Genomic DNA, 115,343 nt, shown 5'->3' on the forward strand with positions numbered 1-115,343 from the left:
GGAAGAACGGATTAAGGTCATTGATGGTGGCTAAGGCCGCATCGCCGCGGTGAGCTAAAATCCATGCGCCCTGACCCAGGTAGTTAAGAATAAGACAGGCTTTTACAAACGGCCAACTGACATAAATGTTGGGTTTGCCAACATGGCCCATATCGGAGTACAGAGCCTCTGCACCGGTAGTACACAAAAATACATTGCCTAAAACCATCAGGCCGGCGTGGTTAATGGAGCCGTCAAACAAAAAGACAAGACCACGCATGGGGTTTAAGGCGCGCAAGACGTTAAAATCTACTGTTAGATTAAGGAATCCACTCACGCCCAGGTACAAAAACCATATGGTCATGATGGGGCCAAAAGCCTTACCAATGGTAGAGGTGCCGGCGCGCTGCATAACAAACAAGCCGCATAAAATGGCAATGGTAATAGCAACCACAATGGACTGGTTGTTGCCAATTACCGCATAAATGGGGTCAACGGTACGCAGGCCTTCAATGGCGGTAGTAACGGTAACGGCAGGAGTAAGAATGCCGTCTGCCAACAGAGCTGCACCACCCATCATGGCGGGGATGATCAACCATTTAGCGTTACGTTTAACCAAGCTGTACAGTGCAAAAATACCACCCTCGTTGTGGTTGTCGGCACGCATGGCTACCAGCACATATTTAACGGTCGTAATAAGCGTAAGGGTCCAGATAATCAAAGACAGTGCACCCAATACGGTATTCTCGCTCATGGTAGCAAGGCCGCCATTACCAGTCATAATAGCCTTGAGGGTGTACATAGGACTGGTGCCGATGTCACCGTACACGATGCCCAAGGTAACCAGAATCATTCCTGCCGACAGGGGAATGGAGTTTGACTTACGCCTCTTAAGAGAGGCATTTTTACTAGCTTGCACGGCTTCTCCTGTAGTTTTTTCATAACCGTTCTTATTAGGTAATTTCTCATTGTAATCCATGCCACTAGACTTTCAACTGCATTTGATGGGTAATAAACTAGAAGCAAGAACGTAATGAGGGGCAAGATAGTCTACCCAGAATCATTTTAGGAGTAATTCGTGGCTGATATCAAAGAAACTACAACAATAAATCATGAAAAGGCAGATGAGTTTCGTACCGTTGCTGCAGATCCTCGACCTGCGGTTCCTGAGGCAAAATCTGCCAAGCTTAGCTGGTCTGGCAATGGTCAGGTCATAGACTATGTGGTAACGGCTGGACATCTAGACGTGCGTGAGGATGCCGGAGCACTGTTAGCACAGATGTTTTCTATAAGTTACGTTGCCACCAAAGATGGGCAGCCTGATCCTGCTCGTCCGGTAACCTTTGCCTTTAATGGCGGGCCTGGCTGTGCATCGGTGCCCGTAAATGTTGGTGGCATTGGTCCGGTGCGCGTAGAGACAAACGGAGTAAAGCACGTAGGCAATCCAAAGCTGAGCGATAATCCCTACACCTTGCTTCAGCAGTCTGACCTCGTCTTTTTAGATGCTCCTGGTACGGGTTGGTCTACGCTTGCAGATGGCGTGGATCCCAAGAAGATCTTTGGCATTGATGGAGATGCCAGTGCCTTTGCCCGTGCTATTCAAGAGTGGCTTGAGAAGAACAATCGCTGGGGCAGCCCGCTGTATCTGTTTGGCGAGTCCTATGGCACTGTTAGAAACTCCCAGCTCATGCGCTTGTTGGGCGAGCAGGGCGTCCACGTTAGCGGTGTTGTGATGCTTTCTGCGATCTTTAACTGGGTGCAGACGCTTCCGGGAGAGGATCTGTACTATCTGGGTATGGTACCAACATATGCTGCTACCGCTCAGTTCTTTGGTAAGGTTGGCAAGAACCACGATGAGGATAGCTGGTTTGACGCTGCCATGGCCTTTACGGAAGATGTTTTGGCGCCTGCCTTACTTAAGGGAGACCGTCTGAGTGCCCAAGATGAGCTTGCCGTGGCAAAGCAATTGGCTGATTATATTGGCTTACCAGCTCAATTTATTGCAGCTCAGCACCTGCGTGTGGATCTGGAAACCTTCCGTGCCAAGCTTTTGGAGGATGAAGCCAAGATTGTGGGTCGTCTGGATACTCGATTCACCTCTGATGCCTACCATCCCGCTCAAGCTTCCCATGAATTCTTGGCTCTGGAAGACGCCGCTCTTGATGCGCTTGACGCGCCCTGGAATGTTGCCCTGCGCAACTTCCTTCGCGAGGAGGTCGGCTATGTTGCACCTACCCGCTATCTGGGGAGCAACTATATGACCATTGGCGTCAATTGGGACTGGAACCATGCTTGTGCAGGTACCGATGGTAAAGTAGGGGCGCCTAACGTAAGCTTTGATATTGCTACCGCGCTGCGTCGTAGCCCAACTACCAAGCTTGCCATTTTGGGCGGTCGTTTTGATGCTGCCACTACCTACTGGAACGTCATACATGACATGAGCACCCAGTTCTTGTCTGATGAGATCAAGCAAAACATTGAGTGGCACCGCTACGGTTGCGGGCATATGGCTTATGCAGATGTTCCTACGCTGGTGGCTATGTATGAGGATCTCAAGAACTTCTACGAGAAGGACGTACAATAGTAGAAATAATGGTGGTATCTACCTAAACAGTCAGCATGTGGCTGCCTTATACGAACCAATACGAAGAAGAAAAGTACTATGAATACACCAGCTAACCTGTGGATTGTTATTCCTTGCTACAATGAACAAGAGGTGCTGCCATTGACGGCACCTCTTTTTCTCGATGAGCTCGAACAGCTTATTGCGACAGGAAAGATTGCTTCTTCTAGTAAGATTTGTTTTATCAATGATGGCTCTGCCGATAAAACTTGGGAGATTATACAGGGCCTTGCTGCAACAAACGAGCACTACGAGGGCATATCGCTTTCGCGTAATCGAGGCCATCAAAATGCGCTTCTCGCTGGCTTGATGGAGGCTCGCAAACACTGTGATGCGTGCATTTCTGCGGATTGTGATGGTCAAGATGATATTCACGCCATTGCAAAGATGGTTGATGCGTGGCGCTCTGGCTTTGACGTGGTATATGGCGTACGTTCCAAGCGTGAGACCGACACTGCGTTTAAGCGTATGACCGCCGAGGGCTATTACAAGGTGCTTAATGCACTGGGTGCGGAGATCGTGTTTAACCATGCAGATTATCGTTTGCTGAGCGCTCGTGCTTTGGATGGTCTTGCAGAATTTAATGAGGTCAATCTCTTCTTGCGCGGGCTTGTGCCCTTAGTTGGTTATACGTCAACTACCGTGAGGTATGAGCGTTCTGAGCGGGTGGCAGGTACCAGCCATTATCCGCTTACTAAGATGCTGTCACTTGCTTTTGATGGCATTACAAGCCTATCCATTAAGCCCATTCACCTTATTGCGTCGCTAGGCGCCGTGTTTAGCGTGGCGGGTTTTATCAGCATTATCTGGGCTATCGTAAGTGAGTTTGTTGGATACACCATCCCAGGATGGGCGAGCATGATCTGCTTTATCTGTCTGTTTGGTGGCCTACAGCTTTTAGCTCTGGGTATTATCGGCGAGTATATCGGCAAGATTTACCTTGAGGTAAAAAGCCGTCCTCGCTTTATTATCGCCGAGCGTACTTGGGATAAGCAGTAATGTCCAAAAAGATTTCCCTGTCTACCTTCTTACAATCAGTATTGTGGTTTTTTAAAAAGGTATCTCTTGTATATATGGCGTGCGCCTTGTTGTTTGCAGTCTGTGCAGCTCCGTTCATTACGTTTGTGAGTAAACGCCTTTTTGTGGGACTTAACCCCGTTCTGTTTGTATTTGCGAGTGCTTTTGGTATGTGTCTGTGCGCTGTATTTACCTATGCGCGTAGTAAAAGCTGGAGATTTGTAGGTAATAAATCGCGGGTTTTCACCATACTGAGCCCTGCAATTTGTCTACTGCTCTTTGCGCTCCAGCTCTTTATTGTTAAGCATGCTTGGTTCTATTCTGGCTGGGATGTTGCCGCTATTACTAATTTTGAACAGCCGAGTAGCTCATATTTTTCCACGTTTCCAAACCAACTGTTTCTTGCAGGCCTTTTTAGAAGCATTGCGACGTTTGGTCAACTGATTGGGATTCAGACGGGATATATAAGTGTAACCATAGGTAGTTGCGTGTGCGTTACGAGTTCTATCTGGCTTTGTGCACAGGTTGCAAAGCGTATGGCAGGATATGTTGTTGGCTATGCAACGCTTCTGTTCTCTTGTATTTTTATTGGTCTGTCTCCTTGGATTTTGGTTCCTTATTCAGATACCTATGGAATGCTTTTTGTCTCGCTCCTGCTGTTTCTTTATGTGTATATGCGAGCAGGGTATGTCAAGAACTTTATGATTGTATTTTTGACCCTGGTTGGCATATTTATAAAGCCAACTGTTATATTTGTCACAATGGCAATCATAGCGATTGAGCTTGTCAATCGTATACGTCAAAAACAAGCTGTTCTATCCATACAACAGTTCATCAAGAAGCCCTTACGCTGCATAGGTACGATTGCGGTTATTACTGCTGCTGTGGGTTGTGGTGTGGGAGTGAGAGCAGCTCTCATTCCTTCTACGCTTACTATCGATAAAAACGAGGCAATTCCTATGGCACATTATTTAATGATGGGATTTAATCCTGCTGATATGGGAATTTTTTCTGCTGAAGATTATAGATACATATTTCAGTTTTCAACGCCACAAGAAAAGAGTGCTCATGCTCTCCAAAGATGGCACGAGCGTGTTCAGGCTATGGGCGTTGCGGGGGCAGCAAAGCAATTCTTTAATAAAACACTTATTGACTATACAGATGGTAGTTTTGGGTGGAAGGTAGAGGGCAGTCCTATCAAACAGATTATGGGAGATAGTACCGCACTGAATACGTGGTATGGCATCAGCTACACCACCACAACCATTGCCCCGTTTGAAGTGCTTCATCAGCTGTTGTGGTTTGTGGTTCTTATAGGCATTGCCCTGAAGTGTTTTGTGCGCAATCAGTGCAATCAAAATGATATAGAAACGGTCATGCTCATTGCCTTACTAGCACTTAATGTCTTTCTGCTGTTATTTGAATGCCGTTCTCGATACCTGTTCCTCTACATGCCTTTCTTTGTTGCCCTTGGCATGATGGGATGGAGCCAAGTAGCTCAGTGGACTCAACAAGAGCACTAGCTTATTACGCGGTTTTAGGAGGTCTTGGGTGCGCGAGAAACACCTTTAGCTCGTCCAGCCCTTCTTACGATATAGCAGTGGTGAATCTTGCTTGTGCGCGCAAAGTCTTCTGGGATGGTCTTATCGGTAATATCTTCCAGCTCAACGCCATACTTAGTGAGCGCCTCCATGTCAGGCTTAAAGCTACGCAGGTTACAAGAAAATACACATATACCTGTTTTGGTAAGCATACGCGATAAGGAAATGAGCAATTCCACATGGTCGCGCTGCACATCCCAGCCACGCTTACGCATGCGAGAAGAGTTAGAAAACGTGGGAGGGTCGCAAAAGATAAGGTCATATCGGTGAGCGCTGTGACGCTCGGCATCAATCCATTGCAGTACGTCTGACTGGACAAACTTGTGGGTGTTCTCGGTAAAACCATTGCGACGCATATTGCGCTGAGCCCACTCCAAATAGGTTTTAGACATATCTACCGTTGTGGTGTTGCGCGCCCCGCCATCTGCGGCGTAGCAGGTGGCGCTGCCGGTATAGGCAAACAAGTTGCAAAAGTAGCCATGCTCAGGAACCTTTTTGGCAAGCTCTCGCAGCAGGGAGCGCGTGTCTCGATGGTCTAAAAACAGGCCTGTATCCAGGTAGTCTTCAAAATTAACTTCAAAGGTCAAGCCATTCTCGTCCACCAAATGACTGCGGCGACGATCGGTTTCTTTTTGCTGTGCGCCGGCAGCATACTGCGAGCCGCCCTTGGAGTGCATGCGCGTCTTGACATACACCTGCTTGGGATCAAGCTTACAGATCAGGGGAGTAAGGGTGAGAATGTCCAGCAGGCGCCTGTGGGCAAGAGCGGGGTCTACCGTCTTGGGAGCGGCATATTCTGCAATCACAGCCCAGCGCTGCGGTGCTTGCAGCACGCCCCCGCGATGGTAGGGCAGACCTTCATACAGATCAATGGCGGCAGCGTAGTCGGGCAGATCTGCATCGTATACACGGTAGCAGCTTATGTATTCACGCTTAGCCCACTTTTTGCGCAGCCTATACATCTTAGAAAGGCGGGCAGCAAACTGATTGGACGCTTCCATTAGGACAGCTACCTGCTTGTTGTCACCATAGCTGACCAGCGGCGGGGTTTGTGTACGCTGCTTGAGGTTATAGGTGCGCAAAGAGGCACTGTCTTGTCCCAGTAAAAGAGCAAGCTGCTGTGTAGCTTCCATTCCCAGTGCAGCATCCAGTGTTGCACTGCTATCTATTGCGCTGAGCGAAACCTCATCGGGAAGTGCCGCAACAGCACTGCGCACACTGCTGAGGGCGCGTGCTTCCACCACTAAGCTATCTGCCGAGAAAAAACTGAGGTCGCAGACACAAACACTTGGATTGCTCAGCGCGGCAGCTGTTTGTGTGAGTGCAGTACAGCTTATGAGCTGAGGCATATATGAAATACCTGCAGCGCGCATGGTCTGCCGGGCAGCAGATTCCCAACCAGAGCGATCATCGGCGCCAATCAGTGTAAAGCTGGTTGCTGCACCCTTTTGAGCACGGGCATCTGCTTCTTCTAGCAGCTGTGTCCATACTTTGGCATCGTGACCCAGCCAGCCCTTAAAGCCCCAGCGGTTACGTAGCAAACCAGGAGCACGATCAAGTGCGTAAGCAGCAGCTTCTGCAAGAACGGTGCCTGCGCCGCTATATACGCTCAGCAGGGTAGGATTGGTGTGACGACATGCATCCATCCAACCTGCCTGTGTTAGCAGTGCAGCAGCATAATCGGGGCGCAGTGGTGCTAGGGGTTGACGAGCAGATTTGCCCATCTCATAGCCACGCCGAAAGAGGGGAGTGCCAGATAGATCAATGCCAACCATGGCTGTTGTATTGCGCAGGCGCAGCGTAATGCGTAAATCAGGATGGGAGGGATCGGTAGAAAGACGAATGGCCTTCTTAGCCAGCATACGGTCAGAAATGGCATCTTTGGTACGCAGGGCACTAAATTGTGTATTGCGCAGCTCTTCATTCATGCCATGAGCATTTACGGCAATGCTTGCCGTGGTAGGAATGTGCTCTTCCCAGGGCAGTGCATAGATGCCCTCATAAAGTTGGTTTGCATCAGCAGCGTCTATACGTGCCAGAATAAGCGTGACGCGAGAAGCCAGACGAGACCACAAGCATACACGATATGCGCAGCTCAGCATGCCATCAAAACTTACCTGACCCGTAAGAGGACGTACGTGTTTGCAGTCCAGCGCGCTCAGCTCATGAGCTAAGAGCTGTTCAAAACCCTTGGGGCAGGTTGCTATAAATTCCATCGGGACACCTTTCGCCCGTTTTATGTTTACCGAGTAAAGTGTATCCGATAGACGGATAAATCTGAGTATTTACATCTTCTGCTGACAAGTACGCTGATAAATAAGGTGCATACGCTACCATGTAAATAATAGGTATACAGCGATTGTATAGGTATGTAACGGCGCGCATGCGCTAACGGAATGATTATAACCCTCTGGTAAGGAGACACGCTCATGGATCAGAACATCAAACCTACGGTTGATCAGTGGTTGGATAACCTTACAGAACAAGATTTGCTCGATGAGCTTAAGGCCCTTGTTGCTGCCGATACGGATGAGCTGTATGACGCATTTTATCGCAGCTTGGAATTTGGTACGGCCGGTCTTCGCGGAGTCATTGGTGTGGGCACCAATCGCATGAATGTACACGTGGTTGCCCAAGCAACACAGGGCGTGGCAGATTATCTTAACGCTCATTACAGCAATCCTAGCGTTGCTCTGGCACGCGATTCTCGCAATAAGGGCGAGGAGTTCCAGCGTGTAGCAGCTGGCGTTTTGGCAGCTAATGGCGTCCATGTGTATGTGTATCCCCGCATTGAGCCTGTTCCAGCACTCTCGTTTGCTGTGCGTCGTTTGGGCACCAGTGCTGGTATTGTGCTTACTGCAAGCCATAATCCTGCAAAGTACAACGGCTATAAAGTCTACAATGAAAACGGCGGCCAGATTGCTAATGAAGCCGCAGATGAGATCAGCGCCTTTATTGCAAAGACACCGCTGTTTGGCGCTGTAAAGTGCATGGATTTTGATGAGGCTCTCCAACAGAGCTTGATCGAGTGGACGCCCGAGTACGTGCTCGATGATTTTATCAGCGCTATCAAGCAAGTTTCCATTCCGGGCTTTAAGGCATCCGAAGGCTACAAGGTTGTGTACACTCCGCTCAATGGTACGGGCATGGAGTGCGTAAGCCGTATTCTGTCCGAGATTGGCGTCAATGACGTAACGGTTGTTTCCGAGCAGTCCCAGCCCGATGGAGATTTCCCCACCTGCCCTTACCCCAATCCCGAGTTTCGTGAGGCGTTGGAGTTGGGTCTTAAACTGGCAGATGAGGTTAAGCCTCAGCTCTTGGTAGCAACTGATCCCGATGCAGATCGTATGGGTACCGCCATCCCTCATAAGGGGGAGTACAAGCTTCTTTCTGGCAATGAGATGGGCGTTTTGCTCATGGATTGGCTCTCAACCATGGCTCAGCACAATGGGGAGGACGTATCGTCCAAGGTAGCGGTTACCACCATTGTTTCCAGCTCCATGTGTGATGCCTTGGCTGTCGATAAGGGCTTTGAGTTGCGTCGTGTTCTTACAGGCTTCAAGTATGTTGGTGAGCAAATTGATCTGCTTACCGCGGCAGGGGAGTCTCAGCGTTTCTTGATGGGCTTTGAGGAGTCTTACGGCTATTTGGTTGGCACACACGCTCGCGATAAGGACGCTATTGTCGCAACCATGTTGTGTGTAGAAATGGCATCTGACTATGCCTCAAAGGGCATGGATCTGTATGAGGCTATGGAAGCGCTGTATCAAAAGTATGGCTACTACCTCAATGGCACGGTAAATGCTAGCTTCCCTGGTGCAGCAGGTGCCGAGCATATGGCGCAGATTATGGATGATTTGCGCGCCAATCCTCCCGCAGAAATTGCTGGTTATAAGGTGCTTGCTACGACAGATTTTGCAACCGGTCCTCAAATGCCTCGCGTTTCTGGTCTGCAAAAAGAAGCAGCTCAGACGCTGCCTACCTCCAATGTTATTGAGTTTGCACTTGAGGGCAATAATAAGGTGATCTTCCGTCCTTCCGGTACCGAGCCTAAGGTAAAGGCCTACTTGTTCTCAAAGGGAGCTACACGTGCAGAGTCTGAGGCGGTTCGCGCTGCTTTGCAGCAGGCTGCCGAGAAGCTCTTGTCGTAAGGCTTAGTTTTGTTATAAGACTGAGGCCATGCCATAAGGTCAAGGCAACTTTCGTTATGAAACAGCCCCACTCTCAGGTATGAGGGTGGGGCTTTTGCTATAAGCCCGCTAAGAGCTAGCTTAGTTAGTTAGAAGCGTTGCTCTTGCTGTCCTTTGAACTCGTAGAGCTGATATTTGAGCCACTAGAACTCTTGGATGTATTGGAGCCTTCTTGCGAGTCTTTTGAATCCTTTGAACCTTGCGCATCCTGCGAATCCTGTGAGGCGGCATGCATAACCATCATTTTGCTGGATGTGTATCCCAAGATGGTTTGTGCTGCCCATGGACGAGTGCTCACAAGGCTGTTGGTGGGGTCGTATACATTTACGGTGCCGTCGGTATTAAGGCTTGCCAGTACTACGTAGTGCTGGTGCTTGGTAAAGGTATTATCGTTTGCCAAAACAATAATAGGATGGTTGTTCTTAAGGGATCCCGTAATCTCTTCCATAGACGCATCTACGGATTCTGCAGATAGACCCAAATCCTTGGCCTTATCGCTAAAGAAGCTGAGGTCAGTAAAGGCATCGCCAGTGGCATAGTTATTATCTGTGGCAAGCTTAGCGATGGTTGCGGGGGTCTGGTCATTCTTGCCGGTTAAAGACATGTACGCCATAGCAAGAGCCGTAGGACCAGAACCGGTTACTCCCAAAGGAGCGCCTGCATAGTCTACAAATCCCCAGCGTGTGTCATAGCTATACAGCAGGGGAACCGTGTTTTGGGTAACCGTATCGGAGTAGGTCTGAGCCTCCTTGGAAGCTGTGGGGACTTTGGCGACAAAGTCTACTGCTGCCGGATCTTCTAGCGCCAGTTCTATAGTGCGCTCATTGCTGTACTTATCGGCATTTTTAGCAATGGTTTTCCAGTTGTCGCCGGTAGCAAGTTGGGTTTCCAAGCTCTTGCTGAGCTCCGCAGAAATTCCCGTGGCAATACCATTTTCATTTTGAGTGGCTTCCACGGTTTCTTTTTTAGGGGCAGTACAGCCGCGTACACAGCTTGTGATGCCTACGATAAGCAAAATTAGGATGATAATGCCCGCCGCAAGAACCGCAAGTGCGCGCGGGTTGTAGCCACTCAGAATGCTGCGCCTGTTTAGATTAACCCGCTGTCCGCGCAAGGAATATTCGCCCGAACCATCATTGCGTGGCGGACGGCCCGCGCCAGAAACACTAACTGATTGCCTGCGCTGACGTTGTGATGTGCGTGCTTGACGAGCTCGCTGTGAAGACGCTGGCCTTGATGAGCGAGGTTGTTGTGAGTACGGCATAGGGCTCCTTTGTTTAACCAACCAGGCTGCATGCGGGTTTACATGCTTTATTGATACTTAATATAGCTTTAATATAGCGCGGATTCGCCATAAGCGCACGTGTATTATGATATTGGCTTCATATAAAACGACAGAAGGTACTTTAGGTATGAATAAATTGTTGGCACAGATTGTAAAGTTTGGCGTTGTGGGCGTTCTGGCCACCTTTGTGGACTTTGCCGTTCTGATTGCTTTACATGAATGGCTGGGCATGAACCCCATTCTTGCCTCCGCTATCTCCTTTACTCTGTCTGCAATTTTTAACTACCTTGCATCTATGCGGTATGTATTTACTCACCGAGAAGATCTCTCTAAAACACGCGAGTTTATCATCTTCTTTGTGCTCTCCGTTATAGGCTTGCTTCTTAATTCGCTTATCATGTGGCTGGGTGAGCTTGCTTTTGGTGCTGTAGGCATCGACTATGCACATGGTCCTTACTATGTAGGAGTAAAGGTAGTTGCCACAGGTCTTGTTATGGTGTGGAACTTTGTGTCTCGTAAAGTCTGGTTGGATGCAGGTGCTTCTCATGAAGCTGATGTAGCTGGCGATAAGGCTGACGCAGCTACCAGTGAATAAGCTACCGCGAAGGCCTTAGCTATGCAATTTTTTGAGTACATACGTCAGCATCTTTATAGCGTAGTTCTTGGCGCGCTGGTGGGTGCACTCATTGGTGGTGTTGCAGCTTGGTATGTGGGTGGAGTGCCGCTGCCTTCAGGTAAATCATTTGAGTTGTGTACCTATGAGGTACAGGCTGCTCCTTCATACAGGGTAAGTCCTCGAGAAGTAGCGCGTAACTTTGTCACTTTACGTGCACAAAAACAGTTTAAGCAGGCTTGGATGGAACAGAGTGCTGCATGGATGTATCTGTATTCCAAACATGATGGCTGTATCTATGCCCTTATCGGTGCCAATTCCTCAGAGCAGCAAAGGTTTACTCAGCAGCAGCTGGCGGATAAGGCAACTCAATTCTTTGAACATGCCTATGCATCAAGCGATGGAACGTATACCTTAGTAGCACAGCAAGCACAAAGCGTGACTTCCTTAGATGCTGCTACCATTTTGGCACCTGTCTTTTGTGCATGGGTTGTTAGCTTTAGCCTTGCCGGCGCGGCGTTGTTTGCGGCAATTGCTCTGTATGTTCATAAACCCAAGGAGCAAGACAAATGCTGATATACGCCTCTCTTGCATTTCTGAGCTGTGCTTTTATTTGGTATGCACAAACAGTGCGGTGTACCAAGCGTCAGCAGCAGCTCTTGTGGGCAGTCGCGTTTGTGCTTATGTGGCTTCCTGCAGCCGTCCGTCTTGATATTGGCGTTGATTATTCTCGCTTCCAGGGCTATTCCGAGCTATATACCATCTATGGCTCTGGAGGTTCTATTCCACAGGGTATGGACATTGGTTTTGTTTTGCTTATACGTGTCTTGTGGAGTATCAGCACATCGCCCCAGTTGTTATTTGCTGTGAGTTCCGCCTTTATTTATCTGCTTATGCTGCGCGCCTGCAAACGACTTTCTATTCATCCTACCTTTACCCTTGCTCTCTTTTTTGTCGCAGGCTTTTACTTTGAGACCTACAACATCATTCGCCAATGGATGGCCTTGGCATGTATCTTTAACGCCCTGGAATGGATTGATCCATCGGCATTTGTCCAGCATGCCTGTACGGAGCAAAGCGCTGCTACCGATAAAAACAATGCGTTAGAACAACCCTACCGTGCGCTTGGATACTTCGCTCGGTATACGGTTTGGGTTGTCGTAGCCGCATCGTTTCACGCAAGTGCTCTTATCTTTTTGCTGGTGTGGCCCTTGTATTTCTTGAAGCTTAACGCTCGGCGAGCTGTGGTTTTGTTGGCTGTGCTGTTGGCGGTGGGCTATGTAGCTAAAAATGTCAGTAAAATCTTGCTTGCCGCCACTCGGTATGCATATTACTTATCCGATAGCGCTACAGGGTATGCAGCTGTTTCTCCTCATTGGGACAGCATTATTGTGATGAGCATCTGTCTTGCCTTTATGCTTTGGCAATTAAGAGGAAAACAGAAGCTTTCACGCTGGGATAACGCGTTGCTGCTCCTGAGTGTTTTAGGTTGTGCATCTGCAGTTGCTGGTCTGTATATGCCCTTTATTTTTGAGCGCATTGCTCGTTATTTTGCCCCCTTTGTTGTACTGCAATTACCTGTTGCCGTTATGAAAGAAAAGTCCCTCAATAAGCGTTATGCATATATTCTTGCAATTATGGCTTGTTGGCTTCTTGCAACGTTTATTCGCGTATACTTTGGAGGACAATTTGGGGTTTTGCCATTTCAGAGTATATTTCTGCATGCTTAATGCAATAAAAATGAAATATATGTCAATTCAGGGTATAAATCGTGCGCTTTCATAGAATTATTTCTTGCATTTGCATACATCTTTGCTAGTGTTTTATGCGTTAAAAGATACATGACTACGGAATAGTGATCAAGCTTGATTATCCAATAATTAAGCTGTTTCAATAAGGAGTTGTCGTTCATGGTTAAAAAGCGCAACAGCAGGCAAGATGCTATTCGCGACATTGTCCGAAGCAAGTCCATCCGTACGCAACGTGCCCTTGTGCAGGAGCTTATGGATGACGGCTATAACTGCACGCAAGCAACCGTCTCGCGTGACATTGCAGATATGGGTTTGCGGAAGCTCCCTGAGGGGATTTACGTTCTTGCAGAGGACCTGCATCTTCAGCGTATGGTGTCTGAGCTGGTACAGAGTGTTCGTCGCGTAGATAACCAGGTTTTGATTAAAGCCCAGCCAGGTACTGCCCCTGGTATTGCCGCCGCTATTGACGCAGCAGATCTTCCTACTGTTGTTGGTTCTCTGGCAGGCAATGACACCATCTTGGTGGTTACCGATGCCGCAAAGACCGGTGCTGATTTTGAGGTATTGGTAAATAAGCTGCGCAATGCTTAAACTGCGGCTTAAGACCCAGTGTAGCTGCAGCTTAGAATTCAGTGCATGTTACAGCGTGCGGATATGAGCTGTATGCGTAATTGATTGCTTATCGGTTATAAAAATCCCTCACCCTGTAGGTACAGGATGAGGGATTTGCTTGTGTATGCAGAGGTGTATTACTCGTCCCCAGCGGCCTCATCAGAAGAATTGGAATCAGGAGCGGTAGAGGTGGTGGGTTCGGTATCATCCGTGTCTTGCTGATCTGTCTCTTCCTCTGTTTGAGAGTTGTCTTCCAGTGTTTGTGCAAGAGTTTCTGGCTTTTGATACTTAGCAAACGGCCATGAACTAGCGGGTTTGTAGGTTGGTGCAGGGCTAGAAGTAAATTCCTGGCGCTCGGCACCTGCTAAGGTCATTTCCAAATACCTACCAAGAATGGGACAGGAGGTGTTGGAGGGGTGGCCAGCAGAGCCATGCACATAGATGGTCTTTTCTTCTCTAAAGCCAGTCCAAACGGCAACGGTAGTTTGAGGCGTATAGCCTACAAACCACAGGTCGCGAGCGTTTTCTGTAGTACCCGTTTTACCAGCAATAGGCTGGTTAACATGGGGAGCATAGCTGCGTACAGCCGTAGCGGTACCGTTGGAAACAACACCTTGCAGTACCTGTGTGGTTGCATAGGCTACTTCACCAGAAATGGCTTGAGAGCTTTGCTCCTTATGCTCATATACCGTGTTATTGTTGCGGTCCTCAATCTTAGTAATGGCAACCGCATTACGGTGAATGCCGTTGTTAGCCAAGGTGGAATAGGCCTCTGCCATCTGTATGGGTGGAACACCAATGGTACCCAAAGTAATAGATGCGTACGAGGGAATGTCTACTCCAATACCCATACTCTTTGCGGTACTAGAAATAGCAGAGCCACCAATAGCCTGCGCAACTTGTACATAGCCCGTGTTGGAAGAAATCTCTGTTGCGCGTGCAAAAGAGATGGTGCCATAGTTGGTATTGCCATAGTTTTGAACGCGCCACGTAGGCGTTACCTGGATGGGTGAGTTGCAGTTAAGGTAGGTTTGAGGATTAAGTCCCTGGGAAATAGCTGCAGCTAACGTAAAGGCCTTAAAGCTGGAGCCCGGTTGACGGCGAGCCTGTGTTGCCAGGTTAAATTGGTTGGTGTCATAGTCACGTCCACCTACCATGGCATCAATGTAGCCATTCTTGTTGTTGATGGCCACCAAAGCGCTTTCCAGCTCTTTATTACCAATGGAATCAAGCTGTGCCTGGACGGCCTTCTCGGCAGCTTCCTGCTTGTCTGGATCGAGCGTGGTGTATACCTTCATACCACCCTGATAGATGGTCTTAGCATCAAAATCCTCGGATAACAGCGATGCAATATAGCTGGTAAAGTATGGGTACTTGCCCTTCTCGCTGGTTACAGACTGACCACGGTTAAGTACGATGTCTTCCTGAGAAGCTGCGTCATACTCTTCTTGCGTAATGTCGCCCTGCTTGAGCATACGCTTAAGAACGAGGTTGCGACGGGCTTTGGAGTCATTGGGGTTAACCGTAGGGTCGTAGGCAGTAGGGGAGTTGGGAATACCCACAAGAGTTGCTGCTTCTGCAAGCGTTAGCTCATTAGCGTGCTTGTTAAAGTACGTAATAGAGGCAGCCTCAATACCGTAGGCTCCCTGGCCATAGTAAATGGTATTGAGGTACATCATAAGAATCTGATCTTTGGTGTAGGTCTTTTCCATCTCTACAGCAATGTAGGCCTCACGTACTTTACGCTTGATAGTCTTATCAAACTGTTCGTCCGACAAAACAGTGTTGCGAACGAGCTGCTGCGTAATGGTGGATGCACCTTCTGATCCACCAGAGGCATTAGAAAATATCGCGCGCATAATGCCATAGGGGTCCACGCCGTTGTGCTTGTAAAAACGAAGGTCCTCGGTATCTACGGTACCTTTAAGAACGTAGGGGGAGACGTCTTCCATGGTTACACTTTTACGGTTTTGTAGGTAAAAGTTGGCAATAACATTGCCCTTGACGTCATATACGGTGGTTGGTTCTGCAACCAAGTAGGCATCTGCAGATTTGTAATCTGGCAGGTCAGTTAGCCAAAAGGCCATAAGCGAACCTAAGGAGACCATGAGTGCAATACCCAACAGTCCAATAAAACCAAAGACGCCAAGTACACCAAAGCCAAAAGCATGAGTTTGAGCATGCCTATGAGCTCTCCGTGTGCGAACACCCATTAAAACCCTCCTCTTGTTCGCCCATTGGAAGATAGTCTGTCTGCCTTTATGACAGGATGCGAACGTAAGTAACTCTTAATTGTGAACTATCTTGCCCCATAAAGTGAGCGTCAATAGAAAATGTATTTGTGTTACCTAGCATTTTACTGTGAATTCCACAGGCGTATCACACTCAGAATGCTTGCTCCAGCTATGGTCTATAAGAGGATATGGTAAAACGTAGAGAGGCAAAGCAGGTAAAGGAGCAGGTGTGGAGACACAACACCAACAGGTAGCTGATCGTGGTGTGCACTCTGTGACAAAGCGCGCAGATTTTCTCGCCTTGGGTGTAGGAAGCATCGGTATGCTGTGTATAGTGCTGCTTCCCCTGCTTGTCATTTCTCTTTTTAATCATTCGTATGCGGATGACTGGCACTACGGCGTATGGGCCCATCTTGCCTTGCAGCAATCGGGCGGCAACGTGGGGGCAGCGCTGGCAGAAGCCTTAAGACAGGTTGTGGTTGCGTGGTTTGATTGGCAGGGTACCTATTCTGCTATTTTTTTAATGGCAATCCAGCCAGGGGTTTTCTCGGAAAGTGCTTACATAGTGAGCGCCTGGCTTGTTCTTGCTTTGCTGGTTGGGTGTACGTTTTATTTTGTACATGCCGGCATGCAGCTGTGTTTGTCCGATCACAGTTATGCCTGGTTAAGTGTGGCATCGGCAGTGCTTATCATACAGATATTGCTGCAACCAAGCCCGGTAGAGGGCATCTTTTGGTACAACAGCGCTTTGTACTACACGGGCTATCATGCATTGCTGCTTTTGCTTATTGGGTTTGTTATCCGAACTATGGCTGTCGATAAACCCTGGGTGCTTGCTGTGCGGGTTTTTGTTGCAACGCTCTTGGCGCTCTTTGTTGCCGGCGGTAACTTTGTCACACTGCTTGTGGCGCTTGAAGTGGGAATCATTGCAACTTTGGTGGCAGTGGTAAAGCGCAGTAGCAAGGTGGCTTGTATAGCAATTCCTACCATTGCGCTGGTGCTTGGTGCCCTTGTGAGTTTTTCTGCGCCGGGCAACGACGTGCGTCAGCAAACGCAATTTCCCGATACCAAGCTGGGGGTAGTGGACACGCTTGTGCAGTCTGTGGTTGCAGGGCTGAGGTATCTCACGGAGTGGTCGAGCGGGTTTGTACTGCTTATGCTGCTATTTTTACTCCCACTAGTGGTGTATGTGTTACACCATAGTGGCGCTGCAAAAACATGGAGCTTTAGCTATCCAGGGTTGGTAAGCATAGCAAGTGTAGCACTGTTTGTTTCCAGTTTTACCCCTACGTTTTATTCTATGGGCACCGCAGGTCCTGGTCGCGTGCAAAATTGTCGCTTTGATCTTATGGTTGTGCTGGGAGTTATAAATCTTATCTGGTGGACGGGCTGGGTAGTGCATAGGCGTCTCACTGAAGAAGCTGCCGTGCCGGGCAGTGCCGCCGCGGTGCGGGATGTTGTCGCCGTACATGATCTCGCTGTTGCCGTGCAGGATGTGGACAGCCGTTCTGGCAACGTAGCTTTTGGGCACGGAGATCCTCAACACGCAAGCCCAAGCCCGCACTTGCCTTTCTCGGCACAAAAGGCGAGCAGCATCTGTGCAGCTATAGGGCTTATTTTTGCAGTAAGCTTAGGCGCTATCTACCTAGACGATGGGTATCGAGAAAAGCTGTCAAGTTTGTCCGCTTTGCATTCCGTGGTTACCGGCCAGGCACAGGCATATGACAAGCAAGTATCTCATCGCATCTATTTGATTGAAACCTCGCACGAACAAGAACTAAAGGTGCCTTTCTATCAAAATGTTCCTCACGTTTTGCTGATGGGTGATATCCGGGATACCATGGACAACTACATCAATTATCGCTTGGCGCAGTGGTATGGGAAAAAGTCAATTATCGGGTATTCTCCGTATCCATCACAGGTCAAGAAGGCTTCTCGCTAATTACGGTTACTAATTACGGTTTTATTTAATCGTGTCTGTTGTGAGCGCTTGATTTGTTCTTGTGCGCTATCCTAAAAAATAAGGTTTGGGCGCGTGGGTTTCTCGCGCGTCTTTTTGTACGGTACGTCATACAACCCATGGAGGGTAGAGCAGTGCTTTCTGTTGATGAGCAACTCAAAATAATTACGTCTGGAACCATGCAGATTGTTCCCTTGGATGAACTCAAAAAGAAGCTCGAGAAGGGCTGCGCACTCAATATTAAGCTTGGCGTAGATCCAACCAGTCCTGACCTGCATTTGGGGCATGCAGTTCCCCTGCGCAAAATGCGTCAGTTCCAAGATTTGGGCCACAAAGTAACGCTCATTATTGGTAATGGCACCGCTTTGATTGGTGATCCCTCGGGTCGTGACTCCACTCGTCCTCCTCTGACTGAGCAGCAGGTAGAAGAAAATGCTAAAACCTACGTTGCTCAGGCTATGAAGGTGTTGGACCCAGAAAAAACCACTATTGTGTACAACGGCGAATGGCTCAAGCCCATGCAGCTTTCTGACATGTTGGGCCTTATGAGTCAGTTTAACGTTGCCCGTATTTTGGAGCGCGAGGACTTCCACAATCGCTATACCAATGGCATGTCCATTTCTTTGCATGAGTTCATTTACCCTGTGCTGCAGGCGTATGATTCCGTAGTGATTAATGCAGATGTAGAGATGGGCGGCAATGATCAGATCTTTAACCTGCTTGCCGGCCGCGATCTCATGCGTGCTCAGGGCATGGAGCCGCAGGTTGCTCTGACCATGCCGCTGCTTGTTGGTCTAGATGGCAGCAAAAAGATGTCCAAGAGCTACAAAAACTATGTTGGCCTTACCGATCCTGCGGACGATATGTATGGCAAGCTCATGTCCATTGCAGATGAGCTCATCCCCATGTACTTCCGCCTGTGCTCTACGCTTTCTGTGGATGAGGCCGAGAAGATCGATGCACAGTTTGCCGATGGCAGTGCTGATCCCTATGCCCTTAAGCGCATGCTTGCACGTAATATCTGCGATCTGTATCACGGTGCGGGTGCTGGTGAGGCAGCACAAGCCGCTTTTGATGCAACCTTTAAGCGTAATGAGATTCCCGAGAATATCGCCGAGTTTGCCCTTAGTACGGTTGAGACAAACGACGAAGGTATGGTGTACCTTGCCAAGCTTATGGTGGACGTGCAGATTGCAAAGACTGCAGGTGAGGCACGCCGTCTGATTGATGGTGGTGGCGTTAAGATTAACGGTGAGTCCGTTGCGCCGCATTGCTATAACGTAGCCCCCGAGCTCTTCTCTGCAGGAACCACTATTCAGGCTGGTAAGCGCCGTTGGGCTCGCTTGGTTTAAGTTCACTGTGCTGAGCTGTGCTGCGTTGACCTGCGGTTAGGTTACACTGCGCCGTGCTACGTTGAGCTGCGGTTAGGTTACACTGCGCCGTGCTACGTTGAGCTGCGTTTTTTCAGCGTGCCTTGTTCGTAGCTCTTGTACACTTTACCGTTTGCTTTTGGTGCCTGTCTTGGAGTTGTGTAACTCTGAGGCAGGCATTTTTTGTATGACTTTCGCTAGGGCCTGTTGTGTCCTAGACCCGTCGGACCATTATTAATACTAATAATGGTCCGACATATCAAAAAAAGTAATAGCTAGGGTACTAGCTAAGCGCTTAGGTAGGAGCTGATTGGTTGTTTGGACGGCAGCCGGCAGCTGACATCCGTACCAGCTCTGTGCACCAGTCTCGGTCGCATCAAACACAACAGTAAGCTTTTGCTTCTTGCTTCGTTTATAGAAAACTCATCTAGCGACCATGGAAGTTCCTGCCAATACGCTACACTAGCGAGTAATAAAAATACGTGTTTGGAGTTATAACTATGGCACTGATCTCTTGTGTAGTACCTGCCTATAACATTGAGAAGTATATTGGTCGTTGCTTAAACAGCATTAAAAATCAGACATTGAATGACTTTGAGGTCATCGTTGTAGATGATGCGAGCACTGATGCCACTGCACAAGAGATTGATAAGGTTGCATATGGTGATAGTCGTTTTGTAGTGGTGCGCCATGAGGAAAATCGTGGCTTACATCTTGCACGTAAGTCTGGTGTTGCAGCCGCAAAGGGCGATTACCTCATTTTTATTGATGGTGATGACGAGCTAACAGATGCTAACGTTTTAGAAAATCTTGTTAACGAACTGCGTCTTTCTCAGAAAGATATTCTTCGTTTTGGCCTTAAAGTCCAGGCAGACGATGGTATGGATAGCTCTGCCGCTACTGGTTTTGAGCGGTGGTCAAACTTTGCTTGTGCGGAGGTAACAAGAGAAGAACTTCTCGCTAACGTATTTAGCGCAAGCAATGAGTTTGTTTATCCCTGGCATATGACGCATCGAGTATTTCAAACCAAGCTTGTCCGCAATGCCTTTGCTTGCATGACCGCAGAGCGTCTTGAGCGCGCAGAAGATGCCTACGAGTTTTTTGTAGTCGCAAACCTTTCACAGGGGGAGACAACAGTATCTATCCCTGGTTACTTGTATCACATGGGCATTGGCGTTACGAATGTTCATACAATGAGTGCTTCGGTGTTTGAGAAAGAGGCACAGCAGGTTTACAAGTGCTATACAGCGATCGACGCGTATGCACAAACGCAATCCGATGCTACACTTTCTTGTCTTGCTGCTGACGTAACCGCCAAACTACTGGAATCTTTAGGAAACTCGCTGGCAGAGCGCGTGGCAGATGAAGATGTGCTCAGTGCAGCCAATGCATTTGCAAAGGTTTGCGGCGTCGGTAACGCTTCTGTAGAGTTGTGGCGTTTTGTGCGCGACCGCGCATACCATTTTGTTGCAAAGGGAATTTTGCCACAGGACAACGACCGTCTTTATCTATATGAGCAGGCAGTGCAGTCCATGCATGTGACCACTACCAGTGCAGAGGTTTTACAGCGTTTGAAACCCATGCGACAAATAGCTCAGAGCCATATGAATCAGCTTTGCGGTATGCTCAAAAGGCAGGAGTATGAGGCTCAAGATCTGCGCATTTTTGTTACCACCCACAAACAGGTGGATCTGCCTGAGTCTGCTGTGTTCCAGCCGGTGCAGGTAGGAGATCTTCTCAAGAATCCAGCCACGCGTTTTGCGGATGCCTTCCATGATGATGAGGGCGATAATATCAGCGCCCAGAATCCGCTGTACTGTGAGATGACGGTTCAGTACTGGGCATGGAAGCATGCCATGGCAGACTACGTGGGCTTTTGTCATTATCGTCGCTACTTTAATTTCTCAGAAACTGAGTATGAGGAAAACGAGTTTGGCGAGGTCATGGATAGCTTTATTGATGCCAATGCCATTGCTAAATATGGTTTGGATTCTCAAAGCGCTCACGCTTGTATTGAGGGGTATGACGTACTCACTACCAAGTTCCATAACTTGCGTCACATGCCCGGCAGCTATGCCACGCCGTATGAGCAGTATAAGGCCGCCCCTTTGCTGCATATCGAGGATATAGAGCTTTTGGTGAGTATCATTGGTGAGCAGCAGCCTGATTATCTGGAGGATGCACAAGCCTTCTTTACGGGTCACGAGAGCTGTTTTTGCAACATGTATATCATGCGCGGACAGATTTTTGCGGATTACTGCGCATGGGTATTTCCCCTTTTGGAGCAGTACTGCCAGGAAGCCCATATGGAGCACTACAGCAAAGAAGCGTTGCGTACGCCCGGGCATCTAGCAGAGCGTCTCTTTAACATTTACTACAAGCACGCACTGCGTACCAACGCTGGTTGGAAGACAAAACAGCTGCAGTGTGTTCACTTTGAGCAGCCGGATGTGTCTTTTGACCTGCAACCTATCGTGGACGTCTGCCCCGATGCTGTGGGTAAAAAGGTTGTACCTGTGGTCTTTGCCTCGGACAATAACTATGTGCCCATGCTGAGTACCACCATGTTTTCTATGTTGCGCAATGCTAATCCCTCCAATTTTTATGACATTGTCGTGCTGGAGCGTAATATTGATGGTGCTCGCCGAGATGCCATCAAAGAGATGGTGGCAAGCTTTGGTAATGCATCCGTGCGTTTTTATAACGTCTCGCGCATGATCCGTGGCTATAATCTGTCCACCAACAACGAGCATATTTCACTGGAAACGTACTATCGCTTCCTCGTGCAAGAGATTTTGTCGTTTTACGATAAGGTCCTGTATCTGGACTCTGACCTTATTGTGCGCGGCGATGTGTCCGAGCTGTTTGATACAGAGCTGGGCGACACCCTGCTTGCTGCTGCACATGATGTGGACTACCTGGGCAACCTCAACATGAATGATGGCAAGCGCATGAAGTATACCGTGTCGGATCTGGGTCTTTCAGATCCGTATGCCTACTTCCAGGCTGGAGTGCTTGTGCTTAACACTGCTCAGATGCGTAAGCTCCATACGGTGACCGAGTGGATGGACATTGTTTCTGAGGCAGACTATATCTACGATGATCAAGATATTCTTAACGTGGAATGCCAGGGCCGCGTAACCTATCTTCCCTTTGATTGGAACGTAATGCATGATTGCGGTGGCCGTGTAGCTTCCGTTTTCCGTTTTGCACCCAGTGCATCGTTTGATGCGTACAACGCCTCACGCGCTAATCCCAAGATCATCCACTATGCCGGTTGGGAAAAGCCCTGGGTTAATACGCGCTGCGACTTTGCTACCGAATACTGGCGTTATGCACGGGCTATGCCATTTTATGAGGAGCTCATTTCTCAAATGATTTCCTCGTTCGTTCCTGCGCAGGACGTCGCACACATGCCCATACACGATAAGGTGGTGTCTCCCGATAGCGGTCTGCGCAAACTGGTAGATCCCATTGCTCCTTTTGGCACTGCTCGCCGAGAAGTTCTTAAATCTTTGGGACGTGCCGCACTAGGCAAGAAGTAGGGTATGACACACAGACGTAATCGCACCATGCCGGAGCTGTTGGCGCCCGCTGGCAGCCCCGAGGCATTTCGTGCTGCCCTTGCAGCGGGAGCTGATGCCATTTATTGTGCTTTGGGCAATGACTTTAATGCGCGCCGTGGCGCTACAAACTTTGATGATGCCTCCTTTGCTGCTGCCTGCGATGAAGCCCATGTGGCGGGTGTGCGCGTGTATGTGGCCATCAACATTGTTATCCAGTCGTCCGAGATGGCCGCGGCTTCGGAACTCATTTTTCGTGCCTATACGCTGGGGGCAGACGCGTTTATCATCCAAGACTGGGGCTTGCTAGCAGAAGTGCACAAGTGCTGGCCTCAGATTGAATGCCATATTTCTACACAGGCAAACGTCCATGATGCCCGAGCAACGCGCTGGTGTAATCAGCTGGGTGCTCATCGGGTAACGCTTTCTCGTGAGCTTTCGCTGCCAGAGATTAAAACTATTTCCGCTACCGGTGTAGAGACGGAAGTCTTTGGTCATGGAGCGCTGTGCTATTGCTACTCGGGCGTTTGCATGATGTCTTCCATGTCTGGTGGCCGATCGGCAAATCGTGGTATGTGTGCCCAGCCTTGTCGTTTGCTCTATGACCTTATTGACGAGAAGGGCAACTCACTAGAAGCACAGGGCCGTACTCGTCCGCTTTGCCCCAAGGATGCTTGTTCCTTTACTGATCTCAATGCCCTGATGGATGCTGGTGCCGGCTCGCTTAAAGTAGAGGGACGCATGAAGGCGCCCGACTATGTATACTCTGTCATTTCTGCATATCGTGCTCAGTTGGATGATAGTGCCGCGGGTCGCCCTGTGGCTTTGACAGATAGTCAGGCCCGCAAGCGCCTTTTGCTGCGCTCATTTAATCGTGACTTTACCAATGCGTATTTACACGGCACGGCCGGTGACGAGATGATGAGCTATGAGCGCTCTAACAATCGCGGACAGCTGGTGGGGCGAGTTATTTCTTCTCGGCGTTTACCCGATGTGGTAACAACATCCCGCGGTGCCAATGGTGGTAGAGAGCGCAAGCGTACCACCACGCGTGCCCAGCTGATAGTTCAGCTTGATGAGCCGGTAGGAAAGGGTGATTTATTGGAGTTTCGCCCCCAATATGACCCTTCTCAATTCCTTACGTCTCATGTTGCAGCGGATGCGCTGCCTGGCGAGAAAATCGAGTGCATTGCTGCTCGTCCCATGCCGGCAGACTGCCCTGTGCGGGTTATCAGAAGTCAGGCTGCGTTGGATGCTGCAGCGCGTGTAGCCTCTCTTGATATCGTGCGCAGGCGTTTAGTGCAGGTGCAGGTAAGCTGCCATATTGGTAAGCCGTTTACCGTAACCATGACCACTGCTGATGGGCTGGTAACGGCACGGGCAGAAGGCTTTGTAGTTGAGGCAGCCCGGACACGTGCGGTATGTAAAGAAGATTTGGTGCAGCATGTAGGACGCATGGGTTCCACGCCCTTTGTTGCACAGGACATTGTTGTTGATCTGGACGAAGGTTGTGGCATGAGCTTCTCGGCCGTGCACGCCGTCCGTGCTCAAGCGGCACAAAACTTGATTGCGGCAATTCTTGAGCCCTGGCATAGCCGTAAGAATGAGTTGGCTTGTGCGCCTACACAAGACCAGCTTGAGCCTGTTTGTACGGATACGTTGGTGCAAATGCCAACACCTGTACGGACGGGTGCGCCTGCATCTGAGCTAGCAATTACAGCGCCGCAGGTGCCACAGCTATGTGTACTTGCAACAACACCCGAGGTTGCTCGTGCAGCTCTTGCATTTGGGGCGGTGCGTGTGTATGTTCCTGGAGATGAACTTGCTGCGGCAGACTTTCCTCAACCGTGCATTCCTGTGCTGGATGAGGTTTGCCGTGAGATTGATCACAGTCGTATCGATCCGTTCATTTACGCGGGAACTACCGTTGCTGTGGGCAATGTCAGCGAGCTGGTGCTGGCAAAGCAACAAGGAGCGGCGGCAGAGGTCCGCTCGTGTATTCCCGTGCATAATCGTGCATGCATTCATGCCTTAGAGGCGGCGGGAGCACAGGGCTTTTGGCTTTCTCCCGAACTGACACTTGCTCAGATTGCGCAGCTAGCCCCAGCAGCAACGACACCCGTCGGCTTTGTTGTGTATGGTCGTCCGCGCGTTATGACCGCACAGCATTGTGTGCTTATGGCAGCACGTCGCTGTATCCACGATTGCGCGCGCTGCGAGTTGCGTCAGCGCGGGTTGGCAATACGCAATGACCAAGGTGCTATCATGCCTGTTCATACGGACTTGCAGGCACGATCACGTATCTATGCCGCGCAGCCCATAGATGCAATTCCGCAGGTGGCGGACCTCATTCATGCGGGGGTTTCTCGGCTTGCTATTGATGCGACGCTTTTATCGCCTCAGGCATGTATCCACCAGCTCAAGCGACTTACGCAAGCCATAGCAGCCGCGCAGGGTACAGCTAAGGCTCCTGTGCGTGAGCGTGGAGCCAGTTCGGGGCATTTATATAGTGGCATTGAGTAAGTTTGTAAGAGCGGTCGCTGGTTGGGTAAAATGCCACTGTTACAACATAAATGAGGCGTGCCTTGGCACGTGGGGAGGTTTCGTATGGATCAGCAAACTCAGGATACTCAGTCCACTCAGTCCACGCAGGACATTCAGTCCACGCAGGATACTCAGGACACTTCTTCTAACGAGAAGGTCAAGGTGGATGAGATTCTTCTTAAAGAAATTCTCGAGATTATCCGCCCGAGCTTGATAGCGGATGGTGGAGACATGGAATACGTTAGCGTAGATGACGATGGTGTGGTAACCCTGCGTCTTACCGGTGCATGCTCGGGTTGTCCTATGAGTTCTTTGACGCTTTCCATGGGCATTGAGCGCATTTTGCGTGAACACGTGCCAGGTGTTACACGCGTTCAAGCGGAAATGTAAGTAAGGCGATAGTGAAATAGTAGCTATGTGGCTTAACGAGATATATCAGCATTTAGATCCTGTGGCCTTTTCTGTAGGCCCTCTTAGTGTGAGATGGTATGGCATTGCCTACCTGTTGGGATTTGTCTGTGCTGGCATAGTAATGTGGAAGACTGCCAAACGCTGGGGATTAGGCCTTGTCTTGGATGATTTGCTTTCACTTATTGTGGGTATTGCCTTTGGTGTTATCTTGGGCGGCCGACTTGGTTACGTGCTGTTTTACGGTGCAGGCTATTATTTGGCTCATCCGCTTTCTATCTTTATGCTCAGTGAAGGCGGCATGAGTTTTCATGGGGGCTTAGCGGGCGCACTTATTGGTGGTGCTCTCGCGTGTAAGTTCATGCGTTTGTCTGTGCGCACCATGGCTGATCTTGCAGTCATTGGTGCTCCGCTTGGTCTGTTTTTTGGACGCTGTGCCAATTTTATCAACGGTGAGCTTTGGGGTAAGCCAACCAATCTACCCTGGGGCGTTATCTTTGTGCAGGGTGATGTAGCACGCCATCCCTCTCAGCTTTACGAAGGCCTTCTCGAAGGCTTAGTGTTGTTTATCGTTTTGTTAGTGCTTTCCTACCGTGGTACACATGGGGAAGTGCAGCAGAGATCTGCAGTTCATGGGCCTGCTGTTACTGCTCCCACGTCAGCTGCTCAGAAACCAGGCAGTCACACAGTCCGGGCTGCCGCTGCGTTTGAGCCGTATCCTCAAGGTACGTTTTTGGGAGTATTTTTGCTGTTGTACGGCGTTTTTAGATTCCTTATTGAGTTTGTGCGCCTGCCCGATGAGCAGTTGGGATACCTTTTGGGTACCAACTGGCTTACCATGGGCATGGTTTTAAGCATCCCTCTTATACTTGCAGGAATAGTTGAGCTTGCTTTGGCTCGCAAACGCGGTATATCCCAAATTGGGTATTTTTAAACTATTCACTAAAATATAGTAATGTAATAATATTACGAGGGGAATTTATAATCCTTATTTTTAAACCTCGTTAAAATCTTTTGCTATGTGAACGTTTGAGGACTGTGACTGCATGAGTTATACCTTGCGCAACATATATAACACATATGTAAAGCTCCTAAGCCTTTCTTGGATACTCACAACTGTCCTTTTGTCATACCAACTTATGCCTACGTTAGTGGTAGTAGCTTGGGCTGCCTCTCCAGCTTCTCCCGGTGGCGTTGGAACAGCACAGCCGTTCTTGAGTCAGATTGATACCAAAGAGGTCATACAGTACAACGGCATCGGCCATGAGGTGCAGGCTGCCACACCAACGTCTTTAGTATCGGTGCAGTGGAAGACGCAGCTGGCACCTGCTGGCGCTGCATTGAGCGAGCCGCTTTTTATCAATGGTTACGTGGTGGTAGTTGCAAACAATACGCTTAACGTGGTGGACGCAAAGTCCAAAGAGGGACGTGTTGTGAGTTCCCTCGAGCTTGATGGTGTGATTGATCACCAGGCGCGACCCCTGTTTGTAAACAATACCTACTACATTGCCCTGCAAGATGGTCGCGTACAGGCAGTAGATTTGTCTACTATGCACAAGCCACAAAAGCTGTGGACTTCATCCAATACGTTTGCCTCTGGTACGCATACAACTACGAGCCTGCGTCTTATTAAGCTTGTGGGTACGACGCTTATTTCTTTTGGTACTGTTTGCTATGACGATGCTGGCCAGATTATTGGTGGAGAGTCGGCTGCGGTTTTTGCACAGACGGGCGCTCTGGCATGGACCATTTCTTCGGGAGGATCTGCTGGCTTTTATCGCAATGATATCCCTCAGTTTGGTGCGTATATACTACGGTCAGATACCTGGGGCACCATCTGTGTTTGTGATCCGCAAACGGGTGAGGTAGTAGGGTCTTGTATCAATACGGGCTCTGGCATCACAAGCGATTTCACACCGCTGAATGCTACAGAAGCCGTCTATACCTCATATGACGGCCAGGTACATAGGCTACTGTCGAGAAGAACGGTGGGCTAAGCGATTTCTCATCGAGCGTGTTTGCTTACGCTTCCTCTGCCCCAACGATTACCGGCAATCTTGCGGTTGCTACTGGCGTTGGAGCTTCTCATGAAACTCAGTTGGCTGTTGTGGATCTGAGTACCATGGAGGCTGACAAGCTGGTCTCAAGTACTCCTGAAGGTCCACTTCCCCAAGATGGCTTTACGACACCGGCGCTTCTTGTTAAGCAGGGCAGTGATGTGTATGCGTATTTTACTGTTTATACAGATAAACAGGCTGATCCTCACGCTCAAAGCTATAAAACGGGCAGCAATGTATACGTATACAAATTGGGTGATGATACGGCCAAACTGCTCTGGGCGTCTGCGCAAGCTGGCGCAAACACCAGCCCGTTAGCACTCATCAATGACCCCGAGGGTAATTTGTACCATCTTGATACGTCTGGTTTCTTGGTAAAACTGAGTGCTTCTCGACCACCGGATCCTCGGCCATCGGATCCTACCAATCCTAGCAAGCCCACGCCAAAACCTACAGATCCCGTAAAGCCTGATGTATCCCCAACGGATCCCATCGAGCCCAAGTCAACATATCCACAAGCAGAAGATGCTTTTCCGGGTACTCGTACACAGCTCAACAAACCACGGGATATGGTTAGCTTGCTACATAATGCTGCAATCAAGGCTCAGCCAGCACCCATAGAGCAGCAAGAAGACAGTGCTACATCCATACAAGACCTCTTAGCAGATGCAGCACCATCAGATGCTGAGGATGCAGATAAGCAAGTCTTGTTTGTTCCTGTAAGCGATTTTCCTATAACGCCTGCAGTTGCCCTTGGAGCCGTTGGAGTTGTTACACTGTCAGCGCTCGCGTGGTTTGTATTTGCCAAACCGTAAGCACTAATCCATCTGAGTAAAATCCAAAAATGGCTCTTCGTCAGCTTCTTCCAAATCCGCAAAATCAATGTTGGGGTCATCAAATTCGGTTTGGAAGTCCTCGTCATCGTCGTCTACAAAGGTATAGGCACAGCCAACAGATTCATCGGAGGCGGGCAGGGCAGAAGAAATAGAGGAAAGGCCGTTTTCTGTAACAGCAATCTTTTGCCAGCTCAGCATGACGGGTTTGCTCTCTTCAGCACTCAGCTCCACCAAAGAGTCAAGGTAGATATAGTCCGCATCGGACACAATGGTGCCTTCTTCATGCAGGGAAATGAGCTGAGATGCAAATTTATCCAAGGCTTCGTCTACTGTGTCGGCTACAACCAGGCAAGGAATGAGGCAATAATTATCAGTTTCGTCGGTATTGTCGTTATAGCTAAAGTTGCCTACGTAAATCATGATGTCTCCTTGGTTGGGTAGGTACTGCTGCTACTCGTATTATCCGCATAACTGATGAAAGCCGCTAGCTTTGTTCCTCTTCATCATTGTGAATTTCGCCCGGCGTTTTGGGCTTTGGGGTAAACGGTTGGGATATCCTGCCTTGTTTGTCGGGAAGAGCCATATGATGAGGAAGGGCCAAGTATTCGGTGGACGAGAAACGCCTCCCTCGGCGCTTCTCACGCAAGCGCTCCTCCATAAAGTGACGGCGCTCCACCCGTATGGCAGCCTGGCGCTCGTGCAAAACCTGTGCTGCCTCACTGGGGTGCTCGATAACCTTTTGAATGGACGCTATGGGCTTGGCGGCCAATACGGTTGTGGTAACAGAAGTAATGAGTGGAATAACTAAAACGGTAAGGGCACCAGCAGCTACTAGTACAGAAGCCATACTTTCTGTCATGGCGTTTGAAGAGACGGCGGACTCGGTGAGTGCCACGATAAGCGGAAGCGCCATGGTGCAATACAGCGATGCCGAGAACTTCTCTCCAATAGAGAGCGCGCGTGTTTCTGGAAAGAGGGTAAGTGAGATGCCCATTACCAGTCCACGCACCATAAGCAGCAAAAACATATACAAGAACAAGAGCTGCGGGTTGTTCATGATAGCAGCCGGGTTAATGGTAATGCCAGAAATGACAAAGAAGATTGGTACAAAAAATCCGTTGCCAATGGTTTGAATGCGGGTGGTAATGGAGTGATCTTCGGGAACAATGCCGCGCAAAATAAAACCAGCTGCAAACGCTCCCAAAACTGCATCGAGTGCAAAGAATTGGGATAGCAACAAAAGACTTACCATGAGTAACACAATGGCACGAACGGTAGGTTGGGAAGCTGCTTCAGAGTTTTCATGCAAGAAACGAGAAAGTGCGCTGCCTATGCGGCGAGCACGGTCTGCTTGGGCTGTGATAACAATACATATCACGGTAAAGAGGATAAGTACTACAACGTTGAGCAGCAGACTGCGGTTGGGAGTAAGGGCAAGCGTCATCATCACAACGGGTAGCAGCTCACCCATAGCGCCATACGATTTTATGACCTTACCAACGCTGGTTTGGGCAATGCCACGCTCATTGATAATGGGTATGAGGGTGCCGTATGCCGTGGTAGTAAGGGCAATAGCAAATGCTATGGTACTGGTTTTGGAAAGTCCTAAGTTAAGCAAGGGGATGACGATAAGTGCACCCCCAAGAGAAACTGCCCAGCTAAGCGCTGCATGCCGTCCACGTTTTCCAATAAGTTCTTGCGGGTTGAGCTCGTAGCCAGCCATAAGAAACAAAAAACCCAAGCCAAGGCGAGACAACAAAGAAATAGCGCTGGTATTTTGAATAAATTGCAGACCATACGGACCAAACAGGGTACCAAAAAAGACAAAAAAGACTACCTCAGGGATTGGCCTACCAGGGATAAGGCTTGCCACAAATGAGGAAAGGAGCACTCCTGATAAAATAAAAAAGAGAGTAAGTAGGTTAATCGTCATACAGCGACCACTTTCAACCTTTTGTATACGGTGTACCTAGTTTAGTGCATATGCGCTTTTGTAGGTGTGACGCGTGGAGGATGTAGGTTATTCGCACATAAGTAACCGCACTTCTCGTCAGACCATAACAAGAGTAATATGTACAAGGTTAATGAGTTTCGTATTAGTAAGTTTTATGCTCATGCGTATGGTGGTTTGTCGTATACAGAGGCAAACTCGTTTGATTGTAAGGAGACATGCATGTCCGGACACTCTAAGTGGGCTACCACAAAGCATAAGAAGGCTGCGATTGACGCAAAACGTTCCTCGCTCTTCTCTAAGCTTTCCCGTAACATTACCGTTGCAGCTAAGCTCGGTGGCGATCCCAACCCGGATAATAACGCTACGCTTGCTGCTGCAGTAGCGCGTGCCCGCATGGTTTCCATGCCAAACGCTAAGATTAAGGCAGCTATCGATAAGGCCTTTGGCTCTGGTGCAGACGCTGCGGTATATGAAAATATCTCCTATGAAGGCTATGGTCCTGCGGGCGTAGCAGTATATGTAGAGTGCCTTACGGATAATCGTAACCGTACAGCTGCAGATGTTCGCTCCTCGTTTAGCCACTCTGGCGGCAATTTGGGCACCACCGGCTCTGTTGCATTCCAGTTTGAGCGCAAAGGTTCTATCGCTGTCGATAAGATCATTGTGAGCGAGGACAAAAAGGTTCCCAATAAGGAAAACGCCGTGGACGAGGACGAGTTCATGATGGCGGTTGCCGAGGCTGAGGGAGATGACTACGAGGACGCTGGCGAGCAGTGGATTGTGTACACTGCCTATGACAAGATGCAGGACGTCCAGAAGGCTCTTGAGGCTCAAGGCATTGAGGTAAAGGGTAGCGAGCTTACCATGGTTCCCACCACACCAACCGATGTTTCTGTGTCTGACGCAAAGAAGGTTCAGCGCCTGATTGATCGTCTTGAAGAGCTGGATGACGTACAAAACGTGTACAGCACCATGAATATCACAGATGAAATTGCAGAGGCTCTTGCTGAGGAAGAATAAGTAACCAAGCTATGACGTATGCGCCTCGGTCGCAGGTTGGCAACAACCATTGACCGAGGCGTTTTTGTATATCTCGTATATATCGCACGCATATCGTGTACATATCGTGCACACGGCTTAGTAATGTCCAAGCTAAAGGGTATCCTTTAGATATAAAATCCGAAGGGAGTGGTAATGAGCTCATTTAAAAGATTTTGTCTCTTTGTATACTCGCTAGCTGGTCTTTTGCTGTTTGCGCTTGCTGCACTTACCCATGCAAGTCCGTGGGCAGAGCAAATGCGTGCACTGGTGCTCATTCCTGAGTATGTATATGCACTTTTGGTACTTGCAACGCTTACGATAATTGGGCTGTTAGTTAGCTTTATTGTTGCGTGTACCGGTCGTGCAACCACCACGTTGCTTGTTGCTCAGACTGATGAGGGTGACATTACGGTTTCTCGGGAGGCCATTGCATCTCAGGCGGCTCATATTGTGATGGCGGCAGGAGACGCACAGGCGCGTGATGTCTATGTGCAGATCAACCGCAATAACAAGGTAGACGTGTTTGTAAAGGTTGAGCCGTTTGCCTCTATGGATATTGTGACGCGTGGCCCCGAGCTCATGGAGCAGCTTACTACCAATCTTGCGCTGTTGTGCGGAAAAGAGCAGCTAGGAAGCGTGCACCTAAGCTATATTGACGCCAAACAAGCTACGGTTCTTGTCGAGAAGGACAACCAGACACAGGCCGAGAAGGACACAGATGCTGCTGCTGCCGCGGATCTTGATAACCCAGACGATTTTGATGCCACGCTGGATAGTTCCACTGCAAGCAAGGCATCGCGTCGTTCCAGCTATGATCAAATCGTGTATATCCCTACGTCTACAGCACAGGGGTCCGGCACCACAACGACTGAGGAGGGCAACTAATGGCAACGCAACACAATGACTCACAGTCGCACAAAACGCCTAATCCACAGATCGATACAAATTCCAGTGCTCATGCCACTCAGAGCTCTGCGGATACCTCCACGGCAAATCAGGCACAGCCAGGTGTCAAGGATGCTGCTCAAGATGCGGCACGTAAGGCAACAACGTGGCTGGGCAAAACTTTTCCTGGTAAAAGCAATGCTATTTTGTTTGCCTGCCTTGGTTTGGTAGCTGCCCTTGCGTTTATTGTGATTGGCTTTTGGCGTTCGCTTTTGCTCATCATCTTTGTTGTGTCAGGTTACGCGTTTGGACAAAGTTTGGACGGCAATCCAACCATCATTAACACGGTAAAAAGAACCCTCAAAGATCTCTTTTCTTCTCGTAATCATCGCTAGAAAGGCAGCAGGTATATGACCACTACTCAAAACAATGACAAGCTCGAAGCTAAGGCAGCTCCGGCCTCTACCACCTCTGAGGCAGAAGAGTACGGTACATCCGTTTCTGTTGCATCTGAGGATGCCGCCCCAGAAGACGCTCCTGGCACAGAGCCTGAGCCCTTTGACGAGGATCTAGACAGTGAGGATTCCCTTACCTTCTCCAATGGGGTTATCGAGAAGATCGTGGCGCTTGCCGTGCGCGATGTGGATGGTGTTTTGGGCATGCGCGGCGGCTGGGTTAATCGCGTATATGAAACCTTTGGTGCTGTCAGTCCTACGCGCGGCGTTACGGTAGAGGTTACACCGGACAACGCGGTGCGCGTAAACATTGCGGTACTCATAGAGTATGGCGTATATGCTCCTCAGGTGTTTGAGGACGTCAAAAAGGTTGTGGTTAAGCAAATAACTGGTATGACAGGCCTTGAGGTTGCTGGCGTTAATCTGCGCATAGAAGACGTTCTGACGGCAGATGAGTTTGAGGCCGATAAGCGCGAGGATGCCGCGAAGCTTGCCGCCGCCGCCTCCGAGTCTGGCGAGAAACCCCAAGACTAGGAACCCCTCAAGCTATGCCAAACGCACGCTATAACGAAAGTTGTACTGTATGAATATCCGCACCAAAGCTGCCGCTACAGCAGGAAGGCTTGTGTCGTGGGGCTTACGGAGCATAGCCCACAGCAATGCTTCCCAGCTGCCCGGTAGGGTATCGCTGAGCCTCGATCCGCAGGTTATTGCAGGTCTGTCCACTAAGCTTTCTGAAGGCTCAATTGTGGTATGCGGCACTAATGGTAAAACTACAAGCAATAATATTGTGGCAGCTGCCATAGAGGCGTCCGGTAAACAGGTGCTGTGTAACCGTGCTGGCGCCAATATGGCCGCCGGGGTTGCTGCAGCATTGTTACCAACAGCAGCAGCCCATTGGGCTGTGTTAGAGGCAGATGAACTGTCCACAATACATATTTTGCCACAGCTACAACCTGCATATTTGGTGCTTCTCAACCTGTTTCGTGATCAGCTGGATCGGGCGGGAGAGATCGATCATATTCAAGAGGTGCTGGTACAAGCACTTGTCTCTTCTCCTCATACCACGCTTATTGTTTGTGGTGATGATCCTTTGAGTATGGGTGTTGCCCTGCGTGCACAACAACAGGGGATCAAGGTTGTGAGTTTTGGTATTGGAGAGGATCTTCATCTACCGCAGGATCGGGTGCCCGAGGCTAAGTTTTGTCAGGTATGCGGTGAGGAGCTACAGTATTCGTATCGCAGCTATGCACAGCTGGGTAACTTTGCATGTCCCAAAGGGGATTTTGCACGCCTTCAACTGGATTTTGTGGCAACCAAGGTTCATGCAGGCCGAGAAGGAATACGTTTTACCGTTACTACAGCTACAGGCGTCTCGCATGAGGTGCATGCCAATTTTGGTGGCGTTTACATGGTATATAACCTTCTTGCTGCCTATGCGGCCGCAAGCTTTGCTGGGGTAGATGCAGCAACGTTTCAAAAGGTGCTTGATGGCTATCATCCGCAAAATGGGCGCTTGCAACGCTTTATGGTTGACGGCAGGAAAGTGACGCTTAACTTAGCTAAGAATCCTACGGGCTTTAATCAGAATCTTTCTCTGCTGGCAGCAGATGAACGCGCTAAGCATGTGTTTATCGCCATCAATGATAACTTTAACGATGGCAAAGATATTTCTTGGATTTGGGACGTGGATTTTGAGCGTCTTGCACAAGCAAACTGCGCCACACTTTACTGCAGTGGCTTGCGCGCTCATGATGTTCAGCTAAGGCTTAAATACGCAGGTATTCAGGCTCATTTGACCGAAAACGTGCAAGATTTTATGAGTGAGATTGCCTCAAGTAATCCCCAACAGCCTGCGTATGTACTCACTAACTACTCTGCATTGTGGCCTGCAAAAGCCGAGCTGGAGAAGATGGGGGAGCGCATATGAGTTCCAAACCACTTGTTGTTGCACACCTCTTTCCCGAACTACTTAACCTTTACGGTGATTCTGGCAACATGCTGTGCCTTAAAAAGCGTATGGAATGGCGCGGTATTCAGGTGCACATGCGCGAGGTGCATCTGGGGGACACACCGTCTTTTGCCGATGTAGACATTGCTTTTATCGGCGGTGGGTCGGATCGCGAGCAAAAAATTGTGTGCGATAAGCTCCTGGCTGTTGGTAGTGAGCTGCGCTCGTTTGTAGAAGACGGCGGCGTGCTTATGGCGGTATGCGGCGGATATCAACTTTTAGGCCATAGCTATCTTATGGGGGACGAGAAGGTCCAAGGTTTGTCTCTTGTGGATTTGTATACAGACCATGGGGACCCGCGCCTGATTGGCAATATTGTGGTGGAAAGCTCTCTATGTACGCATAAGGTTGTGGGATATGAAAACCATGCTGGTCGTACGCATCTTGGTGCAGATGTTACGCCGTTTGGCAAAGTCTTGTATGGGCACGGCAATGATGGGATTACAGGGTACGAAGGCGCGCTGTATAAAAACGTTATCGGTACGTATATTCATGGACCCTTGCTGCCCAAAAATCCTGGCATTGCAGACCATGCAATTGCTCGCGCACAAGAGCGTGCTTGGGGGCAAAGCACGTTAGAGCCGCTGGATGATGCTGTTGAGCTTTTAGCTAACAGCACTATGGTAGATCGGCTGCTTTCTGGTGAGGTCCAGGAAGCGTAAGCGCTACTGTTAAAAACCTTGCTCACCTTGCTTTACAAACCCACAAACGCGCTATAATAAAGTACATAAAAAGGGAGCTGCGAGTATGGCGCGGCTGAGAGGAACGGTCCACCCGTTTGACCTTCAAACCTGATCTGGATAATGCCAGCGTAGGGATAAAGCAGCTAGAGCAATCTATTGCATCCTTTCGCATGGCGGAAGGATTTTTTATATGGCTTGCGAGCATAAGCAACATAAGCGGCGGTGGCAGCAGCAAAAGTATAAAAAGACGCTGTACCCAACGCTGTCTTTGGCGGGAGTATTGCTTATTTGGCAGCTCATTGTTGTGTGTGGTTTCGTACCAAATTACTTGCTTCCTACGCCGCTGCAGGTGTTGGGAGCATTGGGTAAAGAAGCAGCTCTGCTTGCCATGCACACCCAAACCACGCTTATAGAGGCGCTTATCGGTCTTGTTATTGGAACAGCAATAGGTAGTGCCTTTGCCATTTTAATGGATCGCTTTGAGGGTTTTTATCTGGCCTTTGAGCCCTTAGTGACCATTTCTCAAACCATTCCAACCATTGCTATTGCACCGCTTTTGGTGTTGTGGCTGGGATATGGCTTGTTACCAAAAATTGTGCTTGTAGCGCTTACTACTTTTTTCCCTGTTCTTGTCTCTTTGCTGGCGGGCTTGCGTTCTGTAGATCCAGATATGATTGATCTTATGCGCGTGATGCATGCTTCCCGCTGGCAAATTTTTATACATGTCAAATTGCCTGCTGCTGCAGAACAGTTTTTTGCGGGGCTTTCTATAGCCGGTGCCTATGCCATTGTAGGTGCTGTTATTGCAGAATGGCTTGGCGGTATTTCTGGTTTGGGCGTGTATATGACGCGAGTACGTAAGTCATTCTCGTACGACCGTATGTTTGCGGCAATTTTTGTTATTTCTGCTATTTCGCTGGTACTTATGGGTGTAATCCGAGCGCTGGAGCGCGCGGCTATGCCTTGGAAACAACAGACAGCTAAGAAGAAAGGTGCTGTTCATGACCAAGTTTGATGTGAGTAAAACCACTATTTCGCGTAAGTCCTTTATTGCCACAGCAGGTGCCTCACTTGCTGTAGCGGCTATGGGTCTTGCTGGCTGTGGTTCTAAATCTGGTACCAATGCCGATAAGCCCAAAGAGCTTACCAAGGTAACGCTGTGCTTGGATTATACGCCCAACACCAATCACACGGGTATTTATGTGGCGCAGTCTAAGAATTTCTTTGCAGATGAAGGTCTTGAAGTAGAGATTGTTCAGCCGGCAGAAAACTCGTGTGAGGCTATGGTTGGTTCTGGCCAAGCTCAACTGGGAGTTTCATACCAGGATTATCTGGCAAGCTCTCTTTCACAGGCAGAGCCGTTTCCCCTTACCGCTATTGCGGCTATTATCCAGCACAATACCTCGGGTATTATGAGTCGTGCCGAGGATGGTATTACCTCTGCCAAGGGTATGGAAAATCATACCTATGCAACTTGGAATATCCCGGTTGAACAGGCAACCATTAAGCAGGTGGTTACCGCTGACGGTGGAGACTTCTCCAAGGTCAAGATGGTTCCCTACGAGACGGACGATGAGGTTGCTGGTCTTAAAGCAAACATGTTTGATACCGTGTGGGTGTATGAGGGCTGGGCGTATCAGAACGCTCAGATCCAGGATTACGATGTCAATTACTTCTCGTTTGTCTCCATGGATCAGGTGTTTGATTACTACACGCCTATTTTTGTATCAAACAATGATTACCTCAAGGACCATGCAGATCAGGCCAAAGCGTTCTTGCGCGCCGTGAAGAAGGGCTATGAGTTTGCCATTTCCAACCCTGATGACGCGGCGTCCATTTTGCTCAAAGCCGTTCCCGAGCTTGACGAGAAGCTCGTGCGTGCCAGTGCACAATTCTTGGCTGGCGAGTATCAAAAGGATGCTTCAAGCTGGGGCGTTATCGACTCTACACGGTGGTCTCGTTACTTTGGTTGGCTCAACGATAACAACTTGGTAGAAAATAAATTGGATGTTAACTCTGGTTGGACCATGGACTATCTTGAGGCTGGTAAATAGTGAGTGACGCTGGCACGCTTATACAAGACCAGATGGATGGGCAGCCTGCGCTTGAAGCAAAGGAGCTCACACTGAGCTGGGAACATACTGAGGTGGTGCACAAGGTATCCCTCAAATTGTTTGTGGGCGAGCTCGTGTGTATTATTGGCCGGTCTGGTTGTGGTAAAACTACCTTGCTCCACGCGTTGGCGGGACTCACACAGCCAACGGCAGGCCGGGTAGTGGTGCAAGGTCACGACTGTACAAACCAACCGGGTGCGGTCAGCTATATGCTACAAAAGGACTTACTTATACCCAGCAAGCGCGTGATTGATAATGTTAGCTTGCCACTGGTTATTGCAGGCAAAAGCCCCCAAGAAGCGCGCCAGCAGGTGGTAGATTTATTCTGCAAGTTTGGTCTTGAGGGCTGTGAAGATAAGTGGCCGAGTCAACTTTCTGGTGGCATGCGTCAGCGAGCAGCGTTTTTGCGTACCTATGTTATGGGCAATCAGGTAGTGCTTTTAGATGAGCCTTTCTCGGCTTTGGATGCACTTACCCGTGTTGAGCTGCGTGATTGGTATAGACAGGTATCTCGTGAGCTACAGTTGGCATCATTGATAATCACACACGACGTTGATGAGGCCATCTCTTTGGCGGATCGAGTGTATGTATTGCATGCGAATGAAGGCGAGCCTTCTACCATTAGTTTTGAACTACCGATTAAGCGCCCGTCTGACGAGAAGTTTGAGTTGTCTCAGCAATTTTTGGACTATAAAGCTCAGTTATTGGCGCAGCTATAGCTGCTGTAGAGACTGGAGTTACAAACAACAGCTATAGGAGCTTGGACTAGCTGTGAGAAGTGCACCGCTTTGTTGTTTTGGACATACATCAAAAACAAGCAGGTTTGGAATTCCAAGCCTGCTTGTTGTACTTACTGTTTTGTTGCACTTACGGTAATATTTTTTGACCAAAAAACAAGGTGAGAAGAATCATGACAAAAGCCATTACAACCAAAACCACTGATTGTCGTAGTGCTCTATGGAGAGCTACTCCTTTAAGTCCTGGGTATGGTATGAGGAGTGTAATAAGAAGTAAGGCACACATAAGTAAGGTACTCTGTAAATTGAAAAGCTGTGACGGTAATGAAAAAATCTTTTGTACTCCTGCCAGGACATACAGGATAAAAAGCCCTCTCATAACAAGTGAGGCATACCAGATGTACTTGTATGAGCTTGAATAATATAGCTTCTTAAGAGTGTGTAACATTTGGCATCACATCCGACATGTAGGATATAGGTTCTTCTGATGAACGTATATCGTTATTTTTGCACAACAAACAGACTTAGAATTCCAGGTTTGTTCGTTTTCCTCATTAGCTTGTTTATTTTTATGCCTATATTTCAGTCAAGTGCTCTACTGCTGTGTAGCGGTAGAACTTGTATCATCTTTGTTGCTTTTAGAAGTGGTGTCCGAGCTCGATGAATGAGAGGAACTGCCAGTATCCGATGACTCTTCCGTAGACTTATTTGTATTATCGGTGCTGTCTTTCGTAGAGTTGTTTGTGTTGGTCTTGGTATCTTCTGATGTGTTGCTAGTGCTCTCACCTGCAGTGTCGCTATTAGATTGCGTGCTTTCACTGGTGCTGGTGGAGTTGGTATCGGTATTGGTAGTGGTCTGGGCAGAGCTGGTGTCTGTGCTGTGCTTGTTGGTAGATGTGTCTGAAGTGGTGGCCTGTTCATTTTGTGCTGTAGGCACAAGGGTTAGACGGGTGCCAATGCCTTGACCAGCAGAAAGAACATTAATAGCAAAGGCTGTGATTGCTACGGCCAGCACTGCGGCTGCACTTGTTGCAACGAGCGCCCAACGGCGTTTACGTGCTTGTTCTGCTTGAAGCTGTCGATAATAGTCAGGAGCAACGCGACCACCAGACTGTATGATTTCAGCGGTAGTCGAGGGAGTCACAGACGCAGCCGGTGATTCACCTGCCGTGTCTGGGGTGGAAGGAGTTGCTGCGTCTACCCAATCCGGTGCAACTTCACGGATTTTATCGGCACTGGCATTGAGAAGACCCTTAAAAATTTGATATGCGGCCGCAGCTACTGCAGCTCCTACCGCGGCTCCTACTAAGCCGCCTATCAAGCCAATCTTTGAGGAGAGCAGGGCAGAAGTGAGGGTGGAAAGCACGGACGCAATAATCTGTGCGACGGAAAAATCTTCAAACACACGACGACGTGTGGGAGTGGTTTGCTTGTCTTGCAAAGCGTTTGGCATAACATCTCCAATGCATTGACAGAAGCCAGAGTATACGGCTTGCGTGTGAAGGTCGTTTGTATACTCTGTTGGCAAAGCCTGTAATTATGTCTGCAGCGTTTGCTTTTGTTCGGTTTGATTGGTGCACAGAATAAAGAGCTTGTGCTACAATCTCTATCCTATTTTTGGAGAGGATAAAGGAGAGATCTTGCACCTTATTGAAATTTTACTTTTAGGTGCAGCGCTTTCTGCCGATGCTTTTGCTGTTACGTTATCCGATACCTTTGCGTATCAGAATGAGTCTCGAGCAAAAATGTTGGTATTGCCCGTTGCTTTTGGTGTATTCCAGGTGCTCATGCCCCTGTTAGGTTATTTTTTGAGCGGAGCTTTTGCTCAGATAATTACGATGTATGCCGGCGTTGTTACCTTCATCATGCTGGGAATTATTGGGGGCAACATGGTGCGAGAAGGTGTCATGGCACTATATCGTGGTATAGATGCTAATGCAATTACTGCCTGTGTAACAACCGACTCCCAGCATCCTGCGTGTAGCCTGACCTATAAAACCATTGTGTTCCAGGCGATTGCTACTGCGCTTGATGCGTTTGCTATTGGGATTAGTTTGCGTGCACAGGAAGTAGCTATTGTACCTACGGTAGCTCTTATTGGGTGTACAACGCTTTCCTTATCGCTGGTTGCTCTTGCCATTGGAAGCAGGTTTGGCAAGCTTTTGGGTGATAAGGCAGAGATTGTCGGCGGCATAGTGCTGCTGTGCATTGGCATCAAAGCCTTGGTGTTCTAAGCCGTTAGGTATCCCTGGCTTTTGAGTTATGCAATCGATGTACGGGCTTCTTCTTTTTTACGGGCAACGGTAAGCCAGCGGCCACTGCGATAGTACACAATGTAAATGCCGGTGGTTAGAATCCACGTAAGGGGATAGCTCATCAAAATGGTTTCCATGCTATGGAACACCGGAACAACCATGAGTAGCCATGCAATACGCAGTATGCAGGTGCCAAACAGAGTAATAAGCATGGGTCGCACGCTTTCACCTGCACCACGAATAATGCCTGAGATGTTAGAAGAAATGGTATAGACCACATAAAACGGGGCAATGTAGCGAACCATGAGCGCAGACCACTCTGCCACTGTGGCATCTGGTAAAAAGAACATGCTAATAGGCTCTACAAACACAAACAACAGGGCAGACAAGGCTCCCACTAATGCCAGCGACATAGCTATGGAAACCTTAAGACTTGAATGCATGCGGTCATATTTGCGCGCACCAAAGTTTTGTGCCGCAAACGTGGTTACGGCAACACCAAGTGAATCGCCGCTTTGCCATATAATGCCATCAACACGAGCAGATAGCCCCCAGCCCGTTACGGCATCTGCGCCAAAAGAATTAACAGCAGTTTGCGCAATGATATTAGAAATGGAATACGCGGCAGACTGTACGCCCAAGGGCAAGCCCGTAACCAACATAATGCGTGCGATCTTACGATCAATGCGAATACGTTTCAGGTTTACTTGCCAGGGGCCATGTGCATGAGATAGCTTATAGAGCACCAAAGAAGCAGCCACAATATAGGCAAGGGCCGTTGCAATACCAGCTCCTAGGGTGGCAAGGTTCAATCCCGCAACAAAAATCAGATCTAAAATCAGGTTGCATGCCAGCGCAATTCCTAAAATAATGGATGGGGTACGAGAATCGCCAATAGCGCGCATAAGACCAGAGCCCATGTTATATATGAGCGAGAAAACCAGCGCACCAAAATACCAATGTCCATACAGTAATGCATCGGGCATAAGATGCTCTGGAGTACCCATGATGTGCAATACGGGTCCAACGCAGAGCACGCCTACAACAGAGAATAACACGCCACCCACAACAGAAATACCAATGGCCGTGTGTACAGAAGCCGACAGGCGGGTATCGTCATGAGCACCAAAATACTGACCTACAATAACGGCACAGCCAGCACCAACACCCACAGCAAAACCAACGGCTAAATCGGTGAGTGCTTGGGTTACCTGTATGCCGCCAACAGCAGCTTTGCCAGCAAACTGCCCCACAATCCACGTGTTCATAAGGGTGTAAAGCTGCTGCATAAAGGCGCTCAGGAAGATGGGGATATACAGTTGTAGGAGCTGCTTCCAGATAACGCCCGACGTTACGTCAAGCGTTTCTACTTGCGCTTCTTCCGATACGTGATGCTCGTTATTCTCAACAGCCTGTGCCATGCCTGCTACATACCTGCAATCTTAGATGTAAAAGAGCATCTTGTTGTAAGAAGGAACAGGCCAGAAGTCATGACTGCAAAGTTGCTCCATGGTGTCCACCGCATCGCGCAGCCTGCTCATAGCGGGCAAAACGGTGTCGCGGTAGGCGTTGTCTTGTTCGGCAACGTTGGAAATGGCACCAGCTTGGGCATTGAGCTGCTCCAGCTCATCCACAGCGTCGTAGATAAGATCAATGCCATCAGTGAGGCGCACAATCATGTCCTTCTCGGCACGCGCTTTAAGACCCAGATCCATCTTAGTGGCTACACCGGCGGCAATGTCACCAGAGTAGTCGATAAGGGCGGGAAGATACATGTGGCGCACCATATAACTCATGGTATTAGCTTCAATATTGATAAGCTTGGCGTATTGCTCTGCATAGGAAACGTAGCGAGCGCGCAGCTCAGACTCATTAAGCACGCCATATTGAGCAAAGAAATCAATGTTGTCTTGTGTAATTAAGCAGGGAAGCGCATCAGGTGTGGTGGGGTAGTTGGGCAAGCCGCGACGCTGAGCTTCCTGCGTCCACTCATCGGAATAGCCGTTGCCATCAAAAATAACGCGCTGATGCTCCGTAAGGCTTTGCTTAATCCAAGCCATGGTTTGAGTAACAAAATCATCTTGGGTAGCATGGGCTAAATCAGTGGCAAATTTGTCCAGTTGTTCTGCTACAGCAGTGTTGAGTACCGTATTGGAATCAGAGATATTTTGTTGGCTTCCGCACATGCGGAATTCAAACTTATTACCGGTAAAGGCAAATGCACTCGTACGGTTGCGGTCTGTAGTGTCTTGGGTAATGTCTGCTAGCTGAGGCACTCCCAAATCCATCTTGGTGCGATTGGCAGAGCTAAGGCTTTCACCATGGATGATGCCACTCACAATGCCAGAAAGATCATCGCCCAAGAAGATGGAGATGATAGCAGGAGGAGCTTCATTAGCACCTAGACGATGGTCATTGCCAGCAGAAGCAACGCTGGCGCGCAATAGGTCTGCATGCTTATCTACTGCGGCAATGACGCAGGTAAGGAATACGAGGAACTGCAGATTTTCTTCGGGGTTATCGGAAGGATCGAGCAGGTTCTTACCGTCTGCAGTCATGGACCAGTTGTCATGCTTGCCAGAGCCATTTACGTATTCAAAGGGACGCTCATGCTGTAGGCATACCAAGTTATGGTGAGAGGCAAGCAGGCGCATCTTTTCCATGGTGAGCAGGTTATTATCGACAGCAACAGAGCCCTCTTCAAAAATAGGAGCAAGCTCATGCTGGCAAGGGGCAACCTCATTATGCTTGGTCCGTGCAGGGATGGCCAGCTTCCACAGCTCGTCATCCAGCTCTTTCATAAATTCATTGACGGTAGGACGGATAGCACCAAAATAGTGCTCTTCCAGCTCCTGGCCCTTAACGGGAGCACAACCAAAAAGGGTGCGACCCGTCATAATCAAATCGGGACGAGCAGCAAAGTCATCCTCACGGATGAGGAAGTATTCCTGCTCGGGACCAACTGTGGTAGCTATGCGAACAGGATTTTTGCCAAACAGGGCAAGCGCACGTTTAGCCTGTTTGTCTAGGACAACCATAGAGCGCAAAAGCGGAGTTTTTTTGTCCAGTGCTTCTCCCGTGTAGGAGATAAACGCGGTAGGGATACACAAAACCTCATCTTTAATAAAGACAGGGCTACCGGGATCCCAAGCAGTGTATCCGCGGGCTTCAAAGGTGGCACGCAAGCCACCGGAGGGAAAGCTCGATGCATCGGGCTCACCTTGAATGAGTTCTTTTCCCGAGAAGGTCATGAGGGTTGTACCATCGCGCTTGGGTGTAAGAAAGCTGTCGTGCTTCTCGGACGTAATGCCGGTGAGCGGTTGGAACCAATGGGTGTAGTGGGTTGCACCTTTTTCTAGTGCCCATTCCTTCATGGCATGTGCTACTTCATTTGCAATGTCCAGGTCAAGGGCACGACCTTCGTGGATAACCTTGGAAAGCGCTTTATACGTAGGCTTAGGAAGACGTTCCTGCATTACAACATCGCTAAATACAAGACTGCCAAACTCTTCCGAGACCCTGTTTTTAAGCATATGAAACCCACTTTCCCTTGCAAAGTTTTGCTTATGTACAACCGTGGTTTATTATTGCAAAACGCACAGCAAAAAGTATGGCACGGCTGTATGAATATGTGCATGTGATTGTTGCATCCCTAAAGTATCTAAGTAATATTTCTAGACGATAACCACGAAAGAAAAAATGCAGCTTCTCTACATTTTTCTCTGCGCTCTTCATGCGGTCTCTTAGCGCTTCTTTTATAGCTCTCTGGTTGTGTTCGCAAGATTTTTTCGTACTGGTTTGACAGCACAGAGTGTGAGAGTGATAATGGCATTCGCGTTTATAAGTCTTTGCCTGCTGTAAAGTTTTGCTTGCTTGGCAGTTGCTTGCTGCTTACTGCAAAGCGTTTCACCGAAATGGGGATGTAGCTCAGTTGGGAGAGCGCGGCGTTCGCAACGCCGAGGCCGAGGGTTCGATCCCCTTCATCTCCACCATTTATTTTTTAGATAAATTAGCTCATGTACCTGTGCAAATACGGTATGGATAAGTCTCTTGAAGTGCTAGGACAAAAGACATCAGCTCTCTTGGTTTGTAGGAGAGTGCTTTGTCAAATATTTAGTCTGTGTGGTATCAACTGTTTAAATCTATACTGAAGAGCGCACTTACATGTGCAGCAGCGTATAAAAATACACATTGGTATATGCTGCAACACATAAAAGTGCACCCAAACGCACGACAGCACACATGGTGCGTTTAAGTACACAACAACGTTGGGGAGAAAACTCTTTGCAAGCATTTTCTCATTCATACGAATCTTGTCATTTGTGCCCACGAAACTGTGGCGCAAACCGAGTGGCAGGCAAACGTGGTCTTTGCGGTGCTAACGCCACCTTGCGGATAGCAAGAAGTGCTCTGCATTTTTGGGAGGAGCCACCTATTTCAGGTGAGGTGGGTTCAGGGGCTATTTTCTTCTCAAGCTGTCCTTTGCGCTGTGTGTTTTGTCAAAACCAGCAAATCTCGCAGGGCAATTTTGGCCACGAGGTTACCACTCAACGTCTTGCTGCCATGATGCTGGAACTGCAAGAACAAGGCGCGCTCAACATTAATCTTGTTACGGCGCTACACTATGCCCCTCAGGTGCATGATGCGGTACTAATGGCTCGTGACGCTGGGCTGAGCTTACCTATTGTGTGTAATACCTCGGGCTACGAGCTGGCTAGTACGGTTCGCGCTATGGGCGATGTTGTAGATGTATGGCTGCCAGACTTTAAATATGCTTCAAATATGCTTGCGGGTACGTTATCTGGTGCTCAAGATTACCCTCAGGTTGCTGCAGCAGCTTTAGAAGAGATGCTCAATCAGGTACGCCAGCATGGAACGCGCGTAACGGATGAGGACGGCTCACTTACCACAGGTATTATCGTGCGCCATCTGGTGCTTCCAGGACACACCGATGATTCGTGCGCTGTTCTCGATAAGCTCTGGGAGCTTGCAGGCAACGACATAGATATTTCTGTCATGAACCAGTACACCCCCAATGCACATTGTCGAGCTGCTGGTGGCAATCTGGCTCGTGCACTTACCAATGAGGAGTATGAGCTGGTGCTTGACCACGCAGATGACCTTGGCTTTGAGCGTATGTGGTGGCAACAGGGTGGTACGGTGTCAGAGAGTTTTGTGCCAGAATTTGATGCTACAGGTGTAGATGGTCCAGAACTTAGCAGCTTTTTGGCCTATTCTTCTCGCCAGGAGCGCTAAAAGGGCTATAGTCTATACAACCCTTGATAGGCGGGCTAAGGAGAAACCATGTCAAATGATGACGCTCTAACTGATTCTGAACGCGCCGAGTTGGAAGCACTTCGCGCTCAAGCAGCAGCTCGTCAAAATGCTCAGGCGCGTGCAGAGTTGGAAGCCTTGCGAGAAGCTCAACAAAAAGCGCAGCGTCAGGCTCAAGAGGATGCGCGTATCACTCACATTCGTGAGGTTAATCGTCGTGCGATGGAGCCAGATGAAGATTTGCACATGCCCTTTGCACAAAAGCTTGTGCTTGGTGTATTGGCTGTGATTGTCATTTGCTGTGCCATCTATTATTACCTGCGCCATTAAGTGCAGAGTATCTGACGTAGTGCCTGCGTTGTGAGTACGTGCAGGTAAAACCATTGCATTAAGCGGTAAGGAGAAAGACATGTCTTTAACCGATCGCACAAAGCCTTCTGACATTGCTCTTAATACGGATCTGTATGAGCTCACCATGGCTCAGGGCTTTTTTGAGTCGGGTCTTGGTGACACACAGGCGTGCTTTACGGTGTTCTTTCGCGAGAATCCCTTTCATGGTGGCTATGCAGTTTCTTGTGGTGCGGGTCAAATTGCAGACCTAGTAAAAAACTTTGTCTTTGAAGAGGATGCTCTTGCATACCTTGCTTCACTTGATGCGCCTGGTGGCGGCAAGATGTTTACCACTAAGTTTTTGCAATACCTTCGCGATTTTAAAATTCGTGTCTCGGTATGGGCTGTTCCAGAGGGGGAGATTGTCTTTCCGCGTGAACCTATGATTCGCGTGGAAGGCCCTGCTATTGATTGCCAGCTTATAGAAACCGCCCTGCTCAACCTTGTTAATTTTCAAACACTGGTGGCAACTAAAACTGCACGTGTGGTACAAGCAGCTCAAGGCAATGCTGTGTCTGATTTTGGTTTGCGCCGTGCCCAAGGTCCTGACGGTGGATTGGCTGTTGCTCGCGCCTCTTTTGTGGGCGGTGCAGGCTCTACGTCCAACGTGCTTGCAGGAAAGATTTACGGCATTCCCGTGTTTGGCACCCATGCACATTCGTGGGTTATGGCGTTTCCTTCTGAGCTGGAGGCCTTTAGGGCCTTTGCCAAGTCCAGTCCCAAAAACTGCGTCTTGCTGGTAGATACCTATGATGTCTACAAGGGTATCCAAAATGCTATTACGGTTGCGCATGAGATGGAGGCGGTAGGCGAGCACTTAAGCGCCATCCGTATTGACTCAGGAGACCTTGCTAAACTTTCCAAATACGCACGTCAAGCCTTTGATGAGGCGGGCCTTCCCTCTGTAAAAATCTCTGTTTCCAATGATCTGGATGAGCACACCATTCAGTCTTTGTTTGCTCAAGGTGCTCCCATTGATTCTTTTGGCGTGGGAACCAAGCTTGCAACCTGCGACCCCCAGCCTTCCTTGGGTGGTGTGTACAAACTCAATGCTACGCGCAAGCCTGGCCAAACAAGTTGGACGCCCACCATGAAGTTGTCCGAGCAGGCGTATAAGCGCACCATTCCAGGAGTGCAGCATATCCTGCGCTTTTATGATGATAGCGGCTGTCCTATGGGGGACATGATTGTGGATGACGCATACGTTGCTTCTGACACAACCAGGGCTGTTGACGTGTTAGATCCATATACCAGCTATGATTTTTCCGCGTATACTCCCGTTGAGCTTCTCGAGCACTATGTCGAGAAGGGCGTGTGTGTTGCAGGCACAGCTACTCTGGAAGAATCGCGGCGGCGTTGCCATGATGCGCTCATGCGACTTGACCCTGCTACCAAGCGTTTTCTAAATCCCCAAACCTATCCTGTGGGTATGGAAGAGGGGTTGGCCAAGCTGCGTGAGGACCTAAGTAGGGAAGAACGTGCCCGGTCTGGCCGACGATAAAGGTTTTTGGCAGGTGTAAATTGGTAGGTGGAATGAAGGTTCATTTCACGCACGTCACATACGTTTTTCAGATTGAGTAAACTTAGATACCATATACCTATACACACGTAGTTTTTATTAAGCACGTAAATGTACTAAAAATTGTTGTATGAGCTTTGCTAGACTGCTAGAAATTGCAACATTGCATGACAAATATGCAAAATGCTATCGATCAAGGAGTGACTTATGCCCGAGACTATTGAAGAGCTGGTAAAGCAAGCCATTGCTGCTGCTCAGCAGGCATCAGACTTGCCTGAATTTACCGTAGAGGATTGTGGTGTTGAGCGTCCAGCTGATACCGATCATGGTGAGTGGACTTCCACCGTTGCTCTTCGATCTGCTCGTCTTGCTCGTATGGCTCCCGCAAAGATTGCCCAAGCAATCGTTGATCACATGCCTGCCCACCCCGCCATTGCAAAGGTAGAGGTAGCTGGTCCTGGCTTTATTAACTTTTATCTGAGTGCCGCTGCAAACAATGAGATTATTCGTGCCGTTCGCGAGCAGGGTGAGGATTTTGGTCGTGCCAACGTAGGTGACGGTCTCAAGGTCAATTACGAGTTCATCTCTGCTAATCCCACCGGTCCTTTGCATGTGGGCCATGGTCGCTGGGTAGCGCTGGGCGATTCCATGTGCAATGTGATGGAGCACGCAAATTATGACGTCTTCCGTGAGTACTATATCAATGACCACGGCAGTCAGATGGACGTCTTTGGTGGCTCCGTTGCCACGCGTTACATGCAGCTTGTTCAGATTATCCGCGAGAAGGGCCTGAGCGCTCAAGACGCGTATCAACTGCTGCTTTCCGATCGTGAGGCCTATGTAGCAGATGATCTGGATGAGGCTCCGGAAACCCATCCCTACATGGATGCATTCAATGAGATCTTGGGCGGCAATTCCTATGGTGGCGACTATATCATTGAGATCGCCCTGGAATTCTATGAAGCAGATGGTGACAAGTGGGCAAACGTTGACGAGAAGACCCGCGGAGATGAGTTCCGCGAGCGCGCGTACCAAGCAATGTTGCAACGTATTAAGAACACCACCCACCAGGCTCGTTGTGACCTTGACCTGTGGTTCTCGGAGCGCAGCCTGTATGTTAAGGATGAGTCCGGCACATCTCCTGTAGACCGCGCCTTTGCTCGTTTGGACAAGATGGGACACCTGTACACCACCGATGACGGTGCATTATGGTTCCGCTCTACCACTTTTGGTGACGATAAGGATCGTGTTCTTATCAAGTCCAATGGCGAGTATACCTACTTTGCTTCCGACGTTGCTTATCACTGGGATAAGTTCCAGCGCCAGGATTATTCCATCGACCTATGGGGTGCAGACCACCATGGCTACATTGCTCGTGTAAGGAATGCCTGCGATGCTCTGGGTTATCCTGGTAAATTTGAGGTAGATCTTGGTCAGTTTGTAAACCTGTTGCGCAACGGCAAGCCGGTTCGCATGTCTAAGCGTAAGGGCACCATGGTAACCTTCCAGGAGCTGCTGGATGAGGTAGGTGTAGATGCAACTCGTTACACCTTGGTATCGAGGTCCTCTAACCAAACCATTGATTTTGATATTGAAGCCGTAAAGCAACGCAATGCGTCCAACCCTGTGTTCTATGTGCAGTATGCACATGCTCGTATTTGCTCCATTTTGCGCCGCGCTGCTGGCGTAGATGATGTTCAGGCAGAAGAGATGGGCATGGATGCCGTGGCTGCTCAAGCAATTGGCGAGACGTACGACCTCTCGCTGCTTACGGATCCCACCGAGCTTCAGATTGCACGTAAGCTTGGCTCCATGAGTGACATGATTGCTTCTGCAGCACGTGACCGCGCGCCTTTCCGTTTAACGCACTATCTTGAAGAACTTGCAAGTGACTTCCATGCGTTCTACAACAACTGCCAGGTACTTCCTTCTGACGGTCGTCCTGTAGATGCAGATCTGTCTCGTGCACGTTTGGCTGCCTGCGATGCTGTACGTTGTGTTTTAGCTCTTAACCTTAAAATGATTGGTGTTTCTGCGCCCATTAAGATGTAAGGGCTTACTAGCAAGGGCGTACCAGCGCATTTTGTGCCCGCGGGTACTTGCAGCTGTTTGCTGAGAGTACTGCTGTAAGAGTGTTTTATACAAACCTCCGTACAATTTATTTGTTACGGAGGTTTTTCTTCAGGTTTGTTATTACTTGTATGATATACTCCCTGATGGTTCAATTTCTTATTTACTTTTGAACGGTATTCCTTTTCCAACTTCACAGGTTATATCAACAGAGTGTTGATTTTTATTTCCATTTGAAGGAGACAAAGCGTGGCAGACACTACTGTCCAGAACGAACAAGCAGAACAATCCAAACCAAGCTCAAGTACTACTACAAAAACACGTCGTAGGCGCAGTAAAAAAACTGCTGACACTACGGTAGCCGATAGCGTTTCTGCATCGGAAACCTCGTCCGCTTCAGCTGCGTCAGCTACCTCAGATGCTCAGGCAGCTGTGGCTACAAAAAAATCGGCCGTGGCAGCTGGAGCAGATTCCACAGCAAACCCGGCTACGGCAAATCCACCTCTTACTTTACCCAAGCGTCGTCGTGGTCGTCCCTCTAAGGCGGAAAAAGCTGCCTATGAAGCAGCACTTGCTGCATTTCAAGCAGCACAGGCAGCGCAAGCGGTACAGCCCACGCAGCCCGCATCTGATGGTTCAGTGGCTACCAAAGCAGACTCTGCAAAGGGTAACGACGTTAAGAAGATGACAAGGCGCACGCAACGTCATACCAAGGCAAGCACTCAGGTAGCACCTGCACCTACGCAGACCCTCTCGGAAGCAGAAGCCGCAGCTTTTGTAGCTGCTGCAGCTCAAGGTAAGGCCGCTCGTAAGGATGCTGCTTCTGCAGCTAGTTCCCAAGCTGATGCAGCGAACGCCTCCATCACTACGGCTATTACGCCTACTGCCACCACTACTGCTATTGTAGCCACACCCGCTACCACACCTGCTACTACCACTGTAGCTGCCGCAACCACTGCAGATACGCCTTCCACGGATGTACCAGCAGAGCAGCAAGAAGCACGTCCTTCTCGCCGTCGTCAGAGTCGCCCTGGACGCAACGCCAAAAACTTGCAGGATACAAATGGTTCTGCAAATAATGCTTCTTCTCGTAATTCCAATACGCAAAATGATCGCGATTCTCGCAATGACCGAGATAATCGCAACGAGCGTAATTCGCGCAATGAGCGCAATACCAATCGCCGCAATAATAACCGTCGCAATAATTTTGTGGACACCAACGCCGAGCCTTCTCTTACACGCGAGCAGCTGGCCGAGATGAAGGTTGCGGAGCTGCGCGCTAAGGCCGCTGAACTGGAAATTGATTTTACCGGTGTTAAAAAGACCGACCTCATCGAGCTCATTTATACCACCGCTGCCCATGCCGAGGGCTTTAGGCAGGTAGCAGGCGTGCTGGAAATCCAAAAAGAAGGCCACGGCTTTGTGCGCTGCGATGGCTATATGCATGGCCCCAATGATGCCTACATCTTTAGCCAGATCATTCGCCAATACAGCTTGCGAGCTGGAGATTTTATCGAAGGCATTGTTGTTCCCGCTCGCGGTACCAATAAGTCATTGCCTCCCATTGGTCGCATCACATCCATCAACGGGCTTACGCCTGAGGAAGCGCGCAAGCGCCCCAAGTTCCGCGACCTTACCCCCATTTATCCTAACGAGCCGCTCAAGCTTGAGAATGGTAAGGATTCTATTACGGGTCGCGCCATTGATTTGGTTTCGCCTATTGGTAAGGGCCAGCGTGGTTTGATTGTTTCGCCTCCTAAGGCCGGTAAGACTACGGTTCTTAAGCATATTTGTCAGTCGATTGCCGCCAATAATCCCGAGGTTCATCTTATTTGCCTTTTGGTTGACGAGCGTCCCGAGGAAGTTACGGATATGCAACGCTCCATTAAGGGCGAGGTAGTAGCATCCACCTTTGATATGCCTGCCGAGAACCACACGGCGGTTTCTGAGCTTGTGATTGAGCGCGCAAAGCGCCTGGTAGAGCTGGGTGGGGACGTGGTAGTTGTCCTCGACTCCATTACGCGCTTGGCCCGAGCCTATAACCTAGCACAGCCTGCTAGTGGCCGTATTTTGTCCGGCGGTGTTGATTCTGCGGCGCTCTACCCACCCAAACGTTTTTTGGGTGCTGCCCGTAATATCGAGAATGGCGGGTCGCTTACCATCATTGCCTCTGCACTCATTGATACCGGATCCAAGATGGATGAGGTAATCTTTGAAGAGTTCAAGGGCACCGGTAATATGGAGCTTAAGCTTGATCGCGATCTGGCCGATAAGCGCATTTTCCCCGCTATCGATCCCGTTGCTTCTGGCACTCGTAATGAAGAGCTGCTTATTGATCAAGCACTGCAGCCGTTTGTATGGGGTATTCGCCGCATTTTGGCCAATATGAATAACGTAGAGCGTGCTGAGTCCTCGTTGGTTAAGAGCCTTAAGGCAACTAACAACAACGAAGAGTTCCTTATTCGCTCCGCTAAGAAGGCTCAAAACGCCGAGCACATAGATGCTTTGTAAGATTTATCTATAAGGTCTGCTCAAACGCCAGTCACTCAAGCTGAGAGGCTGGCGTTTTTATATAGCACGTGTCGTAGCGTTATTAATATTAATAACGCTACGATAATAGTGCTACGACACAGTGGAAGTACGAGTCGAAAGTACGAGTAGCAGCGTGGGGTACAAGCGAGAAAACAAGCGTGAGCACGCAGCAAAAGCAAATATTTTGCTCCATTTGTAGCAGAAATTTATAAAGTTGCCTATTATTTTGCATTTCTCGATATTTTTTTGCTAAAGTCACGCTACACTCAAAAAAGATATGTTGAACTTAGGTTTAGCAAGCGACGGTACACACTCTTAAAACAAACTACGCCGTTGTGCTTGTGTCGGTCATATTGTATGGCAAGACCAGCCTTATATCGTAGCTAGATTGGTACCGCCCTTGCATATGGCAGGGAAGGTATTGAGGCATATGAAACGCTATAGTACACATCCAGCGGTATATGCTGGACTGATGAGCGTTGTATTTGTAAGCGTTCCGAGTACCGCTCTGGCTCTTTCTGCTCAGACTCTTTCTTCGTTGCCTGGACCTCGCGTGGTAATTCCTGTTGCCGTGGCAGCCTGTGTGAGTATTGCAGGCATTACGTACGGTATTGCTCGCAAGCAAGCGCTCAAACAGCTTGAGAATTCTTATCAAACTGAGCAGGATATTCTGCAGCGCATGGATAGTGTGATTGCTGAGTCTGATGCCAGCTCTGATACCGACACCACTGGTGCCCACGCAGCTCGCGACTATGAGCAAATTGCACAAAACTATGTTAATCGACAGCGTTATCAAGAGCGTGTGGCCATTCAGCAACGGGGTGTAAAGGCAACGCTGCTAGAACGCTTAGGAGCACGCTTTAGTGGCAGCATGATGGATGGCCTGCCAGTAATTGAGCGTGCCGACGGCTCCGTTGGTGATGTGGGAACGAGCTGGTGGGAAGCTACCGTTGGCCCCAATATCACGCGTGGTAGCATTTTTGAGCCGGTGCCGGATGATCCAACTGCCCCCCAGCTTCAAACGCCAACACCTCAGGCTGCTCAGTCTCGTCGTCGTCATGCAGAAGTGGTTTCTCGTGTGGCACATCTGGATTTGGGCATGTATCCCAAACGTCGTGAAAGCCAAGAGCTCAGCGACAAGCGCGACATGTGGGAGCTTGCGCTAGCAGCACTTGACGAGAAACTCGATGATACTGGTTCTGTGGCTATTAACATTCCGTCTTCTGCGCCAAAGCCCGTAATGGCACGTGTTGCCGCTGAGCTTACCGGGCAGATGGTTGTTGATGACAAGACAACTTCCAGCGCACCTGCAGCTCAGCAGATCAGCGCGCAATCTGAGCCTTTCTCGACATCCGGTGCGCAGGGAATGGACCTGCACGGCATGGATGTCCTTGGTATAGATACGCTCGATGAACCCGATTTCCCTGAGCCCAGTACCGAGGTTTTGCACTTCCACGTTCCGGCCAATCATCCTGAGATTACGGACGAGAAGAGCTATGTTGCGTATTTGATCTCTGATGAGGAAGCAAAAGTACAATCAAAGCGTTATGGTGCCCATGCAAAGAAGTACGATTACTTGCGTGTTATTGATGGCGGTACCAATACGCGTCTACAGGTGTTGCAACCAAGCAAGAAGAGCAGCTACAAGCCACGCCATATGAAGCAGGTTTCTGAGGCTGCCTCGCATGCAGTAGGCACAGCGGATTCGTTTGTCATAGCACAGCAAGGCTAGCTCTTATCGGCACTGTCTTTAAAGCGAACTCCCGTTTGAGCTGCATGTAAATCACGCACCCAATAGCTTGGATAGGAACTGCATATGGCATCTATAAGGGCCTGCGCAGTTTTTTGTTCATGCGCAACGGCAATCATGCTTGAGCCAGAGCCAGAAATCATAAAGCCGTCGGCCCCATGCGCAAGGACACACGCCCGCAGCTGATCATAATCTGCAATAAGTTGCTTTCGATAAGGTTCGTGGAGCCGGTCCGCGTTAGCGGCTGCAAAAACATCCATTTTCCCCGAGGTCAAGGCGTCAATGACGCCAACTACGCGTCCCATTTGCCATACGGCGTCCTCAAAGGGAACCGTGGTGGGCAGTACCCGCCGAGCGTCTGCTGTACGCACCTCGTAGGGCGGAGCAATGGTAATAAAATGCAGCTGATTGCATATGGCAAAGTGTGTCGAGAAAACCTTGCTGTGGGAGCAGCTGTCTGCGTTCTTGTCGCTGGCATCCGCGTCTACCTGCAGGTTTGCGTCCTTGTCGTCCGTGTTCGCGCTACCAACGCTTGCGGTAAACGCGGTAAACGAGCTAACCAATCCGCCCATGATAGCGGGGGCCACATTGTCGGGATGTCCTTCCAGCTTGGTGGCCATATCAAGGGTAAATGCCTGATTGTAGGGCAGGCCACTGAGCAATTGAGCTGCTACAACACCGGCCACAATACAGCAGGCGCTTGATCCTAACCCGCCGGATAGGGGAATGTCAGAATCTATAGTTATGTGTACGGGAAAAGGCGCGTGCCCTAAGCGAGTTAGGGTGTCACAAAAGCTGGTCCATACAAGATTGTTGTTATTACAAAAACGTGGCTCACAGCCGTCAATCATAAGGGTATCTGAGCGCTCAAAGCTAAAACGAGCATAGAGATCAAGCGCCATGCCCAAACAATCAAAGCCTACACCCAAATTTGCTGAGGTAGCTGGTACGGTTACACAGATCATGCAAAGCTCTTCTCGCAAGCAGTGGATACAACAGCGGTCATGGCATCAAGAGAGCATACCTGAGGATGGAGTACGGCAGCCTCACGTAGCTTGCTGAGCTGTGTAGGCGCGGGTATACCAGTAAGACGCTGCAGCTCATCCATGGCCTCAAAACCAGAAAGGGTGCAAGGGGTGCCGGTGAGAGCCTCCAGGACGTCGGCAGAAAACTTGTAGGCATTGGCGGTGGAAAGCACCACGCGGCAGGCGGCGCTGGGTTTGGCAGCGTCCATCACACTCACAGCAACGGCCGTATGGGTATCCAGAAGGACCTTCTCGTCTGTCCATGCCTTATGAATGGCAGCGCGGGTTTGGTTGTCATCGGCGCGACCACCGGCAAAATTTTCCTGCAGCTTAGAGAGCAGTTCATCGCTAATTTGGTAGAAGCCTTGCTCTGAGAGCTGGGTCATATAGCTGCGGATAAGCTCGCAATCTCCCTCGGAAAGCAAATATAACAAACGCTCCAAATTGGAAGAAACCAAAATGTCCATGGACGGGGAGATGGTTTTGTTAAAGCTGCGGCGGCGGTCATAGCGTCCCGTGCGGATAAAATCAAACAGCACGTCGTTGGCATTGGATGCAACAGTTAGCTTTGCTACAGGCAAGCCCATGAGCTTGGCAAAGTAGCCTGCCAACACATTGCCAAAATTGCCCGTGGGGACATAAAACTCAAGGGGATCGCCCAGCGTGATGTTGCCAGCGCGCACCAGCTGCGCATACGCATCAAAGTAGTAGACCACTTGGGGGATCAGTCTGCCAATGTTGATGGAGTTTGCGCTGGACAAAACGATGTTTTGAGCCGCCAGCTGCTCTGCGAGATCAGGATTGGCAAAGATATGTTTAACCTGTGTTTGGATGTCATCAAAGTTACCCTCAACGGCGCTTACGGCAACGTTAGTGCCGGCCTGCGTAACCATTTGCAGCCGTTGCATGTCAGAGACCTTGCCTTCGGGATAAAATACCGTAATGCCGCAGCCAGCAACGTTTGCAAAACCAGCTAAAGCAGCCTTGCCCGTATCTCCCGAGGTAGCCGTCACAATCATGACGTTACGATCATCATCGTGCCGAGAAACACTCATAAGCTGTGGGAGCATTTGCAGGGCAATATCCTTAAAAGCGCTGGTGGGACCATGCCACAGTTCAAGCAACCATGAACTACCCAAGGCGCTTATCGGCGTTATGGCAAAACTGTCAAACCCGCTGCCATAGGCGGCGTTAACGCAGTTTGTTATCTCGGCAGCAGAAAAGTCATCTAAAAGGGTACTGAGGATCAGTACGGCGTTTTGCATAAAACTATTGTTACAAACAGTCTGAAGATCAATGCGCTTCTCGGCTAGGTTATCGCAGATAAACAGCCCACCATCGGCAGCGATGCCCTGTAAAATTGCTTGCTTACTTGTTAACAGTTCATGTGTAGAACGCGTGCTGTGGTAAAAAGTACTCATATGCTACTCCAGAGCTATAGTATTTCAAGCAAACCTATGCATAACCTATGCATATAGTAACGGCAAAAGGAATGTTGCGGGCATCTGGCTACCAACTGGAAATGTTGAGCCTAGTATTGGTGAGCCTGGCACTGTTGAGTCGATTGGAACGTGCATGAATATTGCCTTACTCGGATACGGGACCGTAGGACAGGGGGCCGATCAGATTATATCGAGCTCATGTCCCACTTTGGAGGTTACACGCATCCTCAAGCGACCCGGAAAGTGTTGTGATCCTCGTGATACGGATAGCTTTGATGCCATTCTTGCCGATACAAGCGTGGAGCTTGTTGCAGAATGCATGGGCGGTATAGAGCCTGCTCACAGCTATATTTTGGCGGCCCTTAAAGCGGGTAAGCATGTGGTAAGTGCCAACAAGGCTGTGGTGGCTCGCTACTTTGATGAGTTTGCGCGCACCGCACAAGCTCACAACGTAGGCCTATACATAGAAGCAACTACCGGCGGCGGTATTCCGTGGCTGGCAGGCTTACGGAAAATGCGGCGCATAGATGCCATCACATCTTTTAGCGGTATTCTCAACGGTACGTCTAACTACATTTTGGACCGCATGGCGCATTCTCGTGATCGCTTTGATACGGTGCTTGCTGCAGCACAGGCACAGGGCTATGCGGAGGCAGATCCCAGTGCGGATATTGATGGCTACGATGTTGCCAACAAAACAATCATTTCCGCGGTGCACGCCTTTGATGTGTTTCATGCTGCAGACATCCCCACGCTGGGAATTCGCAGCTGCACCCGCGCTGATATAGATGCGCTTGCTTCCTGTGGGCTTGCTCTTAAGCTTTTGGGGCAGGGCGTGGCTACCTTCTCTGCGTATGCATTGGCTGTCCAACCAGTGGTAGTGCCGCTCTTCTCGTTAGAAGCACAGGTTCCCAAGAATTTTAATATGGTTACTGCCACAGGCATGTCCATTGGTGAGCTCAAGTTTTATGGTCAGGGTGCTGGAAGTTTGCCCACTGGCAACGCCATGGTGCAAGACATGCTGGACTGCGTTGCAGCCATCCAGCCAAGTTACACGCTTTCTGCCGATAAAACCTACGATTGTTCACTGCTTACCAGCAACTATCTGGTTCGTACCACCGCAGCTATTCCAGAGAGGTTTGTCGCCAAAGCAGGCGCGGCACCCAGCACGGAGGCCAATACAACAACCAATGCGGCATCCAGCACGGAAGCCAACGCACTTCCTCCTGAGTTAGCAACAACCTTCCAGCTTGTGCCTGCTCTTACGGCAGAGCAGGCCGCCCAGCTTTCACAGGAACTGTTGTCGTGTGATCCGCACAGCTTTATAGCTGCGTATCCGTCGAGCGCATCATCCAAGGAGATATAGTCCATGCTCAAACTCGCAAAGTTTGGGGGCACCAGTGTTGCCAGTGCCCAACAGTTTAAAAAAGTTGCCGCTATCGTATCTGCCGACTCAGAGCGGCGTTATGTTGTGGTGTCTGCGCCGGGCAAGCGCTTTGCCACAGATAACAAGATTACGGACTTATTATTGCTGGTAAATGCCCATATTTTATATCACGTGGATTGCACGGCACTGTTGGAAACCATCAAGCAGCGCTATGTAGACATTGCGCAAGAACTCAAGCTAAGTTACCCCATAGCGCAAAAGTTTGATGAGTTTGCCTTGCATGTAAAAGATGTTTCTCCGGAGTACATCGTTTCTCGTGGAGAATGGTTTACCGCACGGCTCATGGCAGAGCTTCTCGATAAGCCCTTTGTGGATGCAGCAGATGTTATTCGCTTTCATCATGACGGTAGCCTTAACCAGGAAGCCACCGCTGAGCTTTTGCAGCATATGGTTGCTCAAAAGGGTAGTTTTGTATTGCCGGGCTTTTACGGAGCAACCTCCGACGGCAAGATTAAGCTGTTTGAGCGTGGTGGTGGAGACATTACCGGTGCCGTTGTTGCGCGCGCTTTGTCGGTGCAGGTCTATGAAAACTGGACGGATGTATCTGGGTTTTTGGCGGCAGATCCGCGCATTGTAGACAATCCACGTACCATTCATCGTATTACGTACAACGAGATGCGTGAACTTTCGTATATGGGCGCCTCCGTTTTGCAGGAAGAAGCTATTTTCCCTGTTCGTGAGGCAAATATTCCCATTCAAATCAAGAATACCAACGACCCCAAAGCCAGGGGCACCATGATTCGCGAGACGGCTGAGGAGCGTGCCAGCGAGCACTTGATTACGGGTGTGGCGGGGCGCAAAAACTTTACTGCAGTCCATATCCAAAAAGCGCATATGTCTTCCGAGGTTGGGTTCATTCGCCGTGCACTAAGCGTTTTTGAGCGCTATCACGTATCCGTAGAACATGTGCCCACGGGGATAGATTCCTTTGGCATTGTGGTTAATGGCGCCGATGTTTGCGACACTATCTACTCCCTTGTTACGGATCTGCAAACAGAACTGCAGCCTGATTCTATCCAGCTGGTTGAGCATCTTGCTTTAATTAGTGTGGTCGGTCGTAATATCAGCCGTCGTGCTGGTACTTCTGGTCGGATCTTTGGTGTGTTGGGCGAGGCGGGGGTAAACATTCGCATGATTACCCAGTCTTCTCAGGAGATTTCTATTATTTTAGGCGTCAATAATGAAGACTTCGATACAGCAATTCGTGTGCTGTACGATCGCTTTGTAAAGAGCGAGATGGTCTGTGTTACCAGCGAGTAAGGGGATGGGATGGCTGGAAAAGTTGTAGCAATTTTGGGTGCGACGGGTGTGGTGGGCACCCAAATGATGCGCTGTTTAGAGGAACGTCATTTTCCTGTTTCTCAGTTGGTGCCACTGGCATCACAGCGCTCTGTGGGAAAGACGGTTAGGTTTTGCAATGAAGATCACGCTGTCCAGCTGGCATCTGCCCATGCATTTGATGGGGTGGATATTGTGCTTGGTGCAGCAGGGGACCAGCAGGCTTCTGAGCTGTTACCTCAGGCTGCCCAGCAGGGATGTGTGTGCGTAGATAATAGTCATGCATTTAGGCTTTGCGCTGATGTTCCTCTGGTTATTCCAGAGATCAACAAGCAAGATATTGCTCAACATCCGCGCAATATCATTGCCAACCCCAACTGTGCCACCATTATTGGATTGGTGCCAACATGGCCGCTGCATCAGGCGGCAGGCATCAAACGCATGATTGTCTCAACCTATCAGGCTGCGTCTGGTGCGGGCCTGGCTGGTTTGCACGAGCTGGTTCGGGAGCATAAGGCAATCGATGCCAGTCAAGACGTGGGATCAACGGAGCCTTTTGCATATCAGCTTGCTTATAACCTTATTCCGCAAATTGGCGGCTTTGGGCAGGATGACTACACCTCTGAGGAGCTCAAGATGCAGCATGAGGGACGTAAGATCATGCATCTGCCTGAGTTTCGTGTGAGCTGTACCTGCGTGCGTGTGCCTGTTATGCGTTCGCATTCAGAATCCATCACGATTGATTTTGAGCAGCCACTTTCTCCAGATGAGGCTCGTGAGATTTTGTCGCAAGCACCCGGCGTCAAGCTTGTCGATACACCCGATGAGCTTGCTTATCCCATGCCTTTGGATGCTTCTGACCAAGACCTGATCTTAGTTGGTCGTATTCGCAGAGATCTTTCCAGTCCTCACCCTGAGCGCTCGTTGACGTTTTGGTGTTGCGGAGACCAAATTCGTAAGGGTGCTGCTACCAATGCTGTGCAGATTGCAGAGTGTCTTTTATAGCTGGTTGTAGAGTGCTCTGTATAGCTGGCTTAAATAATCTGTTCAATATGTGATTGCAAATGTGATTGCAAAAAAGTTCTCATTTACACTTGCATCCACGATAATTTTTGCAATAATAATACACGCGCCATTTGAGGTGGGCAAATGGTGGGTGTAGCTCAGTTGGCAGAGCGACGGACTGTGGCTCCGTAGGTCGAGGGTTCGAGACCCTTCACCCACCCCATTAACAAGTGTATATGGATCGTTAGCTCAGCTGGTAGAGCAGGGGACTCTTAATCCCAAGGTCCAGGGTTCGAACCCCTGACGATCCACCATTTGAACTTCTAACTCAGAGTCGCAGCGCGGCCCTGAGTTTTTTATTAGTCCGCTCTAGTTCGCTAATGGGTACAATCAAAATGCGTATATACAATCACTACAGCAGCTAAGGGAGTAGTGTTCATGGCATCTATGGCACCCGTGGCATCGGAACTTATTTTTTTGGAACCCGTCTTTCATCAGAAGATTTGGGGCGGACGCATGCTTGAGTCAGATTTTGGCTATCACATTCCCGATGGTCCCATAGGTGAGTGCTGGGCAATTTCTGCTCACCCCGCAGGTGATTGTAAAATTGCTCGTGGTAGCCATGCGGGCAGGTACCTATCTGAGCTGTGGGATAGCAATCGTGAGTTGTTTGGCAATCTTGCGGGCACTCAGTTTCCTTTGCTTATTAAGATCCTTGCCGCAGATGATGACCTGTCCATTCAGGTACATCCGGATGATAGCTATGCTGCCGAGCATGAAAACGGCTCGTTAGGTAAGTGCGAGTGCTGGTATGTGCTTTCTGCTAAGCCTGGTGCAACTATTGTGATTGGACAACATGCTCACTCGCGTGAGGAGTTTGCCCATGCGGTCCAAGAGGGTGCATGGGATGAGCTTCTCAACATTATTCCTGTTAAAGTAGGTGATTTTTTCCAAATCAATCCCGGCTGCGTCCATGCAATCCGTGGAGGCACGCTCATTTTGGAAACACAGCAGTCTTCTGACATAACCTATCGTGTGTATGATTACGACCGCCGCCAAGCAGACGGTAGCTTGCGTGAATTACATATGCAGCAGTCACTTGATGTTATCGACTACAACCAGCAGGTTCCCACCGATGGCACTATTGTTGCTGCCGAGAAGGGCGGCGTAACTCGTCTTGTTTCTTGTAATCGCTATACTGTTGATCGCGTGCGCGTGGACGGCAGCACTACCCTTACTGCCGAGTGGCCCTTCCTGTGTGTGAGCGTTATTGCAGGGTCGGGAACTGCTCAGGGTCAAGCTATTGCAAGGGGAGATCACTTTATTGTGCCTGCGGGTATTGAGGTGCTGGAGCTTACGGGCACTATGGAGCTTATTTGCTCATATCCACCTGCGGAATAGTACCTGTGGAATAACTGGTGCGCCCGGGGGGATTCGAACCCCCAGCCAGCGGATTAGAAGTCCGATACTCTATCCAATTGAGCTACGGGCGCATGCAAAGGAATTTTATCATGTTGCAGCATTGTATGCCTGATAAAGATACATTTTTACAATTTGTATGCACGTATCGATACTTTTATGTGTAAAAAGCGCTTCTAATGCGTCATACTTGTATAGAGCCTTGAAAAAATCTTCAGGAGGGTCTGTCTTGATTTATACCGTTACTCTTAACCCTGCAATCGATTATGTAATGCATCCGCTTACGCTCGACATGGGTTTTACCAACCGATCTTCCAGTGAAGAAATGTATTGCGGTGGTAATGGTATCAATATCGCTGGTATTCTCAACGAGCTTGGTGTAGCCAATACCGCAATGGGCATTTGTGGTGGTTTTACGGGTGACTATCTGATTGAGTCACTCCAGTCCCAAGGGATTTCTTGCAATTTTGTCCGCTTGGATAAGGGCAATACGCGCATCAATGTCAAGCTCAACGGTATTGTTATGTCCATCGTTAATGGCATGGGTCCAAAAATTCCCCACCGCAAGCTGGAAGAGTTGTTGCAGCGCATGGAGATGATCCAGTCCGGAGACACCGTGGTGCTTACAGGTTCCATTCCTAAGAGCCTGCCGGACACCACCTATGACATGATCATGAACCACTTGGCTGGCCGAGGCATTCGTTTTGTGGTGGACGCTCCGGGTACGCTTTTGTTGCGCGCTTTGAGTGCTAAGCCTTTCCTCATTAAGCCCAACAATCACGAGGTTGGTCGCCTCTTTAATGAGAAACCAGAAACCCCCGAGGAGTGCCTGCCCTTTGCCCGCATCCTACATGATCGCGGTGCAGCAAACGTTATTGTTTCTTGTGGTAAGTACGGCTCTGCTCTGTTGGACGAGCATGGCCATGAGCACATCACCCTCGTTCCTCCCTGTAAGCTGGTTAATGCTACCGGCGCCGGAGATTCCATGGTTGCTGGCTTTTTGGCCAAGCTGGATGAAGGCGCAGATTATGACACAGCGCTTAACTTTGCATCGAGCTGTGGTTCTGCTACCGCATCGTCCAAATACCTTGCAAATCGTGAAACTATCGAGAAACTCTACGCAGCTTTGGGTGGAGTTCTTGAAGAGCATAAAGAAGAGATTGATGCTGCCCTTGATCGTGTTCGCAAGGCAGAACGTCGTCTTGATACATTGACGGATTCATAAGGAGCGTTATGGTTTCTCAGAAAGTTACTCTTACCAATCCCAATGGTCTGCACATTGGCCCTGCAATGACGTTTTCTGACGCACTGTATGATTTTCCCTGCAAAATTGGGGTTATTTCTCAGGGTAAGTATGCAGATGCAAAGCGTCCTTTAGCCTTGCTGGGTATTGGCATTCCCACTGGTTCCGAGATTGAAATCGTATGTGATGGTGAGCGTGAAGACGAAGCCCTCGCAACCGCTCTTGATCTTATCAATAAGCTAAATTAGGTTTGGGAGGTTTCATGTTCCAAGGAGTTAATGCATCCGATGGCATTGGAATTGGCGTTGCCCAAGTTGCGGTAGAGCCTGATCTGACGTTTACCCCACACGCCCCTGAGGATACAGATGCCGAAAAGGCACGTTATGCAGCGGCTATTGCTAAGTTTATCGATCAGACCAACGCTCAGATTGAGCGCATGTCCCAAACAGTAGGCGATGATGCCGCAGCTATTATGGGTGCGCACATCGAGTTTGCCGAGGATGACGGCATCAAGATGATGGTCAATGGCTCCATCGAGTCTGGCATGTGTGCCGAGCAGGCTGTCTATGATGCCTATGAGTCCTACTACGTCATGTTTTCCCAGATGGAAGATGAGCTGTTCCGTGAGCGTGCAGCAGACGTAGCAGATGTACGAACTGGTCTTTTGGCGGACCTATTGGGCAGGCAGGTAGTAGATCTGTCCACGCTGCCGGAGAACTCCATCGTGGTAGTGCATGAACTTACGCCTTCTATGACGGCAGATATCGATAAGGACCACGTGGCCGGCATTGTTACCGAGACCGGCGGTCGTACCTCTCACTCGGCAATTATCGCGCGCGCCCTGGAAATTCCTGCGGTTTTGTCGGTCGCCGATATCACTACCGCTATCAACAGCGGTGACACGGTGGTAGTAGATGGCACCAATGGCGTTGTTATTGCCAATCCTAATGATGCCGAGCTTTCCAAGTATTCCAACGAGGCTAAAAAGTACGCTGAAGAAAAGGCTGCTCTTGAGGCGTATCGCGGCAAGGAAACGCTTACCGCAGATGGCGACAAGGTCTTGCTGGTTGCTAATATCGGCAATCCCGATGATGCCAATGTTGCTGCCGAGCATGATACCGAGGGTATTGGTCTGTTCCGTTCTGAGTTCTTGTTCATGGATGCTTCTGAGTTGCCCTCTGAGGACGAGCAGTTTGCTGCCTATCAGAAGGTTGCGCTGCGCATGAAGGGCATGCCTATCATTATTCGTACGCTTGATGTGGGTGGCGATAAGGAAATTCCTTATCTCAATCTGCAGAAGGAAGAAAACCCCTTCATGGGCTTCCGTGCCGTGCGTTACTGCCTCAACCATCCTGACCAGTATAAGGTGCAACTTCGTGCACTGTTGCGCGCCTCTGCCTTTGGTGACATTAAGATCATGCTGCCTTTGGTAACCACCATTGATGAGGTCCGTGAGGCCAAGGCGTTGGTAGAGGAGTGCAAGAACGAACTTCGTGCTGAGGGTATTCAATTTAACGAGAATATCGAAGTGGGCACAATGATCGAAACTCCCGCGGCCTCGCTTATCGCAGACGATTTGGCTGCCGAGTGCGACTTCTTCTCCATTGGCACCAACGACCTCATTGGTTATACCATGTGTGCAGACCGCGGCAATGACCGTGTTGCATATCTATATCAGGTATACCAGCCTGCTGTGCTGCGCTCCCTTAAGTATCTTATTGCACAGGGCAACAAGGCCGGCATTATGGTTGGCATGTGCGGCGAGGCAGCAGCAGATCCGCTGCTCATTCCTGTGTTGCTATCCTTTGGCCTGACTGAGTTTTCTGTTTCTGCACCCTCTATTTTGCGCACCCGCAAAACCATCTCTAAGTGGACCAAGGCTGAGGCTGATGAACTCACCAACGAGGTTATGACTCTTAAGACTGCTGCAGAAGTACGCGCTGCTCTTAAAGAGGCTGCTCGATAAGAAGGCTTGTTAGCACAAGGCCTGCTAACCCGCTCATAAACGACCTTAAGATCGTATCTAGTGCTGTAGCGCCCGTCTTTGGACGGACGCTTTTTTGAGCTTCCACTACCTTAAGCAGCTACTCAGATGGCTATCTACCACGTGCAGGATGGGGAAGTAATAACCCTCAGCTCATCAGAAAGCAGCTCAACATCAAAGCTGTGGCCCGTAAGTTCTTCTCCGTCAGCCTGTACAGGGACATCTTCATCAAACTCAAGATGGAGTTTCTTACTCCGTGTGGTTTTGACCACACGTGAAGTAGTGTGTAAGCCAGCGCGCATCATACTCAGCAGCCTCAAAATGGTAGGCACGGTTGGGATACGGGTGTTGTAGCACACATCAAACAAACCGTCATCGGGAATAGCTCCGGGGCAAACCTTAAATCCGGCTCCGTAGGTCGGACCAATATTTATGGCAAAGATGATCTCCCGCAAATCGAGGGTTGTCTCGCCATTCGTTTTGTCGTCCGTCTCGGCATTTGCCTTGCCAGCTGTCTTGTCATTCGTCTCGGTATCTATGGTCGCAACGACATGCCAGCCCTTATGTGCTTTGCTCAGCAGCTTGACACTAGAGCTGATAAACAAAGCAGTGCCTTCTTGGGTGTCACCCTGATTGCGCCGTGCGGTAGTGTCGTGCGCAATGGCGGCGTCAATGCCAAAGGACAGCGTTTGCATAAAGTACTCATCGTTTACTTTACCAAGGTCAATTGCCCGCACAGGTCCCTGCATAATCTGTCCCAAAGCCGCTTCAGGCGCATTGCGGGCCAAGCCTAAGGTGCGCGCATAATCGTTGCCGGTGCCCATGGGGATAATGCCCAGTACCGGTCTGTCTTTGGTAGGGATGTCCATCAGGCCGTTTACGATTTCGTGAATAACGCCGTCGCCACCCAAAGCAATAACTGTTTGATAGGCACGTGCAGCAGCGGCCATTACACGGGCATCGCCCATAGCAGACGTACGTTGGATGGTATAGCCCTCGGTGGCGGACTCAAAACTGTTTAAGAAGCGCTCAACAAAGTTGGTAGCAGCAGCACCTTTACCACTGTGAGAGGCGGGATTAGCAATAACAAGGGTGCGCCCTAGCCTAGGTGTTGGCATAGAGTTCCTTTCGTGGTTTAAATATATCCGCCAACTATCTTAACGGTTATAGAGTGCAATAAGGCGGCAGAGCATAATTAAGATGAAAAAAAGTCTTGCATCATTCTTGCATTATTTCTTTATAACATCTAAACTTACTAGTAATCTGATTAAAGGATTGTTACCCGTTTGGGGCAAGACCTGAGAGATGCCATCAAGGCGTCTCTCAGGTCTTTTTTTGTTTCAGAGCGTTACAGGAAACAAACAAGATGCCAATCGGGGGCAAGAGGTAAGCAACAAGAAAGGGGTTCAAATGGCTGTTGATAAGTCTCAGACACCGCAAGCTATTTTGGACGCTGTGGGTGGTGCTGACAATATTGTTAGCTTTACCTGCTGTGCAACTCGTCTTAGGTTTGAGCTCAAGGATGCTTCAAACATAGACGCTGCTGCCATCGATCAACTTCCTGGTGTATTGGGAACCGTCCCTCAGAGCGGTAACCGCTTCCAGGTAATCATTGGTGGAGCAGTACAAACCATGTACAACGAGATCTCCAATTTGCCTGAGATGAAAAAGAGGGGCGGCAAGTCCAACTCAGATATTAAGAGTGAGTATCGTGCAAAGACGCAGGGCAAGAACGCGTTTATCGACTCCTTCTTTGAGTATCTGTCGGATTCATTCCGTCCTATTTTGGGCGTCTTGCTTGGCGCATCACTTATCATTGCCTTTGCCGCAATGATGGAGGCCTTGGGCATTCAGGCCTTTAACAACGTTGATTCCAAGCCTGGTGGCTGGGTCTTTATCGACGCTATGTGGCGTGCCGTTTTGTACTTCCTGCCGGTTATGATTGCCTATAACGCATCCAAGAAGCTCGAGATCGATCCTTGGTTGGGCGCCACGATCATGTTTGCGGTTATGACTCCTAACTTTATAAGCTTGAGCTCCAACTATGACACCACTGCGGTAACCAATGCTACGTTGGGTACCACTTCGTATGTGGCAAACATCTTTGGTCTGCCCATGCAGCTTAATGATTACGGTGGACAGGTCTTTGTTCCTCTGATCATGGTGGCTGTTCTGTCTTTGGTATATCGTGGCTTCAGGAAGATTTTCCCCGAGAATGTACAGATGGTATTCGTACCATTCTTCTCGATGATCGTTATGATTCCTTTGACCGCCTTCATCATTGGACCTATCTCCATTTGGCTGGGCTCTGGTATTGGTGCTGGTCTTGCATGGCTTAACTCCACCGCACCTTTCATTTTTGCAATTGTCATTCCTCTGATTTACCCCTTCTTGGTTCCTCTGGGTCTGCACTGGCCTTTGAACGCTTTGATGCTTGTTAACATCAACACCTTGGGCTATGACTTCATCCAAGGTCCTATGGGTGCTTGGAACTTTGCATGCTTTGGTGCTACTGCAGGCGTTTTGTTCATTGCTATGAAGGATCGCGACTCCGCAATGCGTCAGACCGCAACGGGTGCTTTGGCTGCTGGTCTTTTGGGCGGCATTTCCGAGCCTTCTCTGTATGGTATTCACCTTCGTTACAAGCGCATTTATCCTCGTATGCTCGTAGGCTGCGCAGTTGGTGGCGTTGTTATTGGTCTTTTGGGCCTTTCTTCCAACGGTGTTCACACCTCTGCATTTGCTTTCACTTCTTTGCTTACCATCCCTGCATTTACTCCTATGAGCACCTATGCCATTGCTTTGGCAGCAGCGTTCTTTACGTCCATGATTTTGGTAATTGTGTCCGACTACCGCACCCCCGAGCAGCGCGCTGAGTTCTATGCCGCTCGCGATGAGGCTGAGGCTGCTGCAGCTGCTGCCGATAAACCCCAGCAGGATGGCGCTGCTCCTCAGGCTGCTGCTCAGGCCAATCAGACCGAGCAAGCCGTAGCTGAGGGCATCAGCTGCGAGGTAGTTGCCGCAGTTCCTGGCAAGGTTGTTTCGCTTGATGAGGTTAACGATAAGGTCTTTGCTTCTCGTGCTTTGGGCGAGGGCGTGGGTATTGTTCCCACATCCGGCACCATTGTGGCTCCTGTAGCTGGTACGGTTTCCGTTGTGCAGAAAGCAGGTCACGCTTTTGGTATCAATACTGCTGAGGGCATTGAGCTGTTGGTTCACGTGGGCATTGATACGGTAGAGCTAGAGGGCAAGGGATTTGAGCCCAAGGTATCAGTTGGTCAGAGCGTTGCTGCAGGCGACACCCTGGTTGTGGCAGACCTGGATGCCATCAAGGCTGCTGGTTATGACACCACTACCTTGGTTGTCATTACCAACACCCAGGACTTCTCGTCCGTAAAACCGCTGACTGGATTTGATGCAACCACTACCTCTCCAATCATTGAGGTAACAAAATAAGGTTATTTACTGGTATAAGCCTGTCGCCTGTTTGTGCGGCAGGCTTATACTGTATAGAGTGGTTTCTCTGAGCTACGGTATACTATGCACGTCTAGCGGAGAAGGTCATGAAGCTACTACGAGTCTTTAACAACAACGTTATCCTTGCGCGCAATGCGCAGGGCCAGGAAGTTATTCTTACTGGTAGAGGCCTAGGTTTCCAAAAGAAGCCGGGCGATACGGTTAATGAGGCTATGGTTGCTCAAACCTTTGTGTCTACTAATGGTCGCGACGTGGATCATATGGCGCAGCTTATCTCGGGTATTCCCTTAGAAATTTTACATATCGTAGAGAAAGCTAGTGCGCAGGCGGGTATTACGTCGGTTAACGAGAATAACCCGGCGCTCATCATTGCCCTTGCGGACCATGTTTCTATGGCTATTGAGCGCGCTAAGAATAAGAATGCATTTGCATATCCGCTTGCAGCAGAAGTACGGCATCTGTACCCAACGGAATACTGTCAGGCCGTGCTGTTAGTGCAGGCAATCAATGAGCTGCTTGCACAAGACAGAGCTTTGGTAGCAGTAACGCTGCCACAGCAAGAAGCTGTGGCCTTTACGCTGCATCTAGTTAACGCCAGTTTTGCCCAAGGTAACCTTTCTAATACCTATAAGATGACCGGCATCATCCAGCAGATTCTTGACGTCTTATCCCAGCACTACGACATGGATTTTGATGCGTCTTCCATCAACGTTGCACGCTTTATTACACATTTGCGCTATCTGTTTGTACGCATTAGCCAAAACAAACAGCTCTCTGGTACCAAAATGGATGTCATTGCAGAAGAGATCAATGCAACATTTCCCGATGCTGCTAAAATCGCATCTATTCTCAGCAGTATTGTTGCTTTGCGTACCGATGCCACGCTTACAGACAATGAGCTGGCATATCTCACCTTGCATATCGCACGCTTGGTCCAGGACAATGAGGCCAAAGAGCAGCTGCAATAAAAATCCCTCGGCAGGCGAGGGATCACACACTCAGATATACATCTAAATGAAGTAGGTATGGAGCGGCAGACGGGACTCGAACCCGCAACAGTCAGCTTGGAAGGCTGATGCTCTACCAATTGAACTACTGCCGCATGGTCGGGGTGACTGGATTCGAACCAGCGACCCTCTGCTCCCAAAGCAGATGCGCTACCAAGCTGCGCCACACCCCGATTCGCTCTGGTAAGTATAGCAAGCTTTGTGACTAATTCAAGCCGCGCGCTCCCAAAGTTCTTAATCTGCATGAAAACTTTCTTGTACCCCATGGTTGCATGTACAGTTTGTTACGAGCTTTGAGGAAATATCGGTTCGCTCAGCATAAACAGGTATGCTTTTCTCGGTAAAAATAGTCTAAGGGTCCTCGCGTCCTAAAGGTCAATCCATATCATGTTTTAACAAGGGCCCGTACCAGGGCTCATAGTAGGGGAGAAGTAATGTCGTATTCTTCTGAGGTAATTTCTAAGCTTAAAGAGCGGTATGCAGATCAGCCAGAGTTTATCCAGGCGGCAGAAGAGGTGCTTGCGAGTTTGCAGCCTGTGTTAGATGCCCACCCCGAGTATCAAGAGCAGGCGTTGTTGGAGCGCTTGGTAGAGCCAGAGCGCATCATTATGTTTAGGGTTCCCTGGACGGACGATGCGGGTAAGGTTCAGGTTAACCGCGGGTATCGCATTGAGTTTAACTCCGCCATTGGACCTTACAAGGGTGGCTTGCGCCTGCATCCCAGCGTTAACCTGTCCATTCTTAAGTTTTTGGGCTTCGAGCAAATCTTTAAAAATAGTCTGACCACGCTTCCCATGGGTGGTGGCAAGGGCGGATCCGACTTTGATCCCAAGGGTAAGTCTGATCGTGAGGTCATGGCATTTTGTCAGAGCTTTATGACGGAGCTGTATCGTCACATTGGTCCCAACACGGATGTTCCTGCTGGCGATATTGGCACGGGTGCGCGTGAGATTGGCTATCTGTTTGGTCAGTACAAGCGTCTGCGCAATGAGTGGTCTGGCGTGCTTACCGGAAAAAGCCTGAGCTATGGTGGTTCTTTGGCACGCACCGAGGCAACGGGTTATGGTGCCGTATATTTTCTCATCCATATGCTTGCCGAGAAGAACCAAGAGCTTGTGGGTAAAACCATATGCATATCCGGCGCGGGTAACGTTGCCATCTATGCGGCACAAAAGGCTCAGCAGCTGGGCGCTACCGTAGCGACGGTATCCGATTCTTCTGGCTATGTGTATGATCCTGATGGCATTGATATTGCCCTGCTTAAGGACGTAAAGGAAGTAAGGCGCGCTCGCCTGACTGAGTATGCAAGTGCTCGTCCTCATGCCGTGTATCATCAGGGCAAGCGTCCCTGGAATGAGGTTTGTGACATAGCCATGCCCTGCGCTACACAAAATGAGCTTTCTCTTGCAGATGCTCAAGCGTTGGTGGCACATGGTTGTAGCTATGTGGTAGAGGGCGCCAATATGCCTACCACCTTAGAAGCAACAAAGTATTTGCAGGAAAACGGTGTCTTTTTTGCACCTGGCAAAGCGGCAAATGCCGGCGGCGTTGCGGTTTCTGGTTTGGAAATGAGTCAAAACGCCGAGCACCTCTCATGGACGTTTGAAGAGGTGGATCAGCGCCTGCAATCCATTATGGCTTCCATCTACACAGCCGCTTCTGGTGCTGCAAAGGACTATGGTCATGAGGGTGACTTGGTGTTTGGTGCCAACATTGCAGGATTTACTAAGGTAGCTCAGGCCATGATGGCCCAGGGAATCTGCTAAAATTGTTCGGCGTGGCCTTTAGTGTGTAAAAAATGATGAGGACATAACGTTCGCGTGTTTTGACCGTGAACTAAGTGGGTAGACACTGTTTGTCTGTTATCATATCAAGGCTGTATGCCTTTGTTGCGGGCGTGGTGGAACTGGTAGACACGCTAGATTTAGGTTCTAGTGGGTAACCCCCGTGAAGGTTCGAGTCCTTTCGCCCGCACCAGCATACATTTAAACAGATGCAGGCGGTTACCGTGGTAGCCGCGTAGGTTCAAGACACACTGGAGGAACGTTGAAGATCACCGTCACCGCGCAGGAGCCCCAGGATAATAAGGTTGCTGCACAGCTTACCGTCGCTGCTGAGGATGTAAACAAGGCAGTTGCTCAGGCATACAAGGACATCGCTAACAAGTACAACTTCCAGGGCTTTCGCAAAGGTAAGACCCCTCGTCCTGTTATTGATGGCATTGTAGGCAAAGACGGTGTTCTGGGCCAGGCCACTAACGATCTTCTCAACCAGGCAGAGCCCTTCATGCTTGAAGAGCTGGACATCACACCGGTAGGCGAGGTTTCCTATGGGGATAAGCCCGTCTTAGTGGTAGAGGGTTCTGATTATGTGGTAGATGCAACCATTCCCGTTCGTCCTGTCGCAGACCTTGATTCATATGATGCTCCCGAGATTTCCATGCCTCCCGCAGAGGTAACCGAGGCAGAGATTGACGAGCAGGTGGATACCCTTTTGTCCTACCGCACCTCTTATGAGGACGTAGAGGAGGATCGCACTGCCGCTGCAGATGACATTGTTAATGTTGATATTGAGAACGTAGAGAACGCAGAGCGCTTTGCTGGTCAGAACCGCATGCTCGCGTTGGATGGCAAGGGTCTTCCCGAGGCATTTGACGAGGGCATCAAGGGCATGAAGAAGGGTGAGACCAAAGAGATTTCTTGGACTGAGTCTCACGGTGAGGGCGAGGACGCTCATGAGCACAAGTTTGCTCTCAAGCTTACCCTCAACGCAATCAAGGTTGCTGTTACTCCTGAGCTTACGGATGAGCTGGCTGAGAAAGGCTTTGGCTTTAAGTCTGTAGCAGAGCTGCGCGATGGTCTTAAGTCCGAGATTGAGTCTGATAAGAAGAACACCCTTCCCACGCTTAAGGAGAATCGCGTGCTTGCTGCTATGGCTAAGCACCTCCAGCTTGAGGAAGTTCCTTCTGAGTATGTAAACCAGGTATTTAATGAGATCACGCAAAACTTCCTCTCTCAGCTGCAGTCCCAGGGTATGAGCTTGGACGGCTGGCTGCAGATGCAGGGCGTTTCTGCTCAGGACTTCATTGCTGACCTTCACAAGCAGGCAGAAGAAAACGCTCGTCAGAGCCTGACCCTTGAGGCTATTGCTCGCAAGATGGGCTTTGAGGCTACTCCAGAAGATATCGAGAAGGAATTTGAGGAGTCCGGCGCTCAAAATCCCGCAGAGCTTATCGAGAACTGGCGCGAGAATGGCCAGCTTCCTGCAATTCGTGCTGCCATTAGGCGCAACAAGGCTCTTGACTGGCTGGTAGATAACGCTAAGGTAACCGAGGTAGATGAGGTTGCCGAGCGTCGCGCTGCCAAAAAGGACGAAGCCACCAAGGACGACGAGAAGTCCGATAAGTAACTAAGGCTCGTAGCTATACAGGAAGGGCTGTGCTATCTATGCACGGCCCTTCTGTCAAAAATGGTCGTTACGGTCTTTGTCATTGCATAGAAAGGGGAATTGCATGTTCAATCCTACCAATACTCCGCTCATTCCTTACGTTGTCGAGCAAACTCCGCGCGGCGAGCGTAGCTATGACATCTACTCACGTTTGCTTAACGACCGCATTGTCTTTTTGGGCGAGCCCGTTACGCGGGACTCCGCCAATTTGGTAATTGCGCAGTTGCTGCATCTGGAAAGCCAGGATCCCGACAAGGACATCTCTTTGTACATTGATTCTCCCGGTGGTGATGTGTACGCGGGTTTGGGTATTTTGGATACCATGAACTTTATTAAGCCTGATGTATCCACCATTTGCGTGGGCATGGCTGCATCTATGGGTGCGGTACTGCTTGCCGCTGGTGCCAAGGGCAAGCGTTTTGCGCTTCCTAACTCCATGGTGCTTATCCACCAACCAAGCTCTGGTGCTCAGGGTCAGCAAACGGATATCCAGATTGTTGCAGATGAGACCAAGTATATTCGTGAGCACCTTAATGGTTTGCTCGCTGGATTTACTGGTCAACCCATTGAGACCATCAATGCAGATACCGAGCGCGATAATTACATGCGTGCTCAGCAGGCAATGGAGTATGGCCTTGTCGATAAGGTCATTACTTCTCGTAAGGAAAGCGCCAACATATCCGAGGAGCGCTAATGTCGGACTTTAATGGCAAAGGCAAGGATCCAGAGCTGCACTGTTCGTTTTGCGGGAAATCGCGCGATCAGGTGCGTAAGCTTATCCAGGGTCCTGGTAGCGTATTTATTTGCGATGAGTGTGTTGTTGCGTGCAATGACATCATTTCTGAGGCAGATGCCTTTGCTACTGAGGTACCTGAAGAGGAAGAGCAGCTTGAGCTGGCTCCGCTCATTAAAAACTTGCCCACGCCTCACGAGATCTATGATGAGCTTTCACAGTACGTTATGGGTCAAGAGGATGCCAAACGTGCTATGAGTGTAGCGGTGTACAACCATTATCGCCGTGCACTTGCTGGTGATGATGTCTTGGAGGATGACGAGGAGGAAGTGGAGCTCGCAAAGAGCAACATCTTGCTGCTTGGACCCACCGGTACGGGTAAGACGCTGCTTGCACAAACCCTTGCACGCTTTTTGGAAGTGCCCTTTGCCATTGCTGACGCCACAACCCTTACCGAGGCCGGCTATGTGGGTGAGGATGTTGAGAACATCCTGCTTAAGCTTATTACCGCTGCCGATGGTGATGTAGAGCGTGCTCAAGTGGGCATTGTCTACATTGATGAGATTGATAAGATCGCACGCAAGGCAGAAAATCTGTCCATTACGCGTGATGTATCTGGTGAGGGCGTACAGCAAGCGCTGCTCAAGATCCTTGAAGGCACACAGGCAAGTGTGCCTCCTCAGGGTGGTCGTAAGCATCCTCAACAGGAGCTTATCCACATTGATACCACTAACATCCTGTTTATCTGCGGCGGTGCCTTTGTTGGTTTGGACAAGATTGTGGCAGACCGCATTGGCAAAAAGGGTGTGGGCTTTAACTCTGAGCTTGCCACCAAGGTGGAAGACTCTCAGGATGAGCTGATGAGTGAAGTGACCCCTATGGACCTGCATAAATTTGGCATGATCCCCGAGTTTATCGGCCGTATTCCCGTAATCACTTCTACCCGTGAGCTGCGTGAGGATGACCTGGTCAAGATCCTGACTGAGCCCAAAAACGCTATTGTTAAGCAGTATCGCCGCATGTTTAAGCTTGAGGGCGTACAGCTTGAGTTTGAGCCTGAGGCGCTGCGTGCGATTGCGCGCATGGCACTCAAGCGTGGCACGGGTGCTCGTGGTTTGCGCGCTATTTGCGAAGCAACCCTGCAGGATACGATGTTCAACATTCCCGATGACCTGACTATCGAGAAGGTCGTGGTGACTGAGCGCTCAGTTAATGGCTCTGAGCAACCGCAATTCATAACCTCGATAAAGAGCCGCAAGTAGCGCTTTGCAAAAAACAGAGAACCGTACCTAATCCTCTTGTCGGTAGACAAGAGGATTATTTGTGTATAGAGGATTTATATGCAGGAAGGCAGATGGGGAAGCGTGCAGCCAAGAACAGGCTTGCGTTATAGCTTTGCTATGCGGTAATAACAGTCCGCACACACAGATTTGTAGCTCACATCTGCTTGATCATCAATCTCAATCTGATTGCCTTCAAACGAGGGTTTGCCATTGACATAACGCATGTTAAATGTTGCTTTTTTACCACATGAGCAAATGGTCTTAATCTCTTTGATGTCATCAGCAATTTCTAACAGGCGGGTGGCACCGGGAAATCCATCGGTTCTAAAGTCCGCACGCAGACCGTAGCACATAACAGGTATGCCTTTGGTATGTGCAAAGATGTGTAGTTGATTGACCTGCTGAGGGGTCAAAAACTGGGATTCATCTACGAGCACACAGGCAATGGGCACCAAGCGCTCCTCAAAAAGACAAGCGAGAACGTCTTGCATATTGTCATCGTTGTGCAACAGGCGATCAACGGTACGTTGTGTGCCTAGCCTGCTTACCACCGTGTTATCACCCTTAGTATCCACGGAGGGTTTGAGTACCACCACATGCATGTCACGCTCTTCATAATTGTAGGCAACTTGTAGCAAAGAGGTAGACTTTCCGCAGTTCATAGCACCATAGGTGAAATACAATTTAGCCATTAAGAAATCCTTTGCTCAAACATGCCTGTGCTCAAAATGAAGACAGCTGGTCAGAGGTGAGTAGGTCTCATCTATTATTGCGCATTTGTGCCGCGCTGCGCTCGACTCTTTTCTATGTATTGGGTCAGCGCGGGGCCAGCTACTACACCAGTTATGACAAGCAAAAATCCCTTGCAGAATTTGTAGATAACGTTTGTTTGCATAAGAAATTTAAGCGGCAGCAAAACACCTACAAAGCAAACAGCAATAAGGCCCAGGCCACATACAACACGCAGCCGTCCTTGCTGCCTATTGGAATGATCAATCGTGAAGTTTACAAAGCGCTTCTCGGCCCACCATGAAACACCCAAGCCCGCCAAAAGGCCTGCAGTGGTAAAGGCATCCTTTTGCATCTCTACCACGGAGATAGCCGTGCCAGCTTGTGGGATTGGATACGGTTTAAGCACGGTGTAGAGCATTAGCAGAAGCGCTAAGCCCATAAAGACAAATGCCACGGTAGCGGGGGAGTTGTTTTGTTGTTCCATCCACTTGAGGAGCAGGGCGCTCAGCCACAAAGAAAGAGCGCCTACGGCCATGCCTACCAGTACGTCTTGCGGCGTATGGACACCAAGTATATTGCGAGAAAGAGCCACCAAGATAGTGAGGATTCCGGCAAGAGGGAGCATCCAAGCCTTGAGGTGACGATACTGCCACCCCATAGCACCAAAAACAGATGCAGCGGTTTGGCTATGTCCACTGGGAAAGGAATATCCCGTGGCACCACCGAGGGCTGCCGGGGAAGGATGGATATGAGAAGAGCGCATCCAGGGGCGGGGGATACAAAAGTAGTCTTTGAGCGTCTGGTTGATATTGGTGCCTATGGCAAAGCTGGTAAGGACATACCAGCCAGCTCGTTTGTCTACGCACCAATACAGGAGCGCTACCACTACGATGGCAACAGGACCTACGATTACAGAGCTGACAAAATTAGAAAAGCCGTCCAGTATGGGACCCATGCTCTCGCGCAGTCCTTGTAACCACAACAGGTATGTAATATCCACCCTAGTCACCTCCCAAAGCGCTGGCGAAAATATTGGCAGCATTGTGAGCCACCTGTGCGCGGAGTGCAAGGGGATCCATAGCACGAATATGAGCGATCTTTTCTATGGTTTGCCACAGTGCATCCTGGATTTCTTGTGCCGTAAGATTTGTGTGTTCGGGTGCTGGGAGATCGGTTTCCGTGAGTAGCTGCGTCAGAGGGATTTGTCGGGCGTACTCACGACCTCGCTTGGTATTGAGCATCATAGGGTTTATCGAGAAAAAGCATCCGTGGGTGACGGCTTTGTGCAGGGTATCGCTCGGACCGCTGTACCAATGAAAGATGCACAGGCATTGCGTAAGGGCATCTGTGGCTTCAAGGATGCTTAGCACTTCTGGTGCAGATTGGACGGCATGGATGGACAGAACGCGCATCTGTCCGCTGGTCAAAGACGCTTCTGCCGCAGCCTTGCAGAGCTGTGTAAACGCAGCAATTTGAGCATCTTGAGAAGCGGGATCGGTGTGTTTAGGAGAAAAATCGAGACCAATTTCTCCCACAAAGTTCTGGTGCGCAATGAGTGTACAGGCAGTTTGTATGTCTTGCTGCGTGATAGAGCCGTCAGAGATCCACCAGGGATGAGCGCCAATGCCAATGCGAAGGTTTGGTAGAGAGCCTTTGCTGTTGTGGGCGTACATCTGTTGTGCAAACGCCTGAGAGCTTTGTGGTGTTACCGGAACTGCAAAACATGCCAAACCAAGCTGCTGCGCCTGGGCAAGTATGTGAGTGGGATTGTCACAAAAGTCCAGGTGAAGGTGCATATCGTAAAGCGTGTATGGCGACTGGGAAGCGTGTGCGACTGGCGTGGCGTGCGCTGCTGTCTGTGTAGTATCTGCTGTGGTTTGAGAAGTCATATCCCGCTCTTATCGGTGTTTGGTTTGGTTGTTGACTAAACCAGTGAGATCGCGGATAACGCGACTGGCAAGCATCTGTCCCATGATGGGTGGAAGATAGCTCATGGTTCCCAGAAGAGAACCCTTATCGCGCTGGTCACCTTGCTGCCCATCCTGTTGTTCGTTATCGCTACCAAGAGCGGGCAGTGGTACTTCATCAGAATAGAGCACCTGCAGCTTACGGATGCCGCGCTTTTTGCACTCCTTGCGCATAATGCGTGCTACGGGACATATGGTGGTTTTCTCGATAGAAGCAAACTTAAGATAGGTGGGATCAATTTTGTTGGCACCACCCATAGAGCTAATCTCGGGGATGGCGTGCTTTTGACACCAATGCGCCAGCGCAAGCTTTTGAGAAATGGTGTCTATGGCATCCACAACGTAGTCGGGGCGCTCAAGGCTGTCCAAAATCTCATCTACGGTCTTGGGCAAAAACGCATGAATGGTTTGTACCTCTGCATTGGGGTTAATGTCGTGGATAAGTTCTGCCATAACTTCCACTTTACTGCGGCCTTGTGTGCTATAAAACGCTACTGCCTGACGATTGATATTACTCAGCTCAACCGTGTCCCGATCGAGCAAGATAAATTTTCCTACGCCGCCGCGCGCAAGGGCTTCTGCACAGTTGGAACCTACGCCACCAATGCCAATGATCATAACGCAGCTGTTGGAAAGCTTTAAAAGCGCCTCTTTGCCCATGACAAGCAGTAAGCGCTCCATGGCAGGATTGTTATTCATGCGGTGATCCTTGCGTGATGGTCATATTTTGGAAGCGAGCAGCAATAAACTCATCGGTATAGTTAGCATCTACCCAGGCTTCAAAAGCGTTTTGTGGGGGAATGCCTTTATCGCGCAGTGTTTTGCGTCCAAAGCACATGACGGTCATAAAGATATCTGCCGATAAATACAGGGCAAGAAGGGAGATAAAGATCAGCTGGCGCTGCGTGGTTATCATCCCAATCCTATATAGCAAGTCGGGCATAATAATGCGTGCCCAAGCAAGGCCTAATATGCCCCAAAAGAACAAAAAGCGCCAGGCAACCCATTGAGTAATGTGGTCAGGAAGATAGATGTATGTCCAGCTTGAGGCATGAAAGAAAGTCTCCATACCCCAGCCGGTAAGCTGCTCTAAGGCACCACCAACAACTACGGATACAAAAAAGATGGTCATATTGTTGGCATTACGGCAACGTAAGTGCCAACAAATAATGGTAAGCAGGGTGGCTCCAAAGCCATAGAGCGGAGAAAACGGACCCCACACCAAACCGACGCGGCTTTGGGTTAGGCCGGCTGTAAAAAACATCCACAGCTCTTCCAGTACAAGGCCCGCTACACTGCCTATCAAAAAAATGATAATGAGCTGGTAGGGCTCGAGCTTCATATAGGACAGGTAGGCCTCACGTGCGCGGTCTACGGAATGCTGAATGGCATCACGTTGTTCTCGCGAGAGATGCTTTTGGCCGGTGCGCAAGCTCGCGATAATACCATGGTCATGACGGACCTTCTCGGCCTGTGCTACATAGGCTCTAATTTGGGCAGCATATTGAGCCTCTACGGGCATGTTTTCGCCTACCAGGTGGTACACGGAAGTGCCGTGCCCCAGCCAAGAAATAAAGCGGCGTGCAATAGCAACAAGTATCCGCAGCACAAGAAGTGCTACCAACAGGGATATAAGAGCAAGTAACATACAAAGGCTCCATACGATTAGAAAACAAATAGCTATTGTCTCACATACGTCTAAACTATGGTATTCCTCCACCTAGACTATGGTATTCCTGCAGTAAAACGCATAGCTTGATCATGTTAAAACAGCTGTGAGCATTAGCGTGCTATTCTGCTTGGTATACTTGTTTGTTCGTAACTACTATGTCGTAGCTATGGCCTTACGCCAGGCCATGTAAGCGCACCAAGAGAAGGCAGAGGGTATCGTGGAAGAAATGCCTAAGTCGTATGATCCTCAAACGAGTGAGCCAGAACTTATTCAAAAGTGGATGGATGCTGGTTGCTATCGTCGGAACAAGGGTGTAGGGGATTGCACGGTTGTTATTCCGCCACCAAACGTTACGGGCATTTTGCACATGGGCCATGCAATGGATGACAGCATCCAAGATAGCTTTGTGCGCTACAACCGCATGCGTGGCCGTTCTACCCGCTGGATCGTAGGTACTGATCACGCTGGCATTGCCACCCAAACCAAGGTGGACAAAAAGCTTAAGGCGCAAGGTATTTCTCGCCTGGAAATAGGGCGTGAGCAGTTCTTAGATGCGTGCTGGGATTGGACGCATGAGTACGGCGGTACCATTCTTAATCAGATCAAGCGCATGGGTTGCTCGGTAGACTTTGAGGACGAGAAGTTTACCATGAGTCCTGAGTATGCGCAGGCCGTGCGCAAAGTCTTTGTCGAGTGGTATCACAACAAGCTGATCTACCGCGGGAAGCGTATTGTTAACTGGTGCCCTCATTGCCTGACAGCTATTTCTGATGATGAGGCCGAGTATCGTGATGAGAAGGGCCATCTGTGGTACCTGCGCTATCCACTTACGGAGCCTGTGGATGGCATGGACTACATTACCGTTGCGACAACTCGTCCGGAAACCATGCTGGGTGATACCGGTATTGCGGTTTCTCCTTCCGATAAGGACAAGCAAAAGTTGGTGGGCAAGACTGTTATGCTACCCATTGTTAATCGAGAAATTCCTATTTTTGCGGATTGGCATGTCGATGCCGGGTATGGCACGGGCTTTGTTAAGGTAACGCCGGCGCATGACCCCAACGATTTTGCTATGGGTCAGGCACATGATCTGCCCCAAATCAATATCTTTGACGAGCACGCTCATGTGGTGGAGGGTTACGGAGACTTTAGCGGTCTGAGCGCCACCGAGTGCCGTGCTGCCGTGTTGGATTGGTTTGAGCAGCACAATTTATTGGACCACACGGAGGACCTTGAGCACTCGGTTATGCATTGCTACCGTTGCGACACAACGCTTGAACCTTGGTTGAGTGAACAGTGGTTTGTTGCGGTTGACACACTTAAGGCGCGTGCAACGCAGGTGGTCAAGAGTGGTGAGCTGAACTTCCACCCACAAAGGTGGACGCAAACTTACCTTACCTGGATGGAAAATCTTAAGGATTGGTGTATTTCTCGCCAGCTGTGGTGGGGGCATCGTATTCCGGTCTTTTATTGCGATGACTGTGGATGGCAGGATGCACTCATGCAGGATACCGATGTATGTCCTGTGTGTGGCTCGCACCACGTGCATCAGGATGAAGATGTGTTGGACACCTGGTTTTCTAGTCAGCTCTGGACCTTTGCTACGCAGGGATGGCCTCAGGATACTAGCCAGCTTGCAGAGCATCATCCCACCAAGGTATTGGTAACAGCTCGTGACATTATCGCCCTTTGGGTAGCGCGTATGGTTATGAGCTCGCTGTACTTTACAGATGAGATTCCCTTCCATGATGTGTATATTTACGCCACCATTTTGGCTAAGGATGGCAGTCGCATGTCCAAATCCAAGGGCAATGGCGTAGATCCCATGGAGCTTATGGAGAAGTACGGCGCAGATGCCATGCGCTTTAATTTGCTCACGCTTATTACCAACAACCAGGACGTCAAGTTTGACGCCACCATAGATAAGAAGACAAAGAAGCTGCTTGATTCTCCCCGTACCGAGCAGGCAAAAGCCTTTGTTACCAAGATCTGGAACGCCAGCCGCTTTGTTCAGATGAACCTGGATGGCTACACGCCTGGTCCTGCTCAGGCGCAAACGCCCGAGGACGCGTGGATGCTGTCTCGCTTGGCTCGTACGGTTGCACAGACCACCAACCAGCTGGAAGGCTATGAGTTTGGCGACTATGCCCGCTCCATTCAGGCGTTCTTCTGGAATGAGGTCTGTGACTGGTACATCGAGCTGTGCAAGGGCCGTCTTTTGGATGGTACGCCCGACCAGCGCTTGCAGGTGCAGCGTAACTTGGTGTATGTGCTGGACGTAAGCTTGCGTCTGCTCCATCCCGTTATGCCCTTTGTTACCGAGAAGATCTGGGACGCGCTTCCTGCCTCTGGCTTGGATGCTCATGATGCCCCGTTCTTGATGGTGGCTGCATGGCCTGAACCTGATGCTTTGCAATCTTTTGTCAACACCAAGGCCGAGAATGACTTTGAGCTTGCTCGTCGTGTTATTTCCAGCGTCCGTTCGAGCCGTGCTCGCTATCGTTTGTCTCCCAAGACGGAACTTGCTGTTGTGGTAAAGGCCTCTGCAGAAGAGCTTGCGGTACTGGAAGCACAGCGTGACTTTATAGCCCACGTTGGTCGTGTGAGTGAGCTTACCCTTGCGCCTGAGGCAGACAAACCTGCTGGTAGCGTAACCGTAGCAGACGGTAGCTTGGAGATGTACATTGCTCTTGGTGGTTTGGTAGATTTGTCTGCAGAGGCGGCGCGCGTTCAAAAAGAGCTTGCTGGTGCAGAAAAAACCTATGCGTCTGTTGCAAAGACCCTAGCAAATGAGGCGTTTGTAGCTAAGGCTGCTCCTGAGGTTATCGCCAAAAAACAAAGCCAGGCAGCAGAATTAGAGGCTACGATTGCAACGCTTAAAGCCCAGGTAGCAGACTTGTGCTAAACAATGAGGAGCAGTCAAAGTGAACGATCGCAGATCTCTTATTCCAAAATGTAAGCAGTCCTTGCGCGAAGAGGCCTTAGCGCGCCGTTCATCCTTGTTAGCTTCTGAGCGTGCTGCGCAAGCAAGTGCCATCACCACGCACCTGCTTGCCCTACCTGAGTGGCAGCAGGCAGATACCATCTTTGCATATGTATCTTTACCCGCGGAAGTTTCGACCGTTGCTCTTATTGAAGCCGCATGGGAACAGGGTAAAACGCTGGCTTTTCCTCGCGTGGACCAAACAACCAAGCGCTTGTTGTGGTATAGCTGCAAGCCACAGCCTAGTTATGCACAGCTTGCCGCCACAGACCAGCTTGCAGATGCTGGTTTTGAACGCAGCGCTTTTGGGGTATGGGAGCCTCTGGAAAATCCCGCTGCTTTGCTTAAGGTGGGGGAGGGCTATCCAGAAATTGCGGGGGCACGCCCTGCACAGGGAGTGGCCGCCTATGCTCCTGTAAAAAATCCACAGCAACTAGCGGTGATTCCCGGGCTTGTCTATGATCATGTGGGCTATCGTTTGGGATATGGTATGGGCTGCTATGACAGGTTTTTGTCGATATTCCCAGGCTTTAGTGTAGGCGTTGTACACAGCTCCAATTTGATTTACAGCTTAGAAAGTGAACAGTGCTTGACCAACAGAGATCTTCCTGTTCGCTGTGTCATTTGTGATACGCAGGTAATTCGTCCCTAAGTTTTTAAAGCACTAAGGAAGGTTTGCCATGGCTAAGACCGATATTGAGATTGCTCAAGAAGCACAGCTGTTGCCCATTGTTGACGTGGCAAAAAAAGCGGGTTTAACTGAGCAGATGCTGGAGCCTTACGGATACACCAAGGCTAAGGTAGATATCCATTCTCTTACCGATAAGCCCCAAAAGGGTAAGCTTATATTGGTGAGTGCCATTAACCCCACGCCAGCGGGTGAGGGCAAAACAACCACCTCGGTTGGCTTGGCGGATGCAATGAACAAGCTTGGCCACAATACCTTGCTGTGTTTGCGTGAGCCGTCGCTGGGGCCTGTCTTTGGTATTAAGGGCGGTGCGGCTGGTGGTGGACACGCCCAAGTTGTTCCCATGGAAGACATTAACCTACACTTTACGGGCGATTTTCATGCCATTGGTGCGGCCAACAATCTGTGTGCTGCGCTGCTGGATAACCACATTAAGCAGGGTAATGCCTTGGGTATTGATCCCCGTCGTGTGGTTTGGAAGCGTTGCGTGGACATGAATGATCGTCAGTTGCGCAACGTAGTGGATGGCCTGGGTGGTATTGCCGATGGCATGCCCCGCCAAGATGGCTTTGACATCACGGTAGCCTCGGAGGTTATGGCTTGCTTCTGTTTGGCAACGGATTTGCTTGATCTCAAAACCCGTTTGGCTCGCATGGTCATTGCGTATACCTATGATCGCAAACCCGTTACCGTGGCAGACATTAAGGCTCAGGGTGCTATGACGGCCCTGCTTAAGGATGCTATTAAGCCTAATCTGGTCCAGACGCTTGAAAACAATCCTGCATTTGTCCACGGTGGACCTTTTGCCAACATTGCCCATGGCTGTAATTCAGTATTGGCAACCACCACGGCGCTCAAGCTTGCGGACTATGTGGTAACCGAGGCCGGTTTTGGCGCAGATTTAGGTGCCGAGAAGTTCTTGGATATTAAGTGTCGCGCGGCAGGTATTGCACCCAGTGCTGTGGTGCTGGTAGCAACGGTTCGTGCGCTTAAGTATAACGGCGGCGTTGCTAAGACAGAGCTGTGCGAGGAGAACTTGGCTGCTCTTGAGGCTGGTATGCCCAACTTGTTGCGCCACGTTCAAAACATCAAGGATGTTTATGGCTTGCCCGTTGTGGTGGCCATCAATGCCTTTCCTACCGATACCGCAGCGGAGTTGGCACTGGTGGAACAAAAGTGCAATGAGCTTGGCGTGCATGTTGCTTTGTCTGAGGTGTGGGCCAAGGGTTCCGAGGGCGGCTTAGCTTTGGCACAAGAACTGGTACGTCTGTGCGAAGAACCCAGTCATTTGCAATATGCCTATCAAACGCAGGATAGTATCGAGAAGAAACTCCATGACCTTGCTACAAAGATTTACTATGCAGATGGTGTAGATCTTACGCCAGCTGCTGCAAAACAGCTCAAACAGCTGGAAGAGCAAGGGTTTGGTAACCTGCCGTTGTGTGTTGCTAAAACGCAGTATTCCTTCTCGGATGATCAAACCAAGTTGGGCGCTCCTACGAATTTCCGCATTACCGTGCGTAACCTGCGCGTTTCTGCTGGTGCAGGCTTTATTGTGGCGCTTACGGGTGATATTATGACCATGCCGGGACTGCCCAAGATTCCCGCTGCAGAAAAGATTGATGTAACTGAAGACGGTACCATCGTAGGCCTGTTCTAAGTACACATCTGTTTTAACGCTGTGTTATTTACGGGAGGATGTTTGATTACGCCGGTTACAGACCTAAGCTGCATGGACTATGTTCGCCAGGTGGGACAAAAGCAGTCTATTCCAGGAGGCGGTTCGGTTACGGCACTGGTAGGTGCCCTTGGAGCTTCCTTGGGCTGTATGGCCGCCTCATTTACTCAGGGTAAGCCTGCCTTTTTGCAATATGATGACCGTCTGGTGGAACTTATCGCCCAGCTGGAAAATCAGGCAGCAGAACTTATGCTTCAGGTTGATTTTGATGCCAAAGCAGTAGAAGAGCTTGCACAGGCTTGGGCACTCTCTAAGACCAATCCTGCGCGTGATGCGCAGATACAGGCTGCCACGTATGCTGCGACCAAAGCGCCCCTAGCCATGATGCGCGCCCTCGTTCAAACAATTGTGCTGCTAGAAGATCTAATTGGTGTCTGCTCTCGGCTACTTTTATCCGATGTGGGAACGGGTGCATTATTGTGCGGAGCTGCCCTTCAAGCAGCGGCACTTAATGTGTTTGTTAACACCAACTGTCTTGTGGATACCCGGCAGCGTACACAAATTGAATCTGAATGTGATGAGATCTTAGACCGCTGGTTACCGCGTGCCCATGCTTTGGCAACTACGGTATACGAACACATTCGCACTTCTCGGTAGGTAACTATGACACAACTTTTGCGCGGCACTCCTGTCGCAAAACAGATACAAGAACAAAGCGCTGCTCGTGTGGCGGCTTTAATCCAAAAAGGGGTAGAGCCTACGCTTGCGCTGGTGCGCGTAGGTAACAATCCGGACGATCTTTCCTATGAGCGAAGCATTCTTAAGCGCGCTGAGTCTGCGTGTGTGCAGGTTCGCACTCTCGTCTTGCCGCAAAATTGTACGACGCAAGAGGTACTTGCTGCGGTGGTGTCGCTCAATGAAGACCCTCATATTCATGGTGTGCTACTGTTTCGTCCCATGCCGCAACAGATTGATCAGGCGGCGGTGTGCGCGGCGCTCGATCCCAAAAAAGATGTTGATGGCGTAACACACAGCTCCTTGTATGGTGTGTTTGCGCATGATTCAGTAGGCTATGCGCCCTGTACAGCAGAGGCTGTCATACGCATGCTGGACTTTTATGAGGTCACCTTGGAGGGCGCGCATGTTGTAGTTATGGGGCGTTCGTTGGTAGTTGGTCGTCCTTTGGCTGCCCTGCTGCTTGCGCGCAACGCCACTCCTACCGTATGCCACTCTAAGACACGCCAGATTGAGAAGCTCTGCGCGCAGGCCCAGGTAGTGGTAGTTGCTACGGGACATCCACGGAGTTTCTCAGCAGCGGGAACCAACCCTGAGCAAGTGGTTATAGATGTGGGTATTACCTGGGACGAGGATGCTCAAGCACTGGTGGGTGATGTGGATTTTGCCAGCGTAGAGCCTCGGGTGAGCGCAATCAGTCCTGTACCAGGCGGCGTGGGAGTGCTTACCTGCGCCGTACTTATCGATCATGTTGTGAGCGCTGCCGAGCGCAGCATCAGCAAAAAATAAGGAAGGTCTATGGCTGTAGATAAACTCCGCGCTCAAGCTGCGGTACGTGAATTGTTGATCGCAATTGGAGAAGACCCGGATCGAGAAGGTCTTTTGGGCACGCCCGATAGGGTGGCGCGCGCGTATGAAGAGCTGTTGAGTGGTATGGAAGAAGACCCCGCGCACCATTTGCTTAAGCAGTTTCACGAACAGGACAACCAAGAGATGGTGCTGGTGCGTGATATTCCGTTTTCTTCCATGTGTGAGCACCATATGCTGCCCTTTGTGGGACGCGCTCATGTTGCCTATATCCCCAGAGAAGGCTGTATTACAGGGCTTTCTAAGATTGCTCGCTGTGTAAGCGGCTATTCTCACCGACTGCAGGTGCAGGAGCGCTTGACCGCGCAGATTGCGGACGCATTGGTAGATACCCTTAATCCGCTGGGTGTGTTGGTGGTGCTTCAGGCGGAGCATACCTGCATGACCATACGCGGCATCCATTCGGCAGGCTCGCAGACGTTTACCTCTGCTGTGCGCGGTTGCTTTAAGGCCAACGTTAAAACGCGAGAAGAGGCCATGGGGTTGCTCGGATTAAGGGGATAGGTATGGGGTATTCACTTCCTTTTGCGGTGACTGATTTTACGTATGACGAAGCACTTGCACATCTGCATGCAGCGCTGCGTTTTGGTATTGAGCCGTTATTGGAAACCGTGCAGGATATGCTTGTAGAATTGGGTAATCCCGATCTTGCCTTTAAGTCTTTGCAGATTGCGGGCACCAATGGCAAGACCTCGACTGCCCGTTTTGCAGCTGCATTACTGCGTGGCGAGGGCTATAAAACCGCTTTGTACACCTCTCCTGAGCTGGTTCACTACACCGAGCGCATGGAAATTGACGGCAAGCCAGTAAGCCCCCAGGATTTTGGGCATGGTATTGCCGCTGCTGCTCAAGCGGGCCAGCGCGTAAATGAGCGCCGCCGCGCTGCTGGTCTGCGTCCCTATGATATTACCGAGTTTGATACCCTTACCGTTGCAGCCTGCGTCATCTATGCCGAGAAGGGCGTTGAGGTTGCTGTCTTGGAGTGTGGCATGGGTGGTCGTTGGGATGCAACCACCGCCATTAAGTCCATATGCAGCGTGGCCATTACGGGCGTAGGTCTTGATCATACGCGCATTTTGGGAGACACGCTCCAGGCCATTGCAAAGGAGAAAGCCGCCATCATTCAGCCTGGTAGAACCTGTGTTTTGGGTGTTGGTACCGCAACGCCCAGTTCTGTAGAAGACATCTTTTTGCAGCAGTGTGCCAACTGTGGCGTTACCCCCACCTTGGTGCGTCCCCTACATGTTGAGGATGCACAAGGGCAAATGAACCCAGGTGAGCTGCGGTCCTACGATGCTTCGATGCCGCTCAATACAGCCAGCTACAAGATTGTGCACTATCCCAACAAGATTGGCGACACGGTCCTTGCTCATGTGACCACACCCTTTGCAAGCTACGGTAGTTTGGGTGCGCTCAAGCCCAGCTACCAGGTGGCAAACTACGCCTGTGCCACGGTGCTGGTGGAGCAGTTCTTAGGCTGTGCGCTGGATGAATCTCTAGCAGAGCGCAGTATTGTCCAGTGTCCCACTCCCGGGCGCTTTGATCTGGTATGTCCCTATCCGCCGGTTCTTGTAGATGCGTGTCACAATCCGCAGTCCGTCCAAACCTTCCTTACAGCTGTACGTGCTATTGCACCAAACAAAGAGGATCGTCCACAGCTTTTGTGTGCGGTTCTTGCCGATAAGGACGTTACGGGCATAGTAAACTTGCTGGCTGCAGAGTTTACTCAGGTATGTGTGACGCAAACACATTCCGCTCGTGCCTTACCTGCAACAGAGTTGTCCGCCCTCTTTGAGCAGGCAGGATGCATGCCTTCACAGGTTTTTCCCGATGTTGAACATGCAGTAGAGGCGCTTAAGGGCACATCATGGATAGCCTGTGGTTCCATCACATTGGCGGGTGAAGTTATTGGGATCCTGCGCTAGAAGCGTTTGGCGTACAATCTCTGCTAAAATCTTTGAGAAGCGTGCCTGCGCGTTTGAAACCGTACACTAAAGGAGTACTTCCTCATGTCTGACCTTATCAATCAGCTTATTACGCCCGAAGTACGCATGGTCATCTATCTGATGCTTGCATGCGTTGTTATGTTGTATGTTTTGTCCATCGTGTACGTTATTCGTGACGCCCAGCGCCGCGGTGCCGAGCCTTGGTGGCTGTGGGCGATTATCTCTGTTATTCCCATTGTGGGCTTGCTTGCCTATGTAATTTTGCGCCCAAGCAGCTATTTGGTGGACCGAGAAGAGCAAGATCTTGATATTGCCTTGCGTGAGCATCAGCTTTCTCACTATGGCATCTGCCCCAAATGTGGCACGCCTATTGACCGTGACTTTATTGTGTGTCCTATCTGCAATACACAGGTGCGCAATGTGTGCCCCACCTGTCATCGTCCTCTTAATGCGGACTGGAAGGTTTGCCCGTATTGCCGCACGCGCATTCAGTAGCCGCCGCCGGCCGTTTGCGGCTGTCTGCAACCGCCCGATAGGGTAGTGCTCTTGATGGTCCGGCGATGGTCTGGCAGTAATGACGGCAGCAGTTTATCTTTTCAGCTGCTGTATAGGTTTTTGCAGGTCAGCGCCCTTACAACTCCATAAATAACCTTCATACAGGATATGAAGCTCATGCCGAGAAGTTCTTCTCGGCATTTTTTGTAGTTCTGGTGGATGTGGACGAAAAGTTAAGGAAATGCCTATTTTGATAACGACGTTACATGTTATTGCTAAGCACAAATTTTTGACTTTAATTAAAAAATGAGTCAAAGCTGGTACGAATACGGAACACAAGAGTACTGCGCAAGTGTGCACAGAGCGCGTAACGTGCATTGAGCGCAAAAGATGTAAGGATGGATTGATTTTGAGTAAGAAGATGAAAAAATCTGCACAGGCAGTTATTGTTGCAACCAGTGCAATGACCGTGCTGTCATCGGTGCCAACTGGTGCAATTGCACATGACGGCACTACTGTAGCAGAGAACCCTACACCTGGTGTTGTTGCCGCTCGTTCTGATGTCCCCAAAACACAGATTGATCGTACGCCGGCAAAGAGCTTGGCGGAGGCTCAGGCTACCTTGGATAAGGCTAAGAGCTTGAGCGAGGCTGCGCAGAAAAAGGTTGACAGCCTTCAGGACGGTTATGATAAGGCTGCTGCTCAAACAAAACAAAAGGCTGCAAAAGCAGACACAGCCAATCAGGCTGTTCAAGCGAGCGACAAAGCCGGTGAAGCAGCTGTTACAAAACTCAAAACCGATGCTAACAAGCAGGTAGATGAGGCTCGTGCGTCTGTAGAGAAAAGCAAGAAGGATGTACAGGATGCACAAACGCAGCTTGATCAAGCTCAAAAGCAAAAACAGCAAGCCCAGCAAACTCTTGCTGCTCACAAAAAGGAAGTTGAAAAATATACCGCAGAGCTCGAAAAGGTAGACCAAGAACTCCAAGATGCTCTTAATAAACTTGCTCAAGCTCAAAAGGAACTTCATTCGCCCTCTGCTTTGGTAACCAAGCTAGAAAAGGAATACAAAGCCGCACAAGAGAAGCAGAAGCGCACCGAGACTGAGCTTAAAAAGCTTACTGCGCAGCTCAACACAGCAAAAGATCAGCTTACGACTGCAATAAAAACTGCAGAAGAGCGTAAGCAGGCTGTTAAGGATGCTCTGAAGCAGGTCTCTGATGTAGAGGCTGCCAAGAAAGCCGTGAGTTCTGAGCTCGCAGCGCTTATCGCCCAGCGTGATAAATTGGCTGCTGCAAATGAGCGCCTTACTAAAGCTACTGCACGAGCACAGGAAACGTCTAAGCAGCTTAGCACTGCTCAAGAGCAGGAGGCTGAGAAACAGCGTGCTCTTGAGACTGCAAATGAGCGTCAGAATGCTGCACAGCAGCAGCTTACAGATGCAAACGCGCAACTTGCTCGTGTTGCTCCTCTTGATTGGAATATTCTAAAAGATGCAACAGGGGATAATCCAACTTCGTTTAATGAAGTGAACGACCTCATTAAAACTTTGCGTATGAATCGCCTTAAAGCAGCAGCTGCTCAGACTGACTACACAACTGCGCAGCAGGCGCTTGATGATGCACGACGCAATCTTGCAGATGCATTGGCAGATTTGGCTTGGGCACAAGATCAGGTGAGGAATTTGTTGCCAAAGCCTCAGCCTGCACCTTCGGTGCCGGGTTCCCGTGTTAATCCTGGTACTGGTATCAGTAAGAGTGGTGCTGCTAAATCTGCAGACGCGTCTTCTGCAACTACTGCAACACCACAAGCAGCTCCTTCTACTCAGGACAAGAATAGTTCTGGATCTTTAGAAAAGAAGGACGAGAAGAAGCCTCAAACCACCCTCAAGGCAGATGGTGCTAACAGTACGGCAAAGGCTGAGAACAACGATGTTGTTCGTACAGGAATAATTGCTTCGATTGTTGCTCTTGTAGCAGGTGGCGGTGCGTTCTTTGTTGCAAAGCGTCGCAAATCTGACAATCAGGGGCAGTAGGTTTATTTCCTTCCGTGCACCTAAAAATGGTGCCTGGAAAGACTCGCGGTACAGAGATTTTCTTTCGAGCTAGAAGAGGATTCTTCTAGCTCGTTTTTTGGTATGGCTTAGCCTGTTGGATATGTGCAACGACGAAATACAAATCTATTTTCCATTGAGCATGTCTTATCTCTTGGGCTGAGAGATAAGACATGCTCAATTATATAAATGAATTATTTATGGATAGATGGGGACAGCTGTATTGGAGCTGAAAAAGAATTTAAAAGTGAATCAAAATTACTAACATATGTATAGTTGCAATGAGTGTATTTTTTTAATTTCGATCACAAAAAGCAGGTGGCATATGTTGTTCTTTTCGTCTAATAACAAGGATAGAGTTCCATCTCTATCCAGAGAACCTCTGCACAGCAAACAGACTTCTTCACTGGGAGACAAGCTTAAGAAAAGCCTTGCCATGTTTGTCTCAGCTCTTTTGGTGACGTCTCTTTTTCCTGCACAACCTCAACGTGCAAATGCAGTGGAAGATTCTGTCTCTAACTCTGGCATTGTCTTGTCTTTAGGCACGTATGAAAACGGACGCTTTACTGAGGGCGGAGCTACAGAATATCCCACCGATGCTCCTATTCCATTTGCAATATCTATGAATGTTGCTGACAGCATCTCCTCTATCCCAAATGCTAAGCTTGTGATTACCATTCCAAAGGCACACATCATGAAGCCTCAATTTGCAGCATCGGCAGTTGCAAAGGAATCGGTATTTACAGAAGATGCCGATAATTACTATCAGACATATACCTTTGACCAGCTTACGGGCGGCACTATTGCAACGTTTCCTACGCAAGGACTTTCTTTTTATTCAGGTAAGACTTATAAAGGAGATTCATTTACAGTAACTGCAAAGCTTACGGATGAAAAGAACATGGTACTTACTGAAGTCACGCAAACATATACAGCAAAGGTACGCGATCTTGAGTCAAGGGTACCTTATCTTTCTAGCTCTGATTACAGCGTAAAACAGGATAGTACGAAGACAACCCCGTACTACATTGTGCCTGCCTATGCAACGGGAAATGATGCCACTCACGGATCAACAGCAGCGTCGTTATATGTTGGAAATGTAGGTTCTTATTTTACTGCTGATGATATTTTTAAAGCAGGAGAAGGAAAATTTGCAATTTCTTCCCTTAGGATTATTGGTCATTTGAGTGAGGGCGCAAAATTTGCTCAATCAAATCTCAACCGCATTAGAGGTGCAAGTATATCTCCTGATGGACAAACACTTAATGTACGACTGAGCGGCAATTATTTATATCTGGGTAATGGCTTCGACGACAATCCGTATATCGATGAATCAAACCTTGAATTTGGAAAAGAAGTAAAACTCACGTGGGAATACATCGTAGATGAAGGGCTCCCTACACAAAGAACCTTAACACCTCGAGAGCTTACCTTCCTTATTCAAAAGACTGATTATAAACAAACATCTTATTTTAACACCGCGGTTACGAAAGGGGCAGGTTACTACAGTACTAATGAGGCCATTAAATCAAGCGGCAGCTTCTACTATTTTTACAACGGAAAGTATTTCTTAAAAAAATGCATATGTTATCTCATCATATATTGATCAAACGGCAGATGGTTTAATCAATACCACCTATATCATTAACTCCAATAACGGCATTTCTCCTGCGCAGCAATGGGGAGGCAAGGTCAATTACATAAAGTCAATCGCCTCAACCCTCAAAGATGAGCGCACCTATTTTAAGGGCATTCGTCTGAGCCATACAAAGACTACAGATTACGGACAACCAAATCATCTTGACGAGGATATTAACAACAGTTCAGCTACCCTGGTGGGCATTACTGCAGATGGGACTAAAGAAACTATTGCTACCAATGTGCAAGTAGGTCAATACATTGAGGTCAACGATACGGCGCGCAAGTATGTCTCGCTGCAATTTGAATTTGCAACACCCATCAAGCTTGACAATCAGGCAATTTACATCAACAACCACTTAGAGCTTACTGATACCGAGCGTGCCAAATGGGATTCTGGTGAGCGTGGCGGTGTTGAGCAGTATAGGGTGGGTGCCCAAGCAGAGTATTCCGACAATACCGACCCAGCTGTAGAGCATCCCTCAGTAATTAAGAGTCAAGAGTTTTTTGATAAGAATGCAGGTATCTGGCTTTCTGCTTTTGCTCCTGCTATTGATGAGAACGTGCCACAAAGCCAGCAAGTCGTGTATACAGCTGGTGGTACACCGTTTACTTTGCGTGTAGGTCCGACACAGTATGAAGGCAATAGTAATAGCTCTAGTCTCAATGGAAATTTCTACGGAGACATTAAGCAGGTAGATGTCAAGACCATTACTCTTCTTCCAGAGGGCTATGAATTTGAAGGGCTTAATAAAGAAGATTCATTATTTAAATATAGTGTCAGGAATACTCACATTAACCCTGACGATGTGCAGGCAAGCTTTGTAAGAAACTATAAGGGCACTGGAAAAAATGCCGTTATTGTTTCATACGGCTCAATCCCTGCCAATTTTTCGGTAACTGCACCTCTAAAGCTTCGTGCGACACTTGGCATTAAGCCTGGCGAGCAGGACGTCCCAACGTATCTTCTCTACAATAACAACGATGTCATTTATCCAGCTGGACATATCGAACTAAATGACAATAGCTACACTATTAAGCCTCGTGGCACAGTTGATACAGACTATAAAGATGAGCTTGATCTGGATGACGACGGTAATACCGATGAGTACTTCATGCAGGTTCACTCAAAGCTTAGCTTCATACCACCTCTTGAGCTTTTGTCCTATTCTCGCGTGGGTGTAGACAAACCTATCTATACAGAAACTGAAGTAGATTTAGGCAGCAAACTATTCTATGGCCTTACTATCCTTAACAATTCTGTTCAAGACTCTAGTGCGGTTTCCTTGATTGACGTTTTGCCCTATGTAGGAGACCATGCTATTGCTCCAAATGGAGAGGGTGAATATACTGCTCGTGATTCTAAGTTTGCTACACCGCTTTTAGGTGCACTTGAAGATGTCCCAGAGAACAAAGAGCTTCTCGATAGGTTTGAGATTGCCTATCAGCTTACCCCACAGGGCTCAGATCTTGCCTCTGTGCGCGACGGGCAGTGGCTTACTAAAGACCAGATACGTGATTTTTCTCAGGTTAAGTCCTTCAAGATTGTGCTTAAGCCTGGTCAGTCTTTGAAATCTAAAGAAGAGGTTACCTTCAAGATCCCTGCGATGGTTCCCTTTGACACCACGTTGGTGCAAAACAAAGAAGGCCAAGACATAAAGGCAGTAAACTCTATTGCTATTTCTGCTAACAACAAAGACTATGCTGAGTCTTTGCAGTCAGTCTCAAGACCTGTTGTCTACAAGGTATCTGGCATAGCCTTTGATGATACCAACAAAAACGGTATTCAAGATGAGGGAGAAAAGCCTCTTTCTGGTGTTAGCGTAATGCTTTTCAAAGATGGTGCCCAAGTCACTGATCATGAGGGTCAGCCGCTTAGTGCTACTACCGATGAAAACGGTTCCTATTCATTTGATGTATATACACGCTCAGATACCTATAGTGTTGAGTTTAAAGCCCCTTATGACCATCGTTTTAGTGAGGCTCACGGAGCGGGTACTAACAACGATGTCTCAACCATTAAAAATGAGACGTTTGGCACAACTACCACCTTTGCTCTTAATCCTCAAGCTACCACCCAAACCATGAATGCAGCTCTGTACTCCATACGTACTGGCAGCATTGAGGTTACCAAGACCGACTCAACTGATTCCCACACCCCTCTTAAGGGTGCAAAGTTTAAGCTTAAAGGGACTGCAACCTATGAGCTTGATGAAGAGGGAAATACCATCAGGCAAATTGGTGAGGATATAGAAAAAACGCTCACCACCGATGAGCTAGGTAAAGCGGTCTTTGACAGCCTTGTGCCTGGAACCTATACCATAACCGAGATTGAGGCCCCTGAAGGTTATGCCATCGACAACACCAAAGCTGTTGAAGCCAGTGTCTCTCTTGAAAATCCAAAGGCAACTCTGAGCTTCACGGACACTAAGATCAAAGGCACCATCACCATCACTAAGACAGGCGCGGACAACACCAAACTTGCTGGTGCTACCTTTGAGCTACGTTAAGGTGACAAGGTTGTTGCCACTCAAACCACAGATAACAACGGTGTTGCTACCTTCAAGGATGTTGTATACGGGGACTACACCGTTGTCGAGACCAAAGCACCAGAAGGCTACGTGCTGGATCAAACAGCTAAGAGCGTTAAAGTCTTAGAAAACGGCAAGACTGTAAACGTTGGTGTCACCGATGCCAAGATCAAGGGTACGGTAACCGTTACTAAGACCGATGCACAAGATCAAAGCAAGACACTTTCTGGCGCTACCTTTGAGTTGCGTCAGGGAGACAAGCTCATTGCCACCCAGACCACAGGGGACGACGGTGTTGCCACCTTCAAGGATGTTGTATATGGTGATTACACCGTAGTTGAGACCAAAGTACCAGAAGGTTATGCGCTGGATCAGACAGCTAAGGACGCTAAGGTTATCGATACTGGCAAGACTGTAAACGTTGGTGTAGCTGATGCCAAGATTAAGGGCACAGTAACCGTCACCAAGACCGATGCTGGAGATAAAGACACCAAACTTGCTGGAGCAGAGTTTGAATTGCGTCAAGGAGACAAGGTCGTTGATACTCAAATCACAGACGACAATGGTGTTGATACCTTCAAGGATGTTGTCTATGGTGAGTACACCATAGTAGAAACCAAAGCCCCAGAAGGCTATGTGCTCGACCAAAAGCCTCTAACCGTCAAAATAGAAAAAGACAAGGTACTGCTTCGCTACGAGGTAAAAAACACTGCCATACCCGCCAAACCAAAACTTGTGATAGGTATTCTTCCAAAGACAGGTGATACAACGAGCAGCATCGCTCCTATGTTGTTTGCATCTGTGGCATTTGCTGCTCTTGCGTGGACGCTTCGTCGTAAGCGCAGAGCATAAGTACCAACCATAAGTACTAGCGCAAGTAGTACAAAGCTCCACTGCCGTATCGGTAGTGGAGCTTTTCTGTGTAGCTGGCACAGTAAGGAAAGCATAAAGATTGTTGCGTCTTTGTGATACAAGCTTGCAAGGGCACAAATACGGGAAGACTAGTGCTGTACATCTGTACAAGGCATGGTAATTTGAAAGGTGGAAAACCTTATATGGTTATTGAGAACATTCAAGGTCCCCAAGATGTCAAAGATCTTCCTCAAGAAACATTGCCTACACTAGCACAAGAAATTCGCTCTGCATTACTAACCCGCGGCAGTGTGCATGGCGGTCACTTTGGCCCCAACTTCGGTTTTGTCGAGGCAACTATTGCATTGCATCGTATTTTTAATTCTCCTGTCGATAAAATCGTGTATGACGTATCGCATCAGACGTATCCGCATAAAATGCTTACCGGTCGTGTGCAGGCATATCTCGATCCGGATCACTATGATGATGTATCCGGTTACACCAATCCAAAAGAGTCAGAACATGATTTCTTTGAGGTAGGGCATACCTCTACGGCCATTAGTCTTGCGCTGGGTCTTGCTAAGGCTCGTGACCTTGCGGGAGGTAAAGAAAACATCATAGCCGTTGTTGGCGATGGCTCTTTATCTGGCGGTGAAGCACTGGAGGGCCTGAATGTAGCGGGCGAGCTTACTTCCAACTTCATCATTATTTTTAATGACAATCAGATGTCTATTGCAGAAAATCATGGTGGCATGTATGACGAGTTTACGCGCTTGCGCCAGTCACATGGTACCGATGGTCACAATATATTCCGTGCTATGGGCTTGGATTACATCTATGTAGAAGATGGCAACTCCATAGACTCTCTTCTCGAGATTTTTGAGACGGTACGTGATATTGATCATCCTATTGTGGTGCATCTCAATACTAAAAAGGGCAAAGGCTATGGCCCTGCAGAGGCAGATCCAGAGCATTGGCATTGGGCAAGCCCGTTTAACGTGGTAACGGGGGAGCAGCGCAGTTATAGCGGGGAGAGCTACAGTGCTCTGATGGGTGATCACCTAGAAAAAATTGCACAGTTTGATAAGAAATTACTGGTTGTATGTACGGCGGTGCCCGGCGTGATTGGCATGAACCCCGAGCGTCGCCGGCGTATGGGGCTTCAGTACCTAGATGTCGGCATTGCAGAAGAGACTGCTGCTGCTCTTATTTCTGGTGCAGCAACCGGTGGTGCACATCCGGTATGGGCAAGCTCTGCCACGTTTATTCAGCGTGCATATGACCAGATGTTCCAAGACATCAGTATTAACGGTAGCGCTGTTACGATTCTTGCAGCTAATGGCTCTGTTTTTGGTGGCAACGATGTTACTCACTGCGATCTCAGTTCCATTGCTATGGTATCTAGCATTCCCGGGATAAAGCACCTTGTGCCATCTAACCTAGAGGAATACTTTGCCATGGTGGATTGGTCCATCAAGCAGGATGCCGAGCCGGTATACATCACTGTTCCCGCAGGTCCGGTCGTTCATGCTCCTAAGGATCAGCAGATTCGCACTGACTACTCCCAGCTGTCTTGGGAGCTTGTGCATGAGGGCTCTCAAGTTGCTCTTATCGCAGTTGGTGACTTCTTTGGCATTGGCCAAAAAACTGTCGAGAAACTTGCGGCAGCTGGTATTGATGCCACATTGGTCAAGCTGCTCTTTGCATCGGGTCTGGATACAGCAACACTGAATGCCTTGGCTCAAACGCATGATGTGATCCTTACTATTGAAGACGGTATTGTGGATGGTGGCTTTGGTCAGCGTGTAGCGGGGTATTTGGGTACGAACAGCTCAACCAAAGTTTTGGTGCGTGGCTTTGAACGTGCGTTTTATGACCGGTTTAAGGCTTCTGACCTGCTTGAAGAGGCGCGCATTACTCCCGATAAGCTCACGGAGGATGTGCTGGCTGTTCTAAACAACTAAGCTGCTTACAGCGTTAAAAACTGCAGCGCTAAAAACGATAAAACAAAACTGGTGCCATCGTAGGATGACACCAGTTTTTATGCAGGCCTTTATCGGCAGGACTCTTAAGCAGTCCTAAGCTCAAACGACTAAAATGCAGGCAAAACGTCCTTGTCGTATGTCTTGCTGAGATAAGCCTTAAAGTCATCCGAGGTCAAGACCTCTACCAGAGCTTTGATGCGCTCATCGTCTTTTTCTGCGGGTGTTGTAACAATGTAGTTGGCGTACTGCTCAACAGCCTTACCATCAGACTGCTCTACCGCCAAAGCATCGGCAACATGGAACCCTGCCTCGATAGCGTAGTTACCGTTGATAACTGCAAAATCAACATCCTGCAGCTGACGTGAAACCGCTGCTGCCTCTACTTCTACAAACTTAATGCTGTGAGGGTTGTCTGCCACATCGCCAGGAGTTGCCTCTAGGTTGTCGGGGTCCTTAAGCGTGATAAGCCCCTCTTGAGCCAACAGTAAAAAGGCGCGTCCCTCATTGGTGGGGTCATTGGGAACAGCAATCTGAGCGCCAGAAGCAATGTCCTTGAGATCCTTAGACTTGCCTGCATAGATGCCCATGGGCTCATAGTGGATGGCAGCTACGCCCACTAAATCAGTGCCATTTTGCTTGTTGTAGTTGTTCAGATAATTGATGTGTTGGAAGTAGTTAGCATCTACCTCACCAGAGGTGGTCACCTGGTTTGGAATGATGTAGTCCGTGTATTCCTTAACCGTAAGCTCAATGTCTTTTTGTGCGAGCTTGTCCTTGGCAAACTTGTTCAGAATCTCTGCATGAGGAGAAGGGCTGGCGGCAACAGTAAGTGTCTTTTTGCTGCTGGAACCACCGCCTGCAGTACCACCAGAACAAGCGCTGAGGGCACCAGTAGCAATAAGTGCAGCGGCAGAGGCAATAAAGTTACGACGAGAAATCATGGGATACTCCTTAGGTGAGTTGGTAAACATTGGTACATGAAATAATGTGATGGGACAAACTGGGACAAACTGAACAAAAACTATTTACGATGGTCGATTTTATTAGCGATAAAATCACAGGTAGACTGAATGACTTGAACAAGTACCACCATAAAAACGATGGTTACAAACATAATGTTGTCTTCGTAGCGGTAGTAGCCGTACCTAATAGCAATGTCTCCAAGACCGCCTGCTCCTACCGCACCTGCAATGGTGGTGTAGCCCAGCACTGCAATCAAGGTGATGGAGACACCACGTACAATAGAGGGTAAGGCTTCGGGCAAAAGCGCGCTTATGACAATGCGAGGAACCGAAGCACCACAAGCAAGAGCTGCCTCAATGGCGGATTGGTCCACTTCTGCCAGGCTTTGCTCAATCATACGAGCTACAAAGGGTGTGGTAGAAAGTACCAGGGGAGGAATAACTCCCACAACTCCTGTGGCGGTGCCAACCAATGCGCGCGTCGCAGGCATAACGGCTACCAGCAAAATAATAAAAGGTATCGAGCGGCTCATATTTATAATCCACCCAAGCACAGCATTAAGTACGCGATGAGGCTTAAGGCCACCAGGCTGAGTGATGTGCAGTACAACACCAAGCACCAAGCCAAAGACATAGGCAATAGCAGTAGAAATAAACAGCATGAGGCAGGTATCTACAATGCCGTTGCCGATAAGTTCTGCGTAGGCATCAAAAAAAGAAGTGATGTTACTCATGCCAGTCCTCCACGCCTAAAAGCTGCTTTGTAATCTTGTGTGATGGATGAGCAAATACCTGCTCTACGTTGCCCTTCTCGACAATTTCACCATGGCAAAGCACTGCGACGTTGTTACAGGTGCTACGAACCACGTCCATGGAGTGCGTAATAATAATGATGGTTACTCCCGTTTCTTTATTGATGGTCTTGAGCAGATCCAAGACAGAAGCGGTGGAAGCGGGGTCCAGTGCGCTGGTTGCCTCGTCACACAAGATGTACTCCGGATTGCATGCCAAGGCTCGTGCAATGGCTACGCGCTGCTGTTGACCACCAGACAGCTGTGCGGGGTAGGCGTTTGCTTTGGAAGCGAGACCAACCCGTGCTAACAGGTCCTGTGCGGTTTGTTTGTCCTGTGCGCTTACCGTGCCCTTGCTTGCTAAAAAGGGAAAACAGACGTTGTCCAATACCGTTTTTTGAGCCAGCAAGCCAAAAGCTTGAAAAATCATGGCAACCCGACGGCGGTATTCATGCAGCTCGCGTCCCTTGAGCTTGCACACCTCAATGCCGTCTACCTCAATGGATCCAGAAGTAGGACGTTCGAGCATATTAAGGCAACGCACGAGCGTTGATTTACCAGCACCACTAATACCAATGATGCCAAAAATATCTCCGTCGCTAATGTCGAGCGAGACATCTTTAAGGGCATGCACATCGGATGCGCTTTCAAAGGTTTTAGTTAAATGAGAAATATGAATCATGTATCGGATTGCTTTCAAGGGTAGCAAGCGTGTACGACAACAAACCAAGCCGCTCCACTACCGCGTGGAGCAAGCTAACAATAACGCCCAAGCACCAAGCTTTCGCTCAAAACGATAAGGTGCTCGGGCTTGAGCATCTGCATCGGAGCAAATATCTGCGGGGAATATGTCGTAAAATTTTTCATGCGCTCTACTATAAAGAGATACATCAGCATAAACAAGCGTTAGTGTGCTAGTAATATATGCCAACGAGTTATCGGTTTTATCGATAACAAATATAGGTATGCTTTGTAAACAGTGATTAAACTTGCATATATGAGGCTCGGTGGGACCCTATATGTGGTAAAACCTGTATATACGCAACAGGAAGGTTTTCTCGTTATGCACAGGTCCAGGCTTTTGTCTGCAACCATTACTCAAACTCAGACTATGTAGGCGTCTGTCTCCTACAAGGCCGTATGTGCTCTGGACAGGCGCCCTATTTTGCTCTTACGCGTTTGCGTGGAGCGTTTTGTTTTGCGTTGATGCGAGTTTGAGAAAATCATTGAGATAAGAAGGACATATTCATGAAGGCATTGTTTAACGACGGTCACGTAGCAGAGATTAGCGAGGATGAAGAGCTGCAAGTTTTGCGTCACTCTGCTTCTCATATTTTGGCTATGGCAATAAAGCGTTTGTATCCTGAGGCAAAGTTTGGCTATGGTCCTGCTACGGATAATGGCTTTTATTACGATATTGATCTGCCGGAGGGCGTAAAGATTTCTGAGGATGATTTTCCTGCTATTGAAGATCAGATGCGCAAGATCTGCAAGGAAAACCTCAAGTTTGAAACCTACGAGCTGCCCCGCCAAGAGGCCATTGCTCACATGCAGGAGCGTGGCGAGACGTACAAGGTAGAGCACATAGATGATCTGCCCCAGGACGCTCGTATTACCTTTTACAAGCAGGGTGAGTACATAGACATGTGCGTTGGCCCTCACATTATGTATACCAAGGCTCTCAAGGCGTTTAAGCTTACGGGTGTGTCTGGTGCATACTGGAAGGGCGATAAGGACAACAAGATGCTTACGCGCATCAATGGTGTAGCGTTCCGCACCAAAGAAGAGCTTGCCCAGTATGAGGAACTTCTCGCCGAGGCAGAGAAGCGTGACCACCGCAAGATTGGTCGCGAGATGGACCTGTTTATGATGTCCGAGTCTGGTCCTGGTTTTCCCTTCTGGCTTCCCAATGGTATGCGCGTGCGCAATGCTCTTATGCAGTACTGGCAAGAGATGCAAGACGCCTATGGCTACGAGCAGGTTCAGACGCCCATTATCTTGTCCCGTACGCTGTGGGAGACCTCTGGTCACTGGGATCACTACAAGGACAACATGTACACCACCACCATTGATGACGAGGACTTTGCCATCAAGCCCATGAACTGCCCCGGTGCGTGTTTGGTGTACAAAAATCGTCCACGTAGCTATCGTGATCTGCCCCTTAAGCTTGCAGAGGCAGGTTTAGATCACCGCCATGAGCTCAAGGGTGCGCTGCACGGTCTGTTCCGCGTGCGCGAGTTTACGCAGGATGATGCCCACCTGTTTATTATGCCGGATCAGATTACCGAGCAGGTAACGGATACGGCTCACCTGATTACCGCCTACTATACTCAATTTGGTTTCCCGTATCGCATTGAGCTGTCCACCCGTCCCGAGGACTCTATGGGTTCTGATGAGGACTGGGAGCGCGCAGAGCAGGGTTTGCGTGATGCCTTGGATTCCATGGGTGTTGAATATACGGTAAATGAGGGTGACGGCGCTTTTTATGGTCCCAAGATCGACTTCCATCTGCAGGATTGTCTTGGTCGTACCTGGCAGTGCGGCACCATTCAGCTGGACTTCCAGCTGCCCGAGCGCTTTGAGCTGGAGTACACCGCATCTGATGGCTCCAAGCAGCGTCCCATCATGATCCACCGTGCCGGTTTTGGCTCCTTTGAGCGCTTTATTGGCATGCTTATTGAGCAGTATGCAGGCAAATTCCCAACCTGGCTGTCTCCTCTGCAGGTTAAGGTGCTTCCCGTTTCCGAGAAGACCCGCAGCTACGCCAATGAGGTTGCTTCCAAGCTTCGCGCTGCTGGCGTGCGTGTTAAGGTGGACAATCGCGATGAGAAGATTGGCTACAAGATCCGTGAGGCCCGCTCTCTTGACCGTGTTCCGTATATGCTCATTTTGGGTGAGAAGGAAGTCGAGGCTGGCAATATCTCTGTCCGCGATCGTTCCAATGAGACCCATCAGACATCACTTGATGAGTTTATTGCTGCTCTTAAGGAAGAGATTTCTGAGCGTCGTTAATGAATCACTTTCGCGCTTATAAAGCAGCTCCATTAGCTGTAACACAGTTCTTGCAAGCCCCCCGGCTGTGCGCCTGCACGGTTGTGGAGGGCTTGCCTCTTTGTTGTGTAGACGTGCGTTCCACCATTGCCGCGGTTCACGAGCGAGAAGAGCTTGCCTGCTATGATCTGCGGGATCTAGGTTTTGGTGCTCTTACCGGGGTACCTGCCTTGCGTTTGGGTGCCGATGTAGTTGTGGTGGCAATGCCAGATGCAGCAACGCAAGATACGGCAATGAAGGATGTGGCAACACCAGATGCAGTAACGCAAAACACCGCGCAGGCCCTCGTATTGTTGGCGGGGGAGGGCTTGGAGCTTTGTCCCCAGCTTGAAGCTGTCGGCTGTTCTCGGCTGTCCTCAGATGAGCTGAGCGTCTATCAGAATACTGCTTGCGAGCAGTGGCGTAAGCTCAGTGACGTAGCTCATATTGTTGCCTCGTACCTGCGCTGTCATCCCAAAATTGCTGAAGTACGCTGGCCTGGACTCACAACAGATCCATCGTATAAACTTGCATCACAGATCTTTGAAGCAGGTTTTGGTGCGCGTATTGATTGGCAGCTCAAGGGTTGTGAAGACTGGCATTCATTCTATGCGCAGTTGGAGGACTGGGCTTCTCAGGTACTTGAGTTTGAGCATATGCTTACAATCAATTAAATACGTATGACGATAATGACCTTCCTTTCATGGTCAACCTCAAATAAATTGACCATAATACACTAGTCAACCTGCAGGTAGATGGCTTAATTTCTTATAAAAATGGCTAAAAGTCCAACTTTTCGGTAAGCGGATTTTGTATCATTAAGAGGATAGCAATAAGCTCAAGTAAGTCACTGGATACCCTGGAGGTAAAACATGACTAAAGCACTGCCGCTCATTGATAGTGTAGATGCGCTTACCGAGCGACTCGCATCAATGCGCAAAGCGCAAGCGGAGTTTGCAACGTTTTCCCAAGAGCAAGTAGATAAGATTTTTTACGAGGCCTCTCTTGCGGCAAACAAGGCTCGTATTCCTCTTGCTAAGCTTGCGGTAGAGGAAACCGGCATGGGCATTGTGGAAGATAAGGTTATTAAGAACCACTATGCTTCTGAGTACATCTATAACAAATACAAGAACATGAAAACCTGTGGGGTCATTGAGGATGACCCTGCTTTTGGTTACAAGAAGGTAGCGGAACCTCTGGGTGTTGTGGCAGCGGTTATTCCTACTACCAACCCAACCTCTACCGCTATCTTTAAGGCGCTTATCTGTCTTAAAACACGTAATGCTATTTTGATTTCTCCTCATCCTCGTGCTAAAGGCTGCACCATTGCCGCTGCCAAGATTGTGCGCGAGGCTGCAGAGACGGCCGGTGCACCCAAGGGCATTATTGACTGGATTGATGTTCCTTCTCTTGAGCTTACGAACACCCTTATGAGCTCGGCAGATATGATTTTGGCAACAGGTGGCCCTGGTATGGTTGCTGCGGCATACTCTTCTGGCAAGCCTGCTTTGGGTGTAGGACCTGGCAACACGCCCGCTATTATCGATAGCACAGCAGACATCAAACTGGCTGTAAACTCCATCATTCACTCTAAGACCTTCGATAACGGTATGATCTGTGCTTCCGAGCAGTCCGTTACCATCGTGGAGGACGTCTACGACGAGGCAAAGGCTGAGTTTAAGCGTCGTGGTTGCTACTTCCTTAAGGGTGCTGAGCTGGATAAGGTCCGCAAGACCGTTATTATCAACGGCGGCGTAAACGCTAAGATTGTTGGTCAGTCCGCATATACCATTGCTCAGATTGCTGGGGTAGAGGTACCCAAGTCCACCAAGATCTTGATCGGTGAGGTAACTTCCGTTGATCCTTCCGAGGAAATGGCCCATGAGAAGCTCTCTCCTGTTTTAGGCATGTATAAGGCTAAGAGTTTTGATGATGCGCTTGCCAAGGCAGAGCGCCTGGTAGCAGATGGTGGCTATGGTCACACCTCTTCGCTGTACGTAAACGTCAATGAGGCCGAGAAGCTCGAGAAGCACCGCAATGCCATGAAGACCTGCCGTATTCTTATCAATACGCCATCGTCTCAGGGCGGTATTGGTGACCTCTACAACTTTATGATGCCTCCTTCACTTACGCTGGGCTGCGGCTCCTGGGGCGGTAACTCCGTTTCTGGCAATGTTGGCCCTCAGCACTTGCTCAACATCAAGTCCGTTGCAGAGAGGCGTGAGAACATGCTGTGGCTTCGTACTCCCGAGAAGGTCTACTTCAAGAAGGGCTGCATGCCCGTTGCACTGCAGGAGCTTAAGGACGTCTACAACAAGAAGCGCTGCTTCATTGTTACCGATCAGTTCCTCTACACCAGTGGCTTTACCAAGAAGGTAGAGGAGTCTTTGGATGCCATGGGCATTGTACACTCCAGCTTCTGGTCCATTTCTCCTGACCCCAAGCTGCAAGATGCTCTCAAGGGTCTTGAGCTGCTTAAGGCCTTTGAGCCCGACTGCATTATCGCCATTGGTGGCGGCTCTGCTATGGACGCTGGCAAGATCATGTGGTCCATGTACGAAAACCCCGAGGAGAAGTTTGAGGATATGTCCATGGACTTTATGGACATCCGCAAGCGTGTATACCAGTTCCCCAAGATGGGCAAGAAGGCATTCTTTGTAGCTATCCCCACAAGCTCTGGTACCGGTTCCGAGGTAACGCCGTTTGCCATCATTACCGATGCAGAGACGGGCGTAAAATGGCCCATTACGGACTACGAGCTCATGCCCAACATGGCAATCGTAGATACTGATAACATGATGAGCCAGCCCAAGGGCCTAACCGCAGCATCTGGTGTTGATGTTCTTACGCACTGCCTTGAGTCTTTTGTCTCTGTTATGGCTTCTGACTATACCGATGGCATGGCTTTGCGCGGCATGAAGCTGGTCTTTGAGTACCTACCGCGCGCATACGATAACCCCAATGATGTTGAGGCCCGCGATCACATGGCCAATGCTTCTTGCTTGGGCGGTCTTGCCTTTGCAAACGCCTTCTTGGGTGTAAACCACTCCATGGCTCACAAGCTGGGTGCTTTCCACCACATTCCTCATGGTCTGGCCAATGCGGTAATCTTGCCACGCGTTATGCGCTACAACTCTGCTGAGCGCCCCGCTAAGATGGGCACCTTCCCTCAGTATGACCACCCCAAGACTCTGGCTCGCTATGCTGAGGCCGCACGCTTCTGTGGCGTAACTGGCAAGGATGACCAGGAGGTCTTTGAGAAGTTCATAGAGAAGATCTATGACCTGTTTGATCATGTAGGTGTTAAGCGCACCATTGCCGAGTACAACGTAGATGAGAAGTACTTCCTTGATACCCTGGATGACATGGCAGAGCAGGCATTTAATGATCAGTGCACCGGCGCCAATCCCCGATATCCTTTGATTTCTGAGATCGCCAGCCTGTATATGGATGCATACTATGGTCGCGAAGCAACTACGTACGAGGACTAATTGGTTTAGGGTTTTAGTGTATAAGTATTTCTTCTAAGTAAGGATGTGCCGCTATGGAACTCTCTAACAACAAGCAAGAGATCGTTCGTCGTGGTAATAAGGTTGTATGGGACTGCGGTGACAGTATTGTTAAGGCATTTAACAGCAGTAAGCCTGCTTCCGATGTACTAAACGAGGCCCTTAACCTCACTCGTGTGTATGAGGCAGGTGTTAAGGCTCCTCAGTTTATTGAAGTTTCTGCTTTGGATGATGGTTGGGCGCTCAAGACCCAGCGCGTAGAGGGAACTATGCTTTCTACGCTTATGGACGAGAATCCCACTAAACTTGCAGAGTATTTGAGCAACTTTGTTGAGCTGCAGCTGGATATTCAAAGCCACGCAGCTGCGTTGCTGCCTCGTCAGAGGGATAAGTTTGCTCGTATGATTAACTCTTTGTCCTGCATTAATGCTACAACACGCTATGATCTGTTGGTGCGCTTGGATGGCATGAAGGTAGAAGAGAAGATCTGCCACGGTGACTTTAATCCCACTAATGTATTGGTACAAGAAGATGGAAGCTGCACGGTTGTAGACTGGGCTCACGCTACGCAGGGCGCACCTGCAGCAGACGTAGCCATGAGCTACATGCTTTTCTCGTTTGAGGATCAAAAGCTTGCAGACGCCTATTTGGAGATGTACTGCGACCGCGCTGATCTGGCTAAGCAAGTGGTGTATCGTTGGCTTCCCATTGTTGCTGCAGCCGAGCTTGCGCGCGGCCATAAGGAGCATGAACAGGCCTTGCTGTCTTGGATTGATGTAGCTGATTGGCAGTAATATCATTTGCTAGCACAGTATAAAGAAACCTTTCAGCCTTAAATAAGCTACGTTGAACGGAGTTGCCTTGTGGCAGCTCCGTTTTTTTCTTAAGGTGCATGGTACGCTTCTTCCGAGTAAGGTAGCAAATAAGCTTCTACTTTGTTGTTATCCATCTGTTAGAGGGGGGGTAGTATGCGCAAGGTTCATCCTTTGTTCACGACTGTTTTAACGCTGGTACTTGCATGCGGTATGGTAGCTGGTCTGGCTGCCTGTAAGGGCGGGGACGCTGATAAAAACAAGCAAGAGATCACTACGCTTGTGGGCAAAACCTATGATAGTGCTATGGCACTGGATGAATCTGTCGTAGATGAGCTTCTTTCTGACGCCAAGCTAGACAATATGTCTGGGATGGGTCTTGATGGTAAGGATGTAGGCAAAGAAATTTTGTCTGCAGCGTTTAAGAACTTCAAGTACAAGATTGGTGATATAAAAATCGATGGCGATAAGGCCATGGTTACGGTCCATGTTTCTAATGTTGATTTTGCAACTGCTTTGCAAAAGTTTGAAACAGAGTTTACAGAGTGGGCCCAGACCAAAGAGGGCACAAGCGCTATTATGAATGAAGATTCCAATGCTATTACTAAAGGAATAAAGAGCAGCTTAGACAGTAGCTTTAATGCTTCTGATTTAGAGACCAAAGAGTCTGATGTAGTTATTACCGTTGATAAGAAGGATGGCAGCTGGGCGATTCATAGCCTTACTGAATTGTATGACAGCATGGTTGTTCTCTGATAAGGAAGTAGATCTGTAAGCACTGCAGCTTTTAGCCCGATGTGCTGAACACGGTGATACTGTACAAAATCAAATGTAATACCGTCTGGAGTTACGCCGCCTTTCTGTGTAGCAACAAGCTGCCAGTGCGGGTTAGTATCCAGATTGGGAAAATAGGCATCTGCATCACGGATGCAATCATGTTTGGTCACAATAACGTCTGAGCAATGCGGCAGCATTTGTTCGTACACGCTCATGCCACCAATGCACCATACCTCATTGGGATTGTCGGTAGCCACTGCATCGAGCGCCTCAGAGACACTGTGGACAACTTCTACTCCCACACAAGACCAGCCGGTGTTGCGAGTGAGCACAATGTTGCGTCGCTTGGGTAGGGGACGTGCGCCGGGGAAGCTTTCCAGCGTTGTGCGTCCCATGATAACGGTGCCACCACGGGTATGTCGCACAAAATGCTGCATGTCCGCCTTGTTGTCAATGAGCAAACGACCCTTACAGCCAATGGCCCAATTGCTGGTAACAGCTACAATGGCACGCATGATTACACCGCAATGGGGATGTTTTTGACCTGTGGGCCATGCTGATAGTTTTCGACGATCAGATCGCCTGTCGTGAAGTCATAAAAATTGGTGACTTCAGGATTAAGGCGCACGGATGGCGCAGGGTAGGTGGGACGCGTAATGAGCTCTTTGATGATGTCTATGTGGCGGTCATAAATGTGCGCGTCACTAATGATGTGTACAAGCTCGCCTGCAATCATGTTAACGGATTGAGCAACCATCATAAGCAAGATGGCATATTGGCATACATTCCAGTTATTAGCTGCCAAAATGTCTTGGCTGCGCTGCATAAGCAGCATGTTGAGCGTGGGTTTCTCGTCACCTTCCGCCTGTGTGACATTATAGGTAACTGAATATGCGCAAGGATACAGGTTCATCTCAGATAAATCGGCAAAGGTATACATATTGGTCATGATACGACGAGAATACGGTGTGTGCTCAAGATCGTAGAGTACCTTATCCATCTGATCCATATCGCCCTGAGGGTAATGACTTTTCTGAGCAATCTGATAGCCATAAGCCTTGCCAATGGAGCCATCTTCATTGGCCCATTCATCCCAAATGTGGGAGTTAAGATCGTGAATATTATTGGATTTGCGCTGATAGATCCACAAGATCTCATCCATAGCGCTCTTGAGTGCGCAGCGGCGTAAGGTGGGAGCGGGAAACTCCTCGCGCAAATCATAGCGGTTACAAACGCCAAATTTCTTAATGGTATACGCAGGGGTGCCGTCTTCCCAGTGGGGGCGCACGAGCTGGCCTTGCGTTGTAGTGCCATGTTCTATGATGTCAGAGCACAGAGCGATAAACAGATCGTCTGCTTTACTCATGTGAACTCCTTTCAGCGGTAGGGGCGAGTGGTAAAGATGACTGGTGTGCACAAAGCATGCGCCAGCAGTTCTGGTTAAGCATGCTTTGTGGGTGTTGCTCTTTGTGAGTGCTGCCAGTGCGCGCTGTTTTGCACACAAGCTGTCTGTATGAAGTTATGAAAGCTTGTAAGAAGTGGTGCTTACGTCGCTGTTATCCAAGAACTTATCGATAGTTTTGCGATCACGATAGCTTGTATAGTCATCATCAGAGAGGCGGTCTTCAGATAATTCTCTTCTAAATTCCTTATCAAGCTGCACAAGCTCTTCTCGAGAAAGACTGCTGACAAAGCGCTGAAGGCTCTGAGAGATTCTTTGGGCTGCCTGGTAGCTACCCAAGGCAAGCACAAGTACGATAGCGATAAAGACTATGTAGATGGTATTGCCAGCAGGGTTTTTCTTGTTGGACGTGGTTGCGCTTGCGGACTCAATGATCGGAGTATCTGTATCCTGAGACTGAGGAATATCTGGTGTTGTAGTCATGGCTTACATCCTTGCGTTAAAAGCTTTTGTACAGTACATAGTATAGATTTCATGAGGGCGGATGCCTATAAATGCTCTGCCCAGAATAGCTGTTCCCACAGAACCCCTAAACTACGGACAAGTGTAGTGTCTGCTTCAAGCCAAGCAACGTCTAAGAGTTCATCACGAGAAAGCCAGCGCAGCTCGGAATGAACACGGGCCTGAGGTGTTTGGTGGGCTGCGAGTTGGCAGATAAAAACATCCATGCTTAAGTGGAAATCAGGATAGTCATACTCAACGGTATCGTAGTAGAACATAGAACCGAGCTCGACGCCCAGCTCTTCTTTGATTTCACGCAAACATGCTTGTTCTGGATTCTCGCCAGGCTGTACTTTACCTCCGGGAAACTCCCAGCCGCTCAGGTGATCATCTGAGCGTTTACAGGCCAAAATTGTATTGTCATTATGGATGATACCTGCGGAAACGTGAACTGTTTTCATATATCCTCCTGCATCTTGTACTTACAAGCCTAGCAGGTTTATGTGCGCAACAGTACCGTGGTTGTTGGTATGGAAACAGTTCGATAAAAATCTCAGAGACGTGTGTGGTGTGCCAAGCGCGTCACGTGCGCCAGACGCAAGAACAGTGGCTTTGTGGTAGTCTTTTTCTCAATATATGCTATTTATGCAGGATAGGCGGGTGATGTGATGGCAACATATGTCTTGAGCGACATACATGGTCGTCTGGCTGCACTGGATCGTGTGCTTAATCGCATTGCTCCCGCTTGTGATGATAGGTTCTTTGTTTTAGGTGATATGGTGGACCGCGGCCCCAATCCTGTGGGCGTTATGCAACTGTGTCGCACGCTTCCCAATGTGCAGGTGTTGATGGGCAATCACGAGCGGCTTATGCTTGATGCCCTCTATTTTCCCGAGGATACCACGGCTGTTTATAACTGGGGTGTAAACGGTGGAGAGACTACCCGTGCGGAGCTGGCAGCTATGGAGCTTGCACCTCGAATTGAGATTGTAGAATGGGTTGCCAACTTGCCCTTATATGCACACACCTATGTTGAACAGCAGCTGTATTTCTTTGTCCATGCAGGAATCCGTACAGGTACGGTAGCTGTGCCACACACCTGGACAAACGAGTCCATTGAAGCCTATTTACATGCACAAGATCCCGATGACCTCTTATGGATTCGCGAGGACTTTTGGGGAACTAAAACACATCTTGCAGATAGCACTGGTGTAGCTCCTCGTATTGTTGCTGGTCATACCCCTACGCCCATTGCCTATAGTTTGGTTGATGTGGCTGCAAATGAGCCTCTTACGCCAGAGGGTCGGGCGCTTATGATGGCCTGCGGTGATACCGATCCTCAGCAGGCAGATCGTTTTGATATTGATTGTGCCTGTGCCGCTGGCTCTGAAATGGGTCAGGTGTTGGTGTGGCGTTTGGATGATGGCCAACAATTCTATGAAGCCGTGCAAGATGGAGAGTAAGCACGAAAGTGAGCACGTTCAATCGTTTGAGCCTCTTATGGATGCTCACTGTCGCGTGCTTGTGCTAGGTACGGTACCCAGCCCTAAGTCACGTGAAGTGCACATGAACTACGGCAATCCACGCAACCGATTTTGGCTTGTGATGGCTCGACTGTTTAACGAGCCTCTCCCCAGCTCAAATGAACAAAAGGCTGCGCTGGTATTACGTCATCATATTGCGTTATGGGATGTATTGGAAAGCTGTGATATTGTGGGGGCCAGTGATGCTTCTATTGTTCATCCGGTTCCCAACAACCTGAGTCGCGTGCTTGACGTGGCACCCATCCATACCATTTTTTGTACAGGTGCTACGGCAGCGCGCTTGTACAAAACGTATTGCGAGCCAGTCTGTGGTTTAACTGCTGTTGCGCTGCCTTCTACCAGTCCTGCTAATGCCCGCTGGAGCTTAGATGATCTGGTGGAGGCCTATACAGTAATAAAGCTTGCTGTTCAGTCACATCCCAGCCAAGCGGGTGAGGCTCGTGGATAGTAGTTGGATATGTGCTCCAGCCGAAGCGTTTTTGCATGGCTGCCTTGAAGTGCAGGCCCACTCGGATGGATGGGTTTGTCCTCAGCGTTTTTTGCCAGAGCAGCGTGCCGTTTTGGAAAGCTGTTTGGCTTGGCACCCTGGCCTATACAAACAGATGGCCGCTTGCACTAGCGGCGTAACGCTTGAGTTTATCACCGACGCCAGCTTAGTTGCTATAGATCTGCGCTTTGGAGAAGAGCCAGCGGGAACGATACGTTCGCGCGAACTCGTACAGAGCCATGACGAACAGCGTAAACAGCAGGTGTTGGATGGTGCAAGCAGTACAAGCGATGCAAGTAACGTGAGCAGCACAAGTAATGCAAGTAACACGAATAATGCCGATGCTGTGGGTACCCAGGTTTTTGATGGCGTGTCGTATGAGGTTAACGGCAAACACAAAGGTATGTTGTTTGCTTCACTGCAAGATAAGCAAACCACGCAAGTGCATATTGCTTTGCCCACCTCAAGTGTGTCTGAACCGGCTTTGTTTGAGTTAAGAAAACCTGTGCGAGTAAAGGTATTTTTACCAGCATTACGTTCATGTGAGGTCCGTACCATTGCGTGCAACGGGACCCAGCTTGAACCACTTGCAAAAAAAGAGCAGCTGCTCGTGTTGGGCGATTCCATTACGCAAGGTTTTGTATGTGGGGACCCGGCATATGCGTGGGCACATCAAGTGGCGCAGAAGACCAAGCTTGACCTGCTTAATCAAGGTATTGGTGGACAAGTCTTTTTGCCAGAAAGCTTCCAGGGTTTCTCTGCACATCCAAAGTTTGTTCCTCAGGTCATCGTGGTAGCCTTGGGTGTCAATTATCGCTATGAGGCGTGTGTAGCCAGCCACGTTTACGCAGATATTCGGCGCTTTTTTGCGACCCTCCACACCCTGTGGCCTTGTGTACCCACCTATGTGCTTACGCCACTATGGCACCAAGATGGCCCATATCTTACACACCCAAAGAGCTGCTTTGGGCAGGTCAGTGAGTTTATTCAGCAGGCGGTAGCTGCGTATTCCAACATGGTGATGGTTGATGGAGCCCATGTCTTAGATGAGGATGAAAGGCTTCTGGCCGATGGCTTTGAACATCCCAATAAGGCAGGGCATACCCAAATTGCCCAGAACTTATCGGCATACCTGTGTAGCCGTGAACATTCTTCCAAAGGACAGGAAGGACAGACTTTGTCCACGCCAGCCGTAGGGCACGCTCCTGTAGCTATGAAACCCATAGCTGCGTCTGATGCATCCGCAGTTACAAAGCATGTTTCGCGCCAAGCTATAGCACAACCACCTGCTGATGTAGAGCAAATGGGCTTTGAGTTTTAATACTGTCCGAGTGCCGTTGTATGCTGGGTACAGAAAATCAAACGGAAAGGCTTATTATGGCAATTCAAAAAAATCCGCTGGTACCCCATATGAACCTCGAGCTTTCTCAGGCAGACTCTGCGCTGGTGCAGCAGTACCAAACAGGCGTAGCGGTCAACCCGTACCGCTGCAACAATGAGGACGTTATCCGCCGCGAGCAAACGGATCGAGACCGTGCATCCGTTATGCGTCCATCTTTTGTGCGCGATACCGAGAAAATCATGCACTTGCAAGCATACAATCGCCTGGCTGGCAAAACGCAGGTGTTCTCGTTTAGAGCCCATGATGATCTTACTCGTCGTGGTTTGCATGTGCAGCTTGTGGCACGTGTTGCACACACTATTGGTCGTGCGCTTGGTCTTAACGTGGACTTGATTGAGGCAATTGCCCTTGGCCACGATATTGGTCATACGCCCTTTGGCCACGCGGGGGAGCGCTTTTTGAATCATGAATATCATGTGCGCACCAACAAATATTTTTTCCATAATGTTATGAGTGTGCGGGTGCTGGATAAGTTGTATGGGCGCAACCTGAGCTTACAGATGCTCGACGGAGCGCTGTGCCACAACGGTGAGTTTGAGCAGCAGGTACTTGAGCTCAGTGGTCTGTCCAACTTTGCAGATTTTGATGCCACAGTCCAGAGTTGTTGGGATGACGCACCTCAGGTTATTGGGCATTTGCGTCCTATGACGCTCGAGGGCTGCGTGGTGCGTATTTCAGACATCATTGCCTATATTGGCAAGGATCGTCAGGATGCCATCCGTGCCGGCATTGCTACCGAGAAAACCTTTGAAGATGGCATGGGCGGCGCTTATAACGCTTGGGCGCTTTGTGCTTTTGCAACAGACATTGTGTCTTGTAGCCTTGGTTCTTCTCGCATTGCTTTGAGCGAGGAGGGCTTTGAGGAGCTACGCCGTGCTAAGCGTGAAAACTATGAAAAGATTTATCTGGCAAGTGAAGTAGCAGGGGATTTGTCTCAAGACATGGCACAGATGTTTGCTATGGTATATGCCACCTGTTTGGAGTGGATGCAGTCTGGCAAGCAGGATACGCCTCTTTTTGAGCACCATATCCAACCGCTTGAGCGTTCACTTTCTTACTATGGCAAGAGCTATGATTGGCAGCAGGATCTTAATCTGACCGCGGTGGATTACATTTCTGCCATGACCGATGATTACTTTGCGGCCTTGTGCCAGCACATTGATCCTTCTTGTGCAGCATTTTTCCCACAGTATAGCTATTTTGCTTAGTGTATAAACGATGCGAGTGCACACAGGGCAATCAATACGCCTACCAGGCTTTCTCCACCCAAGACACCAGAAACGATGGTGTCCGCCTTTGAATCTTGCAGCTTGTTTGTTTTTTCGAGAACAAACTTGATGGCTGCTCCAAGAGCAGCACTACAAGACATAAAGAAGGGAAGATACACACCCAGGCCAAGCGTCATAACGGGAAGGCCGCAGCCGGCCAATACGCCACCAATGCCAAGGCCTGCGATAAAGGCAGGAACGTGAGAGATGCCGCCAGCCATAGCGGCAACGTTGGCTGCCTGCACAGAAACAAAGGTTGCTTGAGGACCAAAAGCACCGCCGCCGTACACCTGGTATAGGCCCATAAGTAACAAAGACGCTACAACTACGCCAACCAAGGCGCCAACTACCATACCCGTCATTTGGTCTTTAGGATTGGTGTGAAGACGATCGCCCGCCTTGAGATCGTTCATAACATCGCCACCAATACCGCAGGCCACAGCTACCATGGCAGCAACAAGGAACAATACCTTCATGCTGGCTATCCTAAACACGGCCTGTACCAGTAAAAGTACAAGCATGCCAAAGACCTCCATGGGGTTGATGCCTGTGGTTCCCGTCAGCCAAGCGGATAGATAGATGCAAAACCAGGTTGCAGCCACAGCGACAGTAGAGGTAAAGATGGTCAGTTGGAATACAGCGCAGATAAGCGCTACTGCCAAAGCGCATATGAGTGCACTGAGTCTGAGGCTGGTATGTAAGCGCACGGGTTTGTCGCCCTTCTCGGTAGATTGATGGGTCTGGGCAACGTCATGGGCAGCACTTTTGGCAGATGTGCTGGCAGTCTTCTTGGCGGCGTCACGTAGCTTTTTGTTACGCAGGACAGAGGCGGCAATGGTGCCTCCACCGGCACCAAGCATGAGGCCCAGCCCTAAGCTTACGCGGATGTCCAGGGCGGTAGCTGTGGTAACAAGGTTTGCTGCGGGCAGTGCG

The 115,343-nt window shown here is 49.3% G+C and carries 92 protein-coding genes, 7 tRNA genes, 1 pseudogene and 1 riboswitch (2 of these 101 running past the window's edge); of the genes and pseudogenes, 72 read left to right on the top strand and 28 right to left on the bottom strand.

The window, feature by feature from the left end:
* A protein-coding gene (locus tag HMPREF1091_RS03040) for a KUP/HAK/KT family potassium transporter (RefSeq protein ID WP_002563368.1) crosses the window boundary here: on the bottom strand, positions 1–898 show its 5' portion. The gene continues 1,391 nt to the left of window position 1, outside the view; the window shows 898 of its 2,289 coding nt (coding positions 1–898); it begins with the start codon at positions 896–898; its stop codon lies beyond the left edge, outside the window.
* A 159-nt stretch (positions 899–1,057) separates the two neighbouring features.
* Between HMPREF1091_RS03040 and HMPREF1091_RS03045 the strand changes: the two genes are divergently transcribed.
* The 3 genes from HMPREF1091_RS03045 (at position 1,058) to HMPREF1091_RS03055 (ending at position 5,142) form a co-directional block, all read left to right on the top strand.
* Positions 1,058–2,563, top strand: coding sequence for a S10 family peptidase (locus HMPREF1091_RS03045; RefSeq protein ID WP_002563369.1), 1,506 nt, complete (start codon positions 1,058–1,060; stop codon positions 2,561–2,563).
* A 78-nt stretch (positions 2,564–2,641) separates the two neighbouring features.
* Entirely contained in the window at positions 2,642–3,601 is a 960-nt protein-coding gene (locus HMPREF1091_RS03050) for a glycosyltransferase family 2 protein (protein ID WP_002563370.1), read from the top strand.
* Positions 3,601–5,142, top strand: a complete 1,542-nt coding sequence (locus HMPREF1091_RS03055) for a glycosyltransferase family protein (protein ID WP_002563371.1) — start codon at positions 3,601–3,603, stop codon at positions 5,140–5,142. The genes HMPREF1091_RS03050 and HMPREF1091_RS03055 overlap by 1 nt, the downstream gene beginning before the upstream one ends.
* Positions 5,143–5,156: 14 nt before the next feature.
* Here the strand turns inward: HMPREF1091_RS03055 and rlmKL are convergent, their stop codons facing one another.
* A complete protein-coding gene (rlmKL, locus tag HMPREF1091_RS03060) occupies positions 5,157–7,436 on the bottom strand; it encodes a bifunctional 23S rRNA (guanine(2069)-N(7))-methyltransferase RlmK/23S rRNA (guanine(2445)-N(2))-methyltransferase RlmL (RefSeq protein WP_002563372.1) in 2,280 nt (759 codons plus the stop codon).
* 213 nt (positions 7,437–7,649) lie between these two features.
* On the opposite strand from rlmKL, the gene HMPREF1091_RS03065 reads away from it, so the two are divergent.
* Entirely contained in the window at positions 7,650–9,371 is a 1,722-nt protein-coding gene (locus tag HMPREF1091_RS03065) for a phospho-sugar mutase (protein WP_002563373.1), read from the top strand.
* A gap of 124 nt (positions 9,372–9,495) precedes the next feature.
* Here the strand turns inward: HMPREF1091_RS03065 and HMPREF1091_RS03070 are convergent, their stop codons facing one another.
* Positions 9,496–10,674 carry a C39 family peptidase gene (locus tag HMPREF1091_RS03070; RefSeq protein ID WP_002563374.1) on the bottom strand — a complete coding sequence of 393 codons (1,179 nt, stop codon included), beginning with the start codon at positions 10,672–10,674 and terminating at the stop codon, positions 9,496–9,498.
* Between the two features lie 148 nt (positions 10,675–10,822).
* On the opposite strand from HMPREF1091_RS03070, the gene HMPREF1091_RS03075 reads away from it, so the two are divergent.
* The 4 genes from HMPREF1091_RS03075 to HMPREF1091_RS03090 all read left to right on the top strand — a co-directional run bounded on the left by HMPREF1091_RS03075 (position 10,823) and on the right by HMPREF1091_RS03090 (position 13,650).
* Positions 10,823–11,290, top strand: a complete 468-nt coding sequence (locus HMPREF1091_RS03075; RefSeq protein ID WP_002563375.1) for a GtrA family protein — start codon at positions 10,823–10,825, stop codon at positions 11,288–11,290.
* A 21-nt stretch (positions 11,291–11,311) separates the two neighbouring features.
* Positions 11,312–11,884, top strand: coding sequence for a hypothetical protein (locus HMPREF1091_RS03080; protein ID WP_002563376.1), 573 nt, complete (start codon positions 11,312–11,314; stop codon positions 11,882–11,884).
* The gene (locus HMPREF1091_RS03085; protein ID WP_002563377.1) at positions 11,878–13,038 is read left to right on the top strand and encodes an EpsG family protein; all 1,161 of its coding nucleotides are present in this window, start codon (positions 11,878–11,880) and stop codon (positions 13,036–13,038) included. Before HMPREF1091_RS03080 ends, HMPREF1091_RS03085 begins: the two co-directional genes overlap by 7 nt.
* 180 nt (positions 13,039–13,218) lie before the next feature.
* Positions 13,219–13,650 carry an arginine repressor gene (locus tag HMPREF1091_RS03090; RefSeq protein ID WP_002563378.1) on the top strand — a complete coding sequence of 144 codons (432 nt, stop codon included), beginning with the start codon at positions 13,219–13,221 and terminating at the stop codon, positions 13,648–13,650.
* 158 nt (positions 13,651–13,808) lie between these two features.
* Here the strand turns inward: HMPREF1091_RS03090 and HMPREF1091_RS03095 are convergent, their stop codons facing one another.
* Positions 13,809–15,884 carry a transglycosylase domain-containing protein gene (locus tag HMPREF1091_RS03095; RefSeq protein WP_002563379.1) on the bottom strand — a complete coding sequence of 692 codons (2,076 nt, stop codon included), beginning with the start codon at positions 15,882–15,884 and terminating at the stop codon, positions 13,809–13,811.
* A 250-nt stretch (positions 15,885–16,134) separates the two neighbouring features.
* Between HMPREF1091_RS03095 and HMPREF1091_RS03100 the strand changes: the two genes are divergently transcribed.
* The 8 genes from HMPREF1091_RS03100 to HMPREF1091_RS03135 all read left to right on the top strand — a co-directional run bounded on the left by HMPREF1091_RS03100 (position 16,135) and on the right by HMPREF1091_RS03135 (position 28,622).
* Entirely contained in the window at positions 16,135–17,847 is a 1,713-nt protein-coding gene (locus tag HMPREF1091_RS03100) for a hypothetical protein (protein ID WP_002563380.1), read from the top strand.
* A gap of 152 nt (positions 17,848–17,999) precedes the next feature.
* Positions 18,000–19,217, top strand: a complete 1,218-nt coding sequence (gene tyrS / locus HMPREF1091_RS03105; RefSeq protein WP_002563381.1) for a tyrosine--tRNA ligase — start codon at positions 18,000–18,002, stop codon at positions 19,215–19,217.
* Positions 19,218–19,735: 518 nt separating this feature from the next.
* Complete coding sequence (locus HMPREF1091_RS08225) at positions 19,736–22,780, top strand: DUF4422 domain-containing protein (RefSeq protein ID WP_002563382.1); 3,045 nt, start codon at positions 19,736–19,738, stop codon at positions 22,778–22,780.
* 3 nt (positions 22,781–22,783) lie between these two features.
* The gene (locus tag HMPREF1091_RS03115) at positions 22,784–25,321 is read left to right on the top strand and encodes a U32 family peptidase (RefSeq protein WP_002563383.1); all 2,538 of its coding nucleotides are present in this window, start codon (positions 22,784–22,786) and stop codon (positions 25,319–25,321) included.
* Between the two features lie 183 nt (positions 25,322–25,504).
* Entirely contained in the window at positions 25,505–25,732 is a 228-nt protein-coding gene (locus HMPREF1091_RS03120; protein ID WP_035424865.1) for a NifU family protein, read from the top strand.
* A 25-nt stretch (positions 25,733–25,757) separates the two neighbouring features.
* On the top strand, positions 25,758–26,684 hold the full coding sequence (gene lgt / locus HMPREF1091_RS08460) for a prolipoprotein diacylglyceryl transferase (protein WP_002563385.1): 927 nt from the start codon (positions 25,758–25,760) through the stop codon (positions 26,682–26,684).
* Between the two features lie 112 nt (positions 26,685–26,796).
* Entirely contained in the window at positions 26,797–27,747 is a 951-nt protein-coding gene (locus HMPREF1091_RS03130; protein WP_002563386.1) for a PQQ-binding-like beta-propeller repeat protein, read from the top strand.
* A gap of 17 nt (positions 27,748–27,764) precedes the next feature.
* Positions 27,765–28,622 (top strand): hypothetical protein, encoded by an 858-nt coding sequence (locus HMPREF1091_RS03135; RefSeq protein WP_002563387.1) that lies wholly within the window; start codon positions 27,765–27,767, stop codon positions 28,620–28,622.
* A 3-nt stretch (positions 28,623–28,625) separates the two neighbouring features.
* Here HMPREF1091_RS03135 and HMPREF1091_RS03140 read toward each other — a convergent pair whose 3' ends face one another.
* Both HMPREF1091_RS03140 and HMPREF1091_RS03145 read right to left on the bottom strand, forming a co-directional pair.
* Positions 28,626–29,063 (bottom strand): hypothetical protein, encoded by a 438-nt coding sequence (locus HMPREF1091_RS03140; RefSeq protein WP_002563388.1) that lies wholly within the window; start codon positions 29,061–29,063, stop codon positions 28,626–28,628.
* Positions 29,064–29,127: 64 nt separating this feature from the next.
* Positions 29,128–30,576 (bottom strand): cation:proton antiporter, encoded by a 1,449-nt coding sequence (locus HMPREF1091_RS03145; RefSeq protein WP_002563389.1) that lies wholly within the window; start codon positions 30,574–30,576, stop codon positions 29,128–29,130.
* 240 nt (positions 30,577–30,816) lie between these two features.
* On the opposite strand from HMPREF1091_RS03145, the gene HMPREF1091_RS03150 reads away from it, so the two are divergent.
* From HMPREF1091_RS03150 to HMPREF1091_RS03190, 9 genes are all read left to right on the top strand, one after another.
* Complete coding sequence (locus tag HMPREF1091_RS03150; protein WP_021736236.1) at positions 30,817–31,617, top strand: YebC/PmpR family DNA-binding transcriptional regulator; 801 nt, start codon at positions 30,817–30,819, stop codon at positions 31,615–31,617.
* A 174-nt stretch (positions 31,618–31,791) separates the two neighbouring features.
* The gene (gene amaP, locus HMPREF1091_RS03155; RefSeq protein WP_002563391.1) at positions 31,792–32,523 is read left to right on the top strand and encodes an alkaline shock response membrane anchor protein AmaP; all 732 of its coding nucleotides are present in this window, start codon (positions 31,792–31,794) and stop codon (positions 32,521–32,523) included.
* Positions 32,523–32,918, top strand: coding sequence for a DUF2273 domain-containing protein (locus HMPREF1091_RS08000; protein ID WP_002563392.1), 396 nt, complete (start codon positions 32,523–32,525; stop codon positions 32,916–32,918). The genes amaP and HMPREF1091_RS08000 overlap by 1 nt, the downstream gene beginning before the upstream one ends.
* 15 nt (positions 32,919–32,933) lie before the next feature.
* Positions 32,934–33,512, top strand: a complete 579-nt coding sequence (locus HMPREF1091_RS03165; RefSeq protein ID WP_002563393.1) for an Asp23/Gls24 family envelope stress response protein — start codon at positions 32,934–32,936, stop codon at positions 33,510–33,512.
* A gap of 49 nt (positions 33,513–33,561) precedes the next feature.
* Complete coding sequence (locus HMPREF1091_RS03170; protein WP_021736281.1) at positions 33,562–34,908, top strand: Mur ligase family protein; 1,347 nt, start codon at positions 33,562–33,564, stop codon at positions 34,906–34,908.
* Entirely contained in the window at positions 34,905–35,651 is a 747-nt protein-coding gene (locus HMPREF1091_RS03175) for a type 1 glutamine amidotransferase (RefSeq protein ID WP_002563395.1), read from the top strand. The genes HMPREF1091_RS03170 and HMPREF1091_RS03175 overlap by 4 nt, the downstream gene beginning before the upstream one ends.
* A gap of 60 nt (positions 35,652–35,711) precedes the next feature.
* Positions 35,712–35,824: riboswitch (TPP riboswitch) on the top strand.
* Positions 35,825–35,862: 38 nt separating this feature from the next.
* Positions 35,863–36,687: an ABC transporter permease gene (locus tag HMPREF1091_RS03180; protein ID WP_002563396.1), complete on the top strand. Its 825-nt coding sequence runs from the start codon at positions 35,863–35,865 to the stop codon at positions 36,685–36,687.
* On the top strand, positions 36,674–37,726 hold the full coding sequence (locus tag HMPREF1091_RS03185) for an ABC transporter substrate-binding protein (RefSeq protein WP_002563397.1): 1,053 nt from the start codon (positions 36,674–36,676) through the stop codon (positions 37,724–37,726). Before HMPREF1091_RS03180 ends, HMPREF1091_RS03185 begins: the two co-directional genes overlap by 14 nt.
* Positions 37,726–38,505 (top strand): ABC transporter ATP-binding protein, encoded by a 780-nt coding sequence (locus HMPREF1091_RS03190; protein WP_002563398.1) that lies wholly within the window; start codon positions 37,726–37,728, stop codon positions 38,503–38,505. The genes HMPREF1091_RS03185 and HMPREF1091_RS03190 overlap by 1 nt, the downstream gene beginning before the upstream one ends.
* A gap of 613 nt (positions 38,506–39,118) precedes the next feature.
* Here HMPREF1091_RS03190 and HMPREF1091_RS03195 read toward each other — a convergent pair.
* Positions 39,119–39,976 (bottom strand): hypothetical protein, encoded by an 858-nt coding sequence (locus HMPREF1091_RS03195; protein ID WP_002563399.1) that lies wholly within the window; start codon positions 39,974–39,976, stop codon positions 39,119–39,121.
* A gap of 187 nt (positions 39,977–40,163) precedes the next feature.
* On the opposite strand from HMPREF1091_RS03195, the gene HMPREF1091_RS03200 reads away from it, so the two are divergent.
* Entirely contained in the window at positions 40,164–40,757 is a 594-nt protein-coding gene (locus HMPREF1091_RS03200) for a manganese efflux pump MntP (protein ID WP_002563400.1), read from the top strand.
* A gap of 26 nt (positions 40,758–40,783) precedes the next feature.
* Here the strand turns inward: HMPREF1091_RS03200 and HMPREF1091_RS03205 are convergent, their stop codons facing one another.
* On the bottom strand, positions 40,784–42,199 hold the full coding sequence (locus HMPREF1091_RS03205; RefSeq protein ID WP_002563401.1) for an MATE family efflux transporter: 1,416 nt from the start codon (positions 42,197–42,199) through the stop codon (positions 40,784–40,786).
* A 21-nt stretch (positions 42,200–42,220) separates the two neighbouring features.
* Positions 42,221–44,311 (bottom strand): glutamine synthetase III family protein, encoded by a 2,091-nt coding sequence (locus tag HMPREF1091_RS03210; protein ID WP_002563402.1) that lies wholly within the window; start codon positions 44,309–44,311, stop codon positions 42,221–42,223.
* A gap of 383 nt (positions 44,312–44,694) precedes the next feature.
* On the opposite strand from HMPREF1091_RS03210, the gene HMPREF1091_RS03215 reads away from it, so the two are divergent.
* The 7 genes from HMPREF1091_RS03215 to HMPREF1091_RS08005 all read left to right on the top strand — a co-directional run bounded on the left by HMPREF1091_RS03215 (position 44,695) and on the right by HMPREF1091_RS08005 (position 54,295).
* Positions 44,695–44,770 (top strand) — tRNA-Ala (locus HMPREF1091_RS03215).
* Positions 44,771–45,020: 250 nt separating this feature from the next.
* Positions 45,021–46,034: a 4Fe-4S cluster-binding domain-containing protein gene (locus HMPREF1091_RS03220; protein WP_196792750.1), complete on the top strand. Its 1,014-nt coding sequence runs from the start codon at positions 45,021–45,023 to the stop codon at positions 46,032–46,034.
* Positions 46,035–46,082: 48 nt separating this feature from the next.
* The gene (locus HMPREF1091_RS03225; protein WP_002563404.1) at positions 46,083–46,382 is read left to right on the top strand and encodes a hypothetical protein; all 300 of its coding nucleotides are present in this window, start codon (positions 46,083–46,085) and stop codon (positions 46,380–46,382) included.
* Between the two features lie 79 nt (positions 46,383–46,461).
* Positions 46,462–47,943, top strand: coding sequence for a nicotinate phosphoribosyltransferase (locus tag HMPREF1091_RS03230; protein WP_002563405.1), 1,482 nt, complete (start codon positions 46,462–46,464; stop codon positions 47,941–47,943).
* Between the two features lie 225 nt (positions 47,944–48,168).
* The gene (argS, locus tag HMPREF1091_RS03235) at positions 48,169–50,013 is read left to right on the top strand and encodes an arginine--tRNA ligase (RefSeq protein ID WP_002563406.1); all 1,845 of its coding nucleotides are present in this window, start codon (positions 48,169–48,171) and stop codon (positions 50,011–50,013) included.
* Positions 50,014–50,280: 267 nt separating this feature from the next.
* Positions 50,281–52,542, top strand: a complete 2,262-nt coding sequence (rho, locus tag HMPREF1091_RS08230) for a transcription termination factor Rho (protein WP_002563407.1) — start codon at positions 50,281–50,283, stop codon at positions 52,540–52,542.
* A 451-nt stretch (positions 52,543–52,993) separates the two neighbouring features.
* The gene (locus HMPREF1091_RS08005; RefSeq protein WP_002563408.1) at positions 52,994–54,295 is read left to right on the top strand and encodes a hypothetical protein; all 1,302 of its coding nucleotides are present in this window, start codon (positions 52,994–52,996) and stop codon (positions 54,293–54,295) included.
* Here HMPREF1091_RS08005 and thrB read toward each other — a convergent pair.
* Together thrB and thrC are read right to left on the bottom strand one after the other, a co-directional pair.
* Positions 54,292–55,278, bottom strand: a complete 987-nt coding sequence (thrB, locus tag HMPREF1091_RS08010; protein WP_002563409.1) for a homoserine kinase — start codon at positions 55,276–55,278, stop codon at positions 54,292–54,294. The genes HMPREF1091_RS08005 and thrB overlap by 4 nt on opposite strands.
* The gene (gene thrC, locus HMPREF1091_RS03255) at positions 55,275–56,759 is read right to left on the bottom strand and encodes a threonine synthase (protein WP_002563410.1); all 1,485 of its coding nucleotides are present in this window, start codon (positions 56,757–56,759) and stop codon (positions 55,275–55,277) included. The genes thrB and thrC overlap by 4 nt, the downstream gene beginning before the upstream one ends.
* Before the next feature lie 154 nt (positions 56,760–56,913).
* On the opposite strand from thrC, the gene HMPREF1091_RS03260 reads away from it, so the two are divergent.
* The 6 genes from HMPREF1091_RS03260 to HMPREF1091_RS03285 all read left to right on the top strand — a co-directional run bounded on the left by HMPREF1091_RS03260 (position 56,914) and on the right by HMPREF1091_RS03285 (position 61,911).
* A complete protein-coding gene (locus tag HMPREF1091_RS03260; RefSeq protein WP_002563411.1) occupies positions 56,914–58,146 on the top strand; it encodes a homoserine dehydrogenase in 1,233 nt (410 codons plus the stop codon).
* Between the two features lie 3 nt (positions 58,147–58,149).
* Entirely contained in the window at positions 58,150–59,487 is a 1,338-nt protein-coding gene (locus tag HMPREF1091_RS03265; protein WP_002563412.1) for an aspartate kinase, read from the top strand.
* A 9-nt stretch (positions 59,488–59,496) separates the two neighbouring features.
* Positions 59,497–60,510 (top strand): aspartate-semialdehyde dehydrogenase, encoded by a 1,014-nt coding sequence (locus tag HMPREF1091_RS03270; RefSeq protein ID WP_002563413.1) that lies wholly within the window; start codon positions 59,497–59,499, stop codon positions 60,508–60,510.
* A gap of 147 nt (positions 60,511–60,657) precedes the next feature.
* Positions 60,658–60,733 (top strand) — tRNA-His (locus tag HMPREF1091_RS03275).
* A 15-nt stretch (positions 60,734–60,748) separates the two neighbouring features.
* Positions 60,749–60,824, top strand: a tRNA-Lys gene (locus HMPREF1091_RS03280).
* A 124-nt stretch (positions 60,825–60,948) separates the two neighbouring features.
* Complete coding sequence (locus HMPREF1091_RS03285) at positions 60,949–61,911, top strand: type I phosphomannose isomerase catalytic subunit (RefSeq protein WP_002563414.1); 963 nt, start codon at positions 60,949–60,951, stop codon at positions 61,909–61,911.
* 15 nt (positions 61,912–61,926) lie between these two features.
* Here the strand turns inward: HMPREF1091_RS03285 and HMPREF1091_RS03290 are convergent.
* Positions 61,927–62,003, bottom strand: a tRNA-Arg gene (locus tag HMPREF1091_RS03290).
* Positions 62,004–62,158: 155 nt separating this feature from the next.
* Here HMPREF1091_RS03290 and HMPREF1091_RS03295 point away from each other — a divergent pair.
* The 3 genes from HMPREF1091_RS03295 to ptsP are packed head-to-tail and all read left to right on the top strand — an operon-like array spanning position 62,159 to position 65,138.
* A complete protein-coding gene (locus tag HMPREF1091_RS03295) occupies positions 62,159–63,154 on the top strand; it encodes a 1-phosphofructokinase family hexose kinase (RefSeq protein ID WP_002563415.1) in 996 nt (331 codons plus the stop codon).
* A gap of 8 nt (positions 63,155–63,162) precedes the next feature.
* Positions 63,163–63,420: an HPr family phosphocarrier protein gene (locus HMPREF1091_RS03300; protein WP_002563416.1), complete on the top strand. Its 258-nt coding sequence runs from the start codon at positions 63,163–63,165 to the stop codon at positions 63,418–63,420.
* A gap of 14 nt (positions 63,421–63,434) precedes the next feature.
* Positions 63,435–65,138 (top strand): phosphoenolpyruvate--protein phosphotransferase, encoded by a 1,704-nt coding sequence (gene ptsP / locus HMPREF1091_RS03305; protein WP_002563417.1) that lies wholly within the window; start codon positions 63,435–63,437, stop codon positions 65,136–65,138.
* A 134-nt stretch (positions 65,139–65,272) separates the two neighbouring features.
* On the opposite strand, the gene HMPREF1091_RS03310 is transcribed toward ptsP, so the two are convergent.
* The gene (locus tag HMPREF1091_RS03310) at positions 65,273–66,274 is read right to left on the bottom strand and encodes a diacylglycerol/lipid kinase family protein (RefSeq protein WP_002563418.1); all 1,002 of its coding nucleotides are present in this window, start codon (positions 66,272–66,274) and stop codon (positions 65,273–65,275) included.
* Between the two features lie 292 nt (positions 66,275–66,566).
* On the opposite strand from HMPREF1091_RS03310, the gene HMPREF1091_RS03315 reads away from it, so the two are divergent.
* Entirely contained in the window at positions 66,567–68,612 is a 2,046-nt protein-coding gene (locus HMPREF1091_RS03315; RefSeq protein ID WP_002563419.1) for a glucose PTS transporter subunit IIA, read from the top strand.
* Between the two features lie 107 nt (positions 68,613–68,719).
* Positions 68,720–69,601: a PRD domain-containing protein gene (locus HMPREF1091_RS03320; protein ID WP_002563420.1), complete on the top strand. Its 882-nt coding sequence runs from the start codon at positions 68,720–68,722 to the stop codon at positions 69,599–69,601.
* Between the two features lie 58 nt (positions 69,602–69,659).
* On the opposite strand, the gene HMPREF1091_RS03325 is transcribed toward HMPREF1091_RS03320, so the two are convergent.
* Both HMPREF1091_RS03325 and HMPREF1091_RS03330 read right to left on the bottom strand, forming a co-directional pair.
* Positions 69,660–69,735: transfer RNA gene (locus HMPREF1091_RS03325), tRNA-Gly, on the bottom strand.
* Between the two features lies 1 nt (position 69,736).
* Positions 69,737–69,813, bottom strand: a tRNA-Pro gene (locus tag HMPREF1091_RS03330).
* A gap of 261 nt (positions 69,814–70,074) precedes the next feature.
* Between HMPREF1091_RS03330 and gdhA the strand changes: the two genes are divergently transcribed.
* From gdhA to clpX, 5 genes are all read left to right on the top strand, one after another.
* Positions 70,075–71,406, top strand: coding sequence for an NADP-specific glutamate dehydrogenase (gene gdhA / locus HMPREF1091_RS03335; protein ID WP_002563421.1), 1,332 nt, complete (start codon positions 70,075–70,077; stop codon positions 71,404–71,406).
* A 125-nt stretch (positions 71,407–71,531) separates the two neighbouring features.
* A tRNA-Leu gene (locus HMPREF1091_RS03340) sits at positions 71,532–71,617 on the top strand.
* A 69-nt stretch (positions 71,618–71,686) separates the two neighbouring features.
* A complete protein-coding gene (gene tig, locus HMPREF1091_RS03345; RefSeq protein ID WP_002563422.1) occupies positions 71,687–73,048 on the top strand; it encodes a trigger factor in 1,362 nt (453 codons plus the stop codon).
* 103 nt (positions 73,049–73,151) lie between these two features.
* Entirely contained in the window at positions 73,152–73,781 is a 630-nt protein-coding gene (locus HMPREF1091_RS03350) for an ATP-dependent Clp protease proteolytic subunit (protein WP_002563423.1), read from the top strand.
* Entirely contained in the window at positions 73,781–75,082 is a 1,302-nt protein-coding gene (gene clpX / locus HMPREF1091_RS03355) for an ATP-dependent Clp protease ATP-binding subunit ClpX (RefSeq protein WP_002563424.1), read from the top strand. Before HMPREF1091_RS03350 ends, clpX begins: the two co-directional genes overlap by 1 nt.
* 125 nt (positions 75,083–75,207) lie before the next feature.
* On the opposite strand, the gene HMPREF1091_RS03360 is transcribed toward clpX, so the two are convergent.
* From HMPREF1091_RS03360 to HMPREF1091_RS03380, 5 genes are all read right to left on the bottom strand, one after another.
* Positions 75,208–75,795 carry a thymidine kinase gene (locus HMPREF1091_RS03360; RefSeq protein ID WP_002563425.1) on the bottom strand — a complete coding sequence of 196 codons (588 nt, stop codon included), beginning with the start codon at positions 75,793–75,795 and terminating at the stop codon, positions 75,208–75,210.
* 74 nt (positions 75,796–75,869) lie between these two features.
* Positions 75,870–76,835 carry a phosphatase PAP2 family protein gene (locus tag HMPREF1091_RS03365; RefSeq protein ID WP_002563426.1) on the bottom strand — a complete coding sequence of 322 codons (966 nt, stop codon included), beginning with the start codon at positions 76,833–76,835 and terminating at the stop codon, positions 75,870–75,872.
* Position 76,836: 1 nt separating this feature from the next.
* Positions 76,837–77,724 (bottom strand): TatD family hydrolase, encoded by an 888-nt coding sequence (locus HMPREF1091_RS03370; protein WP_002563427.1) that lies wholly within the window; start codon positions 77,722–77,724, stop codon positions 76,837–76,839.
* 9 nt (positions 77,725–77,733) lie between these two features.
* Positions 77,734–78,501 (bottom strand): tRNA threonylcarbamoyladenosine dehydratase, encoded by a 768-nt coding sequence (locus tag HMPREF1091_RS03375; protein ID WP_002563428.1) that lies wholly within the window; start codon positions 78,499–78,501, stop codon positions 77,734–77,736.
* Positions 78,494–79,450, bottom strand: a complete 957-nt coding sequence (locus HMPREF1091_RS03380) for a putative ABC transporter permease (RefSeq protein WP_002563429.1) — start codon at positions 79,448–79,450, stop codon at positions 78,494–78,496. The genes HMPREF1091_RS03375 and HMPREF1091_RS03380 overlap by 8 nt, the downstream gene beginning before the upstream one ends.
* Positions 79,451–79,691: 241 nt before the next feature.
* Between HMPREF1091_RS03380 and HMPREF1091_RS03385 the strand changes: the two genes are divergently transcribed.
* The 14 genes and pseudogenes from HMPREF1091_RS03385 (at position 79,692) to HMPREF1091_RS03445 (ending at position 97,904) form a co-directional block, all read left to right on the top strand.
* Positions 79,692–82,379, top strand: coding sequence for a valine--tRNA ligase (locus HMPREF1091_RS03385; RefSeq protein WP_002563430.1), 2,688 nt, complete (start codon positions 79,692–79,694; stop codon positions 82,377–82,379).
* A 19-nt stretch (positions 82,380–82,398) separates the two neighbouring features.
* Entirely contained in the window at positions 82,399–83,109 is a 711-nt protein-coding gene (locus HMPREF1091_RS03390; protein WP_002563431.1) for a 5-formyltetrahydrofolate cyclo-ligase, read from the top strand.
* 28 nt (positions 83,110–83,137) lie between these two features.
* The gene (locus HMPREF1091_RS03395; protein ID WP_002563432.1) at positions 83,138–84,805 is read left to right on the top strand and encodes a formate--tetrahydrofolate ligase; all 1,668 of its coding nucleotides are present in this window, start codon (positions 83,138–83,140) and stop codon (positions 84,803–84,805) included.
* Between the two features lie 42 nt (positions 84,806–84,847).
* Positions 84,848–85,480, top strand: coding sequence for a cyclodeaminase/cyclohydrolase family protein (locus HMPREF1091_RS03400; protein WP_002563433.1), 633 nt, complete (start codon positions 84,848–84,850; stop codon positions 85,478–85,480).
* A gap of 6 nt (positions 85,481–85,486) precedes the next feature.
* Positions 85,487–86,347, top strand: a complete 861-nt coding sequence (locus tag HMPREF1091_RS03405) for a bifunctional 5,10-methylenetetrahydrofolate dehydrogenase/5,10-methenyltetrahydrofolate cyclohydrolase (RefSeq protein ID WP_002563434.1) — start codon at positions 85,487–85,489, stop codon at positions 86,345–86,347.
* Positions 86,348–86,356: 9 nt separating this feature from the next.
* A complete protein-coding gene (gene folE / locus HMPREF1091_RS03410; protein WP_002563435.1) occupies positions 86,357–86,929 on the top strand; it encodes a GTP cyclohydrolase I FolE in 573 nt (190 codons plus the stop codon).
* A gap of 2 nt (positions 86,930–86,931) precedes the next feature.
* Positions 86,932–88,350: a bifunctional folylpolyglutamate synthase/dihydrofolate synthase gene (locus HMPREF1091_RS03415; RefSeq protein ID WP_002563436.1), complete on the top strand. Its 1,419-nt coding sequence runs from the start codon at positions 86,932–86,934 to the stop codon at positions 88,348–88,350.
* An 84-nt stretch (positions 88,351–88,434) separates the two neighbouring features.
* The gene (locus HMPREF1091_RS03420) at positions 88,435–88,866 is read left to right on the top strand and encodes a zinc ribbon domain-containing protein (protein ID WP_002563437.1); all 432 of its coding nucleotides are present in this window, start codon (positions 88,435–88,437) and stop codon (positions 88,864–88,866) included.
* Positions 88,867–89,275: 409 nt separating this feature from the next.
* On the top strand, positions 89,276–90,901 hold the full coding sequence (locus HMPREF1091_RS03425; protein WP_155887833.1) for a coiled-coil domain-containing protein: 1,626 nt from the start codon (positions 89,276–89,278) through the stop codon (positions 90,899–90,901).
* A gap of 343 nt (positions 90,902–91,244) precedes the next feature.
* Complete coding sequence (locus HMPREF1091_RS03430; RefSeq protein ID WP_002563439.1) at positions 91,245–92,525, top strand: hypothetical protein; 1,281 nt, start codon at positions 91,245–91,247, stop codon at positions 92,523–92,525.
* A gap of 229 nt (positions 92,526–92,754) precedes the next feature.
* On the top strand, positions 92,755–95,067 hold the full coding sequence (locus HMPREF1091_RS03435; protein ID WP_002563440.1) for an MSCRAMM family protein: 2,313 nt from the start codon (positions 92,755–92,757) through the stop codon (positions 95,065–95,067).
* A gap of 18 nt (positions 95,068–95,085) precedes the next feature.
* A pseudogene (locus tag HMPREF1091_RS03440) lies at positions 95,086–95,787 on the top strand (SpaA isopeptide-forming pilin-related protein); the annotation flags it as partial.
* Positions 95,788–95,823: 36 nt separating this feature from the next.
* On the top strand, positions 95,824–95,940 hold the full coding sequence (locus tag HMPREF1091_RS08510) for an LPXTG cell wall anchor domain-containing protein (protein ID WP_255345459.1): 117 nt from the start codon (positions 95,824–95,826) through the stop codon (positions 95,938–95,940).
* Positions 95,941–96,143: 203 nt separating this feature from the next.
* Positions 96,144–97,904 carry a 1-deoxy-D-xylulose-5-phosphate synthase gene (locus HMPREF1091_RS03445; protein ID WP_002563442.1) on the top strand — a complete coding sequence of 587 codons (1,761 nt, stop codon included), beginning with the start codon at positions 96,144–96,146 and terminating at the stop codon, positions 97,902–97,904.
* Between the two features lie 128 nt (positions 97,905–98,032).
* Here HMPREF1091_RS03445 and HMPREF1091_RS03450 read toward each other — a convergent pair whose 3' ends face one another.
* From HMPREF1091_RS03450 to HMPREF1091_RS03460, 3 genes are all read right to left on the bottom strand, one after another.
* Positions 98,033–98,866 (bottom strand): MetQ/NlpA family ABC transporter substrate-binding protein, encoded by an 834-nt coding sequence (locus HMPREF1091_RS03450; RefSeq protein ID WP_002563443.1) that lies wholly within the window; start codon positions 98,864–98,866, stop codon positions 98,033–98,035.
* A gap of 80 nt (positions 98,867–98,946) precedes the next feature.
* Positions 98,947–99,621 carry a methionine ABC transporter permease gene (locus HMPREF1091_RS03455; protein WP_002563444.1) on the bottom strand — a complete coding sequence of 225 codons (675 nt, stop codon included), beginning with the start codon at positions 99,619–99,621 and terminating at the stop codon, positions 98,947–98,949.
* A complete protein-coding gene (locus HMPREF1091_RS03460; protein WP_002563445.1) occupies positions 99,614–100,360 on the bottom strand; it encodes a methionine ABC transporter ATP-binding protein in 747 nt (248 codons plus the stop codon). The genes HMPREF1091_RS03455 and HMPREF1091_RS03460 overlap by 8 nt, the downstream gene beginning before the upstream one ends.
* Before the next feature lie 566 nt (positions 100,361–100,926).
* On the opposite strand from HMPREF1091_RS03460, the gene thrS reads away from it, so the two are divergent.
* From thrS to HMPREF1091_RS03485, 5 genes are all read left to right on the top strand, one after another.
* A complete protein-coding gene (thrS, locus tag HMPREF1091_RS03465; protein ID WP_002563446.1) occupies positions 100,927–102,690 on the top strand; it encodes a threonine--tRNA ligase in 1,764 nt (587 codons plus the stop codon).
* On the top strand, positions 102,690–103,382 hold the full coding sequence (locus HMPREF1091_RS03470) for a PLP-dependent transferase (RefSeq protein ID WP_002563447.1): 693 nt from the start codon (positions 102,690–102,692) through the stop codon (positions 103,380–103,382). The genes thrS and HMPREF1091_RS03470 overlap by 1 nt, the downstream gene beginning before the upstream one ends.
* A gap of 198 nt (positions 103,383–103,580) precedes the next feature.
* The gene (gene adhE / locus HMPREF1091_RS03475) at positions 103,581–106,199 is read left to right on the top strand and encodes a bifunctional acetaldehyde-CoA/alcohol dehydrogenase (protein ID WP_002563448.1); all 2,619 of its coding nucleotides are present in this window, start codon (positions 103,581–103,583) and stop codon (positions 106,197–106,199) included.
* Positions 106,200–106,252: 53 nt separating this feature from the next.
* Complete coding sequence (locus HMPREF1091_RS03480) at positions 106,253–107,011, top strand: aminoglycoside phosphotransferase family protein (RefSeq protein WP_002563449.1); 759 nt, start codon at positions 106,253–106,255, stop codon at positions 107,009–107,011.
* A 174-nt stretch (positions 107,012–107,185) separates the two neighbouring features.
* A complete protein-coding gene (locus tag HMPREF1091_RS03485) occupies positions 107,186–107,785 on the top strand; it encodes a hypothetical protein (RefSeq protein WP_002563450.1) in 600 nt (199 codons plus the stop codon).
* Here the strand turns inward: HMPREF1091_RS03485 and HMPREF1091_RS03490 are convergent.
* From HMPREF1091_RS03490 to HMPREF1091_RS03505, 4 genes are all read right to left on the bottom strand, one after another.
* Positions 107,743–108,321, bottom strand: a complete 579-nt coding sequence (locus HMPREF1091_RS03490; RefSeq protein WP_002563451.1) for a dihydrofolate reductase — start codon at positions 108,319–108,321, stop codon at positions 107,743–107,745. The two genes, HMPREF1091_RS03485 and HMPREF1091_RS03490, sit on opposite strands and share 43 nt — an antisense overlap.
* 2 nt (positions 108,322–108,323) lie before the next feature.
* Entirely contained in the window at positions 108,324–109,172 is an 849-nt protein-coding gene (gene thyA / locus HMPREF1091_RS03495) for a thymidylate synthase (RefSeq protein ID WP_002563452.1), read from the bottom strand.
* A 153-nt stretch (positions 109,173–109,325) separates the two neighbouring features.
* Positions 109,326–109,691: a hypothetical protein gene (locus HMPREF1091_RS03500; RefSeq protein ID WP_002563453.1), complete on the bottom strand. Its 366-nt coding sequence runs from the start codon at positions 109,689–109,691 to the stop codon at positions 109,326–109,328.
* Between the two features lie 65 nt (positions 109,692–109,756).
* Complete coding sequence (locus HMPREF1091_RS03505) at positions 109,757–110,170, bottom strand: (deoxy)nucleoside triphosphate pyrophosphohydrolase (protein WP_002563454.1); 414 nt, start codon at positions 110,168–110,170, stop codon at positions 109,757–109,759.
* 207 nt (positions 110,171–110,377) lie between these two features.
* On the opposite strand from HMPREF1091_RS03505, the gene HMPREF1091_RS03510 reads away from it, so the two are divergent.
* From HMPREF1091_RS03510 to HMPREF1091_RS03525, 4 genes are read left to right on the top strand one after another with little or no spacing between them, the layout of a single operon-like run.
* A complete protein-coding gene (locus tag HMPREF1091_RS03510) occupies positions 110,378–111,172 on the top strand; it encodes a metallophosphoesterase family protein (protein ID WP_002563455.1) in 795 nt (264 codons plus the stop codon).
* On the top strand, positions 111,162–111,701 hold the full coding sequence (locus HMPREF1091_RS03515) for a DNA-deoxyinosine glycosylase (RefSeq protein WP_021736206.1): 540 nt from the start codon (positions 111,162–111,164) through the stop codon (positions 111,699–111,701). The genes HMPREF1091_RS03510 and HMPREF1091_RS03515 overlap by 11 nt, the downstream gene beginning before the upstream one ends.
* Positions 111,694–113,061 (top strand): SGNH/GDSL hydrolase family protein, encoded by a 1,368-nt coding sequence (locus HMPREF1091_RS03520; protein ID WP_002563457.1) that lies wholly within the window; start codon positions 111,694–111,696, stop codon positions 113,059–113,061. Before HMPREF1091_RS03515 ends, HMPREF1091_RS03520 begins: the two co-directional genes overlap by 8 nt.
* A 56-nt stretch (positions 113,062–113,117) precedes the next feature.
* Entirely contained in the window at positions 113,118–114,350 is a 1,233-nt protein-coding gene (locus HMPREF1091_RS03525) for a deoxyguanosinetriphosphate triphosphohydrolase family protein (RefSeq protein WP_035424614.1), read from the top strand.
* Here the strand turns inward: HMPREF1091_RS03525 and HMPREF1091_RS03530 are convergent.
* Positions 114,347–115,343 carry the 3' portion of an OPT/YSL family transporter gene (locus HMPREF1091_RS03530; protein WP_002563459.1) on the bottom strand. The gene runs 683 nt beyond the window's last position, so 997 of the gene's 1,680 nt are visible here — the last part of the coding sequence; its start codon lies beyond the right edge, outside the window; the stop codon is at positions 114,347–114,349. The genes HMPREF1091_RS03525 and HMPREF1091_RS03530 overlap by 4 nt on opposite strands.

It is taken from the genome of Atopobium minutum 10063974 (assembly GCF_000364325.1).
Classification (GTDB): Bacteria; Actinomycetota; Coriobacteriia; order Coriobacteriales; family Atopobiaceae; genus Atopobium; species Atopobium minutum.

Excerpts from the sequence above, each read along its gene's own strand:
- HMPREF1091_RS03300 (WP_002563416.1), top strand. The coding sequence starts at position 63,163 with ATGGTTTCTCAGAAAGTTACTCTTACCAATCCCAATGGTCTGCACATT.
- HMPREF1091_RS03145 (WP_002563389.1), bottom strand. The coding sequence starts at position 30,576 with ATGACGATTAACCTACTTACTCTCTTTTTTATTTTATCAGGAGTGCTC.
- clpX (WP_002563424.1), top strand. The coding sequence starts at position 73,781 with ATGTCGGACTTTAATGGCAAAGGCAAGGATCCAGAGCTGCACTGTTCG.
- HMPREF1091_RS03285 (WP_002563414.1), top strand. The coding sequence starts at position 60,949 with ATGGCATCTATGGCACCCGTGGCATCGGAACTTATTTTTTTGGAACCC.
- HMPREF1091_RS03415 (WP_002563436.1), top strand. The coding sequence starts at position 86,932 with ATGGGGTATTCACTTCCTTTTGCGGTGACTGATTTTACGTATGACGAA.
- HMPREF1091_RS03230 (WP_002563405.1), top strand. The coding sequence starts at position 46,462 with ATGTCTTTAACCGATCGCACAAAGCCTTCTGACATTGCTCTTAATACG.
- HMPREF1091_RS03225 (WP_002563404.1), top strand. The coding sequence starts at position 46,083 with ATGTCAAATGATGACGCTCTAACTGATTCTGAACGCGCCGAGTTGGAA.
- HMPREF1091_RS03350 (WP_002563423.1), top strand. The coding sequence starts at position 73,152 with ATGTTCAATCCTACCAATACTCCGCTCATTCCTTACGTTGTCGAGCAA.
- HMPREF1091_RS03050 (WP_002563370.1), top strand. The coding sequence starts at position 2,642 with ATGAATACACCAGCTAACCTGTGGATTGTTATTCCTTGCTACAATGAA.
- HMPREF1091_RS08225 (WP_002563382.1), top strand. The coding sequence starts at position 19,736 with ATGGCACTGATCTCTTGTGTAGTACCTGCCTATAACATTGAGAAGTAT.
- HMPREF1091_RS03445 (WP_002563442.1), top strand. The coding sequence starts at position 96,144 with ATGGTTATTGAGAACATTCAAGGTCCCCAAGATGTCAAAGATCTTCCT.
- HMPREF1091_RS03375 (WP_002563428.1), bottom strand. The coding sequence starts at position 78,501 with ATGAATAACAATCCTGCCATGGAGCGCTTACTGCTTGTCATGGGCAAA.
- HMPREF1091_RS03080 (WP_002563376.1), top strand. The coding sequence starts at position 11,312 with ATGCAATTTTTTGAGTACATACGTCAGCATCTTTATAGCGTAGTTCTT.
- ptsP (WP_002563417.1), top strand. The coding sequence starts at position 63,435 with ATGTTCCAAGGAGTTAATGCATCCGATGGCATTGGAATTGGCGTTGCC.
- thrC (WP_002563410.1), bottom strand. The coding sequence starts at position 56,759 with ATGAGTACTTTTTACCACAGCACGCGTTCTACACATGAACTGTTAACA.
- HMPREF1091_RS03360 (WP_002563425.1), bottom strand. The coding sequence starts at position 75,795 with ATGGCTAAATTGTATTTCACCTATGGTGCTATGAACTGCGGAAAGTCT.
- HMPREF1091_RS03510 (WP_002563455.1), top strand. The coding sequence starts at position 110,378 with ATGGCAACATATGTCTTGAGCGACATACATGGTCGTCTGGCTGCACTG.
- HMPREF1091_RS03195 (WP_002563399.1), bottom strand. The coding sequence starts at position 39,976 with ATGCCAAACGCTTTGCAAGACAAGCAAACCACTCCCACACGTCGTCGT.
- HMPREF1091_RS03220 (WP_196792750.1), top strand. The coding sequence starts at position 45,021 with ATGGTGCGTTTAAGTACACAACAACGTTGGGGAGAAAACTCTTTGCAA.
- HMPREF1091_RS03315 (WP_002563419.1), top strand. The coding sequence starts at position 66,567 with ATGGCTGTTGATAAGTCTCAGACACCGCAAGCTATTTTGGACGCTGTG.
- HMPREF1091_RS03150 (WP_021736236.1), top strand. The coding sequence starts at position 30,817 with ATGTCCGGACACTCTAAGTGGGCTACCACAAAGCATAAGAAGGCTGCG.
- HMPREF1091_RS03185 (WP_002563397.1), top strand. The coding sequence starts at position 36,674 with ATGACCAAGTTTGATGTGAGTAAAACCACTATTTCGCGTAAGTCCTTT.
- HMPREF1091_RS03085 (WP_002563377.1), top strand. The coding sequence starts at position 11,878 with ATGCTGATATACGCCTCTCTTGCATTTCTGAGCTGTGCTTTTATTTGG.
- HMPREF1091_RS03205 (WP_002563401.1), bottom strand. The coding sequence starts at position 42,199 with ATGGCACAGGCTGTTGAGAATAACGAGCATCACGTATCGGAAGAAGCG.
- HMPREF1091_RS03310 (WP_002563418.1), bottom strand. The coding sequence starts at position 66,274 with ATGCCAACACCTAGGCTAGGGCGCACCCTTGTTATTGCTAATCCCGCC.
- HMPREF1091_RS03505 (WP_002563454.1), bottom strand. The coding sequence starts at position 110,170 with ATGAAAACAGTTCACGTTTCCGCAGGTATCATCCATAATGACAATACA.
- HMPREF1091_RS03420 (WP_002563437.1), top strand. The coding sequence starts at position 88,435 with ATGTCTGACCTTATCAATCAGCTTATTACGCCCGAAGTACGCATGGTC.
- HMPREF1091_RS03090 (WP_002563378.1), top strand. The coding sequence starts at position 13,219 with ATGGTTAAAAAGCGCAACAGCAGGCAAGATGCTATTCGCGACATTGTC.
- adhE (WP_002563448.1), top strand. The coding sequence starts at position 103,581 with ATGACTAAAGCACTGCCGCTCATTGATAGTGTAGATGCGCTTACCGAG.
- HMPREF1091_RS03175 (WP_002563395.1), top strand. The coding sequence starts at position 34,905 with ATGAGTTCCAAACCACTTGTTGTTGCACACCTCTTTCCCGAACTACTT.
- HMPREF1091_RS03525 (WP_035424614.1), top strand. The coding sequence starts at position 113,118 with ATGGCAATTCAAAAAAATCCGCTGGTACCCCATATGAACCTCGAGCTT.
- HMPREF1091_RS03130 (WP_002563386.1), top strand. The coding sequence starts at position 26,797 with ATGAGTTATACCTTGCGCAACATATATAACACATATGTAAAGCTCCTA.
- HMPREF1091_RS03165 (WP_002563393.1), top strand. The coding sequence starts at position 32,934 with ATGACCACTACTCAAAACAATGACAAGCTCGAAGCTAAGGCAGCTCCG.
- HMPREF1091_RS03470 (WP_002563447.1), top strand. The coding sequence starts at position 102,690 with ATGAATCACTTTCGCGCTTATAAAGCAGCTCCATTAGCTGTAACACAG.
- argS (WP_002563406.1), top strand. The coding sequence starts at position 48,169 with ATGCCCGAGACTATTGAAGAGCTGGTAAAGCAAGCCATTGCTGCTGCT.
- HMPREF1091_RS03070 (WP_002563374.1), bottom strand. The coding sequence starts at position 10,674 with ATGCCGTACTCACAACAACCTCGCTCATCAAGGCCAGCGTCTTCACAG.
- HMPREF1091_RS03450 (WP_002563443.1), bottom strand. The coding sequence starts at position 98,866 with ATGATTTCTCGTCGTAACTTTATTGCCTCTGCCGCTGCACTTATTGCT.
- rlmKL (WP_002563372.1), bottom strand. The coding sequence starts at position 7,436 with ATGGAATTTATAGCAACCTGCCCCAAGGGTTTTGAACAGCTCTTAGCT.
- folE (WP_002563435.1), top strand. The coding sequence starts at position 86,357 with ATGGCTGTAGATAAACTCCGCGCTCAAGCTGCGGTACGTGAATTGTTG.
- amaP (WP_002563391.1), top strand. The coding sequence starts at position 31,792 with ATGAGCTCATTTAAAAGATTTTGTCTCTTTGTATACTCGCTAGCTGGT.
- HMPREF1091_RS03320 (WP_002563420.1), top strand. The coding sequence starts at position 68,720 with ATGAAGCTACTACGAGTCTTTAACAACAACGTTATCCTTGCGCGCAAT.
- HMPREF1091_RS03455 (WP_002563444.1), bottom strand. The coding sequence starts at position 99,621 with ATGAGTAACATCACTTCTTTTTTTGATGCCTACGCAGAACTTATCGGC.
- HMPREF1091_RS03485 (WP_002563450.1), top strand. The coding sequence starts at position 107,186 with ATGCGCAAGGTTCATCCTTTGTTCACGACTGTTTTAACGCTGGTACTT.
- HMPREF1091_RS03430 (WP_002563439.1), top strand. The coding sequence starts at position 91,245 with ATGTTGTTCTTTTCGTCTAATAACAAGGATAGAGTTCCATCTCTATCC.
- gdhA (WP_002563421.1), top strand. The coding sequence starts at position 70,075 with ATGTCGTATTCTTCTGAGGTAATTTCTAAGCTTAAAGAGCGGTATGCA.
- HMPREF1091_RS03115 (WP_002563383.1), top strand. The coding sequence starts at position 22,784 with ATGACACACAGACGTAATCGCACCATGCCGGAGCTGTTGGCGCCCGCT.
- HMPREF1091_RS03515 (WP_021736206.1), top strand. The coding sequence starts at position 111,162 with ATGGAGAGTAAGCACGAAAGTGAGCACGTTCAATCGTTTGAGCCTCTT.
- HMPREF1091_RS03370 (WP_002563427.1), bottom strand. The coding sequence starts at position 77,724 with ATGACTTCTCAAACCACAGCAGATACTACACAGACAGCAGCGCACGCC.
- HMPREF1091_RS03260 (WP_002563411.1), top strand. The coding sequence starts at position 56,914 with ATGAATATTGCCTTACTCGGATACGGGACCGTAGGACAGGGGGCCGAT.
- HMPREF1091_RS03460 (WP_002563445.1), bottom strand. The coding sequence starts at position 100,360 with ATGATTCATATTTCTCATTTAACTAAAACCTTTGAAAGCGCATCCGAT.
- HMPREF1091_RS03140 (WP_002563388.1), bottom strand. The coding sequence starts at position 29,063 with ATGATTTACGTAGGCAACTTTAGCTATAACGACAATACCGACGAAACT.
- HMPREF1091_RS03500 (WP_002563453.1), bottom strand. The coding sequence starts at position 109,691 with ATGACTACAACACCAGATATTCCTCAGTCTCAGGATACAGATACTCCG.
- thrB (WP_002563409.1), bottom strand. The coding sequence starts at position 55,278 with ATGATCTGTGTAACCGTACCAGCTACCTCAGCAAATTTGGGTGTAGGC.
- HMPREF1091_RS03210 (WP_002563402.1), bottom strand. The coding sequence starts at position 44,311 with ATGCTTAAAAACAGGGTCTCGGAAGAGTTTGGCAGTCTTGTATTTAGC.
- thrS (WP_002563446.1), top strand. The coding sequence starts at position 100,927 with ATGAAGGCATTGTTTAACGACGGTCACGTAGCAGAGATTAGCGAGGAT.
- HMPREF1091_RS03065 (WP_002563373.1), top strand. The coding sequence starts at position 7,650 with ATGGATCAGAACATCAAACCTACGGTTGATCAGTGGTTGGATAACCTT.
- HMPREF1091_RS03490 (WP_002563451.1), bottom strand. The coding sequence starts at position 108,321 with ATGCGTGCCATTGTAGCTGTTACCAGCAATTGGGCCATTGGCTGTAAG.
- HMPREF1091_RS03055 (WP_002563371.1), top strand. The coding sequence starts at position 3,601 with ATGTCCAAAAAGATTTCCCTGTCTACCTTCTTACAATCAGTATTGTGG.
- HMPREF1091_RS08000 (WP_002563392.1), top strand. The coding sequence starts at position 32,523 with ATGGCAACGCAACACAATGACTCACAGTCGCACAAAACGCCTAATCCA.
- HMPREF1091_RS03265 (WP_002563412.1), top strand. The coding sequence starts at position 58,150 with ATGCTCAAACTCGCAAAGTTTGGGGGCACCAGTGTTGCCAGTGCCCAA.
- HMPREF1091_RS08005 (WP_002563408.1), top strand. The coding sequence starts at position 52,994 with ATGAAACGCTATAGTACACATCCAGCGGTATATGCTGGACTGATGAGC.
- HMPREF1091_RS03095 (WP_002563379.1), bottom strand. The coding sequence starts at position 15,884 with ATGGGTGTTCGCACACGGAGAGCTCATAGGCATGCTCAAACTCATGCT.
- HMPREF1091_RS03380 (WP_002563429.1), bottom strand. The coding sequence starts at position 79,450 with ATGTTACTTGCTCTTATATCCCTGTTGGTAGCACTTCTTGTGCTGCGG.
- HMPREF1091_RS03170 (WP_021736281.1), top strand. The coding sequence starts at position 33,562 with ATGAATATCCGCACCAAAGCTGCCGCTACAGCAGGAAGGCTTGTGTCG.
- HMPREF1091_RS03180 (WP_002563396.1), top strand. The coding sequence starts at position 35,863 with ATGGCTTGCGAGCATAAGCAACATAAGCGGCGGTGGCAGCAGCAAAAG.
- HMPREF1091_RS03480 (WP_002563449.1), top strand. The coding sequence starts at position 106,253 with ATGGAACTCTCTAACAACAAGCAAGAGATCGTTCGTCGTGGTAATAAG.
- lgt (WP_002563385.1), top strand. The coding sequence starts at position 25,758 with ATGTGGCTTAACGAGATATATCAGCATTTAGATCCTGTGGCCTTTTCT.
- HMPREF1091_RS03395 (WP_002563432.1), top strand. The coding sequence starts at position 83,138 with ATGGCTAAGACCGATATTGAGATTGCTCAAGAAGCACAGCTGTTGCCC.
- HMPREF1091_RS03075 (WP_002563375.1), top strand. The coding sequence starts at position 10,823 with ATGAATAAATTGTTGGCACAGATTGTAAAGTTTGGCGTTGTGGGCGTT.
- HMPREF1091_RS03405 (WP_002563434.1), top strand. The coding sequence starts at position 85,487 with ATGACACAACTTTTGCGCGGCACTCCTGTCGCAAAACAGATACAAGAA.
- thyA (WP_002563452.1), bottom strand. The coding sequence starts at position 109,172 with ATGAGTAAAGCAGACGATCTGTTTATCGCTCTGTGCTCTGACATCATA.
- HMPREF1091_RS03270 (WP_002563413.1), top strand. The coding sequence starts at position 59,497 with ATGGCTGGAAAAGTTGTAGCAATTTTGGGTGCGACGGGTGTGGTGGGC.